Origin of the sequence: Paenibacillus favisporus (genome assembly GCF_040545415.1) — a bacterium.
Lineage (GTDB): Bacteria > Bacillota > Bacilli > Paenibacillales > Paenibacillaceae > Paenibacillus_AQ > Paenibacillus_AQ favisporus.
Map to the genome: position 1 here is coordinate 687058 of NZ_JBEPLV010000001.1, position 115343 is coordinate 802400.

General features: G+C 54.4%; 98 protein-coding genes and 1 tRNA gene (2 of these 99 only partly in view). 84 read left to right on the forward strand and 15 right to left on the reverse strand.

Annotation, left to right across the window (positions count from 1 at the left end; all coding sequences use genetic code 11):
- Positions 1-331: the 5' end (the start) of a pyridoxal phosphate-dependent aminotransferase gene (locus tag ABID47_RS03370; protein WP_354494909.1), read on the reverse strand. The gene continues 881 nt to the left of window position 1, outside the view; 331 of the gene's 1212 nt are visible here — the first part of the coding sequence; it begins with the start codon at positions 329-331; the stop codon falls past the left edge of the window.
- Positions 332-506: 175 nt separating this feature from the next.
- Here ABID47_RS03370 and ABID47_RS03375 point away from each other — a divergent pair, with 175 nt between their 5' ends.
- Positions 507-1325, forward strand: a complete 819-nt coding sequence (locus ABID47_RS03375; protein ID WP_354494910.1) for a carbon-nitrogen family hydrolase — start codon at positions 507-509, stop codon at positions 1323-1325.
- Positions 1326-1403: 78 nt separating this feature from the next.
- Here ABID47_RS03375 and ABID47_RS03380 read toward each other — a convergent pair whose 3' ends face one another.
- Positions 1404-2315 (reverse strand): LysR family transcriptional regulator, encoded by a 912-nt coding sequence (locus tag ABID47_RS03380; protein WP_116229743.1) that lies wholly within the window; start codon positions 2313-2315, stop codon positions 1404-1406.
- A gap of 204 nt (positions 2316-2519) precedes the next feature.
- Between ABID47_RS03380 and leuC the strand changes: the two genes are divergently transcribed.
- From leuC to ABID47_RS03495, 23 genes are all read left to right on the forward strand, one after another.
- Positions 2520-3944 carry a 3-isopropylmalate dehydratase large subunit gene (gene leuC, locus ABID47_RS03385; RefSeq protein ID WP_116229744.1) on the forward strand — a complete coding sequence of 475 codons (1425 nt, stop codon included), beginning with the start codon at positions 2520-2522 and terminating at the stop codon, positions 3942-3944.
- 14 nt (positions 3945-3958) lie between these two features.
- Positions 3959-4561, forward strand: a complete 603-nt coding sequence (gene leuD, locus ABID47_RS03390) for a 3-isopropylmalate dehydratase small subunit (RefSeq protein ID WP_354494911.1) — start codon at positions 3959-3961, stop codon at positions 4559-4561.
- Positions 4562-4860: 299 nt separating this feature from the next.
- Positions 4861-6363, forward strand: coding sequence for an N-acetylmuramoyl-L-alanine amidase (locus ABID47_RS03395; protein WP_354494912.1), 1503 nt, complete (start codon positions 4861-4863; stop codon positions 6361-6363).
- A gap of 31 nt (positions 6364-6394) precedes the next feature.
- Complete coding sequence (locus ABID47_RS03400) at positions 6395-7069, forward strand: GerMN domain-containing protein (RefSeq protein ID WP_354494913.1); 675 nt, start codon at positions 6395-6397, stop codon at positions 7067-7069.
- Positions 7070-7350: 281 nt separating this feature from the next.
- Positions 7351-8790 carry an N-acetylmuramoyl-L-alanine amidase family protein gene (locus tag ABID47_RS03405; RefSeq protein WP_116229747.1) on the forward strand — a complete coding sequence of 480 codons (1440 nt, stop codon included), beginning with the start codon at positions 7351-7353 and terminating at the stop codon, positions 8788-8790.
- A 31-nt stretch (positions 8791-8821) separates the two neighbouring features.
- Positions 8822-9529 carry a GerMN domain-containing protein gene (locus ABID47_RS03410; RefSeq protein WP_354494914.1) on the forward strand — a complete coding sequence of 236 codons (708 nt, stop codon included), beginning with the start codon at positions 8822-8824 and terminating at the stop codon, positions 9527-9529.
- A 191-nt stretch (positions 9530-9720) separates the two neighbouring features.
- On the forward strand, positions 9721-12456 hold the full coding sequence (locus tag ABID47_RS03415; protein ID WP_354494915.1) for an S-layer homology domain-containing protein: 2736 nt from the start codon (positions 9721-9723) through the stop codon (positions 12454-12456).
- A gap of 89 nt (positions 12457-12545) precedes the next feature.
- Positions 12546-13220, forward strand: a complete 675-nt coding sequence (gene nth / locus ABID47_RS03420) for an endonuclease III (RefSeq protein ID WP_076170938.1) — start codon at positions 12546-12548, stop codon at positions 13218-13220.
- Positions 13221-13252: 32 nt separating this feature from the next.
- Positions 13253-13525: an NAD/NADP transhydrogenase alpha subunit gene (locus tag ABID47_RS03425; RefSeq protein WP_076170940.1), complete on the forward strand. Its 273-nt coding sequence runs from the start codon at positions 13253-13255 to the stop codon at positions 13523-13525.
- A 233-nt stretch (positions 13526-13758) separates the two neighbouring features.
- Positions 13759-17385: a dynamin family protein gene (locus ABID47_RS03430; RefSeq protein ID WP_354494916.1), complete on the forward strand. Its 3627-nt coding sequence runs from the start codon at positions 13759-13761 to the stop codon at positions 17383-17385.
- A gap of 116 nt (positions 17386-17501) precedes the next feature.
- Complete coding sequence (locus ABID47_RS03435) at positions 17502-18320, forward strand: AraC family transcriptional regulator (RefSeq protein ID WP_354494917.1); 819 nt, start codon at positions 17502-17504, stop codon at positions 18318-18320.
- A gap of 113 nt (positions 18321-18433) precedes the next feature.
- Complete coding sequence (locus tag ABID47_RS03440; RefSeq protein WP_354494918.1) at positions 18434-19423, forward strand: ABC transporter substrate-binding protein; 990 nt, start codon at positions 18434-18436, stop codon at positions 19421-19423.
- A gap of 412 nt (positions 19424-19835) precedes the next feature.
- Positions 19836-21608, forward strand: coding sequence for an ABC transporter ATP-binding protein (locus ABID47_RS03445; RefSeq protein ID WP_354494919.1), 1773 nt, complete (start codon positions 19836-19838; stop codon positions 21606-21608).
- Positions 21605-23479 carry an ABC transporter ATP-binding protein gene (locus ABID47_RS03450; protein WP_354494920.1) on the forward strand — a complete coding sequence of 625 codons (1875 nt, stop codon included), beginning with the start codon at positions 21605-21607 and terminating at the stop codon, positions 23477-23479. Before ABID47_RS03445 ends, ABID47_RS03450 begins: the two co-directional genes overlap by 4 nt.
- Before the next feature lie 284 nt (positions 23480-23763).
- Positions 23764-24954: a formate-dependent phosphoribosylglycinamide formyltransferase gene (gene purT / locus ABID47_RS03455; protein WP_354495702.1), complete on the forward strand. Its 1191-nt coding sequence runs from the start codon at positions 23764-23766 to the stop codon at positions 24952-24954.
- Positions 24944-25405, forward strand: a complete 462-nt coding sequence (locus ABID47_RS03460) for a GNAT family N-acetyltransferase (RefSeq protein WP_354494921.1) — start codon at positions 24944-24946, stop codon at positions 25403-25405. Before purT ends, ABID47_RS03460 begins: the two co-directional genes overlap by 11 nt.
- 247 nt (positions 25406-25652) lie before the next feature.
- Positions 25653-27323, forward strand: a complete 1671-nt coding sequence (locus tag ABID47_RS03465; protein WP_354494922.1) for a response regulator — start codon at positions 25653-25655, stop codon at positions 27321-27323.
- Between the two features lie 44 nt (positions 27324-27367).
- Entirely contained in the window at positions 27368-29122 is a 1755-nt protein-coding gene (locus ABID47_RS03470) for a sensor histidine kinase (protein WP_354495704.1), read from the forward strand.
- Entirely contained in the window at positions 29119-30099 is a 981-nt protein-coding gene (locus tag ABID47_RS03475) for a substrate-binding domain-containing protein (RefSeq protein ID WP_354494923.1), read from the forward strand. Before ABID47_RS03470 ends, ABID47_RS03475 begins: the two co-directional genes overlap by 4 nt.
- A 203-nt stretch (positions 30100-30302) precedes the next feature.
- Complete coding sequence (locus tag ABID47_RS03480; RefSeq protein WP_354494924.1) at positions 30303-31352, forward strand: galactose ABC transporter substrate-binding protein; 1050 nt, start codon at positions 30303-30305, stop codon at positions 31350-31352.
- Between the two features lie 95 nt (positions 31353-31447).
- Positions 31448-32959 carry a sugar ABC transporter ATP-binding protein gene (locus ABID47_RS03485; protein WP_354494925.1) on the forward strand — a complete coding sequence of 504 codons (1512 nt, stop codon included), beginning with the start codon at positions 31448-31450 and terminating at the stop codon, positions 32957-32959.
- 23 nt (positions 32960-32982) lie between these two features.
- The gene (gene mglC, locus ABID47_RS03490) at positions 32983-34011 is read left to right on the forward strand and encodes a galactose/methyl galactoside ABC transporter permease MglC (RefSeq protein WP_089547997.1); all 1029 of its coding nucleotides are present in this window, start codon (positions 32983-32985) and stop codon (positions 34009-34011) included.
- A 257-nt stretch (positions 34012-34268) separates the two neighbouring features.
- Positions 34269-35018 carry a CAP domain-containing protein gene (locus tag ABID47_RS03495; protein ID WP_076170958.1) on the forward strand — a complete coding sequence of 250 codons (750 nt, stop codon included), beginning with the start codon at positions 34269-34271 and terminating at the stop codon, positions 35016-35018.
- Between the two features lie 187 nt (positions 35019-35205).
- Here ABID47_RS03495 and ABID47_RS03500 read toward each other — a convergent pair.
- Positions 35206-35278, reverse strand: a tRNA-Lys gene (locus ABID47_RS03500).
- Between the two features lie 129 nt (positions 35279-35407).
- Here ABID47_RS03500 and ABID47_RS03505 point away from each other — a divergent pair.
- From ABID47_RS03505 to ABID47_RS03550, 10 genes are all read left to right on the forward strand, one after another.
- Positions 35408-36319 carry a GDSL-type esterase/lipase family protein gene (locus ABID47_RS03505; protein ID WP_354494926.1) on the forward strand — a complete coding sequence of 304 codons (912 nt, stop codon included), beginning with the start codon at positions 35408-35410 and terminating at the stop codon, positions 36317-36319.
- A gap of 33 nt (positions 36320-36352) precedes the next feature.
- A complete protein-coding gene (locus tag ABID47_RS03510) occupies positions 36353-37336 on the forward strand; it encodes an ABC transporter ATP-binding protein (RefSeq protein ID WP_116229761.1) in 984 nt (327 codons plus the stop codon).
- Entirely contained in the window at positions 37329-38318 is a 990-nt protein-coding gene (locus ABID47_RS03515; protein ID WP_354494927.1) for an ABC transporter permease, read from the forward strand. The genes ABID47_RS03510 and ABID47_RS03515 overlap by 8 nt, the downstream gene beginning before the upstream one ends.
- A 90-nt stretch (positions 38319-38408) precedes the next feature.
- Positions 38409-40391, forward strand: coding sequence for a DNA topoisomerase IV subunit B (gene parE / locus ABID47_RS03520; protein ID WP_076170964.1), 1983 nt, complete (start codon positions 38409-38411; stop codon positions 40389-40391).
- An 11-nt stretch (positions 40392-40402) separates the two neighbouring features.
- Complete coding sequence (gene gyrA / locus ABID47_RS03525) at positions 40403-42868, forward strand: DNA gyrase subunit A (protein ID WP_354494928.1); 2466 nt, start codon at positions 40403-40405, stop codon at positions 42866-42868.
- Between the two features lie 279 nt (positions 42869-43147).
- Positions 43148-43552: a MarR family winged helix-turn-helix transcriptional regulator gene (locus tag ABID47_RS03530; RefSeq protein ID WP_076170968.1), complete on the forward strand. Its 405-nt coding sequence runs from the start codon at positions 43148-43150 to the stop codon at positions 43550-43552.
- Positions 43553-43646: 94 nt separating this feature from the next.
- Entirely contained in the window at positions 43647-44867 is a 1221-nt protein-coding gene (locus ABID47_RS03535; RefSeq protein WP_354494929.1) for an MFS transporter, read from the forward strand.
- Positions 44868-45067: 200 nt separating this feature from the next.
- Positions 45068-45412 carry a YojF family protein gene (locus tag ABID47_RS03540; protein ID WP_076170972.1) on the forward strand — a complete coding sequence of 115 codons (345 nt, stop codon included), beginning with the start codon at positions 45068-45070 and terminating at the stop codon, positions 45410-45412.
- 20 nt (positions 45413-45432) lie between these two features.
- Positions 45433-46083, forward strand: a complete 651-nt coding sequence (bshB2, locus tag ABID47_RS03545) for a bacillithiol biosynthesis deacetylase BshB2 (protein WP_105442154.1) — start codon at positions 45433-45435, stop codon at positions 46081-46083.
- A gap of 196 nt (positions 46084-46279) precedes the next feature.
- Positions 46280-47134, forward strand: coding sequence for a class I SAM-dependent methyltransferase (locus ABID47_RS03550; protein WP_354494930.1), 855 nt, complete (start codon positions 46280-46282; stop codon positions 47132-47134).
- 193 nt (positions 47135-47327) lie between these two features.
- Here the strand turns inward: ABID47_RS03550 and ABID47_RS03555 are convergent, their stop codons facing one another.
- Both ABID47_RS03555 and ABID47_RS03560 read right to left on the reverse strand, forming a co-directional pair.
- Entirely contained in the window at positions 47328-48059 is a 732-nt protein-coding gene (locus ABID47_RS03555; protein ID WP_354494931.1) for an RluA family pseudouridine synthase, read from the reverse strand.
- A 3-nt stretch (positions 48060-48062) separates the two neighbouring features.
- Complete coding sequence (locus ABID47_RS03560) at positions 48063-48926, reverse strand: class I SAM-dependent methyltransferase (protein WP_116229765.1); 864 nt, start codon at positions 48924-48926, stop codon at positions 48063-48065.
- A 139-nt stretch (positions 48927-49065) separates the two neighbouring features.
- On the opposite strand from ABID47_RS03560, the gene ABID47_RS03565 reads away from it, so the two are divergent.
- A complete protein-coding gene (locus ABID47_RS03565; protein ID WP_116229766.1) occupies positions 49066-49491 on the forward strand; it encodes a hypothetical protein in 426 nt (141 codons plus the stop codon).
- Between the two features lie 84 nt (positions 49492-49575).
- Here ABID47_RS03565 and ABID47_RS03570 read toward each other — a convergent pair whose 3' ends face one another.
- A complete protein-coding gene (locus tag ABID47_RS03570; protein ID WP_354494932.1) occupies positions 49576-50325 on the reverse strand; it encodes a GNAT family N-acetyltransferase in 750 nt (249 codons plus the stop codon).
- 284 nt (positions 50326-50609) lie between these two features.
- On the opposite strand from ABID47_RS03570, the gene hpaB reads away from it, so the two are divergent.
- The gene (gene hpaB, locus ABID47_RS03575) at positions 50610-52067 is read left to right on the forward strand and encodes a 4-hydroxyphenylacetate 3-monooxygenase, oxygenase component (RefSeq protein ID WP_354494933.1); all 1458 of its coding nucleotides are present in this window, start codon (positions 50610-50612) and stop codon (positions 52065-52067) included.
- Positions 52068-52420: 353 nt separating this feature from the next.
- Here the strand turns inward: hpaB and ABID47_RS03580 are convergent, their stop codons facing one another.
- Complete coding sequence (locus ABID47_RS03580) at positions 52421-53323, reverse strand: SDR family oxidoreductase (RefSeq protein WP_354494934.1); 903 nt, start codon at positions 53321-53323, stop codon at positions 52421-52423.
- Positions 53324-53545: 222 nt separating this feature from the next.
- Here ABID47_RS03580 and ABID47_RS03585 point away from each other — a divergent pair, with 222 nt between their 5' ends.
- The 12 genes from ABID47_RS03585 (at position 53546) to ABID47_RS03640 (ending at position 66157) form a co-directional block, all read left to right on the forward strand.
- Positions 53546-54475, forward strand: coding sequence for a carbohydrate ABC transporter permease (locus tag ABID47_RS03585; RefSeq protein ID WP_116231614.1), 930 nt, complete (start codon positions 53546-53548; stop codon positions 54473-54475).
- Between the two features lie 65 nt (positions 54476-54540).
- Entirely contained in the window at positions 54541-55404 is an 864-nt protein-coding gene (locus ABID47_RS03590) for a carbohydrate ABC transporter permease (RefSeq protein WP_354494935.1), read from the forward strand.
- An 83-nt stretch (positions 55405-55487) separates the two neighbouring features.
- Positions 55488-56867: an extracellular solute-binding protein gene (locus ABID47_RS03595; protein WP_354494936.1), complete on the forward strand. Its 1380-nt coding sequence runs from the start codon at positions 55488-55490 to the stop codon at positions 56865-56867.
- A gap of 156 nt (positions 56868-57023) precedes the next feature.
- Positions 57024-57995, forward strand: coding sequence for a Gfo/Idh/MocA family protein (locus ABID47_RS03600; RefSeq protein ID WP_354494937.1), 972 nt, complete (start codon positions 57024-57026; stop codon positions 57993-57995).
- Between the two features lie 434 nt (positions 57996-58429).
- A complete protein-coding gene (locus tag ABID47_RS03605; RefSeq protein ID WP_116229773.1) occupies positions 58430-59371 on the forward strand; it encodes an ArsR/SmtB family transcription factor in 942 nt (313 codons plus the stop codon).
- A gap of 5 nt (positions 59372-59376) precedes the next feature.
- Positions 59377-59499, forward strand: a complete 123-nt coding sequence (locus tag ABID47_RS03610) for a hypothetical protein (protein WP_285855042.1) — start codon at positions 59377-59379, stop codon at positions 59497-59499.
- Between the two features lie 170 nt (positions 59500-59669).
- On the forward strand, positions 59670-61025 hold the full coding sequence (locus ABID47_RS03615) for an ABC transporter substrate-binding protein (RefSeq protein WP_116229774.1): 1356 nt from the start codon (positions 59670-59672) through the stop codon (positions 61023-61025).
- 82 nt (positions 61026-61107) lie between these two features.
- Complete coding sequence (locus ABID47_RS03620) at positions 61108-61989, forward strand: carbohydrate ABC transporter permease (protein WP_076171002.1); 882 nt, start codon at positions 61108-61110, stop codon at positions 61987-61989.
- 3 nt (positions 61990-61992) lie between these two features.
- Entirely contained in the window at positions 61993-62799 is an 807-nt protein-coding gene (locus tag ABID47_RS03625) for a carbohydrate ABC transporter permease (protein WP_076171004.1), read from the forward strand.
- Positions 62796-63815, forward strand: coding sequence for a hypothetical protein (locus ABID47_RS03630; protein WP_354494938.1), 1020 nt, complete (start codon positions 62796-62798; stop codon positions 63813-63815). Before ABID47_RS03625 ends, ABID47_RS03630 begins: the two co-directional genes overlap by 4 nt.
- A gap of 29 nt (positions 63816-63844) precedes the next feature.
- On the forward strand, positions 63845-65596 hold the full coding sequence (locus ABID47_RS03635; RefSeq protein ID WP_354494939.1) for a glycoside hydrolase family 2 protein: 1752 nt from the start codon (positions 63845-63847) through the stop codon (positions 65594-65596).
- Positions 65597-65842: 246 nt separating this feature from the next.
- Entirely contained in the window at positions 65843-66157 is a 315-nt protein-coding gene (locus ABID47_RS03640) for a hypothetical protein (protein ID WP_354494940.1), read from the forward strand.
- 106 nt (positions 66158-66263) lie between these two features.
- Here ABID47_RS03640 and ABID47_RS03645 read toward each other — a convergent pair whose 3' ends face one another.
- Entirely contained in the window at positions 66264-66908 is a 645-nt protein-coding gene (locus tag ABID47_RS03645; RefSeq protein WP_354494941.1) for a cysteine hydrolase family protein, read from the reverse strand.
- 209 nt (positions 66909-67117) lie between these two features.
- Here ABID47_RS03645 and ABID47_RS03650 point away from each other — a divergent pair, with 209 nt between their 5' ends.
- The gene (locus ABID47_RS03650; RefSeq protein ID WP_354494942.1) at positions 67118-68086 is read left to right on the forward strand and encodes a LysR family transcriptional regulator; all 969 of its coding nucleotides are present in this window, start codon (positions 67118-67120) and stop codon (positions 68084-68086) included.
- A 105-nt stretch (positions 68087-68191) separates the two neighbouring features.
- Here the strand turns inward: ABID47_RS03650 and ABID47_RS03655 are convergent, their stop codons facing one another.
- Both ABID47_RS03655 and ABID47_RS03660 read right to left on the reverse strand, forming a co-directional pair.
- Positions 68192-68449, reverse strand: a complete 258-nt coding sequence (locus ABID47_RS03655; protein ID WP_354494943.1) for a hypothetical protein — start codon at positions 68447-68449, stop codon at positions 68192-68194.
- Between the two features lie 83 nt (positions 68450-68532).
- Positions 68533-69927, reverse strand: a complete 1395-nt coding sequence (locus tag ABID47_RS03660) for an amidase (protein WP_354494944.1) — start codon at positions 69925-69927, stop codon at positions 68533-68535.
- Positions 69928-70303: 376 nt separating this feature from the next.
- Between ABID47_RS03660 and ABID47_RS03665 the strand changes: the two genes are divergently transcribed.
- The 6 genes from ABID47_RS03665 to ABID47_RS03690 are packed head-to-tail and all read left to right on the forward strand — an operon-like array spanning position 70304 to position 76796.
- Entirely contained in the window at positions 70304-71281 is a 978-nt protein-coding gene (locus tag ABID47_RS03665; RefSeq protein ID WP_089547977.1) for an ABC transporter ATP-binding protein, read from the forward strand.
- A gap of 30 nt (positions 71282-71311) precedes the next feature.
- Positions 71312-72931, forward strand: a complete 1620-nt coding sequence (locus tag ABID47_RS03670; protein WP_354494945.1) for an ABC transporter substrate-binding protein — start codon at positions 71312-71314, stop codon at positions 72929-72931.
- 18 nt (positions 72932-72949) lie between these two features.
- Entirely contained in the window at positions 72950-73894 is a 945-nt protein-coding gene (locus ABID47_RS03675; protein WP_354494946.1) for an ABC transporter permease, read from the forward strand.
- Between the two features lie 14 nt (positions 73895-73908).
- Positions 73909-74808, forward strand: coding sequence for an ABC transporter permease (locus ABID47_RS03680; RefSeq protein WP_036715232.1), 900 nt, complete (start codon positions 73909-73911; stop codon positions 74806-74808).
- 13 nt (positions 74809-74821) lie between these two features.
- On the forward strand, positions 74822-75814 hold the full coding sequence (locus ABID47_RS03685) for an ABC transporter ATP-binding protein (RefSeq protein WP_354494947.1): 993 nt from the start codon (positions 74822-74824) through the stop codon (positions 75812-75814).
- A 19-nt stretch (positions 75815-75833) separates the two neighbouring features.
- Complete coding sequence (locus ABID47_RS03690; RefSeq protein WP_354494948.1) at positions 75834-76796, forward strand: carbon-nitrogen hydrolase family protein; 963 nt, start codon at positions 75834-75836, stop codon at positions 76794-76796.
- Between the two features lie 134 nt (positions 76797-76930).
- Here the strand turns inward: ABID47_RS03690 and ABID47_RS03695 are convergent, their stop codons facing one another.
- Positions 76931-77869 carry an aldo/keto reductase gene (locus ABID47_RS03695; RefSeq protein ID WP_354494949.1) on the reverse strand — a complete coding sequence of 313 codons (939 nt, stop codon included), beginning with the start codon at positions 77867-77869 and terminating at the stop codon, positions 76931-76933.
- A 41-nt stretch (positions 77870-77910) separates the two neighbouring features.
- On the reverse strand, positions 77911-78909 hold the full coding sequence (locus tag ABID47_RS03700; RefSeq protein WP_354494950.1) for a Gfo/Idh/MocA family protein: 999 nt from the start codon (positions 78907-78909) through the stop codon (positions 77911-77913).
- Between the two features lie 128 nt (positions 78910-79037).
- On the opposite strand from ABID47_RS03700, the gene ABID47_RS03705 reads away from it, so the two are divergent.
- On the forward strand, positions 79038-79877 hold the full coding sequence (locus ABID47_RS03705) for a helix-turn-helix transcriptional regulator (RefSeq protein ID WP_089547970.1): 840 nt from the start codon (positions 79038-79040) through the stop codon (positions 79875-79877).
- Between the two features lie 192 nt (positions 79878-80069).
- Here ABID47_RS03705 and ABID47_RS03710 read toward each other — a convergent pair whose 3' ends face one another.
- Positions 80070-81140, reverse strand: coding sequence for a LacI family DNA-binding transcriptional regulator (locus ABID47_RS03710; RefSeq protein WP_354494951.1), 1071 nt, complete (start codon positions 81138-81140; stop codon positions 80070-80072).
- A 320-nt stretch (positions 81141-81460) separates the two neighbouring features.
- Here ABID47_RS03710 and ABID47_RS03715 point away from each other — a divergent pair, with 320 nt between their 5' ends.
- From ABID47_RS03715 to ABID47_RS03830, 24 genes are all read left to right on the forward strand, one after another.
- Positions 81461-82774 (forward strand): ABC transporter substrate-binding protein, encoded by a 1314-nt coding sequence (locus ABID47_RS03715; RefSeq protein WP_354494952.1) that lies wholly within the window; start codon positions 81461-81463, stop codon positions 82772-82774.
- A gap of 14 nt (positions 82775-82788) precedes the next feature.
- Positions 82789-83664 carry a carbohydrate ABC transporter permease gene (locus ABID47_RS03720; protein ID WP_076171042.1) on the forward strand — a complete coding sequence of 292 codons (876 nt, stop codon included), beginning with the start codon at positions 82789-82791 and terminating at the stop codon, positions 83662-83664.
- The gene (locus ABID47_RS03725; protein ID WP_354494953.1) at positions 83651-84490 is read left to right on the forward strand and encodes a carbohydrate ABC transporter permease; all 840 of its coding nucleotides are present in this window, start codon (positions 83651-83653) and stop codon (positions 84488-84490) included. Before ABID47_RS03720 ends, ABID47_RS03725 begins: the two co-directional genes overlap by 14 nt.
- A gap of 30 nt (positions 84491-84520) precedes the next feature.
- On the forward strand, positions 84521-86200 hold the full coding sequence (locus tag ABID47_RS03730) for an alpha-glucosidase (protein WP_354494954.1): 1680 nt from the start codon (positions 84521-84523) through the stop codon (positions 86198-86200).
- Between the two features lie 87 nt (positions 86201-86287).
- Complete coding sequence (locus tag ABID47_RS03735; RefSeq protein WP_354495706.1) at positions 86288-87187, forward strand: MTP-1 family protein; 900 nt, start codon at positions 86288-86290, stop codon at positions 87185-87187.
- A gap of 27 nt (positions 87188-87214) precedes the next feature.
- Complete coding sequence (locus ABID47_RS03740; protein ID WP_354494955.1) at positions 87215-88288, forward strand: BtaManbiosPhlase; 1074 nt, start codon at positions 87215-87217, stop codon at positions 88286-88288.
- Positions 88289-88394: 106 nt separating this feature from the next.
- Entirely contained in the window at positions 88395-90989 is a 2595-nt protein-coding gene (locus tag ABID47_RS03745) for a beta-mannosidase (RefSeq protein WP_354494956.1), read from the forward strand.
- 18 nt (positions 90990-91007) lie between these two features.
- Entirely contained in the window at positions 91008-92015 is a 1008-nt protein-coding gene (locus ABID47_RS03750; protein WP_354494957.1) for a zinc-dependent alcohol dehydrogenase family protein, read from the forward strand.
- A 235-nt stretch (positions 92016-92250) separates the two neighbouring features.
- On the forward strand, positions 92251-93105 hold the full coding sequence (locus ABID47_RS03755) for a hypothetical protein (RefSeq protein WP_076171054.1): 855 nt from the start codon (positions 92251-92253) through the stop codon (positions 93103-93105).
- A 365-nt stretch (positions 93106-93470) separates the two neighbouring features.
- Complete coding sequence (locus tag ABID47_RS03760) at positions 93471-94241, forward strand: DeoR/GlpR family DNA-binding transcription regulator (RefSeq protein WP_089547963.1); 771 nt, start codon at positions 93471-93473, stop codon at positions 94239-94241.
- 135 nt (positions 94242-94376) lie between these two features.
- Positions 94377-95183: an HAD-IIA family hydrolase gene (locus tag ABID47_RS03765; protein ID WP_354494958.1), complete on the forward strand. Its 807-nt coding sequence runs from the start codon at positions 94377-94379 to the stop codon at positions 95181-95183.
- Entirely contained in the window at positions 95180-96349 is a 1170-nt protein-coding gene (locus ABID47_RS03770) for a sn-glycerol-1-phosphate dehydrogenase (RefSeq protein WP_354494959.1), read from the forward strand. The genes ABID47_RS03765 and ABID47_RS03770 overlap by 4 nt, the downstream gene beginning before the upstream one ends.
- Positions 96350-96573: 224 nt before the next feature.
- Positions 96574-97110: a sigma-70 family RNA polymerase sigma factor gene (locus tag ABID47_RS03775; RefSeq protein WP_354494960.1), complete on the forward strand. Its 537-nt coding sequence runs from the start codon at positions 96574-96576 to the stop codon at positions 97108-97110.
- Positions 97094-98533 carry a DUF4179 domain-containing protein gene (locus tag ABID47_RS03780; protein ID WP_354494961.1) on the forward strand — a complete coding sequence of 480 codons (1440 nt, stop codon included), beginning with the start codon at positions 97094-97096 and terminating at the stop codon, positions 98531-98533. The genes ABID47_RS03775 and ABID47_RS03780 overlap by 17 nt, the downstream gene beginning before the upstream one ends.
- A gap of 557 nt (positions 98534-99090) precedes the next feature.
- Positions 99091-100005 (forward strand): N-acetylmuramic acid 6-phosphate etherase, encoded by a 915-nt coding sequence (gene murQ, locus ABID47_RS03785; protein ID WP_354494962.1) that lies wholly within the window; start codon positions 99091-99093, stop codon positions 100003-100005.
- Positions 100006-100039: 34 nt separating this feature from the next.
- Entirely contained in the window at positions 100040-101461 is a 1422-nt protein-coding gene (locus ABID47_RS03790; RefSeq protein WP_076171073.1) for an ABC transporter substrate-binding protein, read from the forward strand.
- Between the two features lie 90 nt (positions 101462-101551).
- Complete coding sequence (locus tag ABID47_RS03795) at positions 101552-102454, forward strand: carbohydrate ABC transporter permease (RefSeq protein ID WP_076171075.1); 903 nt, start codon at positions 101552-101554, stop codon at positions 102452-102454.
- 132 nt (positions 102455-102586) lie between these two features.
- A complete protein-coding gene (locus tag ABID47_RS03800; RefSeq protein WP_076171078.1) occupies positions 102587-103447 on the forward strand; it encodes a carbohydrate ABC transporter permease in 861 nt (286 codons plus the stop codon).
- A gap of 1 nt (position 103448) precedes the next feature.
- Positions 103449-104651, forward strand: coding sequence for an anhydro-N-acetylmuramic acid kinase (locus ABID47_RS03805; RefSeq protein ID WP_354494963.1), 1203 nt, complete (start codon positions 103449-103451; stop codon positions 104649-104651).
- A gap of 319 nt (positions 104652-104970) precedes the next feature.
- The gene (locus tag ABID47_RS03810) at positions 104971-105936 is read left to right on the forward strand and encodes a GNAT family N-acetyltransferase (RefSeq protein ID WP_354494964.1); all 966 of its coding nucleotides are present in this window, start codon (positions 104971-104973) and stop codon (positions 105934-105936) included.
- Positions 105937-105940: 4 nt separating this feature from the next.
- Positions 105941-106645, forward strand: a complete 705-nt coding sequence (locus tag ABID47_RS03815) for a PIG-L deacetylase family protein (protein ID WP_089547956.1) — start codon at positions 105941-105943, stop codon at positions 106643-106645.
- 99 nt (positions 106646-106744) lie between these two features.
- Positions 106745-107884, forward strand: coding sequence for an exo-beta-N-acetylmuramidase NamZ family protein (locus tag ABID47_RS03820; RefSeq protein ID WP_354494965.1), 1140 nt, complete (start codon positions 106745-106747; stop codon positions 107882-107884).
- Positions 107885-107906: 22 nt separating this feature from the next.
- Positions 107907-108827: an N-acetylglucosamine kinase gene (locus tag ABID47_RS03825; protein ID WP_354494966.1), complete on the forward strand. Its 921-nt coding sequence runs from the start codon at positions 107907-107909 to the stop codon at positions 108825-108827.
- Positions 108828-109158: 331 nt separating this feature from the next.
- Positions 109159-109683 carry a DinB family protein gene (locus tag ABID47_RS03830; RefSeq protein WP_354494967.1) on the forward strand — a complete coding sequence of 175 codons (525 nt, stop codon included), beginning with the start codon at positions 109159-109161 and terminating at the stop codon, positions 109681-109683.
- Here ABID47_RS03830 and ABID47_RS03835 read toward each other — a convergent pair.
- Positions 109671-110306, reverse strand: a complete 636-nt coding sequence (locus ABID47_RS03835; protein ID WP_354494968.1) for a DUF1796 family putative cysteine peptidase — start codon at positions 110304-110306, stop codon at positions 109671-109673. The two genes, ABID47_RS03830 and ABID47_RS03835, sit on opposite strands and share 13 nt — an antisense overlap.
- A gap of 156 nt (positions 110307-110462) precedes the next feature.
- Between ABID47_RS03835 and ABID47_RS03840 the strand changes: the two genes are divergently transcribed.
- On the forward strand, positions 110463-110996 hold the full coding sequence (locus ABID47_RS03840) for a pyrophosphohydrolase domain-containing protein (protein WP_354494969.1): 534 nt from the start codon (positions 110463-110465) through the stop codon (positions 110994-110996).
- A 112-nt stretch (positions 110997-111108) separates the two neighbouring features.
- On the opposite strand, the gene ABID47_RS03845 is transcribed toward ABID47_RS03840, so the two are convergent.
- On the reverse strand, positions 111109-111312 hold the full coding sequence (locus ABID47_RS03845; protein ID WP_076171102.1) for a hypothetical protein: 204 nt from the start codon (positions 111310-111312) through the stop codon (positions 111109-111111).
- A 294-nt stretch (positions 111313-111606) separates the two neighbouring features.
- Between ABID47_RS03845 and ABID47_RS03850 the strand changes: the two genes are divergently transcribed.
- The 3 genes in view from ABID47_RS03850 to ABID47_RS03860 are tightly spaced (at most 39 nt apart) and all read left to right on the forward strand, a layout consistent with a single transcriptional unit that may run on beyond the window.
- Positions 111607-113853: a hypothetical protein gene (locus ABID47_RS03850; protein WP_354494970.1), complete on the forward strand. Its 2247-nt coding sequence runs from the start codon at positions 111607-111609 to the stop codon at positions 113851-113853.
- Positions 113854-113892: 39 nt separating this feature from the next.
- The gene (locus tag ABID47_RS03855) at positions 113893-114891 is read left to right on the forward strand and encodes an SMI1/KNR4 family protein (protein ID WP_354494971.1); all 999 of its coding nucleotides are present in this window, start codon (positions 113893-113895) and stop codon (positions 114889-114891) included.
- A gap of 2 nt (positions 114892-114893) precedes the next feature.
- Positions 114894-115343: the start of a phosphotransferase gene (locus ABID47_RS03860; RefSeq protein WP_354494972.1), read on the forward strand. 564 nt of this gene lie beyond the right edge of the window; only the first 450 of its 1014 coding nucleotides appear in the window; it begins with the start codon at positions 114894-114896; the stop codon falls past the right edge of the window.

A 115343-nucleotide genomic window follows, 5' to 3' on the forward strand; every position in this document is an offset into this window, starting at 1 on the left:
CAACCTCTTTCTCAGGGTCAAGCTCCACGCCATAATCCTCGAGATAGCGCTTTGCGATCGCTTCCTTTAAAAAGGCAAAGCCGGTAAACGGCGAATATTTATGATAGAGCGGGTTGGCTGCCGCCTCCTGCAGCGCGGACACGATGTGTCCCGGCGTCGGTGTATCGGGATTGCCTTGCCCCAGATTGATGACGTCATGCCCAGCGGCGATTTCCCGGTTCACCTTCTGCACGAGGGTAGCGAAAAACTGGGTCGGCAGCTGGGTCATCACTTCGGCGGGTACGATGGGAAAAGCGGATGTCGGACGTGCGTTGTCCTCTGATGAATGCATATCAAATCACTCCGGTCTGGACTCGAGAATAATATGTTTAAATCTATCACGATTTATCCGGGCTGTATAGAGGGAAATGACTGCTTGCACGCGGAATGGGCAGCGACTATGATGGTATACAAATGAGATTTGCGGATCAAGCCGTTCGCGCCATGATCCAGGGGAGGAACCAATCATGCCTTTAACTGAACGCGCGGTGCTGCGAGCCGCTTTAATACAGGCCGATATTCAAATCGGCCAGCCGGAGGCGAACCGCCTCCATATGGAAGTCCTGCTGGAACGGGCGGTTTCTGCCGAGCCGAAGCCGAACCTGCTGGTGCTGCCCGAAATGTGGAATACCGGTTACGCGCTGGAGCAGATCCAGGAGCTCGCGGATCCGGATGGCAGGGAGAGCCGGGAATGGTTATCGGCTTTTGCCAAGCGGCACGGGGTGACGATCGTTGGCGGCTCCATCGCGGAGAAGAAGGACGGCGGCATCTACAACACGATGTACGTTTTTAACGAGGAAGGTGACACAACGGCCCAATATTCCAAGATTCACCTGTTCCGGCTGATGGACGAGGAGAAGCATCTTGAGGCTGGCGATGAAATCGTGAACTTTGCATTGCGTGAGGGCTTTCAGGCCGGCGCTTCGATCTGCTACGACATCCGTTTTCCGGAGCTGGCCCGCACCCAGGCGTTGAACGGCGTAAAGGTGCTGATCGTGCCCGCCGAATGGCCGCATCCGCGCCTGCACCACTGGCGCACGCTGCTGATGGCCCGGGCGATCGAGAACCAGATGTATGTCATCGCCTGCAACCGCGTCGGGGTGAGCGGAAGCACCGAGTTTTTCGGCCATTCGCTCATCATCGACCCCTGGGGCGAGATTGTGGCTGAGGGCGGCGAGGGCGAAGAGATCGTGACCGGTGAACTGGATCTTGGGCTGGTCGATGAAGTGAGGGGCCGGATTCCGGTGTTCGAGGACCGCCGCCCCGATATTTACCGTAAACCGTAATCTCAAACCTCAATCTTCAAACCGGTAACCGCACATGGAAAAAGGTCCGGGCTCTCCGCCCGGGCCTTTGCACGTTTTTTAGACCAGATCATTCAGCGTTTCCTTGAACGTTTCGATAAAAGCCTCCGCCGCTTTGGACAAATACCGTCCGCGCCGGTATGCGACCACAAGCGTACGGCTCGGCACCGGCTCGGCAAGGGGAAGGTATACCGGCACGAATTCGCTTCGCGGCGCCCGCGCGATAAACCGCGGTACCAGCGTGATGCCCATGCCCGTGGCGACGAGTGACTGGATCGTCTCCATGTTGTTGCTCTCAAAGACGACCTTGGGCTCGAAACCGGCCTGCTGGCACAGGTCAAAGGTTATTTTGCGGAAGCCCTGTCCTTTTTTGAGCACGATAAACGATTCCCCGCTCAGCTCATCGATCCGGACCGGAACCGGCTTCCCGGCTTTGGCTCTGGCAGCGAGCGGATGCGATTCCGGTACGGCGAGGTCAATCTTTTCTTCGCCGATCACCTCGTATGTCAGCGAAGGCTCCTGCAGCGGCAGGGAGAGCAGGCTGAGGTCCGACTTGCCTCCCGCCGTAAGCTTCTCCAGGTTCATGGAGGAGTCCTCCAGCAGAGTGATTTCGATGTCAGGGTACTGGCGTCTGAATGTGGGAAGCACATGCGGAAGCAAGTGCGCGCCTGTAATCGGCATGCTGCCGATGACCACCTTGCCGCTCTTCAGCTGGGAGATATCAGCCATTTCCTGGCGCAGCAGCTCCACGGCGTCCATAATTTTTTGGGCCTGCTCCATGAAGGAAGCCCCGGCATGCGTCAGTTCCACTGTGCTTGTATTGCGCTGAAACAGCAGCACCCCGAGCTCTTTCTCCAGCTTGGACAGCTGTTGGCTCAAGGAGGGCTGGGCGATGTGCAGCTTCTCGGCGGCTCGGGAGAAATTTCGCTCTTGGGCGATTTGGAGTGCGTATTGCAGCTGTCTAAGTTCCATGAGACACCTTCCTTTGCTTTCTATAAAGTAGCGGATAAAACACGCTTTTCTTGATAGTTAAATCCTATTACTTTTATAGATATTATATCTTGGATCAATTAAGCTGCAAATGCTATATTTAGTGTAATTCAAGAGGCTGCCGGGCTGAATCGACTTCTGTCCGGCGTCTCTTCCAAGGAACGAAACCATGAAGAGGTGACAGTGATGAGTAAAAGAACGATGTTTGAGAAAATCTGGGATAACCACGTGATTCATCAGGAAGAAGGCAAGCCGAGCATTTTGTACATCGATTTGCACCTCGTCCACGAGGTAACGTCCCCGCAAGCCTTCGAGGGCCTGCGCCTGAGCGGCCGCAAGGTGCGCCGTCCGGAGCTGACGTTCGCAACGATGGACCATAACGTACCGACGAAAGACCGTTTTAACATTACAGACCCGATCTCCAAGCAGCAGATCGACACGCTGTCGCAGAACTGCCGCGACTTCGGCGTCACCCTCTTTGATCTGGATACGATTGATCAAGGGGTCGTGCACGTTATGGGGCCGGAACTCGGTCTGACCCATCCGGGCAAAACGATCGTCTGCGGCGACAGCCACACCTCGACTCACGGTGCATTCGGCGCTCTGGCGTTCGGGATTGGCACAAGCGAAGTGGAACACGTGCTGGCTACCCAATGCTTGCAGCAGGCCAAAGCGAAGACGATGGAAGTGCGCTTCGTCGGCAAGCGCAATCCCGGCGTAACGGCGAAAGACATGATCCTCGGCGTCATTGCCAAGTACGGCACGGATTTTGCTACAGGTTATGTTATTGAGTACACGGGCGAAGCGATCCGCGAGCTGTCGATGGAAGAGCGCATGACCGTCTGCAACATGTCGATCGAAGGCGGTGCGAGAGCGGGCATGATCGCTCCGGATGAAACGACATTCGAATATTTGCGCGGACGCCAATACGTGCCGCAAGGCAGCGACTTTGACCAAGCGGTGGAGCAGTGGAAGCAGCTCGTCACCGACGAAGGCGCAGCATACGACCGCGTTGTGGAATTTGACGTGGAGACCCTGATCCCGCAAGTGACCTGGGGAACGAGCCCGGGGATGGGTACGGACATTACGTCCCGCGTGCCGGTGCCGGCGGAACTGCCGACCGAAAACGAACGTAAAGCAGCCGAAAAAGCGATTGAATATATGGGCCTGACGCCGGGAACGCCGATGTCGGAAATCGAAATCGACTACGTGTTTATCGGTTCCTGCACCAACGGCCGGATCGAGGACCTGCGCGCTGCGGCCCAGGTAGCCAAGGGGCACAAAGTGTCCGACCGGGTAACGGCGATCGTCGTTCCGGGTTCGGGACGCGTCAAGATCCAGGCGGAGAAGGAAGGACTGGACAAAATTTTCACCGAAGCGGGCTTCGAATGGCGCGATGCCGGATGCAGCATGTGTCTGGCGATGAACCCGGACGTTCTCCAGCCGGGACAGCGCTGCGCATCGACGTCCAACCGGAACTTCGAAGGCCGTCAAGGCCGCGGCGGACGCACGCACCTCGTGTCTCCGGCAATGGCTGCAGCAGCAGCGATCAAGGGTCGGTTCACGGATGTCCGTGATTGGAACTTCAAAACGGAAGCGGTCAGCAGCTAAGGAGGAGAATAAACATGGAAGCTTTTACGAAATTAACAGGTCTCGTCGCTCCGGTAGACCGGGTGAACGTGGATACGGATGCCATCATTCCTAAACAATTTTTGAAGCGGATCGAACGCACCGGTTTCGGACAATTTCTGTTCTATGAATGGAGATTCGATGAGCAGGGCAACGACATCCCGCAGTTTTCGCTGAACCAGCCGCGCTATAAAGGAGCCTCGATTCTGATCTCCAGAGCGAACTTCGGCTGCGGTTCTTCCCGTGAGCATGCGCCATGGGCGATCATGGATTACGGGTTCAGATGCATCATCGCTCCATCGTTCGCAGACATTTTCTACAACAACTGCTTTAAGAACGGCATTCTGCCGATCAAACTGTCGGAAGAGCAGGTGGAAGACCTGTTCCAGCGTACGGCAGCAAATGAAGGCTACGAGCTGAACGTCGACCTGGAAAACAAAACGATCACGGATGCCCAAGGTCTGCATATCGATTTCGACCTGGATGAGCACCGCCGTCAGTTCCTGCTGCAAGGCCTGGACGATATCGGCCTGACCCTTCAGCATGAAGATGCCATCTCCGCCTATGAGCAAAAGCACGCGGCTCGCTTGTTCGCGTAACTTATCCAGCCGGATGGGCAACACTGCCCTTCATTATAAGCTCCCATGCTCCGATAAGGAGTGTGGGGGCTTTTTTGCTGGGCGCTGGAGTATACCCGAAGAGCCGAAGGAGACAGGGGAGGTCGATATTTGGATAAATTGGGAAAGAAAACAGGTAAAAATTTGTAAAATCAAGCAGGAATATAAGATGAGAACACAGAAATTGTTACAGGTCAAATACCGTTAATGTTTTTTTTCATACATACATTCTGCGGCTTGTCACGAGCAGCAGCAAAAAATCAGTTTGTCAGAGGTGGAACATGAAGAAATTCGGCTTTTTACTGTTTTTATTGATGTTCGCCTTTATTGTCGGCGCCCAGGCGCCGTCGGTATCGGCGGCAAGCGGCACGGAGATCGTGCTGGACGGGAAACAACTGGACATGCCTGCGGACGCAGGGGTTGTCAACGTGAACGGGAGCATTATGGTTCCCTTCCGCGTGGTCGGTGAAAATCTTGGATTTGCCGTAGATTGGGAGCAGAAGTCGCAGAAGGTCACGATTCAGAAAGGCAGCACCAAGATGCTTCTTGTCGTGAAGCAGAAATCGGCAACCGTGAACGGCAAAAAGGTGAGCCTGGATCAGCCGCCGCTCCTGCAGAAGGGCAGCGTCGTTGTGCCGATCCGGTTCGTGAGCGAACAGATGGGGCTTGCGGTCAGTTGGGATAGCGTCAACAAAACTGTGTATCTGTCGACGGATGGATCGAATCCGTCGGGAGCCGATCCGGGAACAGGAGCAGGCAGTGGAGGCACGATACCGGTTCCTGATACGGGGAGCGGCAATTCGGATGGCACCGCTCCGTCAGGCGGTTCTGAAGGATCCGGCGTGACCGGCCAGGAGGGGGTTGCCGAGTTGACTGGCATCAGTTTTAGCGACAACCGCCTGATGATCGCTACCTCCGGCAACGGAAATGTGGTCCCGAAAGTGTTTACGATGAAAAATCCGGACCGCATCGTCGTGGATCTGCCGCAGACCCAATTCTCAGGAGCACTCGGCGAGACGCTTCCCTTGAGCGCCGACGCTCAAGGGAAGCTGGACGTCAGCGGGTATCCCGACGTTTCAGGGATCCGGTATTCATTGTTCAGCAGCAGTCCGTCCACCGTTCGGATCGTGATTGATTTGAACTATGCCAAAAACTATGCTGCATACCCGGATCCGTCCGGAAGCGGGATGTTTATCGTCGACTTGAATTTAGCTTCGGAGACGCCGACGGTTCCGGTCGGGGGCAGCGGGAAGAAGGTCGTCGTGATCGACGCCGGGCACGGTGCGAAGGATCCCGGGACGATCGGCTATTCGAAAACGAAAGAGAAGGACTTCAACCTGGCGGTAGCCCTAAAGGTCGGACAGCTTCTCGGGAGCGAGCCGAATATCGATTTTGTTCTGACGAGAAGTGATGACACTTTCCTCGAGTTGAAGGACCGTGTTAAAATAGCCAACGATCTGAATGCCGACGTATTTGTATCCATCCATGCGAACAGCGCGGGCTCGTCTGCGGCGAGCGGCAGCGAAACCTATTATCAGCGTGATGCAAGCAAATCGCTGGCGAACGTGCTGCACAAGTATTTGGTTCAGGCTACCGGCCTGGCGGACCGGGGAGTGAAATACGGCAACTTCCACGTCATTCGGGAGACCAAAATGCCGGCTGTTCTCCTGGAGGCTGGTTATCTGAGCAATCCGAAGGATGAGGCAACCTTGTTCTCCGAAAACGTTCAGCAGTCCGTCGCGCAGGGGATCGTGAACGGCATTAAGGAATATTTGGGTTTATAGAATTCAGAACTTGGCTGAAAGGAGTGTTATGGTGAATAAAAAAATATGGTGCGCAGTTCTTCTGTCCGCCGTGATGATTGTGGGAGCAGGCTGCGGTCAGAAAGCGAAGACGGCTCCTCCTCCGCCAGCGAGCGCTTCCGAACCGAGCTCAATTCAAGCGGACGAGAGCACATCGCCGCCGGCTACGGATGGCACTGCTCCGGATGAAAGTACGGCAGGCAGCAATTCGGGCAATGACAGCAGTGGAGGGGCCGGGGAACCCAAGGGTGAATCAACCGGTGAGGCAGCTAAGGATCAGCCCAGCTTTCAGAAATTGACCGTTGATGTATATTACACCGACCCGCAGGAAATGGAGTTGAAGAAAGCCCAGAAGGAGATCAGCTACCAGGTTCCTCTTGAGAAATACGTTGAGGCGTTCAAAGCGCTTCAAGACAGCGGCAGCCCCGACCTCGTTCCGCTGTGGGGTAAAATCGAATTGACCAAAATGTCGCTGGACAAAGATACTGGACTGCTGCATATGGATATTCATATCCCGGACGAAGCCCGGCTAGGATCGGGCGGGGAACAATTTGCCCTCGACTCGCTCAAGCAAACGATGTTTCAATTCGACGAAATCAAAGCGATCGACATCCTCGTCGACGGCCAAGCCGTGGAGAGTCTGATGGGCCACATGGATCTCGACCATCCGATCAAGAGAGGCGAGTAGATCATCGTTTCAATCATAACGAACAAGCATGCCGGTTCCTATTGGGAGTCGGCATGTTTTTTTTGCGGAAACCATGCTTTTCAGCAGGGGTGTTTGAATCGACAATACATAAAATCCCGGTTTTGTCCATCCAAAGTCATAGTAAAACTTTTGCATATAGAGGAATATATTCGCAACTTTTCAGGGGGGCTCGCGTCTAATAAATGTCTGGTGATGTCGAAGATGCCGAAGCCGAAACGTCAAAAAGCAGTTGAAAAATTTGAGAATGGTAGGGGTGAATAATGAAGAAGTTTGGTTTTTTGTTTGCGTTTATATTTGTCTTCATTTTGGCGTTTCCTCATAATGGACAGGCTGCGGCAGGGAGCACAAAGATTTTTTTGAATGACAATGAGCTGAAGCTAACAGGTAATGCAGTGGTTGAAAATGTGAAGGGTAATACGATGATCCCATTTCGTGTGGTCGGAGAGAGTCTGGGATTTGATGTCGCATGGGAGCAGAAGACCGGCACGGTAACCATACAAAAGGACTCGACAGTCATAAAGCTTGTTGTTAATCAAAAGAATGCTACGGTTAACGGCAGTAAGGTTGCACTTAATATCGCGCCGATTCTGCGCACCGACACGGTCATCGTCCCGCTTCGCTTTGTGAGTGAGCAAATGGGACTGACCGTCAGCTGGGATAATGTGAAGAAAGTGGTATATTTAATTACCCCGGATTCGAATTCCGGAAACAGCGGAAATGCCGGCACCGGTGCAGGCAATGGCGGGACAACCGTACCCGGCAGCGGTGATAACGACAGCAGCGTCGGGCTCGTCAATGGACTCAGCTTCAGCGACAACCGGCTGCTGATCGCAACCAGCGGGTCGGTTAAGGCCAGCAGTTTTAAAATGACCGGTCCCGATCGGGTCGTCATCGATCTGACGAACGCGAAATTTTCGGATCAATTCAGCGGTTCTTCTCCGCTGGACAGCAATTATAACGGCTCAATCAACGTCAGCGGCTATCCGGATGTATCCAAAGTCCGTTACTCGCTGTATAACGATAATCCTTCCACGGTACGCGTGGTCATTGATCTGAATTATGCAAAAAATTATAAGCTGACCAATGAAAACGGGATGTACATCATCGACTTGAACACATCAGACAGCGGCACTCCTTCCACTCCAGTTGGCGGAGGCGGCAAAAAAATCGTCGTCATTGATGCAGGCCATGGTGATCAGGATCCTGGCGCATCAGGCGTTTCCGGCAAAAAAGAAAAAGCGTTTAACTTGGCGGTTGCCCTCAAAGTAGGGGCTCTGCTCAAAAATGATCCAAACATCGATGTCGTTCTTACCCGCAGCGACGATACGTTCCTTGAACTGAGCGAACGGGTCAAGATCGCCAACGATTTGAAGGCGGATGTATTTATTTCCATTCATGCGAACAGTGCAGGCTCCTCTGTGGCAACAGGAAGTGAAACCTATTATCAGCGGGATGCCAGCAAGGCGCTGGCCAACGTGATGCATAAGTACCTGGTACAAGCCACCGGACTGAAGGATCGCGGCGTTCGCTACGGAAATTTCCACGTCATTCGCGAAACGAAGATGCCGGCCGTGCTGCTGGAAGTCGGTTATCTGAGCAACAAAAACGACGAGGCCGCCCTTTTCTCGGAAAGCTTCCAGCAGCGGGTTGCCAAAGGCATTGTCAGTGGTATCAAAGAGTATTTAGGTGTGAAATCATGATGAGTCGCAGGAACAAGGAGGCGGGAAGTCAATGAATAAAAAAGTTTGGTGTGCAGGGGTTCTGGCTCTGGCGTTGGTTGCTTTAGCAGGCTGCGGCCAGAAGCCGACCGCCGCACCAGATCAGCAGCAGGAGACGGCCTCCGATCAGCAGGTGACTGGCAGCGGCGGAGATACGGCAGCCGGAGAAACGGGAACCGAAGGCACCAACGGTGCCGTTACTTCCGACAGCGGGCAGGACCAAGGTTCAGATCAAGGTCAGGCCTCATCCGGTTCGCAAGGGCAAGGACAGGGTCAAGAGGCGACTGGCCAGGGCCAATCCACGTCCACGCAAACGACGAATTCGAACCAAAAAAGCTTGAATATCGATGTCTATTATACAGATCCTGAGGAGCTGGATTTGCACAAAGCCCAGAAGGAAATCAGCTTCAGCAGCGAAGATGAAAAGTATAAGAAGGCGTTCGAAGCGCTGCAGGCCAGCGACAAATCGGACCTCGTTCCTCTCTGGGGCAAGGTGGAACTTAAATCGCTGAGCATGAAGGACGGTCAGCTCACCATCGACATTCATCTGCCGGATGAGGCCCGTCTCGGTGCAGGGGGCGAGCAGTTCGCCCTGGACGCGCTCGACAACACGTTGTTCCAGTTTGACGAAGTGAAGTCGATCGAGCTGCTGGTTGACGGCGCCAAGGTGGAAAGCCTGATGGGGCATGTCGATTTGGAGCATCCGATGACAAGACACTGATTTTTTTGGGGAAATTCAGGAAATATAGCAGGAGCTCGGCTCCTGGATGTCGAATTATATACAGCTAGAGCATGGCTGATAGTATCGAACTAAAGTTGGAGCGTTGCGCATCCTTTGTGGGAGCTATGATTCCTGGGGAACGGGCGCCTCCGCTTTAGTTCTTTCTATTTATTTCAGAGAGGGGCACTATCATGGTTCAGAAACGCAGCAATCATTCCTTACCTTCTAAAAAAGTCGTCTCCGCCGTCCTGGTCGGTATGATGGCATTAAGCTCGGGCACAGCCGTATTCGCGGATACCCCGGCGACGACCGGAGCGAGCGTAACAGCAGCTTCCGTCGGCCAGTTCAGTGACGTCAAGAGCGGATTCTGGGCTGAGAAGCATATATACAAGCTTGCTGCCCAAGGCATCATCCTCGGCGATAAAGGGCTGTTCCGTCCAAACGATTATGTGACCCAGCAGGAAGCCGTTACGATGGCGATCCGTTTTGCCGGGCTTCAGAACAAGCTGAGCACGGACACGGCCGTTGCGCTGCCGGAGAATGTCGTCGTAAATAATTATTTCAAGCCATACGTTGCACTCGCTTTCCAGCAAAGCCTGCTGAACAAGACGTCCGAAAGCGCGGCCACCGGTCAAAAGGGAACCTGGGGCGAGCGGAAGGCGAGCCGGGAGTGGATCACCGAAGTGCTGGTCCGCGCCCTGGGCAAGGAAAGCCAAGCTTCCGCCGCAGCCTCGAAGGCCACGACGTTTGCTGATAACGGCAAGATTTCCGCATCAAAACGCGGCTTTGTGAACGTTGCGCTGGAACTGGGCTTGACGAACGGTGTGGATGGTAACCGCTTTGATCCGCAAGGTTCGGTTACGCGTGCCCAGCTGGCGACCTTTTTCAGCCGGGCCGAAGCCTACAACAACATTAAGTACGACAACTCCGCCGAAGGCATCATCACCGGGCTGAGCGATAATAAGCTTGATTTGTATGTAGACGGCAGTGTGAAGAGCTACGCCCTTGATGCGTCAACCGGATATTTTACAAAGGATTCGGAAACGAAGATTGCCTTTACGGAACTGAAGCCGTACACCAAAGTGATGGTCATCGGCAGCGGGTCGAAGGCAGGGTATGTGGAAGTGACGGATCCAACCGTTCAGCTGGAAAGTACGGAAGGAACGTTCCAGAAGCTGTCTCCGGGGAACATTCTCTGGATTGAAACGAACAACACGTTCCAGCAGTTTACATATGATGCGGGCACGACGTTCCTGGATCAGAACGGTGCGAAGATCGATCCTTCCGCTATCGCAGTCGGCAGCAAGGTAACGGTATCTCGTGAAACGTTCAGCTCCGCCAAGAAAACGGTCATCGTTCAAGTGAAATCGGGGATCGTGAACAAGACGGGCACCGGAACGCTGCAGAGCATCGATACGGCTTCCAAGTCGCTCGTCATCAAAAATGACGCGGGCAATCTCGAGAGCTACACTTGGGATGCCAACTCCTTCTTCAGTTACCAGAATGAAATTCTGTCTCCGTCCGAACTGAAAGCAGGCTCGACCATTAATTACACGATCAGAAACAACATGATTCAATCCATTGAATTAAAACAGGGAGTGGAGCGTACGATCCGCGGATCCTTGTATGAGGTTGGAGCAAACGGCTCGACCATCACCTACAAGCGGGACGGCGGAGCACTTGAAGTGAAGCTTCTTGCCAGCAAGCCGGAAATCGTCATCAGCGGCATCAGCGCACCGCTTCTTAGCGACCTGATCGCGGATTCCACCGCTGGCGACCAGGTGCAAATTACGCTGAATCCTGACGAGCAGGTAACCAAAATCGAAGTGCTGAACCGCCAGATGGAGCAAAAACGCGGAGCCTCGGTCGTGTCCTATGAACCGAAGACGAAGCTGCTCACGCTGATGGACGCGAACAAAAAACCGTTCGTTGTGACGCTCGACGATAAAACCAAACTGGTGTACAACACGGCCAATCCGACGCTGTCCGGCATCGAATCGCTGCTGACGACCGGCCGTAAAGTGAACGTCAGCTATCTGACGAACCGGGCGCTGTCGCTTGAGGTCATCTACCAGTACGACGGCAAGGTAACCGCGATCGATACGGCTGCCAAGAAGATGACTGTGGTCACCCCTGGCGGGGAAACCCTTGTGCTGCCATACAGTAATCCGGCCGTACAGGCATACGGCAAGAGCAACGCTTCGCTGTCCGACGTGAAGATCGGCAGTGATGTCGCCCTCGTGCTGAATGCGACGCAGGATGCCATTTCGTCCATTCTTTTGAAATCGACGGTTCAGTTTGAAGTCGTGGACATGAACTATACCAGCAGCCGAATTACGGTGAAGAAGGATGGCGTGACGAGCCAGTTCTATCTGGACAAAGCCGCACTGACAGGAGATAACGGACAGGCGGTGGAGCTGGCGGATATTCGTGCCGGACAGATCCTCAACGTGACGTTTAACGGAACAAACGCGGCTGCCGCACAAGTCGTGAAGCTGACGACGGGCCAAATCACGGCGGTGGATTCTTCTGCGGCATCGCCAAGCATTACGGTGAAGGATTATGCCGGCACGACGGAAACGTTCAAGCTGGGAACCGGGTCGAAAATCGTCAATGACGCCGGCAGCGCTCTGAGCCTGGGGAACCTGGCTGCGGGCAACCGTGTCGAAGTCCGCAAGGACGAAAGCGGCAATGCCGTGGTCAAGGTGCTGAACGTAACGACCCAAACGTATTGGAAATATGACAGTTATGCGAAGGAAATATATGTGAAACGGCAAAATGTCAATGATGCCAACCTATACAAGCTTTCGCCTGGCGCATATATTCACCAAGGTGACACGATATTGACCGTGCAATCCCTGAAAGAAAATGATACTATTGTATTGTATTTAAACAATGGAACGATTGTAGAAATACAGAAACAATAGTATGCTTTGGGAATGGTCATAAGATACACCGTCTTGATGCGGGGTTCTTACCCGCGTCAGGACGTTTTTTTTTGCAGGAGGTACTTTGCATGAAGGCTGAAACCGTTCGCTATATTTTGGACACGATCGGAGCGATGTTCCCTGACGCGCATTGTGAATTAAACCACAGCAATGCGTTCGAGCTGACGATCGCGGTTCTGTTGTCCGCCCAGTGTACGGACGAAACGGTAAACAAGGTAACCAAGGATCTTTTTCAAAAGTATAAAACGCCTGAGGATTATGTTTCGGTTCCCTTGGAGGAACTCGAACAGGATATCCGCCGGATCGGCCTGTACCGGAACAAAGCAAAGCACATCCACAACTTGTGCCGCATTCTGATCGAACAGTACGGCGGAGAGGTTCCACGAGAGCATGACAAGCTGGTACAGCTTCCCGGCGTAGGACGCAAGACGGCCAATGTGGTGGTGTCGAATGCATTTGACGTTCCGGCGATTGCGGTGGATACGCACGTCGAGCGGGTATCCAAGCGGCTTGCTCTGGCGGGCTGGAAGGACTCGGTGCTCGAAGTGGAGAAAAAGCTGATGAAGCGGGTGCCCAAGGATGAGTGGACGATCACGCACCACAGGCTCATCTTCTTCGGCCGGTACCACTGCAAGGCACAGAATCCGAAATGTCAGGTATGTCCGCTGCTCGATGTGTGCCGTGAAGGAAAAAAACGTATGAAGACGTCCCAAATCAGAAAAGATAAGGAACATACAGGATAGGAAGAACAAAGATGGAGAAGGATGGGATTTAGATGAAATGCATTTCGGTGTACACAGACAATTTTGAAATGTTTTCCGATATTTTTGACGCGGTTGTGGAAAGCAAACTGAGTGAAAACGAAGAGAAGGAAGTCGAAGGTATCACGGTGAGCCATTCGGGCGACGTGCCTGAGCATTACCTGGACCGGATGTCCGTTAAGCCTGAAGTCGTTGTCATGAAGGACAAGTCCCGTGGCTTGACGATTTTGCAGCACGGCAAAGTCTTTGAAATTTTGATTCCGGAACTGGAAAGCGCGTCGATTTAACGGCCTGTATATGCAGCGTAAGGCCCAGGATAAAACCGAATGGTATTCGGTTTTATTTTTTTTGTCCGGCAAAATGATTTCCAACCCATCGGTGGAATGTTAAAATAAAACTATTTGAATGGGTTTTCCGGCAAAAAGCGTCATGAGCCGCCTCATTCGGTCAATTGACACAAGGGAGAGTAGTCAGCATGTCGTTCACTGTCCAAACCACAGCTAGCCAAGGATCTATTGCGTTGCAGCCACTGAAAGAGCAACTTGCCGCTTGGGGCGATGCGAGATCGGCGAGTCTCATCGACGATTTAATACATAAAGCAGACGCCGGGGAAATGACCATCGCCTTTTGCGGCCATTTCTCGGCGGGAAAATCCAGCCTGATCAATTCCTTATGTGGACGAAAGGTGCTTCCATCCGGTCCGGTGCCGACCAGCGCCAACGTCGTCTCCATCCGCAATGGCGAGCCGCGCGCCTTGATCTATCCGGCCGCAGGCGCAGGGGATGAAGCCCCGAGAGAGACCGCGGACCCGCTTCAAGTATCGCTAAAGGAACTATACGAGTACTGCACCAACGGTGGTGACTATTCATCGGTAGAAGTGTGGGATCATGTTCCTCTGCTTGGGGAGCACGGCGTATTCATGGATACACCCGGCGTGGATTCGACGGACGACGGCCATCAAAAAGCGACCCATTCCGCGCTTCATTTGGCGGATGTCGTTCTGTATGTGATGGACTATAACCATGTCCAGTCCGAAAACAATTTGGTGTTTGCCAAGAGCCTGTCGGATTGGGGCAAACCGCTGTACCTGATCGTTAACCAAATCGATAAGCACCGGGAGCGGGAGTTATCCTTTGATACCTACCGCCAGGAAGTGGAGGCGGCTTTCAAGCGGTGGCAGGTGCATTACGAGAATTTGCTGTTTATCTCGCTGAAGAATCCGGAGCATCCGTATAACCAGCGGGCTCAGCTGGATGGACTGGTGCAGGAGCTGATCGCCCAGCGGGGACCGCTATTGTCTTACAGCATCGACTGTTCCGCGCGTCATATCGCCGAGCAGCATACGGCGCAGTTCGCCGATTCGCTGCAGGAGGACATGGAGCAGCTGCTGCAGGAGATGGGAGGCGCCGAGAAGGCGGCGGAACTGGAACGGGAGATGGGCGCTCTCAGGGAGGAGATCGACCGGTTTGCGAATATCCGGCAGCTGGAGCGGGAAGCGGTCCGCCGTGAGGCGGAAGGACTGCTCGAGAATGCCAACCTGACGCCGGCCGATCTGCGGGACCGGGCGCAGCTGTTTCTCGAAAGCCGTAAGCAGGGCTTCAAGAAGGGCTTTCTGTTCGCCGGGGCGAAGACGGAGCAGGAGAAGCAGGAGCGCTTGGAAGGCTTTCTGTCGTCTTTGCGGGAGCAGTGCGCCTCCCAGATCGGGTGGCATCTTCAGGAGCTGCTGCGCCGCTGGGGACAGTCCCACCGGATTTGGAACGAGGAACGCGATCAGCAGCTTGCTGATCGGATGCCGGTCATCGGACCGGAACTGCTGGAGGGCACGGTGGAGCCGGGAGCGGTGCTGTCCGGCGAATACCTGCTGAATTACTGCCGCAAGCTGTCGGCAGAAATCAAGGCGCTGTACCGCCGCGCTGCGCTGGACGCGGCGGAAGAGATGCTGGCGGATGTCGAGGCATCCGCCGCGCCCGCCAAGCAGCGCGCACAGCAGGAGCTGGCCGCGCTGCAAGAGCAGTCCGCCGCGATGGCCCGCTACACGGAGCTGGCAGCGGCCATTGCGGCGCGCAAGGAAGCGGCGGCGCGCCTGCTGCCGCCGCACCAGGCGCTCACCCCCGGCACTCTGCCGCAGGTGAGCGCCCCAACCCGGCCGGCTGCGCAGCCGGCCGGGGAAGATGCGGGCGCGCCGATAGCGGCGCCCGCTGTGAAGCCCGCCCCGCATGGCTGGGCGGGGCAGCAGGGCGGCGCGGCCAAAGGCCGCCGCCAGCGGCTTGACGCGGCCGCGGCGCAGCTGCGCGAAGCGGCTGCGCTGCTGGGGCGCCATCCCGCGCTGGCTTCCGCCGCGCGGGGGCTGGAGGGCCGAGCCGAGGCGCTGGCCGGCGGCTCGTTCACGATGGCACTGTTCGGCGCGTTCAGTGCCGGCAAGTCTTCGTTCGCCAACGCTCTGCTCGGCGACAGCGTGCTGCCCGTCTCGCCGCATCCGACGACAGCGGCGATCAACCGCATCCTGGCGCCTGAGGGTGAGTATGCGCACGGGACGGCCAGGGTGCAAATGAAGTCGGCCGAGGCTTTCCAGGACGATTTGGCGTATTCCTTCTCGATCCTCCAGCTCAGCAAGCCGGAAGGCGACGGCTGGCTCGAGGCGGTACGCTCCATGAAGCCGGAAGGTGTGCATCCGGCCGGCCTGCCGCATTACGGATTTCTCAAGGCGGCCGCCGCGGGCTGGGAACTGGCGAAACCGCTGCTGGGCAGCGTTCGAACCGTTGATATGACGGAGTACCGCTCTTTTGTAGCCGATGAGACCAAATCTTGCTTTGTCGACCGGATTGATCTGTACTACAGCTCTCCGCTGACGGAGCAGGGAATCGTGCTCGTGGATACGCCGGGGGCTGACTCGCTGCACGCCCGCCATACCGGCGTGACGTTCCAATATATGAAGCAGGCGGACGCCATCGTTTTTGTAACGTATTATAATCACGCGTTTTCCAAGGGCGACAGGCAGTTCCTGACCCAGCTCGGCCGGGTGAAAGACAGCTTTGCCCTCGATAAAATGTTTTTCATCGTCAACGCGGCCGATCTGGCTGCTTCCCAGGAAGAGCTGGAGCAGGTTGTCAAGCATGTGGACGGCAACCTGAAAGCCAGGGGCATCCGGCTGCCGCATATTTACCCCCTCTCCAGCATGACTGCGCTCGAGGCGAAGCTGGACGGAGATGAAGCTATGCTGGCGCAATCGGGACTCGGCGCATTTGAAGATGCGCTCGGAGTCTTCGCCGGGGAAGAGCTGCCCAAGCTGTCCCTTCAAGCCGCCGCATCCGAGGTCTCGGCTGCACGGAAAAGGGCGGAGGAATGGGCGCGTCTGTCCCGGCAGGATGCAGGCAGCAGGCAGCGGCGCAAGCAGGAGCTGGTCCGGACAGCCGAGCAGGCTAAGGGGCTTGTCGGGCAGTTTGCCACCATGCAGCAGGGGAACCTGATTGCACAGGAAACGAAAGAGCTGCTGTTCCACGTCAGACAGCGGATCGGTTTCGGAATGGGTGACTTTTTTAACGAAACGTTTCATCCTTCCGTTCTGCGTGAGGATGCGGGTCAGCTGAAGCGGGTGTTTGCCGGGTGCGGACGCGAGCTGGAACGGACGCTCGTCCGTGAGCTGGAACAGGAGCTGCTGGCCACGACGCTTCGATTGGAGAACAAAGGCAAACAAATCGTGCATGCGGCCGCCGTACAGACGACAGAGGATATATCCGCACTGGATGCCGGTTTGGTTCTGAATCCGCCGGAGGAGAAGGAGTGGGAAACGCCGGAGCTTAAGGAAGTTCAGCTGGAAGGCATCGTCGACTGGAACGCGGCCTGGGGATTTTTTAAATCGCCGAAGGCTTTCTTTGAAGGCGGAGGACGCGAAAAAATGCGTGCGGCTGTAGAAGAACAGATCAAGGAAGCGCTGAGCCGCGAAGTATCCGCTCAGGAAGGGCTGCTGTCTGATTTTTACGCGCAGCGGATGGGGGATGCCCAGCATAGGCAGGCCGGCGCCCTGCGGGAGCAGCTGAAGGAAACGGTCGATGCGCTGACCGCCTCGCTGGAACAGGGCGAACGGCCGGAGACGTGGGATACCCTCGCAGCCGAACTGCTTCATATTGAGAAACGTATGACATCTTAGGAGGTGCCCCGGCAAGGAAGATGACGACTCCTCTGCATATGGGGGCAGCCAATGGCTTCCGCCTGCCGGGACGGCGCCATTTTGACGGAAATGAACAAGCTACAGGGGGAAGATTCATGGAGGAGGCCAATGAACTGGCCCGCCAGTTTGCAGACGGCGTCTTAACGGTGACCGGCGTCTATATGACTTCGCTTCAACCCGGTAATTACAACGGCCATACGAAGGAACGCCCGACTTCCAGTGCGGGCTTCGTATTTGCACTGCGCGGCAAGGCGGAATTTGTGTTTAACGGAACGGCGTATGACGTCCGGCCAGGGATTGTCGTTCACGGCGGTAAAGGGATGACGCTGGAGCTGGCGGTCGGTGATGATGGGTTTGACTATGTCTTAATCCATTACGAACTTGCTGCTCCCGGCGGAACTCCTGCTCCATGCACTATCCGTCATTTCGGCTGGCGTGCGGCAGCAGATGAAGCGCTGACGGATAAGCTGATTGCGCTTCATGTGGCTGCCCTTCGACCTGGTCCCATTCAGTACTTGCGCACCAAAGAGCTGTTCTATGCGCTGCTGTTTGATCTGTTGACGGGATCCGGCCAAGGCAGGGACCATCGCGGAACCAGCATTGCCGAACAGGCGACGGCATACATTCACGGACATTTTCAGGAGCCGCTAACGCTGGAGCATCTGGCCAGTCTCTATGGCCTAGGCGTAAAGCGGTTTTCTTACCTATTTCATAAGTACACCGGACTGTTTCCGATCGATTATCTCATTCAGTACCGCATGAAGTGGGCGAAGCATCTGCTCGTAACCGGCGTCAGCAGCATCGGTGATATTGCCGCTGGCGTCGGTTATGCCGATGCGCATTATTTCAGCAGACTGTTTAAAAAGCATGTCGGTGTGACGCCTACCGAGTTCCGAGCCCGTCGTGGGCAATAATCCACTTCCATTCGGGAATATGTCTATTCTCAGCAGGCGCCCTGTCCGTATATACTGTATATGATAATGAAAATCATTATCATATACATCGAAGAAACGAGGGGTACCTGAAAATGAGTGAGTGGAAGAACCATGCTATACGATACGGCGTGCTGCCGTTGGCTTCCCTTATGCTTGTCCTGCTTCTGGCAGCCTGCGGAAATGGAGGAGGCGTCGAACCGGAAGCACCTGGCGCAAATAAAGAGAGCAGTGCTCCATCCATCGAAGGGACGGCCGCGGCCTTTCCCCGGACGATCCATCATGACAAGGGGGACACGGTGCTGAACGAAGCGCCCCAAAAAATCGCCGTCACCTATTTTCCTTATGCGGATCATTTGTTTGCGATCGGTAGGGGAGATCAGGTCGCGGGTTCGGTCGGCCTGCAGTCTCTGCAAAACTTTCCCGTGTACGACGAGTTTACGAAAAACGGACAGATCGCGGACCTCGGCAACGACGCTCCGGATCTGGAAAAGCTGCTGGCCCTGGATCCCGACGTGATCATCGCTTGGGAAAACGACGAGAAGATCTACGACCAGCTGAGTAAAATCGCGCCGACGATCTTAATCCATCAGTCGGAAAACTGGCAGGACACGATCGGTAAAATCGCCGAAGTTGCGGGAGAAGAAGAGAACGCGCAGGCATACATCGACGCTTACAATCAAAAGCTGGAGGCGCTCGCCGCCGGCATGAAAGAATCGGGTGTGAAGGGAAAAACGGCGATGTTTATGATGACCTGGAACAAAGGCTTCAATTATTATGGCGGCGTCCGGATGGAGCCGTATTACAACAAACTCGGCTTCAGCAGGTTTCCGGGGATGAAAGATTGGGGAGAGATCAGCCTGGAGGGCGTTGGCGAGGCTGACCCGGATTATATTTTCCTGTGCAAGGACTTTACCGGCTCCGCCGAGCTTACCTTGGAAAAGCTGCAAAATGAAGCCGTATGGAAGCAGTTAAAAGCTGTTAAGAACAATCACGTCTATGTTGTTGATACCGAAATCGTCGGTCCGCTGGCCATGGGGCAGTCGAAAGGGCTGGACGTTATTGGAAACCTAAATCTGAAATAGTATTCAATAAAGGAAATGCTGCCTATATTCCCCTTACCGGTTCTTTCGGCCCCTGATCAGGGGCTTTTTTTATTTGATTTGATAGGCTCGTTAAGCCGGTGCTTGACTCTAATGCTAACCTCACGAAGACCGTTTCGGACACCGAAAAATGGAAGCTTTCCCCCAAGTCAGGAAGCGCTTTTACAGCCCCACCCGGCTTTTTATCGGGAAGCGCAGAGATTGAGAGGATTTGGCATGATTTGATAAGTAAACCGGGATTATATCCAGTTAATGCCGAACCATTGACAAAGCGGCGAAAATATGCGCTGTTATCCTCTTTGCCGCCTCTGAGAGACGGTGTTAAACTTCATAAATGTTCACAACTTAACGCGAATGATTTTCAAGCATTCACATGACTCGAAGGAGGAGAACCATGAATGTTCTCAGGCAAATGCAGGGCTTTTTTTGGGCGAAGCGCAGTTTTCTTTATTTATCTATACTCTGCCTCGCCATAGCTACTGCGCTGGGGCTTGTTACCCCGAATTTGCTCCGGAAGCTGATCGACGAAGCGATCGTTCCGAAGCATTTTGAGCTCGTTCCCGCTCTGGCGCTCACCGTCATCGGTGTCGTCACCCTCAAAGCCGTCATGCAGTTTTTAAGCGGCATGCTCGGCGGAAGACTGGGGAACTATCTGGCATACCGTTTGCGTAACGGCTGCTACGAGAAGCTGCAAGTCTTGTCTTTCCGCTATTACGACACGGCCAGAACCGGCGACCTGATGTCCCGTCTGACCGGGGATCTCGAAGCGATCCGGCAATTTATCGCCTTCGGCATCCCGCAAATTCTGAACACGATCCTGATGGTTGTGTTCGGGGCGGTCATGATGCTGTCGATCAGCTGGCAGCTGACGCTCGCTACCATGATCAGCATCCCGTTCCTGGTGTTTGTCGCCCTGAAGTTCGAAGGCAAGATCCACCCGGCGTTCCAGGAAATGCGTCTGGCGCTGAGTGCGCTGACGACTTCGGTACAAGAGAACATTACAGGTGTTCGTACGGTCAAATCATTTGCGCGTGAGCCTCACGAAGTCGACAAGTTTTCCGTGCGTAACGAACGCTACAAAAACAACCAGATCTTCGCTTCGGGTCTCTGGAGCCGCTACTTTCCGGTCATGGAGCTTCTCGCGTCCATCTGCGTCGTACTGCTCCTCGGTGTCGGAGGCACGCTGGTCATCCGCCAATCGCTGTCGCTGGGCGAGCTCGTTGCCTTTTTCAGCTTGATCTGGTACATTATCGGACCGATGTGGAATATCGGTTATCTCATCAACAACTACACGCAGTCGGAAGCTTCGGGGGAGCGGGTGCTCGAGCTCCTGAACCAGCCGATTGACGTCAAGGATAAAGACAATGCCGTCGTTCTGTCTTCCGACGAAGTGAAAGGGCATGTCACCTTTGAACATGTTACTTTTGCTTATGGCAATAAGCTGGCCGCTATCCAGGACATTAATTTGGATGCGCCTCCAGGATCGGTCATCGGCCTGCTCGGCGGAACCGGATCAGGGAAATCGACGGTCATCCAGCTGCTGATGCATGCGTATAACGTCAACAGCGGCAGCATCAAGCTGGACGGCAAGAACATCAATGACATTCAAGTCCGGAGCCTGCGCAGCCAAATCGCGTCGGTGTTCCAGGAGACGTTCCTGTTCTCGTCCAGCATCCGCAATAACATCGCCTACGGCCTGAAGGACGTAACGATGGACGAGATCATCCGGGCCGCCAAGCTGGCCAAAGCCCACGATTTCATTATGGAAATGCCGGACGGTTACGATACGGTGGTCGGCGAGCGGGGCATGGGCCTCTCCGGAGGGCAGAAGCAGCGGATCGCGATTGCGCGCGCCTTGCTGAAGAATCCGAAGATCCTCATCCTCGATGACGCGACGAGCGCCGTCGACATGGAAACCGAGCATGAAATCCAGTCGGGCTTCCAGGAAGTTATGAAGGGACGGACGACGTTCATCATCGCCCACCGGATCTCTTCCCTGCGGCATGCCGACGAGATTCTCGTGCTGAACGAGGGCAAAATCGTGCAGCGCGGCAAGCATGAAGATTTAATCACGGTTCCTGGCCCTTACCAGGATGTATACCATATTCAATATGCAGACCACATTGCCCGGATGAATGGGAATGCAGGAGAGCAGGTGAGCTCATGAATCCCGCAGAGGAAACGAATAAACAGCGGCCGGGAGCCGCAAATAAAAACAACCCGAAGGGGAAGACGCCGGGTGTAACCGGTGAACGCTTCGTGTATCAGGATGACGAAGTCATCGAAAAGCCGTTTAACTGGTCCCAGCTGACCCGGCTGTTCGCTTATATGAAGCCTTATGCCAAGCAGATGCTGCCGCTCGTCCTGCTGATGATGGTCCTCGGAACGATTACGAAACTGACCGTGCCGTTCCTGACCAGTCAGGCGATCGACAAGGCGATCGCGCCGAAAGACGGTAATACGAACCTGACGCTCTTGTACCTGCTTACGGCAGGGGCACTTGTTCTTTACATTATTCAGTGGATCGCGAGTACGTACCGGATCCGCCTGACCAACATTATCGGACAGCGCGTCATCTACGACCTGCGTTCGCATTTGTTCCAGCACATCCAGAAGCTGTCCTTCAACTTCTTTGACAAGCGGCCCGCAGGCTCCGTGCTCGTGCGTATCACGAACGACGTCAACTCCCTGCAGGAGCTGTTCACCAACGGTGTCGTCAACCTGATGATCGACTGTGTCCAGCTGGTCGGGATTGTGGTCATTTTGATGCTGATCAACTGGAAGCTCGGACTTGCGGTTGTTCTGACCGTCCCGATCATGTTTTTCATCTCCACGAAGCTGCGGGTCAAGATCCGCCGCGCCTGGCAGGAAGTGCGCATGAAGAACTCCCGGATCAACTCGCATTTGAACGAATCGATCCAGGGGATCCGCGTTACGCAGGCTTATACGCAGGAGCAGGAGAACATCAAGTTTTTCGACAAAATGAACATGGACAGCAAAAAGTCGTGGGACCGCGCGTCCACGCTGAACCAAGGGTTCGGCCCGCTGATCGAAATCACAGGGGGCATCGGCACCTTGATCCTGTTCTGGTTCGGGGCTTACCTGATACAGGAGGGCCAGCTGACCGTCGGTCTTCTGGTCGCCTTCTCCAGCTATGTCGGCAACTTCTGGGAGCCGATCAACCGGCTCGGCCAAATGTACAATCAGCTGTTGGTGGCGATGGCTTCCTCAGAGCGGATCTTCGAATTTATCGATGAGAAGCCGCATATCGACGACAAGCCGAATGCCCGGCCGATGCCGAAAATTCACGGCGACATCAAGCTGGAGAACGTCGTGTTCGAATACGAGAAGGGCCGGCCGGCACTCAAGGGTATCAACCTCGACGTCAAGGCGGGTCAAACGATCGCCCTCGTCGGGCATACCGGTTCAGGAAAAAGTACAATCATTAATTTGCTCAGCCGGTTCTATGATATAACAGGGGGCAAAATTACGATTGACGGTCTGGACATCCGGGACGTGAAGCTGGATACGCTCCGCAGCCAAATCGGAATCGTGCTGCAGGACACGTTCATTTTCTCAGGAACGATCCGCGATAACATTCGCTTTGGCCGGCTGGACGCGACCGACGAGGAGATCGAGGAAGTAGCCAAGGCCGTCGACGCTCATGAATTTATTATGAAGCTGCCGAACGGTTACGATACGGAGGTCGAGGAGCGTGGGAACATGCTCTCCATGGGGCAGCGGCAGCTGCTGTCCTTCGCCCGGGCGCTTCTGGCCGATCCGCGGATTCTCATTCTTGATGAGGCGACGGCCAGCATCGATACGGAGACCGAGCTGAAAATTCAGGAAGCGCTGAAGGTGCTCCTGAAAGGACGGACTTCCTTTATCGTCGCGCACCGGTTGTCGACGATCCGCCATGCGGACAAAATCGTCGTACTGGATCACGGCGAGATCAAGGAGGAAGGCAACCATCAGGAACTGATGCAGAAGCAGGGAACGTACCATGGTCTGATCGAAGCGCAGTTCCGGTTTGTCTGAGGATGATGATTCGCTAAAAATGGATTGTCTTCCGTAGGTACATCGTTGGATATTTTTCATATCCCCCGGTCGCCGGAAGTTAACGGTGCGTTTACAGCCAATTAACAAACAACCAAAATTGTAAAATCAAGCAAGCTTCTCCAATGATCGCCATTCAAATAAGGAGAGATTGTGAATTTTGCAGGAAAATGTCGGAGCACTCTTGCATTCTTCCTTCGGAACCCCGAAAATGATAGAGAGGTATACATTTGTGGTATACATTAGTAGGGGGGAATTGGGAAGTGGTGTGGGGTGCTCCTTTTTCTGCACATGCTACAAAACTGCTGCTTCTGGGCAGCGGTGAATTGGGAAAAGAAGTAGTTCTCGAGGCTCAGCGTTTGGGCGTAGAAACCATTGCCGTGGACCGATATGAACACGCCCCTGCGATGCAGGTGGCCCATCGAAGCCATGTCATTGATATGCTCGATCCCGAATCGCTGAAGCGGATTATTCATCAGGAACATCCGGACATCATCGTCCCGGAAATTGAAGCTATAGCTACACAGGCTCTCCTTGAGCTGGAAGAGGAAGGGTACCGCGTCATTCCGACGGCTCGCGCCGCCCGGCTGACGATGGACCGCGAAGGGATTCGCCGCCTGGCTGCGGAAGATCTCGGACTTCCTACGGCGGATTATCGATTCGCCGACAGCCTGGAGGAGCTGCAAGAAGCGGTAGCCGTGCTTGGCACGCCCTGCGTGGTCAAGCCGATCATGAGCTCATCCGGTAAAGGGCAGAGCGTTTGCCGCACGCCAGAAGATGCGGAAGAATGCTGGAATGCAGCCCTGGAAGGCGGACGAGCGAAGAGCACCCGCGTGATCGTTGAAGCATTTGTTACGTTTGAGAGCGAAATTACGCTCTTGACGGTCCGCTCTGTGAGCGGAACCACCTTTTGCCCGCCGATTGGACATATTCAAAAGGACGGGGATTATGTAGAATCCTGGCAGCCTCATGTCATTAGTGAAGAGCAGCTGCGGGAGGCAGAGTCCATTGCCAAAGCCATTACAGACGAGCTCGGGGGATATGGCATTTTCGGAGTGGAGCTGTTTGTTACAAAGCAAGGCATCATATTCAGTGAAGTATCCCCGCGTCCGCATGACACCGGCATGGTGACCATGGTGACGCAGGATTTATCGGAGTTCGCCCTGCATGTCAGAGCGATTCTCGGACTTCCGGTTCCGTCGGTTGAACTGCTGACACCGGGAGCTTCGGCAACTTTGAAAGCGTTGAATGCAAGTACGAATTTTGCCGTCAGCGGTGTAGAGGAAGCACTGAGCCTTCCCCGGACACAGGTTCGGATTTTCGGCAAGCCTGAAACGAAGATCGGCCGGAGGATGGCGGTAGCGTTAAGCACTGACCCGGATATTCAGAAAGCACGGAACACGGCTAAGCAAGCCGCCAGTCTTTTAAAAGTGGAGGAATATGATCATGAACAGTAATTTGTCGGCTCCTACTTTGCTAATCCGCAAATCAAACTGCAATTGCGATCTGGAGTCTGTAACGGCGTTAATGCGCGAGCTCAACTATCCAACGACGATCAACGTTATGCGCGAACGGATGGAAGCCTCGGAAGACAATCCGAAACTGTGCACGATGGTGGCAGAGCTGGACGGAGAAGTTGTCGGCATGGTGGCGTTGAATCAGGTTCACTCCTATGCCACAGGCGAGACGGCGACTCAGGTATCCGCTTTGATCGTATCCGAAAAACACCGCGGCCAAGGGATCGGCAAACGCCTGATCCGCAGCAGCGAAGAATGGGGAAGAGCCCACGGCAGCCAGGTTCTGTTTTTGACGAGCGGCAACCGTGTGGAACGTGCCCCGGCCCATGCCTTTTATGAACATATCGGTTTTGATAAAGTCGGCTACCGCTTCATCAGAAAGCTGAAATAATACCGATTTCCAACATACCGGCCCCCCTGCAGAGGAGGGCTTTTTTCTATTTCCTTATCCTTAAGTACCGAAGTATTCTACAATAATGTTCAATATTTACAATACATATGAATTGATATACAATACGTGAGTGATATCTAGAAAGCGGTTACATTTTTCGACAATACCAATGAGGTCTGCGGCCGGAGAAGCCGATAATTCATGTTCTGACAAGTGTGAGTACAAATTTGGAACAGCCGAGGGATGAATGATGTATAAACTGCTGCTTGTGGAAGACGAAGAAGACGTCCGGGATGGGCTGGTCGAGGAAATCAGCTGGGAGCTTCACGGCTTTCAGGTGACGGGTACAGCCGAAAACGGCCGCGAAGCGCTGGAATGGATGGAAAAGGAGATGCCGGACATCGTCGTGACCGACATCCAAATGCCATTTATGAACGGCTTGGAGCTGGCCGCGTGGATCCGGGAGCATGCCCCGTCCACTAAAATCATTATTTTGACCGGATACGATGAGTTTGAGTATGCCCAAAAAGCGATTAAGCTGCAGATTGACGAATATGTGCTCAAGCCGTTTTCTTCCCGGGAGCTCGTGGATGTGCTGCTGAAGGTGAAGACGCATATGGATGCCGAGCGGGCTGAGAAGGAAAACGTCCAGCTGCTGATGGAGCATTACCGGAAAAGCATACCTGTACTCAGGGAGCTTTTTTTGTCTTCACTGGTGACCCGGAGGCTTACGCCTGAGGAATACATCGAGAAAGGAGCCAGTTACGGGATCAGCCTGGACGGACAAACCTTTATGGCTTCGATCATTCGTCCCGATCCAGTGCAGAGAGAACGGGATGTCCGGGAGGAGGCGGAGGATCCGGCATCAGCGCTGTCGCTAAAATACTCGGAGGACCGGTACCTGCTGCTGTTTGCCGTGTACAACGTGGCGGCAGAGATTTGCCAATTGCGGCAAGGGTTCAAGGCGTTTATTCACCATAACGACTGCGTTCTCCTGTCGGTGCTGCCCGATGCGGATGAGAGCGCGGCGGCGCAGCGGACGCTGGAGCTGCTGGAGGAAATCCGTCTGAACGTGAACAAATATTTGAAGCTGACCGTGACGGCAGGGGCCGGCTCCGTATACCGGTCGTTGGGCGACGTGTTCGATTCTTACGCGGAAGCGTCGCAGGCGCTGGACTATCGTCCTATTCTCGGCAACAACCGGGTCATTTGGATCGATGATGTGGAACAGCGGAAGGCGGATCCGCTCGTATTCGACAGCCTGAAGGAGCAGGAGCTCGTCCGGAGTATCCGCGTAGGCACGGCGGAAGAGCTGGAGGAGACGGTAAGGCGGATGTTTGACGGCCTGGAGTCGTCCAAGGTCAGCGTGCAGGACTGCCAGGTGTATATCATCGGCATGTTGACCACCGTCATCCGGGTGGCGAAGGAGTTCGGCATCGAGCTCGAAGAGGTGTTTGGCCGGGGATCGCTGCCGTTCGCAGATATGTATCATTATAACAATTTGCAGGAGCTTCGGGAGTGGATACACCGGGTGTCCTCACGGCTGATGATAACGATCGCGCAGGGAAGGCAGTCCGGATATAACCAGCTTGTAGAGGATGCCAAAGCGTATATTCATGAGCATTACCGGGAAAGCGACATTTCCATCAACAAAGTATGCCGGCATCTGCACATCAGCACCGGTTATTTCAGCAGCATTTTTAAAAAGGAAATGAAGATGACCTTCGTAGCCTACTTGCTGCATGTGCGCATGGAAGCCGCCAAGGAGATGCTGCGATCGACGTCGCTGAAAGCGTTCGAAATCGCCGAAACGCTTGGGTTTGCGGATCCGAACTACTTCAGCTTCTGCTTCCGCAAGAAATTCGGCATTACGCCGAAAGAATACCGCAGCGGCCATGGAGGAGGCGAATCGGCTTGAAGATTCCGCATCGTCGTCTGAAGCCCCGTGCACCGCGGCTTCCCATGTCCTTCCGGCTGCGGAGCATACAGACGATCATCACCGCGACCTTTGCCGGTATGACGGTGCTCGTCGTCATCCTGGTCAGCATCATGCTGTACAACAAATTTTCCAAGACGGCGGAGGAGAACGCCTACCTCAATATTCAGCAGATCATCGAGCAGGTCAATTACCACCTGGAGCTGTATGTCAAAGGAATGCAGGACATTTATGCCGTAGTCGAGCAGCAGATTGATCAAACGGCTGACATCAGCAGCGGGGTGCTCCGCGAGCAGCTGACCACACTGCTTCATACACGGGAAGACCTTGTATCCGTGGCGCTGTTTACGCCCGAAGGCCGGCTGGTGCTGGACATTCCGAATGCCGAAATGCGCCGGAACACCAAGCTGACCGAACAGAGCTGGTACGAATCGGCCCGGGAAGTGCCGCAGAAGCTGTCTTTTTCCCCGCCTCACATCCAAAATTTATACAAGGGCCAGTACAAGTGGGTCGTATCGTTAAGCCGCATGATCGAATACCGGGACCAGGGAAAAGTAAAGCGCGGAATTCTGCTCGTTGACGTCAACTTCCGGACGATTGATGAGCTGAGCCGCAAGGTGAGCCTTGGCAAACAGGGTTATGCCTACATCATCGACGAGCTGGGGAACATCGTCTACCATCCGCAGCAGCAGCTGATCTATGCCGGTTTGAAGTACGAAAATCTGGAGCCCGTATTTGACTATGCCTATGGCAGCTATATCGATAAATCGACTGGCGTGCCGCGGTATATTACGATCCGGACGGTACAGCCCATCGGCTGGAAAATCGTCGGGGTCGCCTTTCCGGACGAAATCGTGACGACCAAGCAGGACCTGAATCAGTTTATTTTCTGGTTTCTCGTGGTCGTCATTACGGCTGTGGTACTCCTCGCTGTCTTCATCTCGGCGAAAATATCCCAGCCGCTCCGCCGCTTGGAGCGGTCGGTCCAAAGCGTCGGACAAGGGGATTTCAGCACGCCGATTTACGTCAGCGGCGCTTATGAAGTGGTGCAGCTGTCCAAGCGGTTTAATTTTATGCTGCACCGCATCCGCCAGCTGATGGACCAGATCATTCACGAGCAGGAAGCGAAGCGGAAAAGCGAGCTGGATGTGCTTCAGTCGCAAATCAATCCCCATTTTCTCTACAATACGCTGAATTCGGTGATCCGGCTGGCGGAAAAGGGCAAAAAGGAAGAGGTCGTGACGACGATCACTTCGCTGTCCAAGTTTTTCCGGATCAGTCTGAGCAAAGGGAACACGATCATCACCGTGGAAGAAGAGCTGGAGCATGTGCGCCATTATTTGATCATCCAGAAGATCCGCTACAAGCATAAGTTCAATTATGAGATTCAGTGCGATGAAGCCGCACGCTCCTGCAGGACGCTGAAGCTGATCCTGCAGCCGATCGTAGAGAACGCCATTTATCATGGAATCGAGAAAATGCCGGACGAAGGCTGGATCTCCATCTCGGCGGCGGTTCAGGGAGAGCAGCTCGTCTTGACCGTCAAGGACAACGGGCTTGGCATGACCCCGCAGGTGATGGATCAGATTCTCAGCGGTAACCACCGCAGCAGCACCGGATCGGGTGTCGGCGTGAAGAACGTGAACGAGCGCATCCGGCTGTGCTACGGCAAGCCTTACGGTCTGCATTTTGCGAGCGAACTGGAAGAAGGGACAAGGGTTACGATCACGCTGCCGGCGGTATCGGACCGTGCGGAGGAACTGGAGAGGGGGATATCATGAGCTTAAGCCAAGGAATCGTCCGAGCAGCGCTGCTGCTTGCCATCTTGCTCCTCACGGGCTCTTGTTCCACGTCGCCTCCGAATCTCCGCGCCTCCGGCAAGCCGCGGACCATCGACATGATCGTCAAGATGAATCACGGCGACTACTGGAACACGGTGAAAATGGGCGCCGAGGTGGCGGCCAAAGAATTCAACGTTCAGCTGACGTTTAAAGCGCCTGACAACGAAAGCGATATCGACGGGCAAATTCGCCTGATGGATCAGTCCATCCAAAACAAGGCGGATGCCATCATTCTGTCTGCGAGCGACTACATGAAGCTGGCCCAGGTGACTGACCGCGCGGCCTATTACAAAATCCCGGTCATCTCGATGGATTCCGAGGTGGCATCGGCCCGGGTCAAAACGTTCGTGGGCACGAACAACTATGAAGCGGGCCAGAAGGCGGCGGAGCGGATGGTCGCCCTGACCGGAACGAACAGCCGCATCGGCGTGATGAATTTTGTGCAGGGCTCCAAAAACGGCGACGAGCGCGAGGAGGGCTTTATGGATTATATCGCCCGGTTTCCCGGGGTTCAGGTCGTGGCCGTGGAATACTGCCAGTCCAATGAGCAGCTGGCGCGTGAGCTTACCCGCAAAATGCTGAACGAGCATCCCGATATAAACGGGATTGTGGCGCTTAACGAAGTGGCGTCGATCGGCACCGGAGAAGAGATACAGGAGCTGGGGGCCGGCGGACGCGTGAAGCTGATCACGTTTGACAGCCCGGCGAAAGTGATGGAGCTGCTGCAGGAGGGGATCGTGCAGGCGACGGTCATCCAGAACCCGTTTAACAACGGTTATTTGGCTGTGCAGTACGCAGTTGAAGCGATGGAGGGCCTGGACGTCCCTGAGCGCATCGATACCAAATCCAAAATTATCGATCTCGACAATATGCTCTGGCCGGATAATCAGAAGCAGCTGTTTCCGTTTGTCCGCTGAGCTATTGGTGAACCGAGTGCCGCACCTCCGTAAGCGGCACTTTTTTTTGCGTTCTTCACCTCATTCTTCCCACGTCATGAGAATTTTCATAGAACACATGAGAATTTTATATTCGAATCTGCCCGCGGATACAGCATAATGTAAACGTATCCAAGAGAGATACGAGAGGCTCGTTAAAGAGAATATCAGGAGGTCTGTGAACGATGAAAAAAATCACTTCCGTCATCCTAGCCGGTGCGCTGCTGGGTACGGTCATGGCCGGCTGCTCGAACTCCGGCGACAAATCCACGGGGGCTTCGGGCGGCAGCGCCGACAGCGGCAAGGAGCCGTCCATCGGGGTAGCCATTTATAAATTCGACGATACGTTCATGACGGGTGTACGCAATGCCATCAAAACCAATGCGGAAGGCAAGGCAAAGGTGGATATTGTGGACAGCCAGAACTCCCAGCCGACCCAAAACGACAAGGTCGATCTGTTCATCACCAAAAAGACCGATGCGCTGTTGATCAACCCGGTGGACCGCACGGCAGCCGGTGTTATTATCGACAAAGCCAAAACAGCCAGCATCCCGGTCGTCTTCCTGAACCGTGAGCCGCTGCCCGAAGACATGAAGAAATGGGACAAAGTGTATTACGTCGGCGCCAAAGCCGAAGAATCCGGCACGATGTCCGGGGAACTGATTGCGGATTATTGGAAGGCCCATCCGGAAGCGGATAAAAACAAGGACGGTGTCCTGCAGTACGTCATGCTCAAAGGAGAACCCGGACACCAGGATGCGGAGCTGCGCACCAAGTACTCGATCCAGGCGATCGAAGACGCAGGCATCAAGGTCGAAAAACTGGCGGAAGACACGGCGATGTGGGACCGCGTGAAAGGGCAGGAGAAGATGGCTGCTTTCCTCGGTTCGCATGGCGATAAAATCGAAGCCGTTCTCGCGAACAACGACGACATGGCGCTTGGCGCGATCGAGGCGCTGAAAGCGGCAGGCTACTTCACGGGCACTAAAACGATGCCGGTTGTCGGCGTGGACGCCACGGCGCCGGCGCTTCAAGCACTGCAGGACGGCACGCTGCTCGGCACGGTGCTGAACGATGCGAACAACCAGGGCAAAGCTTCTGTGACGCTGGCCACGCTGCTGGCCAAAGGAGAAACGCCGACCAAGGAGAACGTCGGATTCGACATTACGGATAATCAATACGTGTGGATTCCTTACAAAAAAATTACCAAAGACAACATCGACGATGCGAAGTAAGCCGACAGGCTGGACTTAAACTAACCATCCCCGGAAAGGGCGGACGAGAAGCGCGGTCCGTCCTTTCCTATGGATGAGGGCAGGGAGCTGAAGTTATGGCTGAGCGTGAATTTTTACTGGAAATGAACCGGATCAGCAAAGAGTTTCCCGGCGTTAAGGCGCTGGACGGGGTTACGCTGCAGGTAAGGCCCGGTACGGTTCATGCCCTGATGGGGGAGAACGGTGCCGGCAAGTCCACTTTAATGAAATGCCTGTACGGCATTTATTCGCCGGACGCGGGCGATATTCTGCTGGACGGCAATAAGGTCCAGATTAACAATTCCAAGGATGCGCTGAACCTGGGAATTTCGATGATTCATCAGGAGCTGCACCCGGTGCCTTTTCGCAATGTGATGGAAAATATTTGGCTGGGGCGTTTTCCGACTAAAGGCGCGGGATTCATCCGGTTTATCGACCACAAAAAAATGTACCGGGACACGAAGGAGCTGTTCAAGCAGCTGGACATTGATATTGAGCCGGACGTGATGGTCGGCAAGCTGTCGGTATCCAAAATCCAGTCCATCGAAATCGCCAAGGCGGTATCCTTTCATGCGCGGGTCATCATTATGGACGAACCGACGTCGTCCTTGACCGGTGTGGAAGTCGAGCATTTATTCCGCATCATCCGCGACCTGAAGAAACGCGGGGTGGCCATCATCTACATCTCGCACAAAATGGAAGAAATTTTACAAATTTCCGATGATGTCACGATTATGCGCGACGGCAGCAAAATCGGCACGTGGCCGGCCAGCGAGCTGACCACAGAGATGATTATCGCGAAGATGGTTGGACGGGACCTGACACACCGGTTTCCGGAGAAGGAAAACGTGCCTGGCGAAGTGGTATTGAAGGTTGAGGGCGTGACTTCGCCCATCCCGAAATCGTTTAAAGACATTTCCTTTGAGCTGCGCAAAGGGGAAATTCTCGGCATCGGGGGCTTGGTCGGCGCCCAGCGCACCGAGCTGATCGAAGCGCTGTTCGGGCTGAGGGACATCGCCTCGGGCTCCATTTCCCTGAAAGGCAGGCCGGTCAAGATCAAGTCGCCGGAGGATGCGAAGAAGCTCGGTATGGCGCTGCTGACGGAAGAACGGCGGGTCACCGGCATCTTCTCCGTTCTGCCTGTTCACGAAAACGCGGCAATCGCCAATTTGGGCAGATACCGCAAAGCGTTGTTCCTGCTGGACGGCAAACGGAAAAAGAAGGAAGCCGATCAAATGGTGGAGAAGCTGCGCACTAAAACGCCGACCACCCGTGCGCTGATCATGAACTTGTCCGGCGGCAACCAGCAGAAGGTGCTGCTGGCCAGATGGCTTTTGACCGAACCCGAAATTCTGCTGCTGGATGAGCCGACAAGGGGGATCGACGTCGGGGCGAAGTTTGAAATCTATACGATCATCAAAGACCTGGCGAAGCAGGGGAAAAGCATCATCATGATCTCCTCCGAAATGCCGGAGCTGCTCGGTATGTCGGACCGGATTATGGTGATGTCTGAAGGGCGGCTGACCGGCATCGTGGACGGAAGCAGCGCCACGGAAGAAGAAATCATGCGTCTGGCCGCCCAGCATTAGGGAAAGCCGAAGGAGGAACTAACATGCTGAACACCAATAAAATCAACACAGGCAGGAGATTTCAGGGATTTGCCTCGCAGTATGCGATTTACATCGTGCTGGTGCTGCTGGTCATCGGGATTACGATCTACAATCCTTCTTTTCTGTCCGTAAACTCGCTGCGGGACATTCTGATCCAGTCATCGACGCGCGCCATCATCGCGCTTGGCGTTGCGTTCATTTTGATCACGGCCGGAACCGACTTGTCGGCTGGCCGAATCGTCGGCCTGACCGCGGTTATCTCGGCATCCATGCTGCAGAGCTCGGACTATGCTGCGCGTTTTTTTCCGAATCTGCCGCATCTTCAAGTATGGCTGCCCATTGTCCTGGCCATTATCGTCGGCCTGCTGTGCGGATTGGTTAACGGGCTGGTCGTCTCGAAGCTGAACGTTCCGCCGTTTATCGCAACGCTCGGCACGATGGTTGCCGTGTACGGCCTGAACTCGCTGTATTTTGATATGGAGCCGAATAACTCCCAGCCAATCGGGGGTTTGCGCAAAGATTTCACCGCGATCGGTACAGGATATATCGGCGAAGGGCAGTATTCCGTGCCTTATATCGTGCTGATCGCCATTTTCGTAGCGTTCATCGTCTGGGTCATTTTTACGAAAACGAAACTTGGAAAATACATGTACGCGATCGGCGGCAACATCCAGGCGGCTAAAGTATCGGGCATCAACGTCGCCAAGTACCTGATTTATATCTATGCCATCGCAGGCGCCCTCTACGGGCTGGCGGGAGTGCTCGAAGCCTCCAGAACCGGCGGCGCAACGAACAACTACGGGAATATGTACGAGCTGGACGCCATTGCGGCCTGCGTTGTCGGCGGGGTGTCGACCACCGGTGGCATTGGCACGGTGCCCGGCGTCATGGTGGGCGTGCTGATCTTCACGATCATCAACTATGGCTTGACCTTTATCGGCATCAGCCCTTACTGGCAGCTCATCATTAAGGGATTGATCATCGTAGCGGCCGTCGCTTTCGACATGCGCAAGTATGCTGCCAAAAAGTAATAGGCCATAAAGGAACCGATCTTCTCGTCATGCAAACAAGCTGCGGCATTTCATGCTGCGGCTTATTTGTGCTGGAGCTGGAGTAATTCGGCTGAAAGAAAGACGGATGGTTGATGTAAGACGGATTACCAATATTTGAGGCGTAGCCAGAAGAAACAAACATGTTACAATGTGAGGGTAGATTGTTTACAACTTTGTAACCTGTGTAAACGAAATCAACTTACGATATTTCACTGCGAAAAGGAGATGTTTGCAAGATGAAAAACAGAATGATGAAGACCATCGCCGGAGGAGCTTTCGCTGCCGTACTGGCTGCAGGACTGATCGGGTCCGGATCTGCATCAGCCGCTTCTGCCACCTCCGCTCCTCAAAAACAAGATCTCGGCAGCCTGCAGGCTTACCTGGAGCAGCTGCTGCAAAATAACGGCGGTTCTTTGAATTGGAACTTCGTGTACGAGCTGCCTTCCAATGGGCAAGTAAACGTACCGACAACGGGAACGGATAAACCAACGACGACCAAACCTTCCACGCCGCAAACAAGCAAGCCTTCGGCTCCACAGACGAGCAAGCCGTCGACACCAACGACTACGACGCCTTCGACTCCGTCCAACAACAGCGGAAGCAACACGGCGGACAAGTCCGGCTATGCCGCTCAAGTGATCAAGCTGGTTAACCAGGAACGTGCGAAAGCCGGTCTTGGTGCGCTGAAGGAAAATACGAAGCTGTCCGGCATGGCGATGGACAAAGCGAAAGACATGTACAGCAACAATTACTTTGACCACAATTCTCCAACGTACGGATCTCCGTTTGACATGATGAAGAAGTACGGCATTTCTTACAGCTATGCCGGCGAGAACATCGCCAAAGGCCAAAAGGATCCGGCTGACGTCATGAATGCGTGGATGAACAGCGAGGGCCACCGCGCGAACATTTTGAACAGCCATTACACCACGATCGGCGTGGCCTATTATAATGGGGTCTGGGTTCAAGAGTTTATTGCGAACTAATCATTCATATCATCTAAACAAAAAGGGTGCCCCATGGCCGTTCGGCAGGGGTACCCTTTAATTTTAAAAAAAGTTCGATCAATCCCTCGGGAATATGGAAAACCGTTTTTGGCCGGTGAGTCAGATGGTTACATACGAATTGAAAAAAGCAGAACCCGCATGCTTCAGCATACGAATTCTGCTTTGATGGGTTATGCAGGGGTCGAACCTGCGACCTGCCGATTAAGAGTCGGCTGCTCTACCAGCTAAGCTAATAACCCGCGTCGTCTAACAGGGAATATTATAACTCCGTTTCTCCTCAATATCCACTATGTTCACAAAATCGACAAAAACGACTGACGCTAAAACCGGGAATATGGCATGATTTGCAAATTGCCGGGAGAAGTTTTATGTTTATGTACATAACGTTTACGGAAACGACCGTTCAGATTGATCTGTGGAGGGATTATGTCTTGAGTTCATCGAAGTGGATTTGGCGGATTATCGGCATTCTGTCCATCGCGGCAACGCTCCTCCTCATCGCCGGCTTCGCTTATGCGGTACAGGATATCAACCATCCCCAAGGCAGCAAGCTAAACCTGTCGGCTCCTTCCGCCCAACCCGAAGGAACGGCACCGGGCAATATCGATCAGAAAAAGGAACTGAAGGCTGCGGTCATCGGCGATTCCTTGGCCAAAGGAACAGGCGACAGTACCGGAAGCGGCTTCGCGCGGCGAAGTGTAACCAAGCTTGCGGAGGCTACAGGCAAGAAAGTGACCCTGCTGAACAATCTTGGCATTAACGGGCTGACCACATCCGGACTGCTACCGAAGCTGAAGGAACAAGGGACCCGATACGTGCTCGGTGAGGCGGACATCATCCTGTTGTCCATCGGGGGCAATGATTTGTTCCAGGGGGCGGATTTGCTGTCAGGCAGCCAGACCGGTACCGCGACCAACGACGGAGAGGCTGCGGATCTGGACCCTGATGAGCTGCTGGAAGCGCTGCCCCAGGCGAAGAAACAGCTGCAGCAAATTTTGGAGCAAGTCCGGAAGATCAATCCGGGTGCGCTCATCATTTACGTCGGGCTCTATAATCCGTTTGGAGACGTGAAGGATCTTAAAGTGGCCGGTAATCAGGCCGTTTCGGAGTGGAACAGTGCTGCGCTCACGGTCATCAATAAATATGACAACATGACGCTTGTTCCGACGTTCGACCTTTTTCAGCACCAATTGAACAAGTATTTGTCGACGGACCATTTCCATCCGAACGATCAAGGATATGAGCGGATTGCCGAGCGAATTGTACAGGGAATGTTGTGAGAAAGAAGCGGGAAAGGGGCGTCAGGCGCGCATATGTCTGAAGGAAGCATCTTGAAATCTCAGGATGACGTCGTTCTGTCGGTGGAGCATGTGAAGAAGAAGATCGGACGGAAGTGGATCATTCACGATGTCACCTTCGACGTTCGGGAGGGCGAAGTGTTCGGCTTTCTGGGCCCGAACGGAGCAGGCAAAACGACGACCATTCGCATGCTGGTGGATTTGATCAAGCCGACCAGCGGTACCATCCGGGTGTGCGGATACGACGTGAACAAAAATCAGGAGCAGGCGCTCCGGTTTGTAGGCTCGATCGTCGAAAACCCGGAGGCGTATACTTATTTGACAGGATGGGAGAACCTCGAGCATTTTGCCCGGATGCAGCGCGGCATAGACCGTCAGCGTATCCAGGAAGTGGTTGACATCGTCAGGCTCGACCAGCGCATTCATGACAAGGTCAGCACGTATTCGCTCGGGATGAGGCAGCGGCTTGGAATCGCCCAAGCCCTTCTGGGACGGCCCAAGCTGCTGATCCTGGATGAGCCGACCAACGGGCTCGATCCGAAAGGAATCAAGGAGCTGAGACAGTTTATCCGTCAGCTGGCCGATGAAGGGCTCGCCGTATTTGTGTCCAGCCACCTGCTGAGCGAAATCCAGCTGCTGTGCGACCGGGTGGCTATCATCAGCAAAGGGCGCGTACTGGCCGTGGGTCCTGTTGAAGAGCTGGTATCGGAAAATGCCCAATATGTCATATGGGATCTCTCTTCCGTGGGAGAAGGCAGGTCCTTACTCAGCCGGCAGGCAGGCGTAGAGGTGATTACGGACGCCGAAGAGGTGCTCGATGACGCCATCATCGCCGGCATGGGGCAGGAAGCGATCGTGACCCGGATGGACGAACAGCATGTCGCCTCCATCGTCAGACAGCTCGTTTCAGCAGGGATTGAAGTCAAGGGCGTGCATAAAATTAATCCGACTCTGGAACAGCTGTTCCTCAAAATGACGGAAGGTGAGAGCATTGATTAACCTGCTTCCGCTGGTCAAAAACGAAACGATCAAAATCATCAAAAAGAAACGGTTTTATGTCGTATTGCTGATCCTGGTCGTCCTGGTGCCCATGTTCACCTACGCCCAGATGCGCTCGGCCGAACGGACACGCGATAAGTTTCACGGCGATTGGCGGCTTGAAGTTCAGCAGCAGATCACCGATAATGAAAATTCACTCAGCAGCGACCGCGTTCCGGACGAATGGAAAAAGTTTCGGAAAATTTTTATCCAGCAGCTGCAGTATTACCTAGACCATGACGTGAACCCGAACGAGCCGAACGGCGTCACCTTTACCCGCGAGTTTCTGGACAACTCCATTTCCTTGTTCATACCTCTGTTGGTCATGGCGATCGCCTCGGATATCGTATCGGGCGAGAGGACATCGGGCACGATCAAAATGCTGCTGACCCGGCCGGTCAAAAGGTGGAAGGTGCTGCTCAGCAAATTGATCGCGCTGGTCATGTACAATTCGTTAATCGTCGTGGCGACGGTCATCATCACTTATTTGATTTCGGGCGCGGTATTTGGCTACAAAGGCTTTACGATTCCGGTGTTCACCGGCTTTCTAATCCGCGGCTCGGAGGTGGATATGTCCGCCGTTCATGCCGTTCCGCAGTGGGAATACCTGCTGATGCAGGCGGGTCTAGCCTGGTTCGTCAGCCTTGTCGTCGGGGTGCTCGCATTTATGGTATCCGTGCTTGTCCGAAGCACCGCCGCCAGTATCGTCGTCATGATGGCTGCGTTGATTGCCGGCTCAATATTGACGAACATGGCGTCCGCATGGAATAGCGCCAAATATTTATTTATGGTCAACCTGCAGCTGACCAATTACCTGTCCGGCACGCCGGCGCCAATCGAAGGCATGAGCTTGACGTTTTCCCTCATCGTGCTGACGGTTTGGGGGGCTGCTGCGACTGCAATCTCTTTCCTTGTCTTTACGAAAAGGGATATCTTGAATTAAAATGGACAAGGATAACAAAACATCTGTTTGCATTTTGGATGAAATTCATGAAATTCATCCTACATAAAGATACACAAAGGGGGAGCATGAATGGTCGAGCAGATCGATATGTTTGCAGAGTCATCAAAGGGCGGCCCGAACGGCCAAACCGGATACGATGCTGACGACATTCAAGTGCTCGAAGGCCTGGTTGCGGTTCGCAAACGGCCAGGTATGTATATTGGCAGCACCAGCTCATCCGGACTTCATCATCTGGTATGGGAAATTGTTGATAATGCTGTAGACGAGCATTTAGCCAAATACTGCACGAGAATCGATATTACGGTACACAAAGACGGATCTATCACCGTTCTGGACAACGGGCGGGGGATACCGACAGGAATGCACAAGACGGGTATCCCTACGCCGCAGGTCGTATATACGATCCTGCATGCCGGCGGCAAATTTGGCGGATCGGGTTATAAGAAGTCCGGCGGTTTGCACGGCGTAGGCGCATCGGTGACCAACGCGCTGTCGGAATGGCTTGAGGTGGAGATTTACCGGGAAGGCAAGATTCACCGGATGCGTTTTGAATATTGGCAGGACAAGAACGGCAAGGAGCACGTCGGCGAGCCGGTGACCGGCCTGGAAGTGCTGGGCAATACGAACAAGACCGGCACCAAGGTGACGTTTAAGCCTGACGCTCGTGTGTTTCAGGGCGGTATCAACGTAACTTACGATACCCTCGCCGAACGGCTTCAGGAAATTGCGTTCTTGAACTCCGGGCTGCGGATCGTCCTGAAGGACGAGCGTGCGGACCGCCAGGACGAGTTTTTCTATGAAGGCGGGGCCAGCCAGTTCGTCGAATTCCTGAACGAAGGCAAAGACGTCATGCATGACGTCATTCACTTTTACGGGGAAAAGGAAGACGTCGAGGTCGAGGTCGCCCTGCAGTATAACGCAGGATATACCGAAACGATCGCCTCCTTCGTCAACTCGATTCCGACTCGCGGCGGCGGTACGCATGAAACAGGCTTTAAAACGGCCTACACACGGGTGATGAACGATTATGCCCGCAAAAATCACCTGCTGAAAGAAAAGGACAAAAACCTTGAGGGGAACGATCTGCGCGAAGGCATGATGGCGGTCATCAGCGTTAAGATGGCCGAGGTCGAATTCGTGGGCCAGACCAAGGACCAGCTCGGCAGCGCTTCCGCGCGGAGCACCGTCGATGCGGTCGTGTCGGAGAAAATGCAGATTTTCCTTGAGGAAAATCCGCAGGTGGCCCAGACGCTGATCAAAAAGGCGATCCAGGCCTCCAAAGCGAGGGAAGCCGCGCGGAAAGCGCGCGACGATATGCGCAGCGGCAAGAAGCGCAGCGAAAGCTCGAATCTGGGCGGCAAGCTGGCGCCGGCGCAGTCGAAGGATTTTACCCGTACGGAGCTGTTTGTCGTGGAAGGGAACTCTGCGGGCGGATCGGCCAAGCAGGGCCGCGATTCCAAAATCCAGGCAATCCTTCCGCTGAAGGGGAAGCCGATGAATCCGGAGAAGGCGAAGCTCGCCGACATTATGAAGAACGAAGAATACCGGATGATCATTTCCGCCATCGGGGCCGGCATCGGCAACGAGTTTGAAATCGAAGACAGCAATTACTCCAAAATTATTATTATGACCGACGCAGACACGGACGGAGCGCACATTCAAGTGCTGCTGCTGACCTTTTTCTACCGTTACATGAAGCCGCTGATCGATGCCGGAAGAGTGTATATCGCTCAGCCTCCGCTGTACAAAATTACGCGGAAGTCCGGCAAGCTGGAGACGATCCGTTATGCATATAACGACGAGCAGCTGCAAAACTATTTAAAAGAATTCGGTAAAAACTACGAGCTTCAGCGCTACAAGGGACTGGGCGAGATGAACCCCGAACAGCTGTGGGAAACGACGATGAACCCGGACACCAGAACGCTGCTGCAGGTGCAGATCGAGGATGCCGCCAAGGCCGAACGGCGCGTCTCCACACTGATGGGCGACAAGATTGATCCGCGCAAGCGCTGGATCGTGGAAAACGTGGACTTTAGAGAGTTCGAGGAATAGAAGGTGAATGGATGAGCTTATCGGAACAATTTTTACCGGCCTTTCTGGAGGAGGTCGTCGGCGACCGCTTTGGCCGGTACTCCAAATATATTATTCAGGACCGGGCCATTCCCGACGTGCGGGACGGCCTGAAGCCTGTTCAGCGCCGGATTCTGTACGCGATGTACGATTCGGGCAACACACCGGATAAACCTTACCGTAAATCCGCCAAAACCGTCGGGGACGTGATGGGTAACTATCATCCCCACGGGGATGCGTCCATCTATGACGGCATGGTCCGGATGGCCCAGCCTTGGAAGATGGGGCATGTGCTTGTGGACGGTCACGGCAACTGGGGTTCGATTGACGATGATCCGGCCGCAGCGATGCGGTACACGGAAGCCCGCCTGTCGCCGATCGCCATGGAGCTGCTGCGGGATATTGAGAAGCGCACCGTGCAGTTCAAGGACAACTTTGATAATACCGCCAAGGAGCCGGTCGTTCTTCCTTCCAGGTATCCGAATCTGCTGGTCAACGGGGTCAGCGGCATTTCCGCGGGTTTTGCAACCGAGATTCCGCCGCACAACCTGCGCGAGGTGATCGACGCATGCATCGCCGTCATGCAGAAGCCGGAAATCGAACTGGACGAAATTATGACCTTTATCAAAGGGCCCGATTTTCCGACGGGCGGCCTGATCATGGGTGGCGACGGCATCAAGGAAGCGTACCAGACGGGCAAGGGACGGATTTATCTCCGTTCTAAAGCGGACATCGAGTTTCTGCGCGGCGGCAAGCAGCAAATCGTCATTACCGAAATTCCGTATCAGGTCGTCAAATCGCGACTGGTGACACAAATGGAGAATATTCGACTCGAGAAAAAAATCGAGGGAATTTCGGAGGTTCGTGACGAAAGCGGCCGCGAAGGATTGCGCATCGTTGTCGAAATCAAGAAGGAAGCGGATGCCCAGGGCATTCTGGCGTATCTGCTTAAGAAGACCGACTTGCAGGTGACGTACAACTTCAACATGGTCTCCATCGTCAACAAGGCGCCGCAGCAGCTTGGACTGAAAGCGATGCTGCAGGCCTACATCGAGCATCAGCGCGAGGTCGTGACGTACCGGACGCAGTTTGATCTCGAGAAGGCGGAGGCGAGAGCCCATGTGCTCGAAGGTCTTGTCAAGGCGCTGAACATACTGGACGAAGTCATCGCGGCCATCAAGGCTTCCAGCAACCGCCAGGATGCGCAGAACAACCTGCAATGGATGTTCGGGTTTACGGAGCGTCAGGCCGATGCGATTCTGACCTTGCAGCTGTACCGTCTGACCAACCTGGAGATCACGACGCTGCAGAAGGAGCTGGACGAGCTGCATAAGAAGATCGCCCAGTACCAGGCGATTCTGGAGAGCGACAAGAAGCTGATCGCGCTGATCCGCAAGGAGCTGCTCGAAATCCGCGACAAGTACGGTGTGGACCGGCGCTCTTCGATCCAGGGCGAGGTTGAGGAAATCAAGGTCAACCTGGAAGTCATGGTCAGCTCGGAGGATGTTCTCGTAACTCTGTCCAACGATGGATACATCAAACGGACGAGCATGCTGTCGTTTACGCGTTCCGGCGGGGAGCTGGACAGCTCCGGGGTGAAGGAAGGCGATTATGTCAACAGGGTGCTGGAGGTCAACACGCTGGACAATCTGCTGATCTTTACGCAGCGAGGCCAATTCTTCCTGCTGCCGGTGCATCAGGTGCCTGAGTTCAAGTGGAAGGACCCGGGAACGGCGATCGTCAACGTCATCAACCTGGCGAAGGAAGACGAGATCGTCGGGGCCATCCCTGTCAACAATTTTGATCAGCCGGATAAATCGCTCGTCTTCGTGACCCGCAAGGGCCAAGTGAAGCGGACGGAGCTGAAAGAATACATGACTAACCGCTCCAGCGCGGTTGCCGCTTGCAAGGTCGGCAGCGACGATGCGGTCCTGTCGGTGACGATGAGCAATAACGACAAAGACATTTTGCTGGTCAGCAAGGACGGCATGAGCATCCGCTTCAAGGAGCAGGAGGTTAATGCGATGGGCCGCGTATCCGCCGGAGTGCGCGGAATTCAGCTCAAGGAAGGCGATGAGGTCGTATCCGCCCTGTGGGTAGAAGAGGACGAGGGCGAAATCCTCACCCTGACGGATCTGGGCTACGGCAAACGGACGCTGCTGGCGGACTATCTGCCGCAGAGCCGGGGCGGCAAGGGACTTGCTACGTTCGAGTTCAAGGAAGGCAAGCGGGTGAAGCCGAACGGAACCCGCATCGCGGGAGCGTTTTATTGCCGCGAGCCGCTTGAGATCACGGCCATAACCCAAGCCGGCCAAAGCTTCAGCTTCAATTCGGAGCAGGCGCCGCTCGCCGAGCGGAAATCGATCGGCAAGCTGCTCGTGCATGTAGAGAAGAAGGACGAGATTGTCGATTTGCTCGTGACCGGCTCTGAGCCGAGCCGGACGGAGTCCAAATCATAAAAATCAATAGCTGAAAGGGCATCCCGGGCTGCGGGATGCCCTTTGTTTTTAACCGAAAATTTTTAAAAATTTCGTGGCTCCCCGAAAAGGTTCTAAATGGGCACGGGAAGGCCATCGGAGCCGCGTTATAGGGGATGTTTTTCCTGTAAATTTACACAGTTTTCACGAACCAAGCAAAGAAATTTTTCATGGTGAAGAAGGAATTGCTTTAAATTGCGCGAAACTTAATCATGTAAATCATGGCGATTACAAGATACTGAGCGAAAGGAAGGATATACAGTGCAGACTTCCGAATTTGCGAAAATGTGGTCTAAACTAAGCAAAGATTACAAATTACATATGGAAAACGAGCTCGCCCCGGCCCTGACGGAGTCCCAGCTAACCGTGCTTGAAGTGCTGAGCGATCAGGAACGGATGAAGCCTTCGGACTTGACCCCGCTGCTGGCGACGAGCCCTGCCGCGGTCACCATGCTGCTGGACCGTATGGAGAAGAACGGGCTGATCCAGCGTGAGCGGGATTTGAATGACAGGCGGATCGTATGGGTGTCCATTTCGGAAAAGGGCAAGAACGAAGTGCTCCGCGGTCTGCAGATCCGCGATGCGTTCCTGTCCGGCGTGCTGAGCCGAATCTCACTTCACAACCAGCAGCTGCTGGTGTATCTATTGGGCAAAATCACGGCCTAAACCGGCCCCGGCGTGTTGGAAAGCGCCGTTTAGGGCATCGTATGGATAACGATGCTTGTATCCCTATTATTTCTTCAAGAGGAGTCATCATTGGATGAGTAAGTTAGAGCTTTTGCGGCACCCCAAGCAAAGAAAGCTGCTCTTTAGCGCCGGCTTCAGCTGGTTGTTCGACGCTATGGATGTCGGCATCATATCGTTTATCGTTACGGCATTAACGGCCGAATGGAAGCTGTCACCGCAGCAGGTCGGAGTCTTGACCAGCATGAACTCTGTCGGCATGGTCATCGGAGCGGCTGCTGCCGGTTATATGGCCGACCGGTTCGGACGCAAGACGATCCTGCTGTGGACCCTGCTCATTTTTTCGGTGGCGAGCGGCTTGTCCGCGTTGGCCGCAAGCTTTGCCGTGCTGTGCCTGCTGCGGTTTATTACCGGCATCGGTCTTGGCGGCGAGCTGCCGGTGGCTTCAACGCTCGTCTCGGAGTCGATGCCGGCACGCGACCGCGGCAGAGCCGTCGTCCTGCTGGAGAGCTTCTGGGCGGGAGGATGGCTGGTCGCTGCGCTGGTGTCGTACTTCGTCATTCCGAAGTACGGATGGCAGATTGCGTTTGTCATCGGGGCCTTACCTGCGCTATATGCCATATATTTACGCAAATCCATCGAAGATGCGCCGCGTTTCAAGGAGCAGCAGGCAAGCGTCTCGAAGCTGTCCTTCGGGACCAAATTCAAGTCGATTTGGGCTAAAGAGCACAGCCGCTCCACGCTGATGCTGTGGATTCTGTGGTTTACCGTCGTGTTTTCCTATTACGGCATGTTTTTGTGGCTGCCGTCGGTCATGGTTCTCAAAGGCTTCAGTTTGGTCAAAAGTTTTGAATACGTGCTGATCATGACGATCGCCCAGCTGCCCGGTTATTTTACCGCGGCTTACTTCATCGAAAAGTTCGGACGCAAGTTCGTTATGGTTACTTATTTGACGCTGACGGCGCTGAGTGCGCTGTGGTTCGGCTATGCAGACACAGAAGGCATGCTGATTGCTGCAGGCATCTGCTTGTCCTTCTTTAACCTCGGTGCCTGGGGCGGCATGTATGCCTATACACCGGAGCTGTATCCGACCCGGGTGCGGTCCACCGGCGTGGGGCTGGCCACCTCGGTTGGCCGGGTCGGCGGCGTAATTGCCCCGCTGCTCGTAGGCGTGATGGTTGGCAAGGGCATCAGCATCGATACCATTTTCGGCATGTTTTTTGTCATTGTGCTGATCGGTGCAATCGGAGTGCTGCTTCTCGGTAAGGAAACCAAAGGCAAGGAACTGGCCGATTAAACGGCAATAAATACGTCATGTGTTGAAGAAGCTGTCCCGGGCAGCTTCTTTCCTTTTTCGTCATGCATATTTTTGGACTTTGCCACGCCCGTTCTTCCACCCAAGATGACTAAATCTACGGGTTTGATTGTGATTTCCGGTTGTTTTGAATTATAATAAATATTGTTGCAGTTAGACGCTATCAGAATGGGGGAAGGAATATGCAGCTGATCAATCCCGGCATGGTCCAGGAGATGCTAGATTCATTGAAAAACCAGGACCTTTATATACACCTTGAAATGACAACGGGTGCTTATGCTTCACACAACGATTCATCCAAATTTACCGCATCGACGTTTATCCATAACGGGGTCGTCCGATATTCGCAGGGCTCCATCGCCGGCTTTGGCCCATACCGGGTCGGCCTCAAGATGGAGCAGGGCTGGGTTTATTCCCAAGGTTTGACCCATTTTGAAGAAACGGAAACGGATCGGCTGATCATGGCTGGACATGACAGCGACGGCAAGCTCGTCGTGGCACTTCAGCTGAGCCGCCAACCATTTTAACGAGAGAGAAGGTTAGACATATGGAAAAACATATCCTTGTGGTGTTTCCCCACCCCGATGATGAGTCGTTCGGCACGTCGGGGACGCTGGCTAAGCATATCCAGGCCGGAACCCAAGTGACGTACGCCTGTTTAACCCTGGGGGAAATGGCCCGCAACATGGGCAATCCCATCTTGGCGAACCGCGTGACGCTTCCCGAGCTGCGCCGGAAGGAGCTGGAGGAGTCCTGCCGGGCGATCGGCATCCAGGATCTTCGCCTCATGGGTCTGCATGACAAGACGGTGGAGTTCGAGGATCAGGAGATGCTCACCAGCCGCCTGCGCGCGCTGATTGACGAAGTGAAGCCGTCGCTGATCATCACGTTCTACCCGGGTTACGCCGTTCATCCGGACCATGACGCGACCGGAGCCGCGGTTATCCGGACCGTGACGGCCATGCCGAAGAAAGAGCGGCCGAAAGTGCACTGCCTGGCATTCTCCAACGGGTGCGAGAAGATCCTTGGCAAACCGGATGTCCTCGTGGATGTGCGCGATTATTTGCCGCAGAAGTTTGCCTCAATCCGCGCCCATCAGTCGCAGTTCCGCTGGGAGACGAGCGGACAGTCGGAGCTGGATAAAGCTGTGCTGGAGCGCTTCAGCCAGGAGCGGTTCTGGACTTATCATTTTGAATAATAGCATGGATTCGAAGACAAGCCGGACGGGCTGCTGCCATCACTGCAGCGCCCGTCTTTTTTTGTGCAGTATTATCGAAGCAGTAAGCCGGCCCTTGGTGCGAAAGCACATCAGGCGCGTCTTGACGCCAAGGGGGATATTGACAACATGGGGCTCCGGCGGATACAATTTGTGAAATCCTGTTTGGGATTAAGATGTGAGCAGAAAGGTTGTGGCCCTGAAGATGAGCCGAGAAGAGTTGAGAAGAGCAGAGGTTGACGAGAAGGAGCGTACCGCAGAACAAGGTACCGCAGCAGGGCTGACAGGGAGAGGGCTGGCCGATGAGGAGCCAAGCGGTGATCAGATTAGCCTTTCCGAAGGAGATGCGGGGGACATCCGGCTGGAGCGGATCGTCTTCATCGGAAGAACCTACGACGAATATTTGCGGATGTTTAATTTGAAGCCCGGGGACTTGAAGGGACGAACCGTCCTGGACTGCCCCGGCGGGGCATGCTCGTTTACGGCTAAAGCGAGGCAGATCGGCATTGAAGCCGTTGCTGCGGATATAGCCTATCAGTTTGACCCTGCGGCACTTGAGGCGAAGGGAAGGCTCGATATCGGGCATGCGGTGCAGCATGTGGAGAGCTTGGGCGATCAGTACCGGTGGGACGAATTCGACGGTCCCGAGGGGCTCCGCAGCGAGCGTACCAAGGCCTTGACCGCCACGGTCGAGGATATGGAGCAGCATCCTGAGCGATATGTTGCCGCCGCTTTGCCGGTGCTGCCCTTTGCAGACCGGCAGTTTGACATGACGCTGTCTGCGCATTTTTTGTTTATGTACAGCGACAAGCTGGATTACGCGTTTCATGAGCAGACGGTGGCTGAGCTGATGCGGGTGACGAAGGGGGAAATCCGGATTTTTCCGCTGGTGGACCAGAGCAGCCGCAGGTACGAGGACATAGAGAAGCTGCTGACGTTCGCCGCTGGAAACGGATGGTCAGCCGAGGAACGGCCGTCGGACTACGAGTTCCAGCGCGGAGCCTCCTCTATGCTGGTGCTGAGAAGAAACTGACGGGAAAAAGAATGCCCGAACGAGACGGACGTTGGATGCCGGAATAATGCCGAAGTTGGATCGCAACCGTCTTTTGTCAGTTCCGCAGAACTAATTCTTATTAAAATTATAAAAAAGCCGGAAAGCCTGCGTATGCATGGCTCTCCGGCTTTTGTGCTGATTGCGGCCGATTGCAGCCGCCGGGCGGGATGAATTATGATTCCTTGTCCGTCAAAGCGTTCAGGGTCGCTTCCGGCCACAAATTCCAGGGATGCTCGGCAGGCGGAAGCGAGGCAAGAACGATCTCTTCCTTTGTGACGGGATGAGGGACGCCGACGATGACAGACCACAGGGCGATCTGCTGCCCCGGCTTATTCACCCCTTTGCCGTATTTCTGGTCGCCGTAAAGCGGACAGCCGGCATGGCTCATCTGAACCCGAATCTGATGGGAACGGCCGGTATGGAGCTCCACTTTGACCAAGCTATAGCGGTCCGCCTCTGCGATCACTTCGTAATCCAGCAGCGCTTCCTTCGCGCCGGATGTTCCTGGCTTCACCACAGACACGGTATTGGTCTTGGCATCCTTGAGCAGGAAGTCTTTCAGGCTTCCTGCCGGCGCAGGCAGCCTCCCGTGTACGACGGCCGCATACACTTTGCGGAACTTGCGGGAGCGTACCGTTTCCGACAGCCGAGAGGCGGCCTTGGATGTCTTGGCAAACACCATCGCCCCGCCGACGGGGCGATCCAGCCGGTGCACCAGGCCGACAAATACGTTGCCGGGCTTGTTATAACGGATCTTGATGTCCTCCTTGAGCAGACTGACCAGATCGGCGTCCCCGGAGGCATCTTCCTGCGTAGGCACGTTGACCGGCTTCACGATGCCTAATAAATGATTGTCCTCATACAATATCGGAATGCGGACGTCCTGACCATCGGCTCTGCTCATCGTTTAAGACTCCCATCTTCCCAAAATACCGCACGGCAGATTCAGTCCGGAGGCGGTAATCGGCAGTCCGAGCTCGCCGCAGGAAATGCTTCCTCCAAACCGGCGGGCTGCCGTCATGGACAGGATGTTATGCAGTACGGTCGGCGAAATACCGGTCGTATACGAATTAATGAGCATAAACAGTGGGTTGTCCGACATGATGCTCATGCAGCTCTCGACGAAGGGATAGAGGCTCTGCTCCAGCTTCCACATTTCCCCGCCGGGTCCACGGCCGTAGGATGGCGGGTCCATGATGATCGCATCGTATTTATTGCCGCGGCGCTGTTCGCGCTGCACGAATTTGAACACGTCGTCCGTTATGAAACGGACCGGACGGTCCCCGAGGCCGGACAGCTGCAGGTTCTCCTTGGCCCATTGAACCATGCCTTTTGCGGCGTCGACATGGACGACTTGGGCGCCTGCGGAAGCTGCCGCCACGCTGGCTCCGCCGGTATAGGCGAACAGGTTAAGCACCTGGATCGGCCGGCCCGCCCCGGCAATCTTGTCCATCATCCAGCGCCAGTTGGCTGCTTGCTCGGGGAACAAACCGGTATGCTTAAAGTTGGTAGGGCGGATATGGAACTTCAGTTTGTCGTAGGAAACGGTCCAGCGGTCGGGGATCGGCTTTTTCATGTCCCATTGGCCGCCGCCCGAAGAGCTTCGGTGGTAATGCCCGTGAACTTGGCGCCACTGCCCCGTTTCGTTGGTGAGCGGCCATATAATCTGCGGGTCGGGTCTGCGGAGAATGACGTCTCCCCAACGCTCCAGCTTTTCCCCGTCCCCGGTATCAATCAATTCATAATCCTGCCAATCGCGTGCTACATACATGAATGCATTCCATCCTTCTGTTCTTTAATTTCATTTAGCTTATATTGTACAACATTTCGTACATACAATGCACTTTCTTCATACTCGGTGCGGGTAAAGGTATAATAAAGATAACCCCTCGCGAAAGGAGGACTTGCCGGTGGGCAGCAGACGGAAAATATCGTGGATTCTCACTTTGTTTGGCTTGTTTTGCGGCATTCTTTATGTCAATCTGGCGGTCCGTGGCGGCACGAAGGATTGGTTTGGCTTCCTTGTCTTCGCCGTGCTTCCGCTTGGAATCGGACTTATACTGCGCACGAAAACGAAAAAAGCGAGAGCATGGATGAAGATCACCCCCGAGATGGAGAAGAGCATTCTCCACCTGGCTGCGGAGCAGGAGAACCTGCTGACCGCAGCGGACGTTGCCTTGAATACGACGCTCAGCATGGAGCAGGCCGGCGAGGCGCTGGAAGCGATGCGCCGCAAAGGTCAGGTCCATTTACGGGTAGCGGATAACGGGGCGCTGGTCTATGAATTCCAGGCCGTTCTATCGATGGAAGCCAAGCTGAATGCGGAGAGGGTATAAACCCCAGTCCACCCCGCCCCGCACAACGCAATAAACCGGCTGCGCCTTGGACTTGCCAAGCGCAGCCGGTTTTTCTTGTGGCGATTATTGGGACGCCATGTACTCGTAGTAGTCCTGCTGTCTCATCACTTTGAAGCCGCAGGATTCATACAGCCGGAGCGCATTGGGGTTCTGAACCGCCACTTCCAGCCATATGTCCCGCCCCCGGGCTATCGCTTCGGATACGATGAGCATCAGTGTGCTGCGGCCGATTCCCTGCCCCCGAACAGATGCTTTCACCGCAAAGCCGTATATCCACGTATCGGATCCTGTATCTTCAAGAGATACCTTGCCGACGGTAACCCCATCCCGTTTAATGATGAGCGGCCGGGTTCCCGTTTCCTGAAATAGCGATGAGTAGATTTCGGCTGATTCCTCCCGGCTCATCTCGAATCCTTCCTGATCGATGGCGATGATGTCCTCCATGTCGGCAAGCTCCGCGTTTCGCAGCCGGACCGACGGGTCCGCTTCCGTGACAGGTTGGCCGTCGTCATGCCATTTCATTTGGTACTCCGAATGGCAGAACACCCCTCCTTGGGACTCGATGAAGCCTATGCCGCTGGAAGAGGAGGCCGGGGTATTCAGAAGGACGGTCTTATAGACTGAAACGTTAGCCGAGCGGATGGCGTCCTGCCATAGATCCGTAAATATTCCCTGACGCCAGTAATCCGGATGTACCATGCCGCATACCTCGAGACCGCCGCCGAGCGGATACAAGGCGAGAAAACCGGTCAGCATATCGCCGGAATAATGAAAAAAGTCCAGCTTTGCGTCCGCGGGACGTGACTTCAGCATGCTCCAGTTTAATTTCAGAGTGATGGAATCGGCCCGCTCGCACAGCTCCTGCAGAGCGGAGATATCGCCTAGTTGACTTGGATTAAGAATAGTCTGCTTCCCCCATATTCATTATTTTCTGCTATCATATCATGTTCCTATTTGGCGTTAAAGAGAGTGAATTGCACTTTATGCAAGGTTTTTTTGTTCATGCAGAGCCTTCATGATTAGGCGGTCATACCTCACTTCATAGATCGGAACGGAATAGGATGAATGTAACATTTCCTAGGAAGGGAGCCGTCCGTATGCCGGTGAAAAACGGTAAGGAGTATATAGAACGGATCGACCAGGCACAGCCGGAGGTTTGGCTTCGAGGTAAGCAAATCCAAGGAAAGCTGTCCGACCATGCGGCATTCCGCGGGTTAATGAGCACTCAGGCGTCTTTGTACGATATGCAGGTCGCGGAGGAGTATGCGCAGCTTCTGACATACACGTCTCCGGAAACCGGGAAGACGGTAGGCTTATCGTACTTACAGCCGAAGACCAAGGAAGATTTGGCCAGACGCAGGAGAGCGATGACGCTGTGGGGTGAGCGGCATTTCGGCCTGCTCGGCAGATCGCCGGATTATATGAACACGGCCGTTATGGCCTACGCTGCCGCGTCGGAGCTGCTGGCTGAAGCGGATGCGAAGTATGCGGACAACATGCGGAATTACTACCGGTACTGCTCAGAGCATGACATTACGCTGTCCCACGCCTTCGTGCAGCCGGCGGCGAGCCGTACCGCCGAAATGCTTGATGACGGGACGATCGTCAATGCCGCGGCGCGCATCGTCGACCAGACGACAGAAGGCGTCATCGTGTCAGGCGCGTTTCTGCTGGCGACGCAGGGCGTCACAGCTGATGAAATTCTCGTGTATCCGCCGGCATCGTTTCTGTTTCAGGAGGAAGACAATCCTGAAACTTTTGCTTTTGCTGTCCCGAACAACCTTCCGGGTATGAAGTGGATAAGCCGTGAAAGCCTGGTCGGCGGCGATTCGGCTTACGATTATCCGCTCAGCTCGCGATTTGAGGAAATGGACACTCTCGTCATTTTCGATCACGTGCTCGTTCCTTGGGAGCGTATATTCATTCTTGGCAACGACAGCCTGTCCATACGCTTCTTTGCACAGAGCGGCTTTCACGTGCATGCAGCGCACCAGGTTTGCTGCCGATACGTGGCGAAGACCGAGTTTGTACTTGGAATCATTTTGTCCATCGCCGACGCACTGGAAAGAACCGGAAGCGTGGTCACCGAACAAGTGACAGAGGTGATCGTAAATCTGGAGTCGCTCAAGGCGCTGCTGCTCGCCTCCGAAGCAGGAGCAAAGGTGGACCGGTGGGGGAGCATGCTGCCCGACTATAAGCCGCTCTGGTCCGCTACCATTATCTATCCTCAAATGTATGCACGGATGATGGAAATTATCCAGCTGCTCGGGTCCAGCAGCGTCATTATGATTCCGTCGGAGCAGGATTTTGAGGCAACCGGGATTGCTCCCTATTTATCGACTTATCTCAAAAGCAGCAACATGGACGCCCGGGATAAGACTGCGCTGTTCCGGCTGGCCTGGGAGCTGAGCAGCAGCGGTTTCGGCGGGCGGCAGCAGCTCTATGAACGCTTTTTCTTCGGGGGACAGCAGGTAGCCAGCAACAGGCTGTTTCAAGGCTATTTGGATAAGGAGATGTACAAGGAGCGGGTTCAGCGATTCCTGCGGGATTTGTAATCACTGTTCTACGGATCGGTCATATTCCACCCGGACCACTCATATATCTGTAATGGGGAACGTACGCAAGCAGCACGGGAGAGAGAAGCCGCCTGGGAAGAGCCATCCTTGCACAGAGGAGGCGGGCGGCGATGACGATCGATCAGCTGATCGCTTTATTGGCACTTGTCGTCATGATCATTGGACTTGTCAGCGGAAAAGGAAAATCATAAGCTGCAAAAAAGAGAGCTATATTCCAGCTCTCTTTTTTTGCTTGCAAACCGCTTAACGATTCTGACCCGGGTCTTCCGTCCCGTAAAGATCGAATTTGCATTGATGCTAAAGCGCCGCCGCTTTGCGGTTCTGCCTCATCACTAATCAGTAACCATTTGCCCTCCGTTGATGTGGATCGTCGTTCCGGTGATATACGACCCGTCGTCCGAAGCCAGCAGCACATACGTGGGTGCCAGCTCGTAAGGCTGGGCGGCACGCCCCAGCGGCACGTCGCGGCCGAAGACGGCAATCCGCTCAGGAGGTATCGAAGCGGGATTGAGAGGCGTCCATACGGGACCCGGAGCAACCGCGTTAACCCGGATGCATTGAGGGGCAAGATTTCGGGCGAGAGCGCGGGTGAAGCTGACGATCGCACCTTTGGTCGAGGAGTAGTCCATGAGCGTATCATTGCCGACATACGCAGTCACGGATGCGGTGTTTACGATGCTGCTTCCCGGCCGGAGGTGGGGGAGGACCGCCTTGGTCAGGAGGATAAAGGACAAAATGTTCACTTCGAACGTATTGCGCAGCTGTTCTTCGGAAATGTCCAGCAGTGAGGTTTGGAAGTACTGAACCCCGGCATTGTTAATGAGAATGTCGATTTTCCCGAATGCCTTCAGAGTGCTGTCTACGATATACGATGCAAAACCCGGCGACCGCACGTCAACGGGAAGCAGAAGGCAATTTCTGCCGAGCTGGCGGATTCGCCGCTCCGTGTCCTGCGCGTCTCTGTGCTCATTAAGATATACGATCACAAGGTCGGCGCCTTCTTTGGCAAAAGCGATGGCGACCGCACGGCCGATACCGCTGTCTCCTCCGGTGATGATCGCCACCTTGCCCTTTAATTTACCGGTTCCGATATAGTTCGGATTTTCAGAGACAGGGAGCGGGTTCATCACATATTCAATCCCCGGCTGCCCGTGCTGGTGCTGATCCGGCGGAAATGCCACCGGAATGTCCTTGCATTGGTGAATGACGCCATATTTAGCATACGGATAGTTCATCGGCCAATCCTTCCTTAAGCATTTGATGGTACACAGTCTATTCACGGGATGGGCGAGTGTGCCAGTTATTTTTAAGTCTTACATCGAAATAACAAACGAACATAAACGGCTGTCCCGGACATAAATATGTACCAAAGCTGATGATCACCCAATGATGACGCATGTTGTTGGCATTAGGGATCCTTTTGGAAGGAGGAGGGCCGATTGATAGTAAGCAATGAGATGAATGCTGACAAGAGAATGACACCCAAACGAAAAAAATGGTTCACGCGCAATGATTGGACCGGCTATTTGTTCAGCGCCCCATTAATTATCGGCGTGCTCGCATTTGCCATCTATCCGATGTTTGCCGCATTGTTTATCAGCTTTCACCAGACGTCGGGCCTGTCGCTGAACGGAAAGTGGGTGGGGCTCAGCAATTACCGGTATGCCCTAGAGGATCCGGTCTTCTGGCAAGCGCTTACAAATACGTTTTTGATGGGCGTCTTGTCCGTGGTGCTCGGCATCGTATTATCCTTCGTGCTGGCGAGCCTGATCAACAATCTCAAATGGAACTTCGGCAAAAACTTTTTTAAGGCCGTCTATTTTCTGCCGAACGTCGTGTCGGCGGTAGCGACCAGTCTCCTGTTCTCGTTTCTGTTTTTCCCATCGAAAGAAGGGCTGCTGAACTTTGTGCTGAGCTGGTTCGGGGTTCACCATCCCATCGGCTGGTTTACGAATCCGGAGGTGTCGCGCTACAGCATCGTGCTGATGAGCCTGTGGGGGGCGCTTGGCTACAACACGATCATTTTTCTGGCAGGCCTGCAAAGCGTGCCGCGCGACCTGTACGAAGCCGCTGAAGTCGATGGGGCAGGCGGGTACAAGAAATGGCTCCATATCACCATCCCTTATTTACGTCCGATCTTCGTCTTTATGCTCATTATGGGCACGATCGGCGGCATGAAGCGGTTCACTGACGTGTGGCTGATCGGCGGTACGGCAGGCAATCCTGGCGGAAGCTTGATGACGGTGGTGCTGTACATATACCGGAACGCATTTTTGGCATCGCAAATGGGTCTGGCCACAGCCGCTTCTTATCTGCTGTTCATCATCATTTTAGTGCTGACCGCAGTTATGATGCTGTTAAACCGCCGCAAAGACAGCCTCTACTGACGCACTAGGGCCAATACCGACGTCATATCAGAACTACTTGATACTTAAGCAAAGGAGGTCCCGCCATGATCCAAACGGCCGATTCCAAGGCGCTGCGCCGCAAAAAAATCCCTGTCAGTCAGTGGATTCTCGCCATCGTGCTGTTTCTCGGCTCCTTTATTATGATCGTGCCATTCCTGTGGATGCTCGTGACCAGCTTTGACTGGGGGGCCCGGCTGAACATTACGTTTCCCCCGAAAATCTGGCCGGAAGAGCCGTCCATACGCACGTATGAAGTGGCCTTTACGAACATTAAAATGTTCCGCTATATCATCAATTCCATCATCGTCAGCGCAGGCGTTATCGTTGTCAGCTCCCTGTCCGCGCTGCTGTCCGGTTATGCCCTCTCCAAGCTGCGGTTCAAAGGGGCGAGCCTGGTGCTTCTGCTGGCGCTGAGTACGATGATGATTCCGTTTGAAATGACCATGATTCCGCAGTACCTGCTCTTCAGCAAGCTGGGGCTTCTGGACAATTATCTGGCTTTTTATTTACCGGCACTTAACTATGCCTTCGGCACGTTTTTGGCCAAAGCCTTCTTCGACCAGCTGCCGTCCAGTCTGCGCGAAGCCGCCATTCTCGACGGCGCCGGGGAGTTCACCGTGTTCGGCCGGGTGTATTTGCCGCTCTGCACGCCGATTATCGCCACCATGATCATCCTCCTGTTCCTGGGCGTGTGGAACGAAATGCTGTGGCCGCTGCTGGTGCTGAAGAACGCTGCCAAATATACGATCCAGATCGGCCTGGCGATGTTTACGTATAACAACGGCATCAACCAACAGCCCTCGATCATTATGGCTGCAACGGCGGTCAGTCTCATTCCTGTCGTCGTCGTATATATGTTTTTGCAGCGTTACATTATCGAAAGCATTGCTTTGTCCGGGATCAAGTAGTAAACCCGGCGAAGCGCGGCCTTGGGGCCGCACGGCACCTATGATGATTGCGAACACACTGATGATGAAAAGGGGGAACATGCATGAAAAAATGGCTTCTGCTTCTGCTGTCCTGCACGCTCGTATTCACGCTGGCAGCCTGCTCTGAAGGGTCAGGCAAGGACGTGACCGGCGGCGTGGAGATCAAGCAAGTCTCCGACATGAAAGGAACCGTCCGGGTGGCGCTGGCCGGATGGCAGCTCGACAACGGGATCAACGCGCAGACGGGCAATCCGACGATCGGGCTGACCGAGTACATGGATAAGACGTTTAAGAAAATGTACCCGAATATCAAGGTGGAGCTGTACCAAATTCCTTGGGAGAACGTTAAGGCCAAGCAAACGGCGATGCTCATGTCGGGGGATGCCGACGTGCTGTACACCGGGGGAGCTTTTGCCTCCCAATGGTATCAGGACGGACTGCTGCGTGATCTGGACGACCTGATCAAAGAAGACACATCGTTTGATCCCGTCATTTACCTGGACGGCATCATGAACAATTCCTACAGCACCAAGTCGCCGGACGGATCCAAGCAGTTCGGGATTCCTGCCGTGCTGGGCCGCCGCATGACGATCTATGACAAAAAGCTGTTCAGCGACTGGGGCGTCGAAGGCTTGACGGAGAAAGCACCCCCGGAAGAAATTTTGGAAAAAGCTAAAAAGATGACCGGCAAAAATCCGAAAACCGGCGAGCAGAACTACGGCGTATACTGGTCGGGCAACTCGCTGAACGGCTCCACCTTTGTGGCGCTGACTCTGGCTTTCGGAGCGAAAGGGGCCGAAGGCTCGCTGAAAGACGTAAAGTCGATCAAATGGCATCTGAACACCCCGGAAATGGTAAAGGTCATGGAATGGCTGAAGGAAGCCGCAAAGCTGCCGCCGGCCGGTTTTATCACAGCCCAGGGAGCTGAAAACTTCGGGCTTGAGAAAAACAACATCGCGATTGCGCTGGACAGCACCGGCGGCGCGACGATGAACGAATTTATCGCAAACAATAACAAGGATTTGCTGGACCGGTTCGAGCCGGTGATGAATATGGGCCCGAAAGGCGAAGGCTGGGTGGCCGTGGATCCGTTCGTCATGGCAAAGAACGCCAAGGACGTGAAAGCTTCCTGGGAAGTTCTCAAATTCCTGACCAGCCCGATGACGCAAAAATATACGTATGAAAACTTCGCGATGACACCGACGATCAAGCAGGCCGATTTTGTGAAGCCGGAAGACAAATATGTGAAAAAGGCGCTGGACATCGCCAATGTCGGGCACTCCGAGCTGATGGACGAAGCCAATCCGTTCTATATGAGCGATATCGTCCCGGCTGTCAATGGTTTTATCAGCAAGGCGGCTTCCGGCAACGCGCCGGACATCCAGCAGTTCCTGGACGAACTGCAGGACCGCGCGGAGAAATGGTCCGCCAATTTGAAGTGACAGATTAAAGCGAGTGCGGGGCCCTTCCCGGGGCCCTTGCACTTCCTTTTTTACCAGGAGACGCAAGAACGATATACGAAATTGTAGCTGCCTGGCGGCAGGAGCAAATGATCCCATTGCGTGTGTTTGAAAAACAGTATGTAAGGAGGTCTCTTGATGGTTCGTGTTGGTTTGGTCGGGGCAGGCGGAATCGCCTCCGAGCATTTGAAGCATATTGACGATCATGAGCAGGCAGAGCTGGTCGCCGTGTGCGATATTTCCGCGAAGCAGGCGGAGCAAGCCGTAAAACGGTATGGTGGAGTCGCCTATTCGGATATCCGGCGGATGCTTGCGAACGAGCAGCTGGATGCGCTCTTTGTGTGCGTCCCTCCCTTTGCCCATGGCGATATTGAAGAGCAGGCGGCCGGAAGAGGCATTCATCTGCTGGTGGAAAAGCCGCTGGGTCTGGATATGGGCGCTGTACGGCAAAAAGCGGATTTTATCCGGAAATCGGGTGTTATGACGGCCACAGGCTACTGCCTAAGGTATATGGAGCCGGTACAGAAGGCGAAACAGTACCTGGCCGGCAAAGAAATCGCCATGGTGCGGGCCCACAGGTTCGGCGGGTTGCCGGATACCCCTTGGTGGGTGGACCATGCCAAGTCGGGCGGGCAGCTGGTGGAGCAGACGACCCATAATGTGGATCTTATGCTGTACTTGGCCGGAACAGTCCACAAGGTCAGTGCCGACATGGCCCTGCTGCTGAACAGAGACGTACCCGGGATCACGACGCCGGATGCCGCTTCGGTCAACCTGGTGTTCGATTCGGGCGCAATCGGTCACATTGACACCGGTTTTCTGCCCCAGCCGGACAGCCGTTCCTCCCTGGAAATCATTGGAAGGGGTTTTAGATTGACGCTCGAAGGAACGTCGCTTACCATTCTGGAACCGGAGCAGACGATCATTCTTCGCGGCAAATCCGATTTCTACAAAGTCCAGGACGACGCTTTCATTCGGGCCGTTGCCACGGGTGACCAGAGTTTGATTCTGGCTCCGTATGAAGAAGCGATGCACACGCTGGAAGTGACGCTGGCTGCCAATGAATCGGCACAATGCGGATTGCCGGTGACCATAACCAAGAGGGGGTAAATATAGAGCCCCTGAAGGAGCCTGCGGGCTCCTTTTTTGCGTATCCGGGTAGCCGTAAGCCGTGCATAAACATATCGATGCCGTGCATAATCACGCCTTTTCCATAATCAGGATATGACGGCGTATTCCAGAATAGAATCTGGTAAACCGTTTTCGATCTACCAATTTGGATTTTTTGGATTCAGTGATTGTATATGTCAATTCCATGAAGGAAACAGTCACAGTTAAGCCAATTTGTATCATCCTTACGATGGGGACAGCGCCTTCTAAAAGAAAAAAATTTCCGGATCGAAGGCTCCACTCTCTATCAGGAAACGGGAATCCCGGCTTTCCCTATTTCTTGTTTTCTTGCGAAGATCTTGCTTCTGCTGTCCCAAACAAGGTAAACTCAAACTTAGGCATAAAAAGAGCTGGAACAAGAAGGAAGGATTAGCATGTTGGATCTGAATGTGAATGAGCCGGATCAGCTGGTTCAGGTTGCCCATGCATTGTCCACCCGGGCGAGGGTGGATATGCTGAAACTGCTCTACACACGGAGCATGAATATCATCGAAATTTCGGAAGCACTCAAGCTGCCGGTGTCGACAGTGGCGAACAACGTCAAAATTTTGGAGGCTGCCAAGCTGCTGACGACAGAACTTCTGCCCGCGGCCCGGGGGGCGATGAAGGTATGCACCCGCAGTTATGATGACATCCATATCAGTCTCAACCCGGCGATTCAATCGACCAAGGAAAATTACGGCGTGTATGAGGTCGAAATTCCGATCGGATTGTACAGCGATTGCGAAGTATACCCGACCTGCGGCATGGCGAGCGGCACCGAAATGATCATCCGGGAAGACGAGCCGGCGAGCTTCTACCATCCGAAGCATATCGATGCGCAGATCATCTGGTTCCGCAAAGGTTACTTGGAGTACATTTTGCCGCTGGAGCTTCCGCAAAACGTCAAAATCAAGTCGCTTGAGCTGTCGATGGAAATCTGCTCGGAGGCGCCCAACTTCGATAACGATTGGCCCTCGGACATATCGGTCTGGGTGAACGGGCTTGAGATCGGGATGTGGACGAGTCCGGGGGATTTCGGGGACCGCCGCGGCAGGCTGAACCCCTCCTGGTGGCTCGATTGGACGACGCAGTACGGCCTCTTGAAAACGTGGCGGGTCGATGAGGACCGAACGACGCTGGATATGAAAAAGGTATCCGATGTGGGCATCAACGATCTTCAGCTGGAAGGGCGTCCGAATTTGCGCCTGCGGATCGGCGTGGATCCCAATGCGGTCCATAAAGGCGGGGTGAACATCTTCGGGCGGCAGTTCGGCGATTATGAGCAGGACATCAAGATGCGTATTCAATATGTTCCCCTCTCGGAGGAGGCGTAAAACCATTGTTACAACAAGTTTGTAACAATGGTTTTTTTGTTTCTGTCACGGGGATTGTGGATTTTTATGGGAAAAGAGCGTGGTTAAGGCAATTTCTTCTTGCTGATAAAGCGATGAAGCTAATTTGATATGCACGAGAATAAAAACATCTCAAAATTTTTATTACAAAAAAATGAAATGAATGCGTTGACAAAATAGGAGTTTAGCCGTAATATAGCCCCATAAGAACAATAAAGATGTAATAAAACAATAACGTTGTTCTTTAGAACGACTACGGTGACGAAAATGGGGGGTACGTATGAGAAGAAAATTCAGCTTCATGTGGATCACATTACTGTCTCTGACCTTATTGCTCAGCGCCTGCGGTAGCGGCGGCAGCGGTAGCAGTGGCGGGGCGGACAGTGCTGGCGGAGACGCGTCCGGCGGTACTGGTGAAAGCGCTTCGACGGATACGGGCGGCGGCAGCGGCGAGAAAGTGAATCTTTCGTTCTGGACGCTGTTTGACGGCGGAGACGGTGACAACATGCAGGCGATGGTAGACCAGTTCAATAAAGAGCATCCCGATATTCAGGTGAAAAATACGAAGCTCGTCTGGGGCGAGTATTATACGAAGCTGATCACAGCGGTTGGCGCAGGCAACGGTCCGGATGTGGGCATCTCCCATATTTCCCGTCTTCCCGACCTGATCAATCAGGGAGTTGCCACCGAGCTGGACGATTCGGCAAAGGATGCCAACATCGACTGGAGCACGTTTAACCAGAACATTCTGGAAGCTTCCGTTTACGATGACAAGCATTATGCGGTTCCGATCGATACACATCCGTTTATTATGTACTACAATAAAAAGCTGCTTAAAGACGCAGGGCTGCTCGGCGAAGACGGCAAGCCGGTTCTGGAGCAATCGGGCGAGGGATTCATCAAGTTTCTGACAACGCTGAAAGAGAAGCTTCCGAAAGGCAAATATCCGTTCGCGCTCTCGAGCTCCAACGACGATCCGTTCCGTTTCTGGTGGGCACTTTATTCGCAGCAGGGCGGCAATGACGTCGTATCCGACGATTTGAAATCAGCCGACATCGACAAAGAAAAAGCTGTAAAAGCCGCGGATTATATTAAGGACTTATACCATAAGTACAATTTCATCAAGCTGAACGACCCGGATTTCTATAAAACGTTCCAGAGCGGGAATGCGGCGATCATGATGACCGGCGTGTGGGCGACCGGAACGTGGGAGAAAACGAAAGGGCTGGAATTCGGGGCTATGCCGATCCCTAAAGTATTCGATCAGGAAGCGACATGGGGCGATTCGCATACGATCATTCTGCCGGCAACGAGCAATGAAGATCCGGAGAAGCGCAAAGCTGCACTGATTTTCGCCAACTGGATCGCCGACCACGGAGAAATCTGGGCGAAAGCGGGCCATATCCCTTCGAAGCCGGCCGTATTCGAGAAGCCGGAATTCAAAGAGATGCCGTACCGGAGCGATTATGTCTCGGTGGCAAGCACCGTTAAATTCAACAAGCATTCCGACAAGAACTGGCAAATCCGTGATAACGCGCTCTTTAAATATTTGAACGAAGTTTGGTCCAACAAGATGTCGAGCTCGGATGCCGTTGACAAAATGCAGACCGAGATCGGTAAAGTTTTAAGCGAGTAACCATGAGGGGTATGATCCATCAGACAGGTTTGGGGCGCTGGCTCCAAGCCTGCCTGAGCGATGCGGGAGAGGAAGGTGAGTCATGAAGAAGCTTCGGATCGACTTGCAGGCACTGATTTTTTTACTGCCCTTTCTGATTGTGTATGTGTTGTTTACGATCTGGCCGATGATTAAGGGCGCGCAGATGAGCTTTTATAAATGGACCCTGATCCGGAAGATGAAATATGTCGGGTGGGACAATTTCCAGCGCATGTTTCATGACGACCAGTTCTGGGCTGCGGTATGGCATTCTACGATTTTCGTCTTTCTGACGACGCCGACCATGATCGTGCTGGCCATCGCGCTGGCACTTATCGCGAACCGGAAATCCAAGCTGCAGAAGCTGTACCGCAGTGCGTTTTTTCTGCCGAGCATTCTTTCGGTTTCGGTGGCATCGTATTTGGGGTTGTTTATGTTCCAGCCCTATACCGGCTTCATTAACGGGATTCTGCATGGACTCGGCATCCTGGCGGAAGGGAAAGAGATCTTCTGGCTCACTGAACCGTCTCTGGCCTGGATTGCGGTCGCCGCTCTGACGCTGTGGTGGACGGTGGGGTTCAACTTTATTTTGTATCTGTCCGCCATGCAGGAAATTCCGGACGAAATTTATGAGGCGGCATCGCTGGACGGCGCGGCCAAAGGGCAGATGTTCTGGCGGATCACGCTGCCGATGATGAATTCGATCACACGGATGATTCTGATGCTGCAAATTATCGCTTCCTATAAAGTGTTCATGCAAATTTACATCATTACGGGCGGCGGACCGCTGGATTCGACAAGGCCGATCATCCAGTACATTTATCAGAGCGGTTTCAAAAAAAATGACCTGGGTTACGCGGCGACGATGTCCTATATGCTGTTTGCGATTTTGCTCGTATTGTCGATTATCCAGTATGTCGTTAACAACCGGAAGGAGGCGGCTTAAAGCATGAAATGGGTATACCGGATTGTTTCTGTCATCGCGGCGTGCGTGTTTCTGATTCCGCTGGTCTGGATGCTGGTCGTATCGATCAAGCAGGAAGGGATGAAGGTCTCCGGTTTGTTCGACTGGTTTACGCCGCCATATTCTTTCGCGGTGTACGGACAAATTATCAGCGGCACCAAGCTGATGCAGTGGGTGTGGAACAGCTTCTTCGTCGCTGGCGTCGTCACGGTTCTGACCGTTCTAGTTGCGGCTATGGCGGCTTATGCATTGTCCAAAATTCCTTTTCGGTTTAAAGCGATCATGTTCTTTTTCATTTTGGCGGGTCTTCTCGTTCCCGGCGAAGCGACCATCATTCCGCTGTATCAGGTCGCCAAGGACATGCATTTGCTGAATTCGTACCAGGGGCTGATCGTCACAGCGTTGGCTTCGCCGATGGCGGTAATCGTGCTTAAAGGATTTTTTGACGGCATCCCGAACGACCTGATTGAGAGCGTGCAGATGGATGGAGGCGGCGTATGGAAAATATTCGCGGTGATCATGCTGCCGCTGACCCGGCCGGCGCTCGCGTCGATGGCGATTCTGACCTTTATCGGCTCGTGGAACAATTTCCTGTGGCCATTCCTGTCGCTGACAAACGACAAGCTGTTTACGCTGCCGATGGGAATTCCGACCTTGATGAGCCAGTACTCGGAGGATTACGTGAAGCCGATGGTTGTGAACACGCTGTCTTCCATTCCGATCATTATTCTGTTTGTGATCTTTGAACGGCAAATTATCAAGGGGATCAGCCTGTCGGGGATTAAAGGGTGAGCGGCGCGGCCGCAGCCGGGATTCAACCGAAGCGGCGCGAGCGCGCCATCGATTTGTTCAAAGGACTGCTGATCGTCGGGATGGTGTACTGCCACACGCTGCAATTTTTCAGCGATCCGGTCGTGTACCCGTCCATCAGCCGCTGGATCGATTTCTTCAACCTCATCACCTTCTCGGGGTTTGTGTTCAGCTTCGGGTATGTATCGCAGCTTGCGTATTATTCCAAGCCGTTTCGCAGCGCTTGCCCGCGGATGCTGGTCGCCGCGCTGAAAACCCTGCTTGCCTTTTATGTATCCGGTACGGCGTTCAGGGTGTTCCATGACGGAGCGCCGCTCCAATGGGACACGATTCGGCCGATCATGCTGCTGAAGGATATTCCGGGCTGGTCCGAGTTCCTGGTGTCGTTTACGTATTTAATGGTCCTCGGCTTGGTGCTGTTTGTTCCGCTGCGCTGGCTTTCCGGGCGAAAGTGGCTTGGTTTTCTGGCGGCCGGCCTGCTCCTTGCAGGGACGCTGTTTCCTTATGGAGCGGTCCATGTTCCCCAGCTTGGGTTATTGGTCGGCACGAGGGATTTCGCCTCGTTTCCGCCTGTTCAATATTTTCCGTATTACCTGCTTGGGATCTTGTTCGCCAAATACCGGATTCGCTTCGACTGGCTCGTTCTCGCTGGATCGGTGCTTGCAACCGGACTGTTTGCGGCAAATTGGCGGTATGCCGGGGAGCTTCCTTCGCGGTTTCCGCCTTCATTGTTCTGGATTATCGGAGCTGCCTTCATATTAAATGGTTATTATTTGCTGGCCAGGGTATTGGAACGCATACCGTACGCGTTTGGCTTTCTGGAGTCGATGGGGCGGAACGTGCTTCTGTATCTGGTGCTCAGCAATTTGCTGATTTTTACGGTAAAAAGCAGCCGGCCGGATCTTCTCGTCGGAAGCGGCGGCGGCTTGCTGTACGCGGCAGGATGGCTCGCCGTATGCGGATTTTGCAGCTGGATCGTTACCAAGCGTACGCGCTAAATGTGATTACTTCAAAGGAGTAGAGAGAAATGACAGAGATGCTGCGCGGCGAATATCCTCGCCCACAATTGGTTAGAGCGGATTGGCTCAACCTTAACGGAGTATGGAATTTTGAATTTGATGACGAAGCGGCCGGCGAGAGGGAAAAATGGTACGAGCATCCTTCCTTCTCGCGGACCATTCAGGTTCCGTTTTGCTATCAGAGCAAGCTGAGCGGAATCGGAGATCCTTCGTTCCATGATATCGTGTGGTACCATCGGACTTTTACGGTGCCGACAGCGTACCAAGGCAAGCGGCTGATTCTGCATTTCGGTGCCGTGGATTATGAATGTAAAGTATGGGTGAACGGCAGGCTCGCCGCTATCCACGAAGGCGGTCATACGCCGTTTCACGCGGATATTACGGACCTGCTTCAGGGTGCGGACAACTCGATCGTGGTAAAAGCCGTCGATTACAGCCGGGACGCGGCGCTTCCGCGGGGCAAGCAGTACTGGGAGGAACAATCCGCCGGGATCTTTTATACGAGAACGACGGGAATTTGGCAGACGGTATGGATCGAACCTGTGCATGACCTCCATATCCGGAGAATTCGGCTGACGCCGGATATCGATACGAATGAAGTGTCCCTTCAGACTTTCGTTCAGGGCTGGGACACCCGGGCCAAGCTTCAATTAAAGTCGGTTATTTCTTTCGCGGGGCAAGTCGTTTCCGAAGATACCTTTTCGGTGACGGGGAAAGACGAGATGCGCCGCATCCGCCTGCACGATTTTAACGATCATGGCTTGGGGCGCTGGTGGTCGCCTGAACGTCCGAATCTGTATGACTTGGAGCTCACGCTCCTGGTGGACGAGGTAGCGGTGGATACCGTCGCCAGTTACTTCGGCATGCGGAAAATTTCGATCGAGGACGGCGTCGTGCTGCTCAATAACCGCCCATATTATATGAAAATGGTGCTGGACCAGGGGTATTTTCCGGATGGCCTGCTGACCGCTCCTTCCGATGAAGCGCTGAAAAAAGACATTGAGCTGACGAAGGAAATGGGATTCAACGGCGCCCGAAAGCATCAAAAGATCGAAGACCCCCGTTACCTGTACTGGGCGGACCGTTTGGGCCTGCTTGTCTGGGGAGAAATGGCCAACGCGTTCCGGTTCACGGAAACCTATGCCGGGCAGATCACCCGGGAATGGCTGCAGGCGGTGGAGCGGGATTATAATCATCCCTGCATCGTGGCCTGGGTTCCGCTCAATGAAAGCTGGGGCGTAACGAATATATTGGTGAGTCCCGCCGAGCAGCAGCATGCGCTTGCGCTGTATCACATGACCAAATCGCTGGACATGTCACGTCCGGTCATCTCTAATGACGGCTGGGAACTGGTCAAGACCGACCTGGTTACCATTCATGATTACGAATGGCGCAAAGAAGTGCTGGCAGACCGCTATTCGACCGTGGAGCAGGCGCTTCAGGCAAAACCGGGCAACCGCTGGATTCTGGTGCCGGGGTATCCTTATGAAGGACAGCCGCTGCTGCTTACCGAATTCGGCGGAATCTCATTCCAGAAGGGGAACCAGGAAGGATGGGGTTACTCCGGAGCGTCGAATGAGGAAGATTTCGAACGGCGCCTGGCCGACGTGGTTCAAGGCGCTCTCGCTTCGCCTGTGCTTCAGGGCTTCTGCTATACGCAGCTGACGGACGTCGAACAGGAAATTAACGGTTTGCTGACGTACGACCGGCAGCCAAAGATTCCGCTGGAGAAGATCCGTGAGATTGTGCAGGGACGTTGATACAGCTTTTAAAATAGAGTGGCTAATAAGTAAATAAAGAGTGAAGAGGGCCCCGTTTCGGGGCTTTCTTTTTTTGTAAATGGTGGCATCGTCTAGTTAATCGGTATAAAGACTGTTATAATACAAAAGACAAAGATATGATTGATCAGGATAAAGTGGGCCCTTTCTTTGTTTAGAACCATCGCGTGACCAATGGAACCCGAGTCCGAATAAAACCATGGTGATACAGGAAAAGGGGAATGAGAAATGGAAATGAAGCTGATTTTTACAAACAAAGGCAAAAATGCCATCGGAAACTTCGAAAACGATGAGCTGATCGAAGTGTTCACGAGGTACAGTAAGACATTGATGAAAAAGTACGATCTTGTCGTGTTGGTTCCCTCTGAAGATAACCGTGACATTACGGCCGACGGTACCATCAATGTGCAACTGAACGACGTCAAATGCGATGTTCAAACGTTCTTCAAGGAACTGGCCAGAGATGTGAAGGTTCCGTTAAAGAAACGGCTGGACGCCGGCGAGACGCTGGATGGCGTGTTTAAGGCGGAGCTGGTCAAATAAGGCATTAGAATAATCGTTAATGAAGAAAAGGGAGCCGGCGGGCTCCCTTTTTTTGATGATCGAGCGGAACCACACAAATAACAGCTTAGCCTTTTAGAGCGGATACTCATCCGTTTACGTTAGCAACACCGGCTGTTAATTCCGACCAGACCGCCTTCACGTCTCCGGCTTTCATCACTTTTCCGAAGTACTGCCCAATGTTCGATAAGGTCATTTCGTGGGCCTCGGCAGAGGAACCGGCGCAGGCGTCCTCGACGAGCGTCACGTTATAGTCGAGCATGAATGCGTCCCTGGCGGTCGACTCCACGCATACGTTTGTGAGGACGCCGGTCAGGACAACAGATTTGCACCCCAGAGAGCGCAGCATCAAATCGAGGTTGGTGCCGATAAATGCGCTGTACCGATGCTTTTCCACCACATAATCGCCCTCCTTGGGCTCCAGCCCGTACAGCTCCGTGCCCCAACTTCCCTTCTCGACGATCCGAAGCGGGTTGCCGTTGGCCGTATGCTGCAGCTCCCATGCCTGGGAGGTAGTGCCCGCATCCAACGTCATTTGTACGAAGATGACCGGCACCCCGCTTGCCCTTGCTTGACCGGTAAGGTCATGGATGGGCCGCACACAAGCCTGGAACGCCGGGATATCAACGATTCCCGCGCGGCCGCAGGCTCCGTTTTCGTGGCAAAAATCGTTTTGCATGTCGATAATGATCAGGGCGGTATCCTCCGGATGAAGCCATGCATGGGTACTCAAATGAAATCCCTCCAAAATAAATATTGATGTGTTTATGTCAAATAATATAACATTAAAACCTCGATTACAGGATATCGCACTTTTTTATACCCTGAAATACAAGAAATATGATATAAATAGGATAATATATGTTATTTATTCTTACACAATCGGAATTTCCTCCGACCTGCTGATCGGTCAAACCAATTTTTATGGAAGGTGGGGATGGAATGGATCTGGAAGGTCTGCATTCATTTGCAACGATTGCCAAGGAGAAGAGCATTTCCAAGGCTGCCCAGACGCTGCATGTCACCCAGCCGACGCTTAGCGCGAGAATACGCAAGCTGGAGGAGGGGATGGGCGTCAAGCTGCTGGACCGGGGGTGGGACGGAGTGAAGCTGACGCAGGAAGGGCATTATTTTCTGTATTATGCGATCCAAATGGTAAGCCAGTTCAACAATGCCTCTGCGATGCTGAACAAAGCAGACCTGTTGAAGTTCGATCGTTCCCTTGCCGAAGTGACCCGCATGGACCGGATGGTGATCGGCGTCGACACCGGACTGTCCGGCAGGTTCGTGTACCCTCTGGTTGCCGAATTGCAGCGCATTCGCCCCGATCTGAAGTGTAAGTATGTTTCCCGTTCGTCCATGCTGCTCATTGATCTGATCGAGTACGGGGTCATCGATATCGGGCTGTTTTATGATGTGAAGGAATGCCGTCATTTGCAGCCGGTGCATCTTCTGGACGACGAATGGGTGCTGCTGTGTTCGGAAGAAGCCTATCCTGGCGTGATCCGCAAGGATGATGACCTTATCAACGTGCTCAAGCATGACATGTTCGTGCTGTTCGAAAATCCGATCGCCACCTACGTGAATGTATGGGAGGTGCTGTCCAAACTGTTTGGGTCCACGCCAGACAAGTTCCAAATCGTGGACAGCAGCGATATGATGCTGGGGGTCGTAGCCAACGGCCAGGGATACACGTTCGTACCCAAATGCTACGTCCCTGAGTTGTACCTGGAGGCCTATCCGATCCGAATGATCCCTTTTGGTTCCATGCTGCCGGCTCTGCCGGTATACATGGCATACTCGGAAACCGTCCAACTCGACGTGCCGATCGGCGAATTGCAGCGCAGGCTGCTTGCCAGATACAAGCCGGGCGCAGGGCACACCGCCGCTTCCGGCGGTTTGAATGGATAAGGAGACAAATACAAAATAGGAGCACCCTCCTGGATGAAATGAGCCGGGAGGGTGCTTTTTTGCCTGTGCGGGTTCAAACGAAGAAGTTATTCGTGCACGGATTTATCATGATGCGGGTGCAGCGGATGCAGTTGTCATACCGTTTCTAAACATTGGCTGGATGACGGGCTCGATACCCTCGACATCGATGTCATACAAAGTGCCTAGAAGCGAAAGGAGCGGAATGGCGGCAGACGCTGCCGCTTCTATACGCTCTTTGGCCATCGGGATGCCGATGATCGCTGCCTGCAGTGCCTCAGCGGTGCTTTCTTCCGCATCCCTTTCTTGCCGGGTAGTGGCTGTTAGCTTGTATTCGTTATCCATAGTATTCCTCCTCTGGTATGGTATGTAGCGGGCTGATTCGGCTGTCCACTGATCAGGTGAATGTGCAGAAACCGGTTTTTCGACTAGTCCAGCTCCGGATGACGGAAATGCCAGTCCGTGCTTTGCTCATACGCATGGCCGATGCCGAGGAGCTCCGCTTCGGCAAACGGTTTGCCGATGAGCTGCATGCTGATCGGCATCCCTGCAGCCGAAAAGCCGCAGGGCATGGCGAGGCTCGGCAGGCCGGTTACGTTCGTCGGCATGGTCAGTTCAGCGAAGCGCATGCTGATTTCGACGTCGTGGATGCCGGGCGCAGTTGCCGGGAGGGTCGGGGTAAGCAGGACGTCGGCTGCAGATAGCGCCTGCATATACTCCTGCTGCAGGAGCCGGCGCGCCCGCTGTGCCTGCAAATAGTGGACGGCCGGGATCAGGCGGGCGCCTTCGATCATTCCCCGGACATCCGGTCCGTACTGCTCCGGCTGTTCCCGGTACCACTTCTCGTGAATGGAGGCGACTTCGCCCATGCAAATACCGTTGCCGATCGCGCTGACACGGCTTAGGAGCGGGATCTCCACTTCAATGACATTCGCTCCAAGCAGCTTGAACTGCCCCATGGCTGCCTGAAGGGCGGCCTCCACCTCCGGATCAATGCCGTCGTAGTAAAAGGACGAGGGAATCCCGATGGTGATGCCGAGCAGATCGCCGCGCAGCATGCCGGTGAAATCCGGGACCGATACGTCGGCCGACGTATCGTCCAGTGGATCATATCCCGCCATAGCCTGAAGGCAGATGGCGGCGTCTTGGGTCGAGCGGGTCAGCGGGCCGGCGTGGTCCAGCGACCACGACAGCGGAAAAATGCCATGGCGGCTGATCCTGCCGTATGTCGGCTTCAGGCCGACGATGCCGCAGGCTGCTGCGGGAATGCGGACTGAGCCGCCGGTGTCCGTGCCTGTGCCCATGTAGGCGAGTCCGGCTGCTACGGCCGATCCCGAGCCACCGCTTGAGCCGCCCGGGGATTTCTCCAGGTTCCACGGATTGCGGCAGGGACCGAAATGAGGGCTGTTCGTCAGCGTCCCGGCGGCAAACTCATGGGTCTGCACTTTGCCGAGCAGGACCGCGCCTGCTTCTCCCAGCTTACGGACGACGGTGGCATCCGTATCCGGCACGAAAGTTTCGAGAATTTTGGAGCCGACAGCCGTCCGGATTCCCTGGGTATTATAAATATCTTTGTGGGCGATAGGAATTCCGTGAAGCGGACCTCTGTACTCTCCTTTCATGATTTCAACTTCGGCCGCTTTGGCCTGGGCGAGCGCGAGATCGGCCGTAACCGTTACGTACGCATTCAGCCGGGGATTGAGCGTTTCAATCCGTTCGAGAAGCATCTGCGTAATTTCAACGGGTGAAATGCGGCGGCTGCGGATGCGTTCCGATAAGCCGGCGATCGTATCATACAGCAGCTCCTGATGCAGGGTGGTCATAGATAACATCTCCTTTGCTAAGAAAGATTGTGGATGAGTGCTCTACCTCTCGAATGACTTGAACAAATGGATTCTTTAAGGGTATCCCCCCATAGTTGATTTACCTTCAAGCTGTGTCATTTCTATGGAAGAATAATGGTCCTCGAATGCAAAAATCCAATTGTTCTTTGTATATACGGAGGTAATTGTTAAGAAACATAACATATTTTCTCCGAAAAAGGACTGGAAGAAGGTATAGAATGTTTCGATATCCTAACATTACAGAATTTATGTTAGTATTTATCACACAAACGACATTCCTGGCATGCTACAAAAAAACCGATTGATCAAAGGCCAGGGAGATCCATTTTTCAGAAGCTGCGAAGGAGGGAATATGATGTCAAATCTTTTGGAAATCGACAGCCTTGTCACCTCATTTTCGACCAAGAAAGGGATGGTGGATGCCGTCAGGGGAGTCACCCTGCGGGTCAAAAAAGGAAAGACGACGGTTATTCTCGGGGAATCGGGTTCGGGGAAGAGCGTCATGCTCCGTTCCATTCTGCGGCTGACGCAGCGCGGTTCGAATGTTGCCGGCAGCGTCCGGCTCGAAGGAGAAGACTTGCTGGGCAAATCGCCGAAAGAAATGGTGGCGATCCGCGGGAACCGGGTGGCAATGATATTCCAGGACGCCCTATCGGCGCTCGACCCGCTGTACCGGGTCGGCGACCAGCTGAAGGAAACGATCAGGGCGCACCATAAAGTGGGGAGAAGGGAAGCAAAGGATAGGGTCATCGAGCTGTTCCGTAAGGTTGGCATTCCTTCGCCGGAGGAAAGGGTACGCGCCTACCCCCATGAGATGAGCGGCGGCATGCGGCAGAGGGCGGTCATTGCGATGGCGCTCGGCTGCCGTCCCGATCTGCTTCTCGCCGATGAACCGACCACCGCTCTGGACGTTACTATTCAGGCGCAAATCCTTCGGCTGTTCAAGGAGCTTCAGGCCGAGTTCGGGATGTCGATCGTGCTGGTCACCCATGATATCGGCGTGGCCGCCGAAATGGCCGACGAGGTCGCCGTCATGTATGCCGGCAAAATCGTCGAGTATGGATCGGCGGAGGAGGTTCTGACCAGACCGATGCATCCCTACACGGCCGGGCTGATTGCGGCGACGCCTCAGAGCAAGCAAACGGGAAGGCTGTCCACCATCCCCGGACAGCCGCCGCTCATTACGGAAATGCCGCCGGGTTGCGCTTTTGCACAGCGCTGTCCATATGCCGAGAGCCGGTGCACGGAGAGTGTCCCGGATTACGTAAGCGCGGGACGATCGCAGCAGGCGGCCTGCTTCCAGCTTGCCGGCCGGGAAAGATACGCCCAATAAAAATAATGGAACCCTGTGGAGGTGCCGGAGATGAAACCATACTCAAGCTTGAAAAAAACGTACGCCATCACTCTACTGCTGCTTATCCTGTGCCTCTCAATGGTTCTTAGCGGGTGCGGCAGAGGCGGAGCAGCCGCTGAAGGCTCGGCGGCGAAAGGGACTCTGGTGATTGCCATGTCCGCCGCGAACATTCCGGTACCGGACACGATGCCGACCGAAGGCTACGAAGGGATGCGCTTTGTCGGCTATCAGCTGTACGACGCGCTGGTGAAATGGGATTTGACGCAAGGCGACAAGCCGGCCGAACTCACGGGCGGCCTGGCCGAATCATGGGAACATTCGAACAGCAATCCGACCGAGTGGACCTTTCATCTGCGCCAAGGGGTTAAGTTCCATGACGGAACGCCGTTTAATGCGGATTCCGTCATCTTTGCCCTCGACCGTCTGCTGAAGCCGGATTCCCCGTATTACGATGCAAAAATTGCCGGTTCCACCGGCAGCTCGCTTCGTTTTATCGCGAAGTACGCCAAGGCTGACGAAAACACGGTTCGAATTTATACCAACGGACCCTACAGCTTTCTGCTGTACGACTTGGCCAGCATTCTGATACCAAGCCCGGAAGCGGTCAAGAAGTACGGCGGGGATTATGCGAATCATCCCACCGGAACAGGGCCCTTCAAATTCGTGAGCATGAAGCAGGGGCAGGAATTGGTTATGGATAAGAACGACAAGTACTGGGGCACGGTCCCGAAATTGGATCGGGTGGTGCTCCGGCCGATCAGCGATCCGTCCGCCCGGCTCGCGGCAATTCAGTCCGGGGAGGTTAACTGGGCCGAGATTCCGCCAACCGAATCGATTGAGCAGCTGAAAAGCATGGGATTCCAGGTGTTGACCAATACGTACCCGCACATTTGGCCGTATGTCCTGAACACGGCCGATGGCCCATGGAAAGACAAAAAGGTGCGGCAGGCGGCGAATTACGCCATCGACCGGGAAGGCATGAGCGCCGACTTGCTGGGCGGCGCCTCCATCCCGGCGACGCAGCTGATGTACAAAGGGCATGCTTGGTACAGTTCCGATGCGGAGCCGTATGCCTATGACCCGGACAAAGCCAAGAAGCTGCTGGCGGAAGCGGGTTATCCCAATGGCTTCTCAACCACCTTCCTGGTCCCGACAAGCGGATCCGGCAACATGTGGCCGGTGCAGATGAACGAATACGTTCAGAAGGACCTGAAGGCTGTGGGGATCGACGTGAAAATCGAATCTATCGAGTGGCAGTCGCTGCTGACCCAGTATCTTCAAGGGTTCCCCAAAGACAAGGAAGTGGGCGCAATAAATATTTCCCTTCCGACCATTGCCCCGAACTCCTTCCCGAACTTCTTCTCGTCGGCGGCTCTGTTTCCGAAAGGCTTGAATATCGGCGGATACTCCAATCCGGAGCTGGATCGGATATTGAACGAGGCGCAAACCAGCTTCGACGCCGGTAAGCGGGATGCGCTGCTGAAGCAGGCCTCGGCAATCATTGCGGAGGACGCCCCTTGGATCTTCGTCGTGCATGACCTGAACTTGAGGGTGCTCGCTCCGGACATTCACGGCTTTGTTCAGCCTCAGTCCTGGTTTGCGGATCTGACGGGCATCTCCATCGAGTAAAAAAGGGGGGTTACGCGCATGGTTGCTTTTATCAGTAAACGTCTGCTTCTGTTCATCCCCACGCTGTTTGGCGTATCCGTCATCGTGTTTCTGATGCTCCAAATGGTCCCCGGCGATCCCGTCAACACGATCGTTCCTGCGGATGCGACCGAGGAAGAGCGGATGCGGGTAACACGCGAGCTTGGGCTCGACAAGCCGATTTATGTGCAGTTCATCTATTGGCTCGTCCATATGTTTCAAGGGGATATGGGGACATCTATCATCAAGCGGCTGCCGGTCAGCGAACTGCTGCTCCCGGCTGTAGGAAATACGCTGCTGCTGGCGGCGGCTTCCGCCGTCGTATCGTTCGGCCTCGGCCTGGCCATCGGCGTTTACAGCGCATACCGTCCTAAATCGTGGGCGGCTTCCCTGTTCAACGTGCTGGGACTCGCGGGAATCGGCATGCCGAATTTCTGGGCCGCGCTGATTCTGATCGGGATATTCTCCGTCAGTCTCGGCTGGCTCCCTTCCTCCGGGATGCAGAGTATCGGGGGTGGAGGGCTGCTGGATACCTTCAGGCACCTGATCCTCCCGACGGTTGCGGCCTCCCTGACGACGCTTGGCGTTATGACCCGGATGGTGCGCAGTACGATCGCGGGTTTGCTCCAGCAGGACTTCGTGTTCGCACTGCAGGCCAAAGGTGCGCCGGCAGGCAAAGTGCTGCGCCATGTGCTCAAGAACGGCATGCCGACCATTTTGACGGTGGCCGGGCTCCAATTCGGCTATTTGATCGGCGGCTCCGTCCTGGTGGAAACGGTCTTTGCCTGGCCCGGCATCGGCCAGTTGATCTACCAGGCGATCGGGCAGCGGGACTTTCCCATCGTCCAATCGGGCGTTCTTGTGGTAGCTGTCGCTTTTGTTCTCATCAATCTGGCAGTCGACTCACTGCATGCGGTTCTTGATCCAAGAGTAAGGCATTCTTGAAAGGAGTGGGCAGCATGGCTACCAATGTTCAATCCATTGTTCCCGATGCGGCTTCGGCCGCAAGTTTGCCAAAACAGCCCTCACAGGCTGCCGAACGATGGCGGGCGTTCTGTAGGCGGAGAGCGGCGCTGGTCGCGCTGGTCATTCTCGCCGCGATCGTCCTCGCCTGCATCGCCGCCCCGTGGCTGTCCCCGTATGATCCTTACGCGGGTAACGTCAAAGAGAGGCTTCTCCCTGTCGGGTCGGCGGGACACCTTCTTGGCACGGATGAACAAGGGCGGGATTTGCTTACCCGGATCTTGTACGGGGGGCGGCTGAGCCTGCTGTCAGGCATCGTCCCGGTCATGATCGCCGTTATCCTAGGTGGCGGGCTTGGAATCATCGCCGGATATTTTAAAGGTATCGTCAATACGCTCATCATGCGCACGCTGGATATTTTGTTCTCGTTCCCGGCGATTCTGCTGGCCATCGGCATCTCCGCTTCGCTCGGTCCGGGCATCAGCAACATCATGATCTCGGCGACAATCGTCTTCATTCCGCCGATTGCCCGCATTGCCGAAACGGCCGTGAAGGAGGTGAAGAAGGAGGAGTATATCGAAGCCGCGCTGTCCAGCGGGGCCGGAACGGGGCTCATCATCCGTTTTCATGTCGTAAACAACATTTTTTCTCGACTGTTTGTCTACAGCACGACCCAGATCGGCATCTGCCTCATGCTCGCGTCCGGTCTGAGCTTTCTGGGACTCGGCGTATCGCCGCCGACGCCGGAGTGGGGATTTATGCTGAACAATTTGAAGCAAGTCATATTTATTGACCCCATCGTTACGATCGTCCCGGGCATCTTTATATTCATCACATCGCTTGCGCTCAACATCGTATCCGACGCCTTGTCGGATGTACTGGACAGCAAAGGTTAAGGAGGGATAACAGATGGAGCACATTCTTGAAGTGACCGATGTCAGCAAGACCTTTCCCCTGCGGGGGTTGTTCGGACAGAGCAAGGGAGGGGTGTCCGCTGTCAACGGGGTATCCTTCACGCTGAAATCCAAGGGTACGCTCGGCATCGTCGGCGAGTCCGGATGCGGCAAGTCTACTTTGGCCCGGCTGATCATGAGACTGATTGAGCCTGATCAAGGGCAGGTCCGATACAAGAACGAGGATTTGCTGAAGCTCGGCGGTTCCGATTTGAAGAAAATGAGGAAACGGATTCAAATGGTGTTTCAAAATCCTTATTCTTCGCTGAATCCGAAGCTGACCATTCTGGACAATGTGGCGTTCCCGCTGTGGGCCAATGGAACCGGGCGGGCTGCCTCCAGTACGCAGGCATACCGTTATTTGGATGCGGTAGGCTTGCCCAAATCCTATGCCGCGAAGTATCCGTATCATTTAAGCGGCGGGCAGAGGCAGCGCGTGGCCATTGCCAGGGCGCTCGTGCTCGAACCGGACATCGTCATTGCCGACGAGGCGGTGTCGGCGCTGGACAAATCGGTGCAAGCCCAGGTTCTGAACCTGTTTCAAGATCTGAAAAAGGAGTTCGACCTGTCGCTGATCTTTATTTCCCACGATCTGCACGTGGTGGAATATATGAGCGACGATGTCATGGTGATGTATTTGGGTGGCGTCGTGGAGAAGGGGCCGAAGGAAGAAGTTTTTGCGAATCCACGGCATCCTTACACACAGGCGCTTCTAAAGTCGGTGCCCTCGGTGGACCTGGCCGTTCGCAAGGCGCCGGAAACTGTGCTGCTGAAGGGTGACCTCCCGAGTCCGCTGAATCCGCCGTCCGGCTGCCGCTTCCGGACGCGGTGCATGTTCGCCGAAGCGCGCTGCGCACAGAATGTGCCGGCTCTCGTTGAGGTAGGCGAGGGTCATCACACGGCGTGCCTGCTGGTACACGAAGGAATGGCGGCCGTTCAAAATTTGTAGAAGGGTGTGTGAATATACGATGACAAATCCAAAGTTCGGCTCTAGCGAGGTTCAGGACATCGTTACGGTAGCTGCGATAAATTTTCATCCCAAATGGGGGGATAAGGCGGATAATTTGAAGCGCATGAAAGGCTATGTGCGGACGGCGGCGAAGCAGGGCGCGGATTTGATATTGTTCCCGGAAACCGCGCTAACCGGCTATGGTGTCAAGGATGACGATCCTGAAATGCAGAGGCAGAATGCCGAAACGGTGCCCGGCGAATCGACGCTGGCCCTTGCTGAGCTGTCCAAGGAGTACGGTGTGTATGTCGTGCTTGGGATGCCGGAGCGGGATGCGGCGAACCCGGATATCATCTACAATTCCGCGGCCGTGATCGGTCCGGAAGGCGTAATCGGTGCCTACCGCAAAATCCATCCGGCGGCCAAGGAGTCACTATGGGCGACAAAGGGCAGCGAGCCGCTCATGTTTGACACGCCATGGGGACCGGTGGGGGTCGGCATCTGTTACGATTCCTACTGCTTCCCTGAACTGGTCCGGCATTATACTGCGCTCGGTTCGCGGATATATTTGAATCCGACGGCGATCCACAATGTGGAGGGATGGCAGGACCTGTATTACACGACGCTCAAATCGAGATCGCTGGAGAACGGCACGTTTATCGTCAGCTCGAACCTTGTCGGCCAGGATTACGATTCGTATTTTCCCGGTGGCAGCATGATCGTCGGTCCTGCAAGCCACATCGGCTCGGAATACAAGGGGGCGCCGGTCGAGGATAAGGAGGCGGTCGTGCTGGCGACCCTCGATTTGAGCCAGGCGGGAGGCCGGCTCCCGTTGTTTGAGCACAATCCGCTGACCGGTGTGCCGGACTGGAGGCCTGACATATATCTGCACATGCTGAGCGGCATCACCCGGAACAGCAAGTGGGCCGGCAGCTCGGAAAATAAGCTGCTCCCTAAGCCGCCGGCCGCCGTCATCGTGTAAACTCCTCTGCCGATAACGAACAAAAGCCGCCCTCTGCCTGGTCTGTTAGACTAGGGAGAAGGCGGCTTGTTGTTATGCTTGACATGCTAGGCGTCGGAACGATTAGGGAATGCAGCTTACCGCTGCTGTATAGCTTAGCGTTCGTCCGAAGTCAGGTCTAGCCAGTCGAGCTCCGCACGGCTCAGCTGAATCCGGGAGCCCTCGTCGCAGGAACGCAGCTCTTCTGCCGACTGGGCGCCAATCAGGGCGCAGGTCGGGAACGGCTGGTTCAGCACGTAAGCGAGGGCGATTTGGATGGCGGTCACGCCGCGCTCCGCGCCGAGCTGCTTCGCACGCTCCAGGCGCTCCCAGTTGGCGTCGCTGTAGAACACGCGGACCAAGTCGGCGTTGTCGCGGACTTCCGGCGTAAACCGGCCGGTAAAGAAGCCTCTTGCCTGGGAAGACCAGGAGAAGAGCGGAAACTGCTCGGCTTCATGCCAGGCGCAGGTTTCGGCATCGGCCGAGACGCAGCCTTTCCAGAACGGCTCGTTCGGCTTGGCAAGGCTGAGATTCGGGCTGCTGAAGGTAAAGCCGGTCAAGCCTTTCTCGGCCGCGTATTCGTTGGCTTCCTTGATCCGCTGCCACGTCCAGTTGGAACAGCCGATGGCGCCGACGGTACCTGACTTGACATATTCGTTCAAAATTTCGATCACTTCGCCGGCAGGCACGTTCGGATCGTCCCGGTGCAGCGCGTACAGATCGATAAAATCGGTCTGCAGCCGCTTCAGACTGGTCGTAATATCGTGCCGGATGGCTTCCTTGTTGACGCGCGGACCGTTCTGGTCGTGATGGGCGCCCTTGGTCAGGATGACGATCTGATCCCGGTTGCCGCGCTCCTTCATGTAACGGCCCAGCACTTCTTCGCTTTCGCCGCCGCAGTAGATGTGAGCGGAGTCGACGGAATTGCCGCCGATGGCCAGATACGCGTCCATATTAGCCGCGGCTTTATCGTACGTATTATGGTAAAAGTAGTCCGTGCCTTTCATCAATCGGGAAACCTTTTTATCCAGACCTTTGACCGAAATGTATTCCATGGATGATACCCTCCTAAGCTATTGTGGTTTTTTATGGCTCGTTACAGCGCAACCCGGGTATGCTCGCGAGCAGACAGCAAGCAGGCGTCAATCACCTTCATGTTGTGAATCGCATCATCGGGCTGGAACTGCAGCGGCGTCTTGTTCATAATGGCCCGGGCGAGCTGATCGGCCTGCAGGCTGTATGCGTTTACATGAGGAACCTCGATTTCGCTCCGCTCCCCGCGTACGGTCAAGTAGAAATTGCCGCTGCCCGGCGTCGGTGTAACGTAGGCTGAAGGCACCTCGATGATGCCGTCCGTGCCGAGGATTTCCAGCGGATTGCGCGACGCGGCCCACATGGCGCAGTCGAAGGTCAGTGCGACGGAGCCGTCAAATTCGATGAGGCCGGAGGCCATCATATCGACATCGTCATGCTCCGGCGAGAAAAAGGCGTTCACCGTGACGGCGATCGGTTCCTTGCCGAGCAGCAGCCGAGCCGCGTTGATCGGATAGCATCCGACGTCGTAGATCGAGCCACCGCCCCAATCCTTGCGGTAGCGGACGTTCGTTTTGTCGCCGGCGTTGTTAAAAGTAAAGGCGCTGCGGATGCCGCGGACTTCGCCGATTTGGCCCGAGTCGATAATCTGCTTGATCTTGTCGTAGCGGGGATGGTAACGGTACATGAAGGCTTCGGACAAGTACACGCCCGCTTTGGCGGCGGCTTCAGCCATTTCGGCTGCTTCGCTTTCGGTCAGGGCCAGCGGCTTCTCGCATAGAATATGCTTGCCGGCTTCCTCCGCGCGGATTGTCCACTCTTTATGAAGATGATTCGGCAAAGGAATGTATACGACGTCGATGGACGGATCCTCAAGCAGCGCCTCGTAGCTACCATAAGCGACCGGAATATTCAGGTCCGCCGCCGTCTGCTTTGCTTTCTCCTCGTTCCGGCTGGCGATGGCGGCGACTTCATTCAGCTCGGACTGCTGCACCCCGGGAATAACCGAGCGCTTGGCGATGCCCGCGCAGCCCAGGACGCCCCATTTCAATTTCTGGCTCATGTTCGTGTATCATCTCCTCAAGAAGCTTATTTATGATTATATTGCGATTATAAAAGATTGTATTTAAAATTAATATAATACGATTTTGCAATGCATTATAACAATATTGTCATTTGGGGTGAGGACAGGTGAAGCGGCAAAGCCATTTGCTGACCCTTCCGTCGATGCCGTTTTTCTGTTTTCCCGAATCGGTCGGCTTTTACCGGAACGATCCGGGTCACAGCGTATTCCGGGAGGCGGGGGCCTTGAACAATTTCAACATTCATTACGTGGCTGCAGGCAGAGGGTACGTGGAAGTGGAGGATGTGGTCTATGAGCTGGGGCCGGGAGAGGCGGTGCTATATTTTCCCATGCAGCGGCAGCGGTACTACAGCAGCGAGGAAGACCCATGGGATATCCGCTGGTTTCACTTCTACGGGAGCGGTCTGCAGGATTATTTGATCGAACGCGGTCTGCATCACAGCCTTCTTTGGACGATCCGCCAATCGGCTTCGTTTGAGCAGGCGCACGAAAATCTGCTGCAGGAGGCGGAAGAGCACCGGATGCTCCACCCGGTCCGCCTCTCGACACTGACTTACGCGCTGCTGGCCGAGTTTATCGAGCATGCCACCCCGTTGTCTCCGGTCAAATCGAACAATTCGGGCAGCCGGATCCTCGAGCTGCTTCCGGTCATGCAGCAGGAGGCGGTCAAGCCGTTCATCCTAGAGGATTGGGCGGGCAGACTTGGCATATCCACCTACTACTTCTGCAAGCTGTTCCGCAGCGTAACCGAGATGACGCCGATGGAGTTCATCACGCGCTGCCGCCTGCAGATGGCGAAGCAGTGGCTGCTCGAGCGAAAGAGTGCGACGATCGGGCAGATCGCCGAGGACGCAGGTTATCCAAGCGTGAGCTATTTCAACAAGCGTTTTATGGAGCATGAGGGGATGACGCCCTCGGCTTACCGGCGGTTATACGGAGGGGCGTAAGCGTAAGGGATTGTTCAGCGGTAATCCGCGGGGATCACATTTGTCCCATAATGGAGATCCTTCCTGCCACCTGACCGAAAACCACCGTTACTCCTAACAATTTTTAAAAAGTACAGTAAAAAAGCCGGTCCCTCGCAAGTTGAGGGACCGGCTTTTTTACTTTGATTTCAGTTATTCGCTGTCTTTTTACGGTTACTTCCCGTTCCTGTTCGCTGTTTCATGACCCTCCAGCTTCTCCATACCGGCGCTGGGCGCTGGACCGCTGGACCCCCGCTTCAGCAGTTTGGTGGGCAAAAGCAGTTCGGTATACGGATGCTCGGGATGATCCATCCGCCAGAACAGCTGCTCCACGGCCTTGCGCCCGTACAGCTTCAGGTCCACATCCATCGTTGTGATTTGGGGCGTGGACACCTGGGACAAATAGCCGTTGTCGAAGCTGACGACGGAGACGTCCTCCGGCACGCGGTAACCCGATTGCTGGAGGGCCGAATTCAGGTAAAAGCCGAGTCCGTCGTTGACGCAGAACCACGCTGTCGGCAGTTGTGGCAGCGTTTTTATTTTTTGCAAAATGTAATCCGTGTTCTCTACAGCATCCTTGATGACCCATGGCTCGTGGATCTCCAGTCCGAAGTCGTTCATCGCCAGAACGTATCCTTCCCAGCGCTCGTAATAACTTGGCGAAAACGAAGTGTTGGCCAACAGGCCGATTTTTCGATGTCCCAGCTCTGTCAAGTGACGGACGGCCTCATAAGCACTAAACCGGTTATTGGTTAAAATGCAGTCAGCATGGATAGAAGGGTGGTGATGGTCGATGAGGACCGTCGGTTTACCCATGTTTGTAATGGTATTGATATAGTCAGTTGTAATGTGAGACAGAATGAGGATGCCGTCCACGGATTGATTGAGCAGAAACGATGGGAGAGCCAGCTTATCAGCCGACTGTTTGCTGACCGATTGGATCAGAAGATTTTTTCCCCTGCGCACCGTTTCCCGTTCAATGCTCAAATAAATTTCACCAAAGAAACTTTTCATAGAAAAGGCAAAATCAGAAGCGATCAGCGCTATATTTCCGGTCTGTTCCAGCTCGCCGGAGCGGCGCTTACGACTTTGCGAATACACATATCCCATCCGGTGTGCCGTTTCGAGGATCAGCTTCCGCGTATCTTCGCTGACCCCGTCTTTTCCCGAAAGCGCCTGGGACACGGAATTCTTCGATATATTCAGCTGCTCCGCAATATCCTGCATGGTTACTTTATCCTTCATATGACACCTCAATCTTTGTTTTGCCTGCATAATTGGAGTTCTTTCTAAGAAACTTAAAAAGAAGCCTGCCTTTCAATAAATCACATTACGATAAATTGTAACGTTACAAGTTGTATAAGTAAAGAGCCTTTATATAAAAAGCTTATTTTGTCTTTAATAAAGTGTTGACAAGGATTTTGTAATGCACAATAATAGGGTTACACAAACGCTTACAAAATATTAAGTAATCTTAATTTGTAACGTTACAAAATAATGTTTCGAGTCTTTGGAATGATGGTTTCAATCTATCGAGACAATTTTTTGAGGAGGTCAACGATTCGATGAAAAGAAAAATGCTCGGACTTCTGGCTTTGGTGTTGGTGTTATCCTCCATGCTCGCCGCCTGCGGTTCCAAAAAGCAAAGCGCAACGTCGGCGGATGGTGTGACGACCATTGAGTTTTGGGCGGCAGCCAATCCGACGCAGCAAGCCTTCTGGGAGAAGATGGCCAAGGCGTACGAACAGACCAATTCCAAAGTGAAAATCAACGTCAGCGTCATCAAGGAATCTCCAAGCTCCGAGGCCAGCATTCAGGCTGCGATTGCCGGGGGAAGCGCTCCGACCATTTCGGAAAACATCAACCGCGGTTTTGCCGCCCAGCTTGCAAACAGCAAGGCGCTGGTGCCGCTTGATACACTAAGCGGATTTAACGATATCGTCACCACCCGTAATATGAAAAATACGATTGAACCATGGAAGTTCGCCGACGGGCATCAATACGTGCTTCCGATTTATTCCAATGCGATGCTGTTCGGCTGGCGCCTTGATCTGCTGAAGGAACTGGGGTACAACGAGCCGCCTAAAACGTACAGCGAAGCGCTTGAAGTGAATAAGAAGCTGAAAGCGAAATATCCGGACAAATACTTCTGGGCTAAAGCGGACCTCGCCGATCCGACGGCATGGAAGAGATGGTTTGACTTCTTCATGCTGTATAACGCGGCTTCCGGCGGCAACAAATTCATTGAAGGCAACAAGTTTGTCGGGGATGAGAAGGCGGGCGTCGAAACGCTGAAGTTTATTGACGATCTCCGCAAGGACAAGGGCATCCTGGCGCAAAACGTACAGGATCCGTTCGAGACCGGCACAAGCCTGTTTATAGACCTTGGTCCTTGGACCTTTACGAACTGGGCCGAGAAGTTCCCGGACATGAAATACAACCAGAACTATACGCTGAGCATGCCTCCGGTACCTGACGGCGTAGACCCGAAAGATTCCAAAACGTTTGCCGATACGAAGGGGCTTGTGATCTATGCATCGGCCACCAAGGAGCAGCAGCAGGCGGCGATGGATTTTGTGAAGTGGGTTTATTCGGATGCGAAAAACGACGCCCAGTGGTTTGATGAAACGAAGCTGCCGCCGGCTCGCGACGACCTGACCACCAACGAATCCTTCAAGGCGATTTTGGACAAAAACCCGGAACTGAAGCCTTATGCCGAAAATGTGCCGAATGCGGTGCCGCCAATGGATAATCCGAAATATAACGACCTTCAGACCTTTATTGGACAAGAAGCCTGGAATAAAGTCGTCCGCGGGGAGATCGATCCGGCAGCCGGATGGGCGAACATGAAGAAAGCCATTGAAGGGGAACTTCAATAAAAGGAGTCTTCTAAATGAAAGAAAACAATAACCGGTTGGGCTGGCTGTTCGCCAGTCCCTACCTGATTTACTCGCTCGTGTTTTTCCTGATTCCGCTCGTTTGGTCTTTTTATTTGTCTTTTACGAACTGGGATCTGATCGCTCCCGAATATGACTTTGTCGGCTTTGACAATTTTGCGAAGGCGCTTAAGTCGCCCGGCGTGCACGCCGCGTTCTGGGTGACATATAAATTCATGATGGTGTTTGTGCCGTTGGTGATCGTGCTGTCGCTCGTCGTTTCGGTTCTGGTGCACAGTCTTCCACGTTTGAAAAGCTTGTTTCTCATCGGCTTTTTCCTGCCGTACCTGTCTTCCGGCGTCGTATCGGCGCTGATTGTGAAAGGTTTGCTGTCTTTCAACAGCCCGGTCAACACGGCGCTGCGCAAAATCGGCATTAACATCGACTGGCTGGGGACTTCATGGTCGGCACTTCTGATCGTCGGCATGATTATGGCTTGGAAATTTACCGGGTACTACGCGCTCATTCTGACGTCGGGCCTGGAAAGCATAGATCACGAAGTATACGAGGCGGCTGCCATCGACGGAGTTACCGGCCGGCAGCGCTTCTGGAAAATTACGCTTCCGCTGCTGTACCCTGCGCTCTATACGACGCTGATTCTCGCTTTCGGCGTCACCTTCGGCATCTTCACCGAGGTATACCAGCTGACAGGCGGAGGTCCAAACAATGCCACCAATACGTGGCAGATGGAAATTTACAGCCAGGCGTTCAAAAATCTGCAGGCCGGTTATGCGTCTGCGGTGGCGCTGCTCGCCTCGGTAGCTACCTTTATTTCGATTTTTATCATCCGGAAACTGCTAGAAAAGTGGGGTGCGCGAAATGGTTGGGTCTAAACGCAGCCGCAAGTCCAGTCTGGCCATCCGCTATATCATCGCAGGAGTATTGCTGCTCGTGATGGTGTATCCGTATTTGTACATGGTGCTGAATTCGTTTGCCGACTGGACACAGGTGGATCGAAAGCTGATTCCGAGTTCGTATACGCTGAAGTCCTACACCTGGCTGTTTACGGGCGGGGAGACGGGAATCACGCGGCCCTGGCTGGGCGCTTTTGTAAACAGTATCATCGTATCTTTGCTGTCGACCTTCCTCATGATGTTGTTCGGGGTGATGGTCGCTTATGCCCTTTCGAAGCTGAAATGGCGCGGCAGGGATACCGTCAACAACTTCATTTTGTTCCATATGTTTTTTCCGGCCATCATTCTGCTGATTCCGAGCTTTCTCATTATTCAAAAGCTGGGCTGGTACGACACCTACTGGGCGCTGATCATTCCGAAAGGGGTCAGCCTGTGGGCGATCTTCATGTACACGAACTTCTTCAAGGCGGTGCCATCCGTATTTATTGAAGCGGCCAAGCTGGACGGAGCAAGGGATTTTCAAATTTTGTACAAAATCATGATGCCGATGTCCAAGTCCATCACCAGCGTCGTCTTCCTGTTCCTGCTGATGGAGCGTTGGACCGAGCTGCTGTGGGATATGATCATGGTCCGCAGCGACGGGATGCTGACGCTGAACGTTCTGCTTTCGCAGATGTTCGGTCCGTACGGATCGTATCCGGGTCCGCTGTACGCGGGATCGGTGCTGCTGTCCCTGCCGATCATCATCCTGTTCATCATTTTCGGCAAAAACTTCCAGAAGGGCATGCAGGTCAGCTTGAAATAAGCGCTGCGCGATAGGAAGGAGCGGATCTCCATGGGGGAGAAGACGGTGGCTGCAGAGACACCCTGGTGGAAAAGCAGCGTTTTTTATGAAATCTACATGCCAAGCTTTTGTGACGGAAACGGGGATGGCACCGGCGATTTCCAGGGATTGACCTCCAAGCTGGATTACTTGCAGGAACTTGGAGTCGGGGGCATCTGGCTGACTCCGTTTTATCCCTCGCCGCGCGTAGATAACGGCTATGACATCTCGGATTATTATGGGGTGGATCAGGTGTTCGGGACGCTGGATGACTTTGACCGTTTCGTCCGGGAAGCTCACCGCCGCGGCATTCGCGTGATTGCGGATCTGGTGCTGAATCATACATCCGCCGAGCATCCCTGGTTCATAGAGTCCCGGTCATCACGGACGAGTCCAAAGCGGGATTGGTATATCTGGAAGGATGCCGTGGACGGCGGCACACCGAACCATTGGGAGTCCTTTTTCGGAGGGACGGCATGGGAATGGGATGAGGCGACCGGACAGTATTATTACCATGCCTTCGCCAAAGAGCAGGTAGATCTCAACTGGGCGAATCCCGAGGTCAGGGAGGCTATGAAGGAAGTGATGTCGTTTTGGCTCGGCCGCGGGATTGACGGTTTCCGGCTGGACGTCATTAATTTCCTGAAGGTGTCCGGACAGTTTAAGGAAAACCCGGTCACGGCGGATGGCGAACAGGATCACCGGTTCGACCAAAATCAGGAGGGCATTGTGGAGGCCATCCGCGATATTTGCGAATTCGTACGGTCTCAGAACAAAGATGTATTTATGGTAGGCGAAGTCGGTTCCGAGGATATGGAGGTGCTGCGCCGCTACAGTGGCGGGGACCTGCTGGATGTGGTGTTTAATTTTAATCTGGGCAGCCGCAAGGAACTGAAGGTCCAGGAGATGTTTGCCGAGCTTGTTCGGATGGAGGAGCTTCATCGGCCGGAGCAGGTGCCGACGATTTTCTTCAGCAGCCATGACATGCCGCGGCATTATAGCCGCTTTTCCTCAGGAGACGATTCTCTGGACCTGTGCACCGCCAAGCTGATGGCGGCATTGATGCTGACCGCCAAAGGCGTTCCCTTCATTTATTACGGTGATGAAATCGGCATGCGGGACTTCGTGCCGGCGGACATCGGGCAAATGCGCGATATTCAGGGGTTGACCGCATATCGGATGGCAAAGAAATCGGGGATGCCAGAGGCCGATGCGCTTGCCGCCGCAATCCTCCGAAGCCGGGATCACTCCAGAACGCCGATGCAGTGGGACGGAAGCCGTTACGGCGGATTTTCACTTCACGGATCGTGGATACCCCTCGGCCCGTCGTCCCGGCAGGTTCACGTCCAGAAGCAGTGGGGGAGCAAACACTCACTGCTGGAATTTTACCGCTCCCTCATCCGGGTGCGTGGTAAGCATAAGGCTCTCCAAACCGGGAAGTACACCTTTTTGAAGCGGAAAGGGGAGTGTATTTACTACGGCCGTCAATCGGAGGAGGAAGAGATTTGGGTTGCGCTTAATTTCGGGAACCGACCGTGCGATTTGAACCATTTGGCTGCCGACGCGGCTTCGTACCGGTTACTGCTGACCAGCAAAGAAACGTCCGCGGATTCGAATCGCTGTCATTCACTGGTTATTGATCCCTTTGAGGCTGCGGTCTGGGCAACGAGCACGAACCATAACATGCAATGAATTTTACTTCGACCAGGTAGGGGGATCATCGTGTTAAACGTGAACAAAACGGAAGTAAAAACATGCCGTGTGCTGCTGGAACAGTACATGGCGGGGCGGGAGAGAACCGCTCCTGCTCACAAGGCGGAGAAGCTGGTTTTTGCCGGCGTCGGAGACCGGGATGTATACAACATCACGGCTCCGTTCGAGGATGATGGGCGGACCGTCATCGCGGGCCGGGTGGAATCCCGGGACAGTGAGCATTCCCAGGTCGTGTTCTTCGTGGAAAAAGACGGTGCCTGGGTGCCGCTTGAAGGAGCGCCGGTACTCGAACTGCAGGACCCGTTTCATACCCGGATCGGCGGAGAGCTGATCATGGGCGGAGTTCAGATTTACCCGCACCCGGAGAAAGAGGGAGCGCTCATGTGGCGCACGGCGATTTACCGGGGCGGCCGCATCGCGGATTTAAAGCTGTTTTTCACCGGTCCGGACGGTATGAAGGATCTGCGGCTCACCGGACTTCCGGACGGCGGGATCGGCGTGTTCACCCGCCCGCAAGGCGATAAAGGCGGGCGCGGCCAGATCGGTTATTTCCAGGCCGCATCACTGGACGACTTGACTGTACAGGCGATTGAGGAAGCCCCGCTCCTGGAAGGCCAGTTTATCCCCGAAGAATGGGGAGGGGCGAATGAAATCCACGTGCTGAGCAACGGCCTTCTCGGCGTGCTGGGACATACGGCCTGTTACGATGCCGAAGGCGATCGTCATTATTATCCCATGATTTTTGTACTCGATCCGCAGACGGCTGCGTTTTCCGATATGATGCTGATTGCGGTGCGGGCCGATTTTCTGCCGGGTCCTGCCAAGCGCGAAGACCTTCAGGACGTCGTATTCAGCGGCGGCATCCTGCGCCGGGGCGACGGAACGGCGGTGCTGTATGCAGGAACAAGCGATGCGGAGGCACAGCGTCTGATCATAGCCGATCCTTTTGCGAGATTCGAATCCTAGTTAATACAATGAAGGAGCTTGATCCGAATGAACATTTATCGATATCCTGAAAATCCTTTAATCACCCCTGGCGACGTCAAGCCTCACCGCGAGGGCTTTGAGGTGATCGGTGCATTTAATGCCGGCATCGCTGAGTATCAAGGGGAAACGCTGATGCTGCTGCGTGTGGCGGAGCGTCCGGTCAGCGGCGATCCGAACGTCGTCATCGCCCCTGTATTCAATGCGAATCGTGGTGATCTTGAACTGATTCCTTTTCGTAAAGACGATGACCGGTACGATTTTTCCGACCCGCGGGTGATCCGCAATAAATCCAAAAACGGCACGTTTGAGTATTTGACGTCCCTTTCCTATATCCGAATCGCCCGCAGCAGGGACGGCCACCACTTCACCGTAGACGATCAGCCGTTCATTTATCCGTCCAACGAACAGGAAGCGTTCGGCATCGAGGATCCGCGGGTCACGCAGATCGGCGATACTTACTACATTTATTTTTCCGTCGTGTCTCCCGTAGGGATCGGAGAATCGCTCGTGTCGACCACCGACTTTGTGACGACCCGGCATCACGGCATGATCTTTGGTCCGGACAATAAGGACGTGCTCATTTTCCCGGAAAAGATCAACGGCAAATACTACGCTCTCCATCGTCCGACTATGAAAAGCATCGGAAATCCGGAAATTTGGATCGCGGAATCCGACAATCTGCTCTATTGGGGCAATCATAAGCATCTGCTCGGCCTCCGGGACGGGATGTGGGACAGCGGCCGGATCGGCGGCGGCGCCGTGCCGTTCAAGACCGACAAAGGCTGGCTTGAGCTGTATCACGGAGCGACATCGGATCACCGCTACTGCATGGGTGCCGTGCTTCTCGATCTGAACGATCCGACGCGGGTGATCGCCCGTTCCGGGAAGCCGGTGATGGAGCCTGAGGCAGAATATGAAAAGCAGGGCTTTTTTGGGGACGTGGTGTTTTCCTGCGGCGCCGTCATTGACGGTGACACGGTGAAAATGTTCTATGGCGTTGCGGACACCTCCATGGCCTGTGCGGAGCTCAGCGTGAAGGAAATATTGGACAGCCTCGAATACCTCGAAGCCACAGTTTAGGATCGGGACATGGAACGCCAAAACAAATCATTGTTTTGGCGTTCTATTACATCAGGCCCGGACGAGCCGGTTCGGCTTGCAGCAAGGGCGAAGTGAGGGGAACAGCATGATCATCAAAGACCATTGGAAGCTGCGGGATTTCAGGGAAGGGGAGGCGAAGGATCTTGAAGTGGCGTCGCCGCTGTATGACGATTACTTTTGGATGTCGGCGGAGGTGCCGGGCGACGTCCATACGACACTGATGCACCACGGACTGATCGACGATCCGTTCTATGGGCAAAACGACCAGAAGTGCCGGTGGGTGGAGGAGCGGATCTGGTGGTACCGGACCGTTTTTACACTGGACGAGGCACCGCGGCCGGACGACAAAATGCTGCTGGTGTTCGAAGGGCTGGACACCTTTGCGACCGTGTATTTGAACGGTGCGGAGCTTGGTTCGACGGACAACATGTTTATCAGCCATACGTTCGAAGTCAGCCGCGAGCTGAAGCCGGGCAAAAATGTCATCGCCGTCAAATTTGACCCGGTCCATGCGAAAGTGGGCGGGAAGGCCGTCTCCACGTTCTGGTCCGGTTTTAGCAAGGAACGGGTCTGGACCCGTAAAAACCAAAGCCATTTCGGCTGGGATTGGGGACCACGGCTCCTGTGCGCGGGAATCTGGAAGGAAGTCCGGCTCGAGAAATACGATGCTGTCAGAATAGAGCATGTCTATGCTCGGACAGCGGAGGTTGGCGAGATGGAGGCGCTGGTTGATATTTCGGTGGAATTGACTTCATGGGACCGCCGGAAAACTTACAGTGTCCTTGTTCAGCTGCTCGACGGGGAGAGCGGGGAGGTGACGGCTGCAGAAACGTTGGAGATAAGCGGAACCGCCGGCAGCGGGCTGTCCGGATTGGCCGGCGGCATGAGCCTTGCGGGCGGAACGAAACTTCGCGTATCGAAGCCCAAGCTGTGGTGGACCCATGATCTCGGCACGCCCCATTTATATGAGCTGCGGATTTCGGTGCGCGCGGACGGGATCACCATGGACAAGCGCAGCCAGAAGCTGGGGATTCGCACGCTGGAGCTGAAGCAGCGGGATGCCGATGGAAAACCTGCTTTTACTTTTATGCTGAACGGCGTTCGTGTCTTTGCCAAAGGAGCCAACTGGATCCCGATCGACAGCTTTATCGGCGCGGTGCCGGATGCCCGTTATTCCCGCCTGATTGACATGGCGAAGGCAGCGAACATGAATATGCTCCGGGTCTGGGGAGGGGGTATTTACGAGCGGGATATTTTCTATGATGAGTGTGACCGCCTGGGAATTTTGGTATGGCAGGACTTTATGTTTGCCTGTGCCCTGTATCCCGACTATAACCGCAATTTTATGGACAACGTCGCGAAAGAAGTGCAGCAGGTCGTCAAGCGGCTGCGCAGCCGGACATGCCTGGCCCTGTGGTGCGGCAATAACGAAAATGACTGGCTGTATGAGGCGCTGCATGCGAGCGGAGACATCCCGCATCCTTTTTACGGCGAGAAAATCAATCATGAACTGATGCCTGCGCTTCTGGAGCAGCTGGATCCTTCCCGGACATTCTGGCCGAGCTCTCCTTACGGAGGGAACGACCATAATTCCCGTGAGGAAGGGGACACGCATAACTGGCAGGTCTGGCACGGCAACATCGAGCCGAGGGTATTCGGCGAGCCCCAGCTTCAGGACTACAGCGTGGAAGGGTTGTCGTTCAAGAAATTCAAGGAGGACCGCACGAAGTTCGCCAGCGAGTTCGGCATGCATGCTTCCGCCAATTTGTACACGCTGCACCGGAACGTGCCGCAGACGGAGCTGATGCTTGGCAGTGCGGAAATGATGAACCGCAACAAGGATATCAATCATCTCAAGGGCGTTATGCTGATGGAGGGATATACCGGGATTCCGGGCAACTTGGAGGAATACATCGATTTTTCCATGCTGACACAGGCCGAAGGCCTCAAATATGGCATCGAGCATTACCGAAGAAACAAGCCGGAGACGAGCGGGGCGTTGTTCTGGCAGTTCAACGACTGTTGGCCCGGCACCAGCTGGTCCGTCATCGACTATTACGGTCTGCCGAAAGCGGCTTACCATTACGCCCGCAAATTTTATCATCCGCTGGTGTTGACGGCAGAGTATACGCCCGGGGATGCGGAACTCGTGCTGTGGGGCGTGAACGATACACGGGAATCCGTTTCCAGGACGGCGGAGCTGGTTGTCTACGGCATGGACGGCCGTCAGGTATATGTCCGGACGTTCGCTGCAGAGATTGAGGCATGCGGGAAACAGCGCATCGCAGTGGTGAAGCTGGACGACCTGCTTCAAGGTCTCGACGCCGCTGAAGCGGTCTGCGTTGTACGCTGGATGGACGGCTGCGGTGAAGACAACTTTTATTATTTTTGCGACCATAAAGATATGAACTTCCGGCCCGTTAACCTGAACGTTCAGGTGAACCCCGAGGAACGGAGCGTAACAGTATCCTCCGACTATGCCGCCCGAATGGTTAGGCTTGAGATGGACGAAGCCTGGCTGGATTGGGAGGACAATTATTTCGACCTGCTGCCGGGACAGACGCGAGTCATCCATGTCGGACAGAAGGAAGGCAAGGGGATTCCGTGGAATACATTGAAGGTATCGGCATTAAACGGTGCGTCGGTCGCGATGAATGGACGGCAGCCGGTTACGGAATGAGGAAGGGGAGAATTGGCGATGAGAGCGGCAGTGCTTGTGGACCAGGAAGTAATGGATGTTAAGGAACAGAAGACCCCGGAGGCCGGCACAGGCGAGGTGCTGATTCGGGTGCGCAGCTGCGGCATTTGCGGAACGGACCAGCACATTTACCACGGCCATCCGGGTTCGGCGGAAGTGCACCCGCCGATCATACTCGGGCATGAGTTGTCCGGCGAGGTGGTGGCGGTCGGGCAGGGCGTAAGCAGCTTAAAGGAAGGGGACCGGGTTTCGGTCGATCCGAATATATACTGCGGAAGCTGCGAATACTGCCGCAGCGGCAGACTTCACTTGTGCGACCGGCTGCAGGCGGTCGGTGTAACGCGGGACGGCGGCATGGCCGAATGCTGCCTCGTGCCAGCGGAAAATTGTTACATCATCCCGGACGCGATGAGCTATGAAGAAGCGGCCCTGCTTGAACCGCTCGGCTGCGTGCTGCACGGGTTCCGCAAGCTCGATATCCGGCCGCAGCATCAGGTGCTGATCATCGGCGGCGGATTTATCGGGCAGATCTTTCTGCAGCTCGTTCGCGAGCGCGGTGTTTCGCGGATTACGGTCAGCGAACCGGCATCCTACAAGCATGAGTCGCTGCGCGGCTTGGGGGCGGATGCGGTCGTATCACCTCTCGATCCGGACACCGCGGACGTGCTGGCTTCCAGTGCCGATGTCGTGATCGAATGCGTCGGCCGGACGGATTCCGTACAGACGGCCGTTCGTGCCGCCCGCAAGGGAGGGCAGGTGCTGCTGTTTGGCGTGGCCGCTCCGGATGCGGAGGCCGCCATCCGTCCTTTCGACATTTTTTCGAAGGAGCTGCGGATCATGGGTTCGTTCATCAACCCGTTTACCCACACGGATGCGATCCAGCTGGTATCCCGCGGCAAGGTCCGGCTCGCGCCTCTCATCAGCCACCGCTTCACACTGGAGCAGCTGCCGGATGCGATGCGGAATTACCCTCAGCTGGGGGTCAGCAAAGGCATCGTTCAAATCTAAAAGGTGAAAGCGGGTTAGCCGGAATAGACACTGATAGAATCGGTGTCTATTTTTCCATTTTTGGGTAATCTATGATTGTTATCGCCCAAAATTGATTTATTGACTGAAAAAAGAAAGATTACCAGCTTTGACCAAGCATTTTTGGTCATTTTTTCACGAACTAACATAATTGACCGTCCGTTAATTTAACTATATACTTCTTATAATATAAAGATTAGCGAAGGAGGAAATCGGATTGGAAGACAGATCCATGACCGTAAAGATTGAGATAGATACGCTGGTAACGATGCTGAAAATGGCCTTCTCCTTTGAGAATTGGGATAACATGATTAAAATTTCTACAGAACTTTATGAGTCCGCTTACGAGATGTATGTCGAACAAAAGGAACGGAATCGCCGGCTTCAGGTTACGGAACGCCCGATCGTCTATTATTTCGGGTACAGCCATCTCATGAAGGGGCTTGCCTACCAAAAGAAGAAAATGTACCAAGAGGCTAAACAGTGCATAGCCAACTATGAAGATCTAAGCTACATGTCTGACGGTTCTCCTGCCAACAATCAGGCTGTCGAAAACTTCCGTTTTTTCGCAAGAGCCAATATGTTTACGCTTAACATTCTTTCAGGGAATTTGGACTGCCTGGAGGATTATTCAGCGTTTATACAGGAAAATCCATCCGAAACTCTCCCTGGACTAATCACGATTTTAGAGGCAGCAAATATACATAACTATGACGTCGATCATATCCTGGATATTCTTGTCGTCGAAGATTCGCAGCTCATTCCGATTGACCAAAATCCCGTAGATCTCTCCTATTATATTTCTTTTTTGTATTTGCTGGCGGTTTATAGATTTAAAAAAGAAAATCACGCAGAAGCGCTCGATAGGACTTTACAAGCTTTGACATTATCTGATAAACTTGAAGATGACAAAATTTTCAAAAAATGCGTCGCCTTATTCGAATCTTTCAGATCTTATGCTTCACAGTCTCAACTAGAATCGTACTCGTCTATCCAAAAAAACATTCTCAAAGGAGCGATTGAAGATGAAGAAGGTATTGTTTTCGACGGTAGTAGCATTAGGACTATTTAGTGTTAGTCTGCTGACGGCATCCGCCTTTACGACGCTGAACCACGGTGCCAACTATGATACGGCCAACCATGGAGCCAACTATTCGATCCAGAACCACGGTGCAAACTATTAATCGGTTTTGCTAGCGGAGGTTAAGATACTTTATAGACGATTTAGAAGAACAGCCCGACAGCTTGTTGGGCTGTTTTTTTGTTTCCCCTATGCCTGTTTGTGTCGAATGTGGCCTCCGAGCTATTGAACCATGGAGGGGCATCGAATGCAGACGGCCTGATGGCTTGATGGTCTTATGCTTCTGTTTGAATTGACGTTTGTTGTTATATCTTGTCATTTGTATTTATAATGAAGGAAAACGGTTGGAGGTTACTATGTTTGCAACCCAGCGAAGAGAAAAAATACTGGAGGCGCTTCAGCGCGATAAGCAAATTGTGGTGAAGCAGCTGGCTCGCGAGCTGCAGGTGTCTGAGGGGACCCTGCGGACGGATTTGCGGATGCTGGAAGAAGAGGGCGTCCTGGAGCGTACTCACGGCGGAGCGGTTCCGGCGAGGACCAAGCCGGTGCCGGCCGAGCCCCGGTATCCGAGCCGCAGCGAGCTGAACTACGAGGAGAAGCGGGCGATCGGGACAAAGGCTGCCGAACTCGTAACCCGGGGCCAATGCATTATTCTGGATGCCAGCTCCAGCGTGCTGGAGCTGGCGAAGGCGCTGGTGGAGCATGATTATCTCACCGTCGTAACGAATGGACTGGAGGCTGCCACCATCCTGAACCAGAATCCGCGGATCAACGTCATTTTGATCGGCGGGATCCTCCGCTCCGGCTCCAAAACGATCGAGGGGGTTCTGGGAAAAAGCATTTTGGAAGGGATTCATTCCGACCTGTTCTTTACTTCTGCGGAGGGGCTGAGCGTCAGGGAGGGCATGACCGATTTCAGCCTGTACGAGGCGGAGCTGAAGAAGCTGATGATTGCAAGCTCGAGCAAAACGGTTGCGCTGGTGGACCACACCAAGCTGGGCCGGCGGTCGATCGCCACATCCGCCAAAATGGAGGACATCGACGTGCTCATCACCGATGAAGGGGCAGACCCGGAGTTTCTGCGTCAGCTGGGTACGACGGAAGTGTTGATCGCTCCCTATTTATAATACGGCGGTCCGTGATCGTGTTTATATCGTCATTTATTGCCATTTAAAAACGTTCATAAAAGCAAACAATCGTTGACAAACGCTGACAATCACAGGGAGAATGAACATATAAGAACACGGCGGGAGGATCTAAAAATGAGTTTTGAGACGGTGGACGGTTTTATTATTGATTTGGACGGGACGGTATACCGGGGGGCGCAAGCCATTCCGGGGGCCAAGGAGAGCATTGCGCTGCTCCGATCGCAGGGCAAACGGATGGTTTTCCTCAGCAACCGGGGGAACATTTCACGGGCGATGTGCCATCAGAAGCTGCTTTCCATGGGTATCGACGTGCCTGCGGAAGAGATCCTGCTTACTTCCACGGTAACAGCCCGGTACCTTCAGCAGCACCACCCTGGAAGCCAGGCTTGGGTGCTGGGGCCGGACGGACTGCGGGATGAACTGGTACTGGCCGGCATCGGGCTGGCTGAGAAACCCGAGAATGCCGACTGGCTCGTCATCACGCTGCACGAGGAGCTGACTTATGCGGAGCTGAATCAGGCGTTCCGGGCCGTGCGGAACGGCGCCCGCATCATCGCGACCAATGACGATAAATCGTTCCCAGGGGATGACGGGGAATGCATCGACGTCGGCGGCATGATCGCTGCCATCGTTGCCACGGCGGGCCAAGAGGTCGAAGTGGTCATCGGCAAACCGTCGGCATTGATGGCCGAAGCGGCTTTACAAGTGCTCGGACTGCCGCCGCAGCAGTGCTTGGTGATCGGGGACAGCCTGGGCTCGGACATCCAGCTCGGCCGCCGGGCAGGCATCCGCACCGCGCTGGTGCTGAGCGGAACGGCAACAAGGCGGGATGCGGAGACGGCCGCAGAAGGCCCGGACATGGTCTGGGAGTCGCTGGCCGAGCTTCAGCATCTCTTGAAGGGAAAGGAAGGAATCAAATGACGGATTGGTTGAAGGATATCAGGGAAGCGGCGGGACGTATGGATGACGCGGATGAGCGGCTCGCCGACATTTGTCCGGTCGTGCTGGAAAGCGGTGCGATCCGGAAGGTGGGCGCATTTTTACAAGACCAGGATTACCGCCGCGTAATCGTCACGGCTGACAAGAATACTTTTGCAGCCGCCGGCGAACAGCTGATGGAATCCGTTACGGAAGCGGGGGTTAACGCAAGCGTTACGTTCATTTCCCCCGATGAGCAGGGCGATGTCATCGCCGACGAGCGGTCAATTGTGCAGCTGCTGCTTGACGTGAAATCCACTAAGGCGGATGCGGTGGTTGCGCTCGGATCAGGAACGCTGCACGACGTATCCAGATTTGCCGCATACTCGGCAGGTATCCCGTTTGTATCCGTGCCGACCGCCCCATCGGTGGACGGATTTAATTCCAAGGGAGCGCCGCTCATTATCCGCGGCGAGAAAATTACGATTCAATCGATCGGCCCGGCGGCGATTTTCGCCGACCTGGATATTTTGACGGCTGCGCCGCGGACGATGGTCGCCGCCGGCTTCGGGGACATGCTGGGCAAATGCACGTCGCTGTTCGATTGGAAATTCGGGAGTCTGACGGCGGATGAGCCTTATTACGAAATTGTGGCGGAGATGACGACCAAAGCGCTGCAGCAGTGTGTGGATCACATCGACGCGATCGCGGACCGTACGCCGGAAGGAATCCGGGTGCTGACGCAGGCGCTGATCGAGTCCGGTTTTGCCATGCTGCTGTTCGGCCAGTCGCACCCGGCTTCCGGAGCGGAGCACCATTTGTCCCATTATTGGGAAATGGCGTTTTTACGTGAAGGCAGAAGGGCGGTACTGCATGGGGCCAAGGTCGGCGTCGCCTGTGCGGAAATTTCGCAGCTGTACCACCGGCTGGACGCGGAAAATTCCCTGCCGGTAGCTGAGGAGCAGTTGGAGCGCGTCCGCACGGAACTGGCCAAGGTGCCGTCACCTGAGACGCTGCGGGCCTGGCTGCGCAAGGTTGGCGGTCCCGCTTCCATTCAGGAGCTGGACATCGATCCGGAGCTGCTGAAGCGAAGCCTCGCGGAGGCCGACCAGATCCGTCCGAACCGCCATACCCTGCTGCGGGCGGTGAATGATCAGCGGCGAAAGTGATTTCGATTGGAAAACGCTGCAGCGATTACGCACTGGTGAAAAAATCGGGCAATCATGACTATACTCAAATAAAGGCCGCCGGTATGGCGGCTTTTTTGCGTTTTCATTGACCATGGTCTGTTTGTTCATTTGTTTTTAGCTCTGGACCGAAAAAAATAAAACGTTTGGAGGACAACCTCCCGTCTATAAGTCAGATCAACAAAAATGATTCCAGGGAGGGCGTCATGACAGAACAAGAGCTGGCCGCAGCGGCTTGCACAGGAGACGAAGAAGCTTTTTTCAGCTTCTTATCCATTCATAAGCGCAAGCTCTACGGCATTGCATACAGCTACATGCACAACGAATCCGATGCGCTGGATATGCTTCAGGAAGGAGCTTATAAAGGGTGGTTGAAGTGCCATACGCTGAAAGACCCGGCAGCCATGCTGCCCTGGCTTATCCGCATCTTGATCCGCTGCTGCATCGAAGAAATCAGGCGGCGAAAACGCCGGCCGCCAATCGTGATGGAGCAAGCGTATCGAAACAGCCCTGAGATGGTAAGTGTAGCAAAGCTCGATATGGAGAATGCGCTGAATCGTCTCAAGCCGAAGTACCGGCACGTGATTATCCTTAGATACTACAATGATATGACTATACCGGAGATTGCCAAAGCCCTTGGGAAGGCCGAAGGAACGGTCAAGACGTGGCTTCATCAAGGTTTGAAACAGCTTCGCGGCAAAATAAATTACGGAGGTGAACTTCGGTATGACCAACAATCATGAGGAATGGATGCTGGAGCACGAGTGGCAGGAAATGCGGCGGGAAACAGGAAAAGTATCGGATCAAAGGCTGGACGAGGTACTTTGGCAAGGCGTCCGAAAAGCCTCCACCGAACGGGCGCGTCGCTTGTCCAAGCACCGGACCGCAAAAAGGTTACGGATCACCGCTGCGATCTTGGCGGTTGTTGTGGCAGGCGGGGCAAGCGCTGCGGGCAGTCGTATGCTGCATCTGACGCCTGCCAAGGAACAGGAATGGAGTCAAAATCAGCTTCCCTCCTATACAGAACGCATTTTTCAGGAACCCGATAATTTTCTGCAGATGGTCAAGCAAGCCGCCGAACATGGGCTCTACCATGAGCTGAACCAATCCGTAAACGCAGGAGGATATACGCTCAAAATCGAAGGGATCGCAGCAGACAACCGCAGAATCATTATGTTCTACACCGCAGAGAACGGGAACGGGAACCTCCCTTTACGCCTGAGCTATAACCATCCTCCGAAGCTCCTCGACGGGCAGGGAAGAGCATTGCAAGGAACCTTCACTTGGGACGTCTATGCCCAGCTGCCGAAGGATCAGCCTCTGACTCAGGGCGTGATGGTTTTTGATTTCGATACGCCCGGACAGCTGCCGGTGAGTTTCCAGATTGAAACGACGTGGTCACAGCTGAAACCTGAGGGAAGCAAGGAAAAGACAAGAACCGAAACGCTTGTGGCCCCAGTCACCCTTCAACAGAGTTCGCATGCAGCGGATTTGGAGGAGCGGCCGATCCATGTCGAAATCAATCAGGGCGAACAGCAGGTCACCTTTACTAAAATGGTGCAGAGTCCCTTGCGCACGGACCTCGAATTCATTTACAAGAGCGATACCGGCACACAGATGGACAAGATCGAGGCCACGCTGGAGCTCGTCTCCAAACAAATCAGCTCAAAGCAGCGCTTGGATTTCCATACCATGCTCAGGTACGATCGAACGCAGCTGACACCTAATGGAGGAACGATTTACCTGACGAGCAGCTACTACTCAGAGCATCGGGAACTATGGCTGAACTTTTATTATGCAAGCTTTCAACCCAACCATGAGGTGGAGATTACCGTCGATCCGGACAAGGGGACAATAAGCGACTCCCCGGATGCCAAGATTTTAATCAAGCAAGTGGTGGAGAAAAGCTCTGAGCAATCCTTGGAACTGCGCCTGCTGTACGGATCGAAACAACCGATTGAAGACGGATACTTCGAACTGAAGGATACTTTTACCGATGCGGCGGGACAAAGTCATCCCTTGGTTCAAGAATATCGGGCGGGAAAAGGCACCTACCTCTCGATCCCGAACTACAGGCAGTATCCCGGACCTTACCGCTTCGTCATTCGAAAATATGAGGGTAACGTTGTTCAAATGAAGGAAGCCGAAGAACAGCGTATACGGTAACTGTATATTTCTGTGCATTTCATTCCTTGCCTCAAAGTGTATTCGCTAGGCGTGTAATCTTCTTTAATCTAAGATGCGAAGGGCTCCTTTCTAATAGAGAAGGGAGCCTTTTCTATTGTGAAATTTTATTTCACGGACCTTAGAGCGTATGTGTTGTATTCACTCAGTTTGAGGAAAGGACGAGGTAGTGTTTAGCTGCTGAACCTAAGGCAGTGTAGTGTTGCCAGGCAGTGAGTAGGCAGTGAGTTAATACTCACTGCCTTATGTTTTTTCTGTACAGAGCAAAGCGATTGTACAGCAGCATTGCCCACCCCTACAGCAGCGAGTGTTTGGAGGGTCGAGCGCCTTTGGCTTTGTGCGAAGCACAAAACAAGAAAGCGAGACCGGCCAAATAGGAGCGGCCCCAAACAGGAGCAGCCTGCACTTTTTTACAATTACCATAAAAGAATATTATTACTTCCGAAATAAAATATTATTTCAAAAACCGTTGACCGGAATGAAATTTATCGTTATTATGAAATCAAGAAATAGAAGTCAACACGGATAGGGGGATGGCTATGGATGAGTATCTGGCGGGGTTAACGACAGAAGGGATCAACGATAAAACATTGAGTATAGATGAATGTTCAACCGAAGAGATGGTTCGCCTGATGAATGAACAGGATTCCAAGGTTCCGGCTGCAGTCGCTGCAGAGATACCGCAAATTGTGAGGGCGGTGGACACACTCCATCATGTGCTGAAGAATGGTGGAAGAATGTTTTACGTTGGGGCTGGATCTTCCGGCAGGCTCGGTGTGCTGGACGCTTCTGAATGTCCTCCCACGTTCGGCGTGGATCCCTTGCTGGTACAAGGACATATTGCCGGAGGAGACGGAGCACTGAGAACTGCTGTTGAGGGTTATGAAGACAATGCTGAGGAGGGGGTCGCTTTAATTGAAAGGTGCGGCGTGACAGACAAGGATGCGGTTATCGGCATCAGCGCCAGCGGAAGCGCGACATTCGTCATCGCTGCCTTGAAGAAGGCAGGGGAAATCGGAGCCGCTACGATCGGCGTCGTCAATAACAAAAATTCCAAAGTGGAGCACGTCTGCGACGTATGCATAGCACCTGTCGTAGGGCCGGAAGTGATCATGGGATCAACCAGATTAAAAGCGGGGACTGCACAGAAAATGGTCCTGAACATGCTGACCACCTGTACGATGGTGAAGCTGGGCAAGACCTACAACAATCTCATGGTGGACTTGAAAGCAAGCAATATCAAGCTGCGGGACCGATCGGTGCGTATCATAAAGACAGCAACCGGGGTCGATGACAAGACGGCACTTTCCTATTTGGAAAGCGCTTCCATGAATTGCAAGCTGGCCATTATGATGATCAAAACCGGCTTGGACGCCCAGGCGGCGGAACAAGCGCTGGATCAAGCCGAGGGGAGCCTGAAGAGGGCGATCCGCAATTTTTTGAAAGTGGTCTAATACCAAAGGATATCCTTGAGGAGGCATGTTGTTCATGAAGAAAAGAATGCGTGTATTAGCATCCGTATTTGCCGTAAGCATGGCACTGACCACACTGACGGCCTGCGGCGGCAAAGGCGATTCCAAATCGGCCGAAGCGTCCGATCCGAACGCGAAAGATACCATTACGGCGCTGCTGCCGCCGGTATCTGGCAATTTCCAGGACACCTTCGCGGACATTCAAAAGGAATTTACGGAGAAATATCCGAACCTGACGCTGAAAATCGAACCGGCCAGCTGGGAGGACATGACGCAGAAGCTTGATACCCAGGTGAACGCCGGCAGCCCTCCGGACATTGCATTTATCGGTTCCGACGGCATCTCAAAATACGTTGACCAAGGCATGGCGCTTGACATCAAGGATATCGCCACACCGGAAATGATCAACGATTACGACAAAGGACCGCTGGAATACATGAAGAAGGGCGACGGCCTGTACGGCTTCCCGGCTTATATGGAAGTCCACGCGCTGGGCGGTAACCGCGAGTTCCTCGAGAAGGCGGGCATCGACTGGAAAAAGGTACAGCAGCAAGGATGGACCTTCGATGAGTTCCGTGAAGCCATCAAGAAAGGCGTCGTTTCCGAAGGCGGCAAAACGTCCCGTTACGGCTTCGTATTTGCTACCGCCGGCGTCACTTCGAAAGACTACTTGGGCATTCTGATCAAAAATGCAGGCATGCCTTCCGCATTTACGCAAGATTTGAAATACGCGTACACCAGCAAAAACTATCTTGAAGTACTTAAGGATATCCGCGCATTGATCGACGACGGCTCCATGCCGAAGGAATTGAGCTCCATTGACGCGGGTAAACGTTGGAACATGTTCCTGACCGGCCAAACGATGATTACCGGTAAAGGGATGGCGACCTTCGAAAAATCCGCAAATACGAACAATGAGAAAATCAAAGCCAACGACGGCAGCGCGGTCAAAGGCAGCATTCCTGTGACTTACACGGTTCTCCCGGTTCCATCCTTCCTTGGTGAAAAAGCCGTTTCCAGCGTAGCGGTTGACGGTTACGTCGCATTCCGCGGCAAAAAGGAACCAAGCGAAGCCCATAAGCAAAACGTCGTAAAGGCGCTGTACTTCCTTGCCAGCGGCAAAGTAGCTGCAACCACGAACAACGACCTGTTCGTCGCTCAAATTACGGAAAGCGGCAGAAAAGCGGCGGAAAGCATGCCGGTTGAACGTGACGCGGACAACAAGGCAGCCGTTGAAACGATGCTGAAGAACGCGGCGCCGGCCCGTCCGGACATCCCGGCTGAGCTGGAAGCCAAAGCCATCAAGCTGGAGGACGAAGTGATCGTTCCGAAGCTGCAGGCACTCATTGCCGGCGAGATCAAGCCGGAAGAGATGTACGATGCCGTCAAATCCGCCGCGGTTTCCGCGTTCGGTGAAGACGGAGTAGTGAAAGACTAATCCCTGAATCAAGCGGATAGCCGTGTGCGGGTCACGCGGCTATCCGGTATATAGGCTGTAAGAAGGGATAGGAAAGGAGTTTCGCAAAAGATGGCTCAACTAGCTAAACCGGCCAAAAGACGCAGAATTAGGGGAGACGGAGCCTGGGCGTATGCTTTTATCGCCGTTGCTTTGGTGGTCTTCGCCATGTTTACCGCTTATCCGGTCGTGAGCGCGTTTATTATCAGCTTCCAGAAATACAAGCCGATCGGCTCGGAGTATGTGGGGTTCGATAACTACATCGCCACATTCAAGGATTCCTTGTTTTGGAAATCGGTGGTCAACACGGTCGTGTACACGATTCTAACCGTCCCCGTATCGTTAATTATCTCCTTCGCCATTGCGATTCTGATCCTGCCGCTGAAGAAAAAGCTGCAGACGACGTTCAAGGCGGTCTATTACCTGCCTGCAGTCGCTTCGGGTGTTGCGCTGTCGGTGGTATGGCTGTGGATCTTCGATCCGATGCCGGAAGGCATTTTCAACAAGCTGATCAGTTTGTTCGGCATCAGCAATCAGAACTGGCTTGGCTCCAGCGCCACGTCGATGTTCTCGCTGGTCCTGATGGCCTGGCTGTCCAGCCACGGCACCAGCATTATCATTTATTTGGCCGCGCTGCTCGGCATCGATTCCAGCTATTATGAAGCCGCCGATTTGGATGGCGCCAACTTTTTTCAGAAGCTGTGGTACATCGTCATCCCGAGCCTGAAGCCGACGACGCTGTTCCTGCTGGTTACCGGGGTTATCGGTTCCTTCCAGGTGTTCCAGAATGCGTACCTCATGACAGGCGGCGGCCCGGACAACTCGACGACGATGGTAGGTCTCCTGATCTTTAACAACGCCTTCAAGTACTTCGAATTCGGCAAAGCGGCAGCCCAGTCCCTCGTGCTCGCAGCGATTATCGCGCTGATCTCGCTGGTGCAGTTCAAGTTTATGGGCAAAGACGTGGAATATTAAGAAATACGTCGCTAAGGCGTCATTTCACAGAAGACAGACCGCGCTTCGCGGAAGTTTTTCTTGCGAGATCAGGATGCTTAAGCGAAAGAAGTTATACTTTCTGATCTCTTAAGTAAGGAGGAAGATCCGAACATGGCACTTTACAGCGAACATACCGGAAAGCCGGCGGCAAAGCGCGCCAGAAACGGTGTGATCATTATCATTTTGATCCTATTTGCATTAGCAACGATTTTCCCCATTTATTTCATGATCATGTCGTCCTTTGGCGATCCGATCGAAGCGGGGGCGGCGAACTATTCCCTGTTTCCGACCAAATTCACGCTGGACTCCTATAAATTCTTTTTTGATTACAGCGAATATTCGTACCGCTGGCTGCTGAACTCGCTGATCGTGGCGACGACGGTTATGGTATCGAATGTGTTTTTCGCCAGCCTGGCGGGTTACGCGTTTTCCAAAATCAAGTTTAAGGGGAGAACGGTTCTGTTTACGATCCTGCTGATCGCCATGATGATCCCTTATCAGGTGACTCAGGTTCCGCTCTACATTTTGATCGTCAACATTTTCAATATTCAAAACACGTACAGCGCCTTGATTTTGCCGGGCCTGGTCACGGTCTACAACATTTTCTTGGCCAAACAGTTCATGGGCAGCATTCCTGGGGAAATCCTTGAATGTGCCAAAATCGAAGGCTGCAACCAGTTCCAGATTTATTTCCGGATCATTCTGCCATTGTCCAAAACGGTGCTGGCGGTCATGGCCATCCTGACCTTTATGGACAGTTGGAACACGTTCTTCTGGCCGTTCCTCGTGACAAACACGATGGATATGCAGACGATTCAGGTCGGTCTGAAAAACTTCCGGTTTGCGAATACGACCTATTTTGCGCCGATGATGGCGGGTGCCACCATTTCCGCGCTGCCGATGTTCATCCTCTTCTTCAGCCTGCAAAAGTACTTCCTGGAAGGAGTCACGGTGGGAGCCGTGAAGGGCTGATATGGGGACAAAGGGAGAAAAAGCGGAGCTAAGGCGTCCCCGGTATGTCGTTGGTCTGATGTCCGGGACGTCGGTGGACGGCATCGATGCGGCAGTCGTGGAAATCAACGGCAATCAGGAGGAGCCTCCAGGCGTGCGTCTGGTCGCTTTTGAAAATTCGCCTTACCCGGCGGGTGTCAGGGAAGACATTTTTGCTTTATTCGATCCATGCAACGCAACCGTTGACCGAGTTGGAAAAATGAATGTGCTTTTGGGAGAACTGTACGCCGAGGCGGCTTTGTCCGTGATTGGAAAGGCGGGGCTGTCCGCCGAGGACGTTTCAGTGATCGGTTCACACGGTCAGACGATCTACCATGCTCCAAGCATGGAGCTGTACCATGGCCGTAACGTGCATTACACCGTTCAGATCGGAGAAGGTGCGGTCATCGCGGCAAGAACAGGGATTCCTTGCGTGTCGGACTTCCGGCCGGCGGACATGGCTGTCGGCGGTCAGGGAGCGCCGCTGGTTCCCTTTACCGAATATTTGCTGTACCGGGAGGAACACCGGACACTGCTGCTGCAGAACATCGGCGGCATCGGGAACATGACGGTGATTCCGGCCGGATGCAGCCCCGGCGAGGTATACGCTTTCGACACAGGCCCGGGAAACATGATCATCGACGGGATCGTGGAGCGGCTGTATCCGGGACAATTAACGATGGATATTGGAGGAGCGATCGCTCGGTCGGGCACCGCCGATCCGCGTCTGCTTGGCCGGCTGCAGCAGGAGGCTTACTATTCGCAGCCGCTGCCGAAATCGACGGGGCGCGAGCTGTTCGGTTCCTCTTATATAGATAAGCTTCTGCATGATGCCGAAGCGCTCGGGATGCAGGCGGAGGACATTGTCGCCACGGTGACGATGCTGACCGCCTGGTCGATCGGCGATGCCTATCGCAGATATGTGATGGCAGGCCATCCCGCCGATGCGATGATCGTTGGCGGAGGAGGCAGCTACAATCCGGTGCTTATGGAATGGATTCGCAAGGAGATGGCGAAGGCAGGCGTTCAAGTGCTGACGCAGGAGGCCATCGGCCATAACAGTGATGCGAAGGAAGCCGTAGCGTTTGCCGTTCTGGCGGATTACGCGATCACCAACCGGCCGAATAACCTTCCGCATGTGACCGGCGCTTCCAGACCTGTCGTCATGGGCAAAATCAGCTATTAAAGTGGTGTTCAAAAAGGTCGGTTTTCAGCACCGAGAAGATTGGATGAAGCTAGGGACTGAGGAGCAGAGCGTACGTAGTGGGTACGTGAGCACCGGAAGGCCCGGCTGAATTCAAGATTCGATGCCGAATCAGCTTCCCGATTTACTTCGTGTTAGATATAGAATTTATTCGTTATCAGCAGAGCTGATGAAATTCTATATCGCAAGAAAACCTACATTTTTATCGCGGTCACTCATCCTTGATTGGCCTCGATTGGTTTTCTTCTCAAAGGCGGACTTTTTGAACTACCTCTTAAAGGGATGGAGGGACTCATATCAGATGGTTGTAACTTGGAGTGACCAATACACCGGTTCTGTCATCGGCTTGTGGAACACGGTAGCTGTGCGGGACGGCTACAAGGAGATGACGGAGGCAAGCTTCAGCGGCATATTTACGGGTAATCGCTATTTCGATCCGGAGAACACGTTTGTTCTCGTGGAAGAAGGCGAAGTGAAAGGCTTTGCCTGCGGCTGCACCGGCGGCGATCTGCCGCTTGGAGATCATGCGGGGTACATCACCTGCATCGTGCTTGCCGACGAAGTCTGCACGGATGACAACTACAAGATGATGCTGGAGCATCTGGAAGGGCGCTTTCAGGCGCTGGGCAAAAAGCAGGCCGACGTACTGTTTTTCAATCCGATGATGCTGCCCTGGTACATACCGGATACGCCGCGCCACGAGCATAACAACGCGCCCGGTGTGCCGACAGGCAGCAGGCTCCATTCGTTTTTGCTGGGCCAGGGATACGTGGAGAGGGCGCAGGAATGCGCGATGTACCTGAACCTGTCTTCGTTCTCCATCCCGCAAGAGATTCGCGGGAAAGAAGAGAAGGCCAATGCCGAGGGATACACGGTGGAGCTGTTTGACCAAGGCAAGCATCACGGCGTTACGGACATGCTGCAGGGCTTCGATAATCCGCTGTGGCAGAAGGAAATCGCCCAATCGACCGAGGACGGGGTGCCTGTCGTCGTGGCGGCGCACCACGGTAAGGTGGTCGGATTTGCCGGTCCGGTTATCCGCCAGGAGAGCGGGCGCGGCTATTTTGCCGGCATCGGCGTTCACCCCGAGCATGAGGGACACGGACTCGGCAGCATCCTTTTTTTTAAGCTGTGCGAAGCATTTCAGCAAATCGGGACAGATTATATGTCCTTGTATACCGGCAGCACCAATCCGGCCATCCGGATTTACGAGAAGGCAGGGTTTAAGACGGTCCGGACATTTTCGATCATGAGAAGGGAGTTTTAAAGGTATGAGCGAACAGAAATTGACGATTATGGCGATTGGTGGCCATGTTGGGGATGCGGAACTGACGGCGGGCGGCGTGCTTGCCAGCCATTCCTTGAAGGGCGACCGCATCGTCACGCTGGCACTGACGGCAGGGGAACGCGGCGTGCCCGCGGGTCAGGATATGGCGGAGTACCGCCAGCAAAAGGTGAACGAGGCCAAGGCGTTTGCCGATATGCTAGGGGGCGAGTCCATCGTGTTCGACATTCCCGACGGCGAGCTGAAGGATACTGAGGACATGCGTCTGAGAGTATGCGACGAAATCCGGCGCGTGAAGCCGAACATCATCATTACCCACTGGAAGAACAGCATGCACAAGGACCACGCGACGACGCATAACATTGTGAACGATGCGCGCTTTTTTGCCGGCCTGGCGTCCTTTGAGCGGGAACTGCCTGCGTTTTTCGCTTCCAAGCTCTACTATGCGGAAAACTGGGAGGATGCGGTTGATTACAAGCCGTACGTATACGTGGACTTTTCACAGGAGGCTTTTGATTTGTGGGTGAAAGCGGTATCGCAGCACTGGTTCGTCACGAACAGCAAGTCCTTCCCATATCTCGAGTACTATAAGCATCTGGCACGCGTGCGCGGAATCGAAGCGCGTAAGGAGTACGCGGAAACGTTTATGATTCCGGCGGAAACGATGCGCCTGCGCCAAAGCGAACTGTAAGCGGAGCCAGGCATTTCATGCGCGTTGTGACTGTGACGATACCTCTGTTACAGTCATTTTTTTAGGGGCGTACACTAATTTCACTACCAGGAGGTCGCCATGATCGCTAACGGAATTGACCGGATCGAAGATTATGCCCATCTGCTCCAGGGGAAGCGGCTCGGGCTGATTACGTCACCGACGGGTTTAAACCGTCAATTTGAATCCACCATTCAAATCCTGCATGAGCGGTTCCAGCTGACGGCGCTGTTTTCGCCGGAACACGGGGTTCGGGGGGATCAGGCAGCAGGGGCGCAGGTTGAAACCTACCGGGACCCGATTACCGGCGTGCCGGTGTACAGCCTGTATCGCAAGGACTCCAAGCGGCTGAGCGCGGAAATGCTGGACGAAGTGGACGCCGTCGTTTACGATATCCAGGATGTGGGCGTGCGCTACTATACGTTCATTTATACGATGCTGTACGCCCTGGAGGATTGTGCCAAGGCGGGAAAAGAGTTCATCGTCCTCGACCGGATCAACCCGCTGGACGGGGTGACGGTGGAAGGCAACGTCCTGAAGCCCGGCTTTGAATCGTTCGTCGGCAATTACCCGCTCGCCGTCCGCTATGGCTTGACAGCCGGCGAGGTGGCGTCGATGGCAAACGAGCAAATGGGCTGGAACGCCCAACTGCATGTCGTTCCATGCGACGGCTGGGACCGGAACATGCTGTTTCCCGAAACGGGAAACCTCTGGGTCATGCCGTCGCTCGGGCTGCCGCGCTTTGACAGCGCGCTCCTCTATCCGGGAACCTGTTTGTTCGAGGGCACGAACCTGTCCGAAGGACGGGGAACGACGGCGCCTTTTGAAATCGTTGGCGCACCGTTTGTTGAGGCGGAGAAGCTGGCGGACGAGATGAACGGCATGAAGCTGCCCGGCGTCATTTTCCGGCCGGTTTATTTCAAGCCGACGTTCTCCAAGCATGAGGGCGAGCAGTGCGGCGGCGTGCAGCTGCATATTACCGACCAGCGGGCACTGCAGCCGCTCGAGACGGGAATCCGGCTGATGTATACGCTGAAGCGGAACTATAAAGCATTCGAATTTTTGCCGCCGCACAAGGGCAACAAGCTGCCGTTCATTGATCTTCTGGGCGGGGATGATCTGTACCGGAGCGAGCCGCTGGATCTGCCGGCCTTGCTGGAACAGCTCCGTGAGGAAGCTCGCTCGTTTGCTGACATGAAGCAGCAGTATCATATCTATTAGACAGACGAAGGAAGGGATGACGATGCGGTACGTAGCGGGGCTGGACGGCGGCGGAACGAAAACGGCGGTCGCCGTCGCCGATGAGAGCGGCGAAGTAATCGCTACCTTCGAATCCGGCGGCATCAATTACAACGGGCAGGACGAGGCCAGCATTGAAGCCAGCCTGCGCGACATGCTGGGGCGGATCGGCGAGGCCGCCGGCGGGCTGGACCGCTGCGCCTATCTGTGCATCGGTGCCGCGGGGGTCAGCAACCCCGCCGTGAGCGCCCGCCTGACCGCCAAGGTCAGGGAAAGCGGCTATGCGGGCGGCCTCCTGATCACCGGCGATCAGGAAACGGCATTGAGCGGCGCACATGATAGCGAGTACGGCATGATCCTGATCGCGGGCACGGGGTCGATCTGTTACGGCCGCAACGAACGCGGCGAGACCCATCGCACCGGCGGATGCGGTCACCTGATCGATGATGAGGGCAGCGGGTACGCGATCGGCCGGGATCTGCTGTCCGCTCTGGTCCGGGCCTATGACGGCCGGCTACCGGAAACAGTCATTACGGACTTGGTCTACGGCAAGCTGGGCCTGAAATCGGTACGCGACATCATCGGCTACGTGTACGATCCAGCCCGAAGCAAAAAGGACATCGCCGCGTTGGCGCCGCTGCTGACCCGGGCATGCGAGCTCGGCGACCCTGCTGCTCTGGGTATTGCGCAGCGCAGCGCGGCTTCGCTCGCCGAGCTGGTAACGCCCGTTGCCGAGAAGCTGGCGCTGCAGACAGGGGCGCTGGCCATGGCCGGAAGCGTGCTGCTTAACAACGTGTATATCCGGGACGCTTTTCTGGAGCTTCTGCAGGAACGCTATCCGGAAATAACCTGCATCACGCCCAAAAAAGACGCGGCCAACGGCGCGGTACTGATGGCACTGAATCGTCTGCGGGAAGCAAAATAGCCGCATGACCAAACGGTGAACCGTGAAGTCGACCGCCAACTGGCGGCCAATAGCAAAACCTCCTTTCCTTGCGGCATATGCCGGCATGATAAAGGAGGTTTTTTCGTTGTAAGCCTTATGATAAGGATAAATTTTTTCATACCGTCGGTTGGATATGAATCGTCATGCCGGCGGGTCTCCATGGCAGTACGGGCTCCATGTCAGTACGAACCATCATGACGGACACCTGAACGATCCGCAGAAGTAGGATATTTCAGCAATACGGAAGAAATAGGTAGGCACAGAGGGGCGTATAATGCATAGGAAAATCGGAATGAGGTGCGCATTACATATGGATGACTTCGAGTTGATTGAACGATACCGCCTTGATTTGCAAAAGTATTCCGCCTGGCAGCTGCGGTACATTCCCGGACCGGAGATCTGGTCGATCGGCCAGATGTACGATCATCTGATCGCCGTTGCTATGGAGTACCTGGACTTTGTCCAAATTTGTGCAGAGAGTACGGAGGAGCAGCCACTGGGCAAAACGCCGGCTGGAGATGACGTGTTCCGGCGCGGCGGCTTTCCGCCGGTCAGGATCAAGCTGGAAGGAGCGCAGGCCGCCAGTCCGAATAACGCGTTAAGGAGCGAAGAACTGGACGATGGGCTGGCGAAGGTGATAGCAAGAATGAGGGAGTGGGGGCCGAAATTGGAGGAGGTTCATCCGGACGGCAAAGTCCGGCACGGCGGCTTCGGCTGGCTGAATGCGCAGGAATGGTACCGGCTGATCGGCATGCACTTCCGCCACCATTTGCGGCAGCAAGCGGAGCTGGAAGAGCGGCTGCCAGCGCATCCCGGGGAAATTCAAGTAGAATGATTGCCGGGTCGGTTGCGGATCGAATAGGGAGCAAGCACCTTTTTCCAAGCTTTGGCATCCCCTTCCCAGGTCGCTCCGGCGGGCATCCGAACGATGCGGATCCGCGGGTGTCCCGAATCGATCTCGGCCGTATCCGGATCACTGCTGTGCAATACAAATAAGTATTGGAGATGTGGATTTGAGTAGCTGTTCTCGATCGTCTCGAATATGCGGAAGGCATCTTCGGTATGCTTGACCGTCCGGATCAGCAGCACGTCTTGAACGGATGAGAGGCAGCGGTTGAAGCGTCCGATCCGGCGTTTCAGCCTGTCGCGGAATTCGGGATAATCGAAGAGCGGGGGCCGCTTTGGATCGTATTTAAAATCGTGAAAGGACAGGCAGGTGCTGGCCTTATCCCGAACATAGTGGCAGTTGACCGAATGGCTGTAGACCTCCAGGTTCGGCAGCCGCATAAACCGTTCAAATCGCGATTCAAGCACCTGGCAGAAGCCCGGGGTTGAGGCGAAGTTGAACCAGTCGAAAGGACCTGCTGCCGTGCGCAGCCCGTTCCTCCGCAGCTGGGAGGCGACCTGGCAGCTGCTGCCAAGACTGAATATGGCATCGAAGGACCTAACCATGGTCATGGTTAATTCCCCCTTTCTATTACCAGGACTGAACCTATGATATTCGCGGCGCTCTTAGTCGGAAACGGCATGAATCTATTTTCTACCAAAATGCTGTGACGATAAATTTGCTATAATACTAGAGATTACACCGATAAAGGAGCCAGAGAAATTAACATGACGGAATCCAAAACGTTGGGAAAAACCCAATTTAAGCAGGTCCGCGAGTTTCATTTGGGCTTTGACTGCCCCGCTCCGGAAGAGCCGCAGGCTTTGAACGACAAGCTGGCGATGAACCGCGCCGCCTTTATTATGGAGGAAGTGATTGAACTGCTGCATGCCACGGCCGGCAATGACGAGAGGTTCAAGGCATTTTTTGCCGAACTGATGGAACGGGCGCAGGATACATACCGCAAGCAGCAGCAAAAAGCCTATCCGGAGGACAAGCTGATCGGCCAGATCGATGCGTTCACCGACATTCTCTACTTTGCCAACGGCGGATTCGTCGAAGCGGGCGTGGAGCCGGACAAGATTTTTGAGCATGTCCATACCGCCAACATGGGCAAGCTCTTTCCGGACGGAAAGCCGCATTATAACGAAGTGGGCAAAGTGATCAAGCCGGACCATTGGGAGCGGGACTTCGCTCCGGAACCGAAAATCGCGGCGGAGATCACCCGGCAGATCGAGCTCGGTCCGAAGCGGTTCAAGTAAAGCTGCAGGGGATGAGAGGGAACCCAAAGAAAAACGGCTCATGGCGGATGGAATATCCGTTCATGAGCCGTTCCCTTTATCTAAGTATGACCACCAATTATGAAAGTAAGACTTAGTAGTTTGCGCCGTGATTGAACGGCTTGATTGCATCCTTCGTGTCGTAATTAGCGCCGTGATTAAACGGCTTGATTGCATCCTGTGTGCCGTAGTTTGCACCGTGATTGAACGGCTTGATTGCGTCCGCCGAAGCCACCGCCGCTAAGAGTCCGCTAAGAAGTCCAAGCAAGATTACTGTCGAGAGAATCGTTTTTTTCATCTTTTAATTCACTCCCATAGGTAATTTTTTTAGACAACGGTGTAGTCAAATCTGCAAACCTCTGTTTAGCTTGTCTACGACAATATTATCAGAAAATGTAAAAGTCTGTAAAGGGTTATCGACAAAAAAATTCAACTTTTTCTTTCCGCAATTCGTATAACAAGAAGAATGCTTCGGACAGCTGCAAAAGAAGCCGGAAATTGTCCGGTAGGGCGGTAAAAATATTGTCATTAACTGGCATTCGCAGCCGCGTCTATGATAAGTTCATAGGGAATGGATAAAGGGGAGGAATCGATGAAGAAAAGGATCAACCTGCTGAATCTCGTATTTTTTGTGCCTGCGGTCATTTTAAGCTTCGCGGTTTGGAACGATTACAAGCAGGACGTAGCCCGTGTTGAGGACCGTCTGCAGACGGTGGAGGGTTTGTTTTACCTGGATGGGGGAAGCAAGGTCATCAGCCTGACGGATGGCTCTGACGGTATGGATGCCATTCTTTACGATGCGGCGACGCATCAGGAAGTAACCACGATCCATTTGCGCTCCAACATACATAATCAGTTTGTAGGCACCTATCAGAAAGGGAATCTTGTGATCGCTACGACGGATGACAGTTCGGGGCTGCAGTTGAACGTCATTGGCCCCGGCGGCCATGTGGAGGAGCTTGTTAAAGGTACGCTGGAATTTGACGGCTTTTTAACATCGGCCGTTCATCATTGGAATGGCCGCATGCTGGTCGGAGGGGAAACGGCAAATGACACCTTCGTCGTCGGCGAGGTGAAGGACGGAGTATTCCAAACGGCATATCTCAACGAAGATACGGGACTGCCCGCAAGGCCGACGTCAATGTCCGAAGTCATGGGCAGTTTTAACGACAGCCGCGCCGTCCCCCTCTATGAACTGGATCTGAAAGATGGCAGCACCGCATACGTCAGCGGCCTATTGAATGCACAGCACAAAGCAGCCATGCGGATCAGTCCGGAGGGAGGATCTGGCTTTGATGCAGAGGATCTAGCGGAGCAGCAGTTTGCCGCACTTGCCGGTGTGGATCCTGCCCGGTTGTGGAGGACCGAATCCGGTGAACCGAAGCAGGTGCGGACCTACGATGCGGTCAAGGGGGATTGGGGGAATGTCGTTAAGACCCCTGCTCCGGTATATCAGGCTGCCGTCTTTCCGCTGAACGACCGCGAGACGCTCATCTTCGGCTCGACCGCAAAGGACGAACGGAAAGGTCAAGTCACCGGATATCTCTACGACCGGCAGACCCGATCGTTTACAGATTTGTCCCAGCCATTGTCTAGCCTGGAACCGGAGGATGTAAGCAGCGGCACGCTGTCCTTTTTCAAGGAAACCGGAGATGCGACGCTGTACTTTACCGACGCAGAAAAGTCGGCCGGCTGGCTGAACGTCAAGGGGGGCACGCTCACCCGCATGACCGGCGAAACGCTGCAAACCTGGCAGATTGCTGAAGGCGCCGACCGGATCTCCTGGACAAGCTTCGCTCATTATTTGAAGCGCGGCAATGCGCTTGTCATCAACTGGGCGATTTGGCTGCTGATCCCGCTGGTGCTGTTTGGCGGTCTCGGACTGCTGATCCGGATCATGACAGCCAGACAGAAGAAGTTTACGGCCGAAGGAACGATTGTGCAGGGGACGGTAACCCGACTGCAAGAGACCGGAACCTACGTAAACGAACAACCGATGATCCGCTTTGACATCCGTTTTGAGGATGAAGGAATGATGAAGGAAACGAGCATTAAGAAAGTGGCTTCATACCTTCATGCCCCGCGCGTGGGCGATCCTGTGCTGATCAGCTACAACCGCAAGAAAAATCGCGCGGTATTCGTGACCGGTGACGATCTGCCGCAAACCGCGCCTGAGGTCATCCGGGACGCCGTCCTGACGCGGATCGACAGCTATGGCAAGGCAGGCCGCGGTGAAGCGCTATTGCTTCATTTCGATTCCGGCGGACAAACTTATGCCATCCCGGTAGTGCAGGCGAACGGGTTTGCCTACCGGACCGGGGATAAGGCGGATCTCATGCAAATCGGCGGCGTCACCCGGCTGTACAATTACAACAGGACACGTGACCCGAGAGGGGCGGACCCGCTGACGCTGGAAGGTGAGGTGATCCGGATCGAACATATTCCCGTGGAGATCGTGAACAGACAGCTGATGCTGTTCGAGCTGCTGCTCTCCCATGGCGATCAAAGGTCGCGCAAGGTTAACAGCCAGTTCGTGCCGGTTCTCCTGCCGGTTGTGGTAGGTGCCGTCATCCCGGTGTCGGTGAACAAGGCGGAGTATGAACAAGAGCTTCGCCTCCTTCAAGGCAAGCAGGGCAGCGCCAACGTGACGGCAGTACAGTTTGATGGCACCGTCGGCGAACGGCCATTTGCCCGTATAACCGTTACAAGAAACGGAATTTCGTACCGAATCGAGCAGTCCATCGAACCGGTATACGGCGTGGAAGTCGGCGATGACCTTTGGATCGCTTATGATGAAGAGACGAGGGAAGCCGTGATCGTACAGTACGCTTCTGCGTAAGTATACATCGCCGGTGTCGGGAGAGGAGAGAGAACGACGATGAATATTGAAGATGCACAGCTGCTGCTGAAATGCCATGCTTTTACCCATGACCGCATAGAGCATTGGAAAATGGAAAACGGCTTTCTGGGCAGCCTCCGTCCCTTCCGCGGGGAGCTGCGCGAGGGGAACTTTCATGAGGTTATGGCCGCTCTACGCACGCTGTCGGACGAGCTGGGCCGGGACCAGGTGAACCGGGAACTGATATCCAGCCTGTGGGGCATCTACCATTTGGCCAGGGCCTGGGCTTTGGAGCCGGAAGGCATGCTGCGTTCGAACGGCCTACTTTCGAAGAAACAGATCGAAACGATAGAAACGTGGCTGAACCTGATATCCTATGCCGTCATGATCCTGCTGGAAAATGGCGGCGGGGAGGAAGCTTTCCACGGTTACCGGGAATACGTGCGCAGCCGGGTTCTTCCCCTGAAGGAGGAGCTGGAAACGCTGCTCCCCGGCAAAATCCAGGACGAGGAAATCCGCGGTCTGTACGATCAATATAGGGATCATGGCGGGGCGGCACCTTCGCGTCTGGATGAGTTTGAGAAGAAATTCGGCATCCTTCTGCCGGAGGATTTTCGCGCCTTTTATGAACAAAAAGACGGAAGCGGCTATGCCTTTCATATCCTGTATCCGGGTGAGGACGCGGAAGAGGCGGCTCCTTTTTATCTCATGTCCCTCGCCGAAATGGAGGACGTCAAGCGATATTTCTGCGAGAGGGATGAACTGCTGGAGGAATATTATTCACCGGAGGAGATCGCCAAGCTGGATCGCGAACTCAAGCCCTACCTGTTCCACCGCCAGTGGTACCCATTTGCGAGCATGGCTGGAGGGTCGCTGTATCTGATGCTGGACCTGGATCCGAGCGAAGAGGGGACGTACGGGCAGATCATCAGCTACATCCATGACCCGGATTTCGTGTATTACACGGCCGACTCGTTCACGTCATTGCTGCGGGAGTCCAACCGCAATCTGGCCCAATTGGAGGAAATCGAATACTGATCATGCTGACATCGATATTAAACCAATATCATTCTTCCTGGAGAGGTGAGATTACACAGGGGGCAAGCGGCTGGAACAATACGACCCGGTTTATCGAAGGAGCGGAGGGGCGCGGCGTCCTGCGAATTTACGAAACGCATCGGGACATCGATAAAATCCGGTTTGAGCACGCCGTGCTGGCATCGCTTGCCCGGGACGAACTGGACTTCCGCACCCCTGTACCCATACCTGCCCTGACGGGCGATACGATCGTCCAGCTGGATGACGGGAGTGGGCGTTATGCTTGCCTGTTCAAATATATTGACGGCATCCGTCCCGAATCCACCGGTTTTCGGACCGCGTATTCCTTCGGCGAAGCGGCGGGCAGCCTCTCCGATGCGCTCAGCCGGCTCGTGGTTGCTCCGTCACCCGCCTACCGGCCTTACTATGAGCTGGCCCATTCGTATCCGGGG

What these genes read in the sequence shown, in the direction of transcription:
- ABID47_RS03375 (WP_354494910.1), top strand. Translation starts at nt 507, where the DNA reads ATGCCTTTAACTGAACGCGCGGTGCTGCGAGCCGCTTTAATACAGGCC.
- ABID47_RS03380 (WP_116229743.1), bottom strand. Translation starts at nt 2,315, where the DNA reads ATGGAACTTAGACAGCTGCAATACGCACTCCAAATCGCCCAAGAGCGA.
- leuC (WP_116229744.1), top strand. Translation starts at nt 2,520, where the DNA reads ATGAGTAAAAGAACGATGTTTGAGAAAATCTGGGATAACCACGTGATT.
- leuD (WP_354494911.1), top strand. Translation starts at nt 3,959, where the DNA reads ATGGAAGCTTTTACGAAATTAACAGGTCTCGTCGCTCCGGTAGACCGG.
- ABID47_RS03395 (WP_354494912.1), top strand. Translation starts at nt 4,861, where the DNA reads ATGAAGAAATTCGGCTTTTTACTGTTTTTATTGATGTTCGCCTTTATT.
- ABID47_RS03405 (WP_116229747.1), top strand. Translation starts at nt 7,351, where the DNA reads ATGAAGAAGTTTGGTTTTTTGTTTGCGTTTATATTTGTCTTCATTTTG.
- ABID47_RS03410 (WP_354494914.1), top strand. Translation starts at nt 8,822, where the DNA reads ATGAATAAAAAAGTTTGGTGTGCAGGGGTTCTGGCTCTGGCGTTGGTT.
- ABID47_RS03415 (WP_354494915.1), top strand. Translation starts at nt 9,721, where the DNA reads ATGGTTCAGAAACGCAGCAATCATTCCTTACCTTCTAAAAAAGTCGTC.
- nth (WP_076170938.1), top strand. Translation starts at nt 12,546, where the DNA reads ATGAAGGCTGAAACCGTTCGCTATATTTTGGACACGATCGGAGCGATG.
- ABID47_RS03425 (WP_076170940.1), top strand. Translation starts at nt 13,253, where the DNA reads ATGAAATGCATTTCGGTGTACACAGACAATTTTGAAATGTTTTCCGAT.
- ABID47_RS03435 (WP_354494917.1), top strand. Translation starts at nt 17,502, where the DNA reads ATGGAGGAGGCCAATGAACTGGCCCGCCAGTTTGCAGACGGCGTCTTA.
- ABID47_RS03440 (WP_354494918.1), top strand. Translation starts at nt 18,434, where the DNA reads ATGAGTGAGTGGAAGAACCATGCTATACGATACGGCGTGCTGCCGTTG.
- ABID47_RS03445 (WP_354494919.1), top strand. Translation starts at nt 19,836, where the DNA reads ATGAATGTTCTCAGGCAAATGCAGGGCTTTTTTTGGGCGAAGCGCAGT.
- ABID47_RS03450 (WP_354494920.1), top strand. Translation starts at nt 21,605, where the DNA reads ATGAATCCCGCAGAGGAAACGAATAAACAGCGGCCGGGAGCCGCAAAT.
- ABID47_RS03460 (WP_354494921.1), top strand. Translation starts at nt 24,944, where the DNA reads ATGAACAGTAATTTGTCGGCTCCTACTTTGCTAATCCGCAAATCAAAC.
- ABID47_RS03465 (WP_354494922.1), top strand. Translation starts at nt 25,653, where the DNA reads ATGATGTATAAACTGCTGCTTGTGGAAGACGAAGAAGACGTCCGGGAT.
- ABID47_RS03470 (WP_354495704.1), top strand. Translation starts at nt 27,368, where the DNA reads ATGTCCTTCCGGCTGCGGAGCATACAGACGATCATCACCGCGACCTTT.
- ABID47_RS03475 (WP_354494923.1), top strand. Translation starts at nt 29,119, where the DNA reads ATGAGCTTAAGCCAAGGAATCGTCCGAGCAGCGCTGCTGCTTGCCATC.
- ABID47_RS03480 (WP_354494924.1), top strand. Translation starts at nt 30,303, where the DNA reads ATGAAAAAAATCACTTCCGTCATCCTAGCCGGTGCGCTGCTGGGTACG.
- ABID47_RS03485 (WP_354494925.1), top strand. Translation starts at nt 31,448, where the DNA reads ATGGCTGAGCGTGAATTTTTACTGGAAATGAACCGGATCAGCAAAGAG.
- mglC (WP_089547997.1), top strand. Translation starts at nt 32,983, where the DNA reads ATGCTGAACACCAATAAAATCAACACAGGCAGGAGATTTCAGGGATTT.
- ABID47_RS03495 (WP_076170958.1), top strand. Translation starts at nt 34,269, where the DNA reads ATGAAAAACAGAATGATGAAGACCATCGCCGGAGGAGCTTTCGCTGCC.
- ABID47_RS03505 (WP_354494926.1), top strand. Translation starts at nt 35,408, where the DNA reads ATGTTTATGTACATAACGTTTACGGAAACGACCGTTCAGATTGATCTG.
- ABID47_RS03510 (WP_116229761.1), top strand. Translation starts at nt 36,353, where the DNA reads ATGTCTGAAGGAAGCATCTTGAAATCTCAGGATGACGTCGTTCTGTCG.
- parE (WP_076170964.1), top strand. Translation starts at nt 38,409, where the DNA reads ATGGTCGAGCAGATCGATATGTTTGCAGAGTCATCAAAGGGCGGCCCG.
- gyrA (WP_354494928.1), top strand. Translation starts at nt 40,403, where the DNA reads ATGAGCTTATCGGAACAATTTTTACCGGCCTTTCTGGAGGAGGTCGTC.
- ABID47_RS03535 (WP_354494929.1), top strand. Translation starts at nt 43,647, where the DNA reads ATGAGTAAGTTAGAGCTTTTGCGGCACCCCAAGCAAAGAAAGCTGCTC.
- ABID47_RS03540 (WP_076170972.1), top strand. Translation starts at nt 45,068, where the DNA reads ATGCAGCTGATCAATCCCGGCATGGTCCAGGAGATGCTAGATTCATTG.
- bshB2 (WP_105442154.1), top strand. Translation starts at nt 45,433, where the DNA reads ATGGAAAAACATATCCTTGTGGTGTTTCCCCACCCCGATGATGAGTCG.
- ABID47_RS03555 (WP_354494931.1), bottom strand. Translation starts at nt 48,059, where the DNA reads ATGAGCAGAGCCGATGGTCAGGACGTCCGCATTCCGATATTGTATGAG.
- ABID47_RS03560 (WP_116229765.1), bottom strand. Translation starts at nt 48,926, where the DNA reads ATGTATGTAGCACGCGATTGGCAGGATTATGAATTGATTGATACCGGG.
- ABID47_RS03570 (WP_354494932.1), bottom strand. Translation starts at nt 50,325, where the DNA reads ATGCTGAAGTCACGTCCCGCGGACGCAAAGCTGGACTTTTTTCATTAT.
- hpaB (WP_354494933.1), top strand. Translation starts at nt 50,610, where the DNA reads ATGCCGGTGAAAAACGGTAAGGAGTATATAGAACGGATCGACCAGGCA.
- ABID47_RS03580 (WP_354494934.1), bottom strand. Translation starts at nt 53,323, where the DNA reads ATGAACTATCCGTATGCTAAATATGGCGTCATTCACCAATGCAAGGAC.
- ABID47_RS03585 (WP_116231614.1), top strand. Translation starts at nt 53,546, where the DNA reads ATGAATGCTGACAAGAGAATGACACCCAAACGAAAAAAATGGTTCACG.
- ABID47_RS03590 (WP_354494935.1), top strand. Translation starts at nt 54,541, where the DNA reads ATGATCCAAACGGCCGATTCCAAGGCGCTGCGCCGCAAAAAAATCCCT.
- ABID47_RS03595 (WP_354494936.1), top strand. Translation starts at nt 55,488, where the DNA reads ATGAAAAAATGGCTTCTGCTTCTGCTGTCCTGCACGCTCGTATTCACG.
- ABID47_RS03600 (WP_354494937.1), top strand. Translation starts at nt 57,024, where the DNA reads ATGGTTCGTGTTGGTTTGGTCGGGGCAGGCGGAATCGCCTCCGAGCAT.
- ABID47_RS03605 (WP_116229773.1), top strand. Translation starts at nt 58,430, where the DNA reads ATGTTGGATCTGAATGTGAATGAGCCGGATCAGCTGGTTCAGGTTGCC.
- ABID47_RS03615 (WP_116229774.1), top strand. Translation starts at nt 59,670, where the DNA reads ATGAGAAGAAAATTCAGCTTCATGTGGATCACATTACTGTCTCTGACC.
- ABID47_RS03620 (WP_076171002.1), top strand. Translation starts at nt 61,108, where the DNA reads ATGAAGAAGCTTCGGATCGACTTGCAGGCACTGATTTTTTTACTGCCC.
- ABID47_RS03625 (WP_076171004.1), top strand. Translation starts at nt 61,993, where the DNA reads ATGAAATGGGTATACCGGATTGTTTCTGTCATCGCGGCGTGCGTGTTT.
- ABID47_RS03635 (WP_354494939.1), top strand. Translation starts at nt 63,845, where the DNA reads ATGACAGAGATGCTGCGCGGCGAATATCCTCGCCCACAATTGGTTAGA.
- ABID47_RS03640 (WP_354494940.1), top strand. Translation starts at nt 65,843, where the DNA reads ATGGAAATGAAGCTGATTTTTACAAACAAAGGCAAAAATGCCATCGGA.
- ABID47_RS03650 (WP_354494942.1), top strand. Translation starts at nt 67,118, where the DNA reads ATGGATCTGGAAGGTCTGCATTCATTTGCAACGATTGCCAAGGAGAAG.
- ABID47_RS03655 (WP_354494943.1), bottom strand. Translation starts at nt 68,449, where the DNA reads ATGGATAACGAATACAAGCTAACAGCCACTACCCGGCAAGAAAGGGAT.
- ABID47_RS03660 (WP_354494944.1), bottom strand. Translation starts at nt 69,927, where the DNA reads ATGACCACCCTGCATCAGGAGCTGCTGTATGATACGATCGCCGGCTTA.
- ABID47_RS03665 (WP_089547977.1), top strand. Translation starts at nt 70,304, where the DNA reads ATGTCAAATCTTTTGGAAATCGACAGCCTTGTCACCTCATTTTCGACC.
- ABID47_RS03670 (WP_354494945.1), top strand. Translation starts at nt 71,312, where the DNA reads ATGAAACCATACTCAAGCTTGAAAAAAACGTACGCCATCACTCTACTG.
- ABID47_RS03675 (WP_354494946.1), top strand. Translation starts at nt 72,950, where the DNA reads ATGGTTGCTTTTATCAGTAAACGTCTGCTTCTGTTCATCCCCACGCTG.
- ABID47_RS03680 (WP_036715232.1), top strand. Translation starts at nt 73,909, where the DNA reads ATGGCTACCAATGTTCAATCCATTGTTCCCGATGCGGCTTCGGCCGCA.
- ABID47_RS03685 (WP_354494947.1), top strand. Translation starts at nt 74,822, where the DNA reads ATGGAGCACATTCTTGAAGTGACCGATGTCAGCAAGACCTTTCCCCTG.
- ABID47_RS03690 (WP_354494948.1), top strand. Translation starts at nt 75,834, where the DNA reads ATGACAAATCCAAAGTTCGGCTCTAGCGAGGTTCAGGACATCGTTACG.
- ABID47_RS03695 (WP_354494949.1), bottom strand. Translation starts at nt 77,869, where the DNA reads ATGGAATACATTTCGGTCAAAGGTCTGGATAAAAAGGTTTCCCGATTG.
- ABID47_RS03700 (WP_354494950.1), bottom strand. Translation starts at nt 78,909, where the DNA reads ATGAGCCAGAAATTGAAATGGGGCGTCCTGGGCTGCGCGGGCATCGCC.
- ABID47_RS03710 (WP_354494951.1), bottom strand. Translation starts at nt 81,140, where the DNA reads ATGAAGGATAAAGTAACCATGCAGGATATTGCGGAGCAGCTGAATATA.
- ABID47_RS03715 (WP_354494952.1), top strand. Translation starts at nt 81,461, where the DNA reads ATGAAAAGAAAAATGCTCGGACTTCTGGCTTTGGTGTTGGTGTTATCC.
- ABID47_RS03720 (WP_076171042.1), top strand. Translation starts at nt 82,789, where the DNA reads ATGAAAGAAAACAATAACCGGTTGGGCTGGCTGTTCGCCAGTCCCTAC.
- ABID47_RS03725 (WP_354494953.1), top strand. Translation starts at nt 83,651, where the DNA reads ATGGTTGGGTCTAAACGCAGCCGCAAGTCCAGTCTGGCCATCCGCTAT.
- ABID47_RS03730 (WP_354494954.1), top strand. Translation starts at nt 84,521, where the DNA reads ATGGGGGAGAAGACGGTGGCTGCAGAGACACCCTGGTGGAAAAGCAGC.
- ABID47_RS03735 (WP_354495706.1), top strand. Translation starts at nt 86,288, where the DNA reads ATGGCGGGGCGGGAGAGAACCGCTCCTGCTCACAAGGCGGAGAAGCTG.
- ABID47_RS03740 (WP_354494955.1), top strand. Translation starts at nt 87,215, where the DNA reads ATGAACATTTATCGATATCCTGAAAATCCTTTAATCACCCCTGGCGAC.
- ABID47_RS03745 (WP_354494956.1), top strand. Translation starts at nt 88,395, where the DNA reads ATGATCATCAAAGACCATTGGAAGCTGCGGGATTTCAGGGAAGGGGAG.
- ABID47_RS03750 (WP_354494957.1), top strand. Translation starts at nt 91,008, where the DNA reads ATGAGAGCGGCAGTGCTTGTGGACCAGGAAGTAATGGATGTTAAGGAA.
- ABID47_RS03760 (WP_089547963.1), top strand. Translation starts at nt 93,471, where the DNA reads ATGTTTGCAACCCAGCGAAGAGAAAAAATACTGGAGGCGCTTCAGCGC.
- ABID47_RS03765 (WP_354494958.1), top strand. Translation starts at nt 94,377, where the DNA reads ATGAGTTTTGAGACGGTGGACGGTTTTATTATTGATTTGGACGGGACG.
- ABID47_RS03770 (WP_354494959.1), top strand. Translation starts at nt 95,180, where the DNA reads ATGACGGATTGGTTGAAGGATATCAGGGAAGCGGCGGGACGTATGGAT.
- ABID47_RS03775 (WP_354494960.1), top strand. Translation starts at nt 96,574, where the DNA reads ATGACAGAACAAGAGCTGGCCGCAGCGGCTTGCACAGGAGACGAAGAA.
- ABID47_RS03780 (WP_354494961.1), top strand. Translation starts at nt 97,094, where the DNA reads ATGACCAACAATCATGAGGAATGGATGCTGGAGCACGAGTGGCAGGAA.
- murQ (WP_354494962.1), top strand. Translation starts at nt 99,091, where the DNA reads ATGGATGAGTATCTGGCGGGGTTAACGACAGAAGGGATCAACGATAAA.
- ABID47_RS03790 (WP_076171073.1), top strand. Translation starts at nt 100,040, where the DNA reads ATGAAGAAAAGAATGCGTGTATTAGCATCCGTATTTGCCGTAAGCATG.
- ABID47_RS03795 (WP_076171075.1), top strand. Translation starts at nt 101,552, where the DNA reads ATGGCTCAACTAGCTAAACCGGCCAAAAGACGCAGAATTAGGGGAGAC.
- ABID47_RS03800 (WP_076171078.1), top strand. Translation starts at nt 102,587, where the DNA reads ATGGCACTTTACAGCGAACATACCGGAAAGCCGGCGGCAAAGCGCGCC.
- ABID47_RS03805 (WP_354494963.1), top strand. Translation starts at nt 103,449, where the DNA reads ATGGGGACAAAGGGAGAAAAAGCGGAGCTAAGGCGTCCCCGGTATGTC.
- ABID47_RS03810 (WP_354494964.1), top strand. Translation starts at nt 104,971, where the DNA reads ATGGTTGTAACTTGGAGTGACCAATACACCGGTTCTGTCATCGGCTTG.
- ABID47_RS03815 (WP_089547956.1), top strand. Translation starts at nt 105,941, where the DNA reads ATGAGCGAACAGAAATTGACGATTATGGCGATTGGTGGCCATGTTGGG.
- ABID47_RS03820 (WP_354494965.1), top strand. Translation starts at nt 106,745, where the DNA reads ATGATCGCTAACGGAATTGACCGGATCGAAGATTATGCCCATCTGCTC.
- ABID47_RS03825 (WP_354494966.1), top strand. Translation starts at nt 107,907, where the DNA reads ATGCGGTACGTAGCGGGGCTGGACGGCGGCGGAACGAAAACGGCGGTC.
- ABID47_RS03830 (WP_354494967.1), top strand. Translation starts at nt 109,159, where the DNA reads ATGGATGACTTCGAGTTGATTGAACGATACCGCCTTGATTTGCAAAAG.
- ABID47_RS03835 (WP_354494968.1), bottom strand. Translation starts at nt 110,306, where the DNA reads ATGACCATGGTTAGGTCCTTCGATGCCATATTCAGTCTTGGCAGCAGC.
- ABID47_RS03840 (WP_354494969.1), top strand. Translation starts at nt 110,463, where the DNA reads ATGACGGAATCCAAAACGTTGGGAAAAACCCAATTTAAGCAGGTCCGC.
- ABID47_RS03845 (WP_076171102.1), bottom strand. Translation starts at nt 111,312, where the DNA reads ATGAAAAAAACGATTCTCTCGACAGTAATCTTGCTTGGACTTCTTAGC.
- ABID47_RS03850 (WP_354494970.1), top strand. Translation starts at nt 111,607, where the DNA reads ATGAAGAAAAGGATCAACCTGCTGAATCTCGTATTTTTTGTGCCTGCG.
- ABID47_RS03855 (WP_354494971.1), top strand. Translation starts at nt 113,893, where the DNA reads ATGAATATTGAAGATGCACAGCTGCTGCTGAAATGCCATGCTTTTACC.